Annotated in this window: 73 protein-coding genes and 2 pseudogenes (1 of these 75 running past the window's edge); 23 read left to right on the plus strand and 52 right to left on the minus strand. The window is 65.3% G+C overall.

What is annotated here, in order from left to right; translation table 11 throughout:
- Positions 1–817: the 3' portion of an adenosine deaminase family protein gene (locus tag ITX31_RS04000; RefSeq protein WP_194782153.1), read on the plus strand. 329 nt of this gene lie to the left of the window's left edge; the window shows 817 of its 1,146 coding nt (coding positions 330–1,146); its start codon lies off the left edge, out of view; it ends in the stop codon at positions 815–817.
- Here ITX31_RS04000 and ITX31_RS04005 read toward each other — a convergent pair.
- From ITX31_RS04005 to ITX31_RS04015, 3 genes are all read right to left on the minus strand, one after another.
- Positions 814–1,236 (minus strand): hypothetical protein, encoded by a 423-nt coding sequence (locus ITX31_RS04005; RefSeq protein WP_194782154.1) that lies wholly within the window; start codon positions 1,234–1,236, stop codon positions 814–816. The genes ITX31_RS04000 and ITX31_RS04005 overlap by 4 nt on opposite strands.
- 103 nt (positions 1,237–1,339) lie before the next feature.
- Entirely contained in the window at positions 1,340–2,602 is a 1,263-nt protein-coding gene (locus ITX31_RS04010) for an arginine deiminase (RefSeq protein WP_194782155.1), read from the minus strand.
- 240 nt (positions 2,603–2,842) lie between these two features.
- Positions 2,843–3,706 (minus strand): SDR family NAD(P)-dependent oxidoreductase, encoded by an 864-nt coding sequence (locus tag ITX31_RS04015; RefSeq protein WP_194782156.1) that lies wholly within the window; start codon positions 3,704–3,706, stop codon positions 2,843–2,845.
- 121 nt (positions 3,707–3,827) lie between these two features.
- Between ITX31_RS04015 and ITX31_RS04020 the strand changes: the two genes are divergently transcribed.
- The gene (locus ITX31_RS04020) at positions 3,828–4,436 is read left to right on the plus strand and encodes a TetR/AcrR family transcriptional regulator (RefSeq protein ID WP_194782157.1); all 609 of its coding nucleotides are present in this window, start codon (positions 3,828–3,830) and stop codon (positions 4,434–4,436) included.
- Between the two features lie 25 nt (positions 4,437–4,461).
- Here the strand turns inward: ITX31_RS04020 and ITX31_RS15770 are convergent, their stop codons facing one another.
- The 3 genes from ITX31_RS15770 to ITX31_RS16140 form a co-directional block, all read right to left on the minus strand.
- Positions 4,462–4,881: an FAD-dependent oxidoreductase gene (locus tag ITX31_RS15770; protein WP_228528940.1), complete on the minus strand. Its 420-nt coding sequence runs from the start codon at positions 4,879–4,881 to the stop codon at positions 4,462–4,464.
- Positions 4,882–4,902: 21 nt separating this feature from the next.
- On the minus strand, positions 4,903–6,573 hold the full coding sequence (locus tag ITX31_RS04025) for an FAD-dependent oxidoreductase (RefSeq protein ID WP_228528941.1): 1,671 nt from the start codon (positions 6,571–6,573) through the stop codon (positions 4,903–4,905).
- Positions 6,574–6,710: 137 nt separating this feature from the next.
- Positions 6,711–6,791 carry a hypothetical protein gene (locus ITX31_RS16140; RefSeq protein WP_416354784.1) on the minus strand — a complete coding sequence of 27 codons (81 nt, stop codon included), beginning with the start codon at positions 6,789–6,791 and terminating at the stop codon, positions 6,711–6,713.
- Between the two features lie 410 nt (positions 6,792–7,201).
- Between ITX31_RS16140 and ITX31_RS04035 the strand changes: the two genes are divergently transcribed.
- Positions 7,202–10,753: a PIN domain-containing protein gene (locus ITX31_RS04035; RefSeq protein WP_194782158.1), complete on the plus strand. Its 3,552-nt coding sequence runs from the start codon at positions 7,202–7,204 to the stop codon at positions 10,751–10,753.
- 67 nt (positions 10,754–10,820) lie between these two features.
- Here the strand turns inward: ITX31_RS04035 and ITX31_RS04040 are convergent, their stop codons facing one another.
- The 3 genes from ITX31_RS04040 to ITX31_RS04050 all read right to left on the minus strand — a co-directional run bounded on the left by ITX31_RS04040 (position 10,821) and on the right by ITX31_RS04050 (position 16,075).
- On the minus strand, positions 10,821–13,955 hold the full coding sequence (locus tag ITX31_RS04040; RefSeq protein ID WP_323745576.1) for a DUF3427 domain-containing protein: 3,135 nt from the start codon (positions 13,953–13,955) through the stop codon (positions 10,821–10,823).
- 79 nt (positions 13,956–14,034) lie between these two features.
- Complete coding sequence (locus ITX31_RS04045; RefSeq protein WP_228528942.1) at positions 14,035–15,666, minus strand: DNA/RNA helicase domain-containing protein; 1,632 nt, start codon at positions 15,664–15,666, stop codon at positions 14,035–14,037.
- Between the two features lie 88 nt (positions 15,667–15,754).
- Positions 15,755–16,075, minus strand: a complete 321-nt coding sequence (locus ITX31_RS04050; protein ID WP_194782160.1) for a nucleotide pyrophosphohydrolase — start codon at positions 16,073–16,075, stop codon at positions 15,755–15,757.
- Between the two features lie 389 nt (positions 16,076–16,464).
- On the opposite strand from ITX31_RS04050, the gene mdlC reads away from it, so the two are divergent.
- Positions 16,465–18,060, plus strand: coding sequence for a benzoylformate decarboxylase (gene mdlC, locus ITX31_RS04055; RefSeq protein ID WP_228528943.1), 1,596 nt, complete (start codon positions 16,465–16,467; stop codon positions 18,058–18,060).
- A gap of 109 nt (positions 18,061–18,169) precedes the next feature.
- On the opposite strand, the gene ITX31_RS04060 is transcribed toward mdlC, so the two are convergent.
- Positions 18,170–18,652: a hypothetical protein gene (locus ITX31_RS04060; protein ID WP_194782162.1), complete on the minus strand. Its 483-nt coding sequence runs from the start codon at positions 18,650–18,652 to the stop codon at positions 18,170–18,172.
- Positions 18,653–18,723: 71 nt separating this feature from the next.
- Positions 18,724–19,158, minus strand: a complete 435-nt coding sequence (locus ITX31_RS04065) for a hypothetical protein (protein ID WP_194782163.1) — start codon at positions 19,156–19,158, stop codon at positions 18,724–18,726.
- 187 nt (positions 19,159–19,345) lie between these two features.
- Between ITX31_RS04065 and ITX31_RS04070 the strand changes: the two genes are divergently transcribed.
- A complete protein-coding gene (locus ITX31_RS04070) occupies positions 19,346–20,497 on the plus strand; it encodes a mandelate racemase/muconate lactonizing enzyme family protein (RefSeq protein ID WP_194782164.1) in 1,152 nt (383 codons plus the stop codon).
- On the opposite strand, the gene ITX31_RS04075 is transcribed toward ITX31_RS04070, so the two are convergent.
- Genes ITX31_RS04075 through ITX31_RS04105 form a run of 7 tightly spaced genes read right to left on the minus strand, consistent with a single transcriptional unit; the run spans position 20,494 to position 28,964 of the window.
- Positions 20,494–21,408 carry a serine hydrolase gene (locus ITX31_RS04075; RefSeq protein WP_194782165.1) on the minus strand — a complete coding sequence of 305 codons (915 nt, stop codon included), beginning with the start codon at positions 21,406–21,408 and terminating at the stop codon, positions 20,494–20,496. The genes ITX31_RS04070 and ITX31_RS04075 overlap by 4 nt on opposite strands.
- Before the next feature lie 30 nt (positions 21,409–21,438).
- Positions 21,439–22,554: a serine hydrolase domain-containing protein gene (locus ITX31_RS04080; protein ID WP_194782166.1), complete on the minus strand. Its 1,116-nt coding sequence runs from the start codon at positions 22,552–22,554 to the stop codon at positions 21,439–21,441.
- A 12-nt stretch (positions 22,555–22,566) separates the two neighbouring features.
- Positions 22,567–23,484 carry a S66 peptidase family protein gene (locus tag ITX31_RS04085; protein WP_194782167.1) on the minus strand — a complete coding sequence of 306 codons (918 nt, stop codon included), beginning with the start codon at positions 23,482–23,484 and terminating at the stop codon, positions 22,567–22,569.
- A complete protein-coding gene (locus tag ITX31_RS04090; RefSeq protein WP_194782168.1) occupies positions 23,481–25,184 on the minus strand; it encodes a dipeptide ABC transporter ATP-binding protein in 1,704 nt (567 codons plus the stop codon). Before ITX31_RS04090 ends, ITX31_RS04085 begins: the two co-directional genes overlap by 4 nt.
- The gene (locus ITX31_RS04095) at positions 25,184–26,083 is read right to left on the minus strand and encodes an ABC transporter permease (protein WP_194782169.1); all 900 of its coding nucleotides are present in this window, start codon (positions 26,081–26,083) and stop codon (positions 25,184–25,186) included. The genes ITX31_RS04090 and ITX31_RS04095 overlap by 1 nt, the downstream gene beginning before the upstream one ends.
- A complete protein-coding gene (locus tag ITX31_RS04100; protein ID WP_323745577.1) occupies positions 26,080–27,120 on the minus strand; it encodes an ABC transporter permease in 1,041 nt (346 codons plus the stop codon). Before ITX31_RS04100 ends, ITX31_RS04095 begins: the two co-directional genes overlap by 4 nt.
- A 2-nt stretch (positions 27,121–27,122) precedes the next feature.
- The gene (locus tag ITX31_RS04105) at positions 27,123–28,964 is read right to left on the minus strand and encodes an ABC transporter substrate-binding protein (RefSeq protein ID WP_194782170.1); all 1,842 of its coding nucleotides are present in this window, start codon (positions 28,962–28,964) and stop codon (positions 27,123–27,125) included.
- 237 nt (positions 28,965–29,201) lie between these two features.
- Here ITX31_RS04105 and ITX31_RS04110 point away from each other — a divergent pair, with 237 nt between their 5' ends.
- Both ITX31_RS04110 and ITX31_RS04115 read left to right on the plus strand, forming a co-directional pair.
- A complete protein-coding gene (locus ITX31_RS04110; RefSeq protein WP_194782171.1) occupies positions 29,202–30,512 on the plus strand; it encodes a M20/M25/M40 family metallo-hydrolase in 1,311 nt (436 codons plus the stop codon).
- Complete coding sequence (locus ITX31_RS04115) at positions 30,505–31,986, plus strand: serine hydrolase domain-containing protein (RefSeq protein WP_194782172.1); 1,482 nt, start codon at positions 30,505–30,507, stop codon at positions 31,984–31,986. The genes ITX31_RS04110 and ITX31_RS04115 overlap by 8 nt, the downstream gene beginning before the upstream one ends.
- 50 nt (positions 31,987–32,036) lie before the next feature.
- Here ITX31_RS04115 and ITX31_RS04120 read toward each other — a convergent pair whose 3' ends face one another.
- From ITX31_RS04120 to ITX31_RS04140, 5 genes are read right to left on the minus strand one after another with little or no spacing between them, the layout of a single operon-like run.
- Positions 32,037–33,050 carry an ABC transporter substrate-binding protein gene (locus ITX31_RS04120; protein WP_194782173.1) on the minus strand — a complete coding sequence of 338 codons (1,014 nt, stop codon included), beginning with the start codon at positions 33,048–33,050 and terminating at the stop codon, positions 32,037–32,039.
- On the minus strand, positions 33,047–33,928 hold the full coding sequence (locus ITX31_RS04125; RefSeq protein WP_194782174.1) for an ABC transporter permease: 882 nt from the start codon (positions 33,926–33,928) through the stop codon (positions 33,047–33,049). Before ITX31_RS04125 ends, ITX31_RS04120 begins: the two co-directional genes overlap by 4 nt.
- Positions 33,929–34,723 carry an ABC transporter ATP-binding protein gene (locus ITX31_RS04130; RefSeq protein WP_194782175.1) on the minus strand — a complete coding sequence of 265 codons (795 nt, stop codon included), beginning with the start codon at positions 34,721–34,723 and terminating at the stop codon, positions 33,929–33,931.
- A 13-nt stretch (positions 34,724–34,736) separates the two neighbouring features.
- Positions 34,737–35,585, minus strand: coding sequence for an NAD-dependent epimerase/dehydratase family protein (locus tag ITX31_RS04135; RefSeq protein WP_194782176.1), 849 nt, complete (start codon positions 35,583–35,585; stop codon positions 34,737–34,739).
- Complete coding sequence (locus ITX31_RS04140; protein WP_194782177.1) at positions 35,582–36,841, minus strand: FAD-dependent oxidoreductase; 1,260 nt, start codon at positions 36,839–36,841, stop codon at positions 35,582–35,584. The genes ITX31_RS04135 and ITX31_RS04140 overlap by 4 nt, the downstream gene beginning before the upstream one ends.
- A 131-nt stretch (positions 36,842–36,972) precedes the next feature.
- Here ITX31_RS04140 and ITX31_RS04145 point away from each other — a divergent pair, with 131 nt between their 5' ends.
- The gene (locus ITX31_RS04145) at positions 36,973–37,875 is read left to right on the plus strand and encodes a LysR family transcriptional regulator (RefSeq protein WP_194782178.1); all 903 of its coding nucleotides are present in this window, start codon (positions 36,973–36,975) and stop codon (positions 37,873–37,875) included.
- Positions 37,876–37,999: 124 nt separating this feature from the next.
- On the opposite strand, the gene ITX31_RS04150 is transcribed toward ITX31_RS04145, so the two are convergent.
- From ITX31_RS04150 to chvE, 16 genes are all read right to left on the minus strand, one after another.
- A complete protein-coding gene (locus ITX31_RS04150; protein WP_228528944.1) occupies positions 38,000–39,193 on the minus strand; it encodes a phospholipase D-like domain-containing protein in 1,194 nt (397 codons plus the stop codon).
- A 118-nt stretch (positions 39,194–39,311) separates the two neighbouring features.
- Positions 39,312–40,358 (minus strand): 2-hydroxyacid dehydrogenase, encoded by a 1,047-nt coding sequence (locus tag ITX31_RS04155; protein WP_194782179.1) that lies wholly within the window; start codon positions 40,356–40,358, stop codon positions 39,312–39,314.
- Positions 40,359–40,390: 32 nt separating this feature from the next.
- Entirely contained in the window at positions 40,391–40,999 is a 609-nt protein-coding gene (locus ITX31_RS04160; protein ID WP_194782180.1) for a histidine phosphatase family protein, read from the minus strand.
- The gene (locus ITX31_RS04165) at positions 40,996–42,498 is read right to left on the minus strand and encodes an FGGY-family carbohydrate kinase (RefSeq protein WP_194782181.1); all 1,503 of its coding nucleotides are present in this window, start codon (positions 42,496–42,498) and stop codon (positions 40,996–40,998) included. The genes ITX31_RS04160 and ITX31_RS04165 overlap by 4 nt, the downstream gene beginning before the upstream one ends.
- On the minus strand, positions 42,488–44,005 hold the full coding sequence (locus ITX31_RS04170) for an FGGY-family carbohydrate kinase (protein ID WP_194782182.1): 1,518 nt from the start codon (positions 44,003–44,005) through the stop codon (positions 42,488–42,490). Before ITX31_RS04170 ends, ITX31_RS04165 begins: the two co-directional genes overlap by 11 nt.
- Before the next feature lie 26 nt (positions 44,006–44,031).
- A complete protein-coding gene (locus tag ITX31_RS04175; protein WP_194782183.1) occupies positions 44,032–45,018 on the minus strand; it encodes an ABC transporter ATP-binding protein in 987 nt (328 codons plus the stop codon).
- Entirely contained in the window at positions 45,011–46,033 is a 1,023-nt protein-coding gene (locus ITX31_RS04180; protein WP_194782184.1) for an ABC transporter ATP-binding protein, read from the minus strand. The genes ITX31_RS04175 and ITX31_RS04180 overlap by 8 nt, the downstream gene beginning before the upstream one ends.
- 3 nt (positions 46,034–46,036) lie before the next feature.
- Complete coding sequence (locus ITX31_RS04185; protein ID WP_228528945.1) at positions 46,037–46,921, minus strand: ABC transporter permease; 885 nt, start codon at positions 46,919–46,921, stop codon at positions 46,037–46,039.
- On the minus strand, positions 46,918–47,847 hold the full coding sequence (locus ITX31_RS04190; RefSeq protein WP_194782185.1) for an ABC transporter permease: 930 nt from the start codon (positions 47,845–47,847) through the stop codon (positions 46,918–46,920). Before ITX31_RS04190 ends, ITX31_RS04185 begins: the two co-directional genes overlap by 4 nt.
- Positions 47,844–48,926, minus strand: a complete 1,083-nt coding sequence (locus ITX31_RS04195) for a LacI family DNA-binding transcriptional regulator (RefSeq protein WP_194782186.1) — start codon at positions 48,924–48,926, stop codon at positions 47,844–47,846. Before ITX31_RS04195 ends, ITX31_RS04190 begins: the two co-directional genes overlap by 4 nt.
- Positions 48,927–48,978: 52 nt before the next feature.
- Positions 48,979–50,475, minus strand: coding sequence for an ABC transporter substrate-binding protein (locus ITX31_RS04200; RefSeq protein WP_323745578.1), 1,497 nt, complete (start codon positions 50,473–50,475; stop codon positions 48,979–48,981).
- A gap of 86 nt (positions 50,476–50,561) precedes the next feature.
- Positions 50,562–50,906, minus strand: a complete 345-nt coding sequence (locus ITX31_RS04205; RefSeq protein ID WP_194782188.1) for a hypothetical protein — start codon at positions 50,904–50,906, stop codon at positions 50,562–50,564.
- Positions 50,907–50,914: 8 nt separating this feature from the next.
- Positions 50,915–51,874: a DUF6772 family protein gene (locus tag ITX31_RS04210; RefSeq protein ID WP_228528946.1), complete on the minus strand. Its 960-nt coding sequence runs from the start codon at positions 51,872–51,874 to the stop codon at positions 50,915–50,917.
- Positions 51,875–52,276: 402 nt separating this feature from the next.
- Positions 52,277–53,485 carry a multiple monosaccharide ABC transporter permease gene (gene mmsB / locus ITX31_RS04215; RefSeq protein ID WP_416354776.1) on the minus strand — a complete coding sequence of 403 codons (1,209 nt, stop codon included), beginning with the start codon at positions 53,483–53,485 and terminating at the stop codon, positions 52,277–52,279.
- Positions 53,482–55,098, minus strand: coding sequence for a multiple monosaccharide ABC transporter ATP-binding protein (gene mmsA / locus ITX31_RS04220; protein WP_194782189.1), 1,617 nt, complete (start codon positions 55,096–55,098; stop codon positions 53,482–53,484). Before mmsA ends, mmsB begins: the two co-directional genes overlap by 4 nt.
- Positions 55,099–55,182: 84 nt before the next feature.
- The gene (chvE, locus tag ITX31_RS04225; protein WP_194782190.1) at positions 55,183–56,304 is read right to left on the minus strand and encodes a multiple monosaccharide ABC transporter substrate-binding protein; all 1,122 of its coding nucleotides are present in this window, start codon (positions 56,302–56,304) and stop codon (positions 55,183–55,185) included.
- An 847-nt stretch (positions 56,305–57,151) separates the two neighbouring features.
- Between chvE and ITX31_RS04230 the strand changes: the two genes are divergently transcribed.
- Positions 57,152–57,742, plus strand: coding sequence for a rhodanese-like domain-containing protein (locus ITX31_RS04230; RefSeq protein WP_194782191.1), 591 nt, complete (start codon positions 57,152–57,154; stop codon positions 57,740–57,742).
- Between the two features lie 189 nt (positions 57,743–57,931).
- Here the strand turns inward: ITX31_RS04230 and ITX31_RS04235 are convergent, their stop codons facing one another.
- Positions 57,932–58,750, minus strand: coding sequence for an AraC family transcriptional regulator (locus tag ITX31_RS04235; RefSeq protein ID WP_194782192.1), 819 nt, complete (start codon positions 58,748–58,750; stop codon positions 57,932–57,934).
- 98 nt (positions 58,751–58,848) lie between these two features.
- Here ITX31_RS04235 and ITX31_RS04240 point away from each other — a divergent pair, with 98 nt between their 5' ends.
- Positions 58,849–59,361 (plus strand): VOC family protein, encoded by a 513-nt coding sequence (locus ITX31_RS04240; protein WP_194782193.1) that lies wholly within the window; start codon positions 58,849–58,851, stop codon positions 59,359–59,361.
- A 7-nt stretch (positions 59,362–59,368) separates the two neighbouring features.
- On the opposite strand, the gene ITX31_RS04245 is transcribed toward ITX31_RS04240, so the two are convergent.
- The 3 genes from ITX31_RS04245 to ITX31_RS04255 form a co-directional block, all read right to left on the minus strand.
- Positions 59,369–60,562, minus strand: coding sequence for an ROK family transcriptional regulator (locus tag ITX31_RS04245; RefSeq protein WP_194782194.1), 1,194 nt, complete (start codon positions 60,560–60,562; stop codon positions 59,369–59,371).
- 67 nt (positions 60,563–60,629) lie between these two features.
- The gene (locus ITX31_RS04250) at positions 60,630–61,685 is read right to left on the minus strand and encodes an ABC transporter permease (protein WP_416354777.1); all 1,056 of its coding nucleotides are present in this window, start codon (positions 61,683–61,685) and stop codon (positions 60,630–60,632) included.
- Entirely contained in the window at positions 61,682–63,211 is a 1,530-nt protein-coding gene (locus ITX31_RS04255; protein WP_228528947.1) for a sugar ABC transporter ATP-binding protein, read from the minus strand. The genes ITX31_RS04250 and ITX31_RS04255 overlap by 4 nt, the downstream gene beginning before the upstream one ends.
- Before the next feature lie 159 nt (positions 63,212–63,370).
- On the opposite strand from ITX31_RS04255, the gene ITX31_RS04260 reads away from it, so the two are divergent.
- The 3 genes from ITX31_RS04260 (at position 63,371) to ITX31_RS04270 (ending at position 66,742) form a co-directional block, all read left to right on the plus strand.
- The gene (locus ITX31_RS04260) at positions 63,371–64,417 is read left to right on the plus strand and encodes a substrate-binding domain-containing protein (protein WP_194782195.1); all 1,047 of its coding nucleotides are present in this window, start codon (positions 63,371–63,373) and stop codon (positions 64,415–64,417) included.
- Between the two features lie 97 nt (positions 64,418–64,514).
- Positions 64,515–65,705: a Gfo/Idh/MocA family protein gene (locus ITX31_RS04265; RefSeq protein WP_194782196.1), complete on the plus strand. Its 1,191-nt coding sequence runs from the start codon at positions 64,515–64,517 to the stop codon at positions 65,703–65,705.
- 35 nt (positions 65,706–65,740) lie between these two features.
- Positions 65,741–66,742: a sugar phosphate isomerase/epimerase family protein gene (locus ITX31_RS04270; RefSeq protein ID WP_194782197.1), complete on the plus strand. Its 1,002-nt coding sequence runs from the start codon at positions 65,741–65,743 to the stop codon at positions 66,740–66,742.
- A gap of 73 nt (positions 66,743–66,815) precedes the next feature.
- Here the strand turns inward: ITX31_RS04270 and ITX31_RS04275 are convergent, their stop codons facing one another.
- The 4 genes from ITX31_RS04275 to ITX31_RS04290 form a co-directional block, all read right to left on the minus strand.
- Positions 66,816–68,516 carry a DUF4190 domain-containing protein gene (locus ITX31_RS04275; protein WP_194782198.1) on the minus strand — a complete coding sequence of 567 codons (1,701 nt, stop codon included), beginning with the start codon at positions 68,514–68,516 and terminating at the stop codon, positions 66,816–66,818.
- Between the two features lie 201 nt (positions 68,517–68,717).
- Positions 68,718–69,215 carry a thiol peroxidase gene (gene tpx, locus ITX31_RS04280; RefSeq protein ID WP_194782199.1) on the minus strand — a complete coding sequence of 166 codons (498 nt, stop codon included), beginning with the start codon at positions 69,213–69,215 and terminating at the stop codon, positions 68,718–68,720.
- Between the two features lie 413 nt (positions 69,216–69,628).
- Positions 69,629–70,423: a DUF4190 domain-containing protein gene (locus ITX31_RS04285; protein WP_194782200.1), complete on the minus strand. Its 795-nt coding sequence runs from the start codon at positions 70,421–70,423 to the stop codon at positions 69,629–69,631.
- 150 nt (positions 70,424–70,573) lie between these two features.
- Complete coding sequence (locus tag ITX31_RS04290; protein WP_194782201.1) at positions 70,574–71,077, minus strand: DinB family protein; 504 nt, start codon at positions 71,075–71,077, stop codon at positions 70,574–70,576.
- Between the two features lie 256 nt (positions 71,078–71,333).
- Between ITX31_RS04290 and ITX31_RS04295 the strand changes: the two are divergent.
- The 4 genes and pseudogenes from ITX31_RS04295 to ITX31_RS04310 form a co-directional block, all read left to right on the plus strand.
- Positions 71,334–71,651: pseudogene (locus ITX31_RS04295) on the plus strand (ArsR/SmtB family transcription factor); the annotation flags it as partial.
- Between the two features lie 44 nt (positions 71,652–71,695).
- Complete coding sequence (locus ITX31_RS04300; protein ID WP_194782203.1) at positions 71,696–72,202, plus strand: SRPBCC family protein; 507 nt, start codon at positions 71,696–71,698, stop codon at positions 72,200–72,202.
- Positions 72,199–72,678 carry an SRPBCC family protein gene (locus ITX31_RS04305; RefSeq protein WP_194782204.1) on the plus strand — a complete coding sequence of 160 codons (480 nt, stop codon included), beginning with the start codon at positions 72,199–72,201 and terminating at the stop codon, positions 72,676–72,678. Before ITX31_RS04300 ends, ITX31_RS04305 begins: the two co-directional genes overlap by 4 nt.
- 27 nt (positions 72,679–72,705) lie before the next feature.
- Positions 72,706–73,140 (plus strand): VOC family protein, encoded by a 435-nt coding sequence (locus ITX31_RS04310; protein ID WP_194782205.1) that lies wholly within the window; start codon positions 72,706–72,708, stop codon positions 73,138–73,140.
- Positions 73,141–73,171: 31 nt separating this feature from the next.
- Here the strand turns inward: ITX31_RS04310 and ITX31_RS04315 are convergent, their stop codons facing one another.
- Positions 73,172–73,693 carry a TetR/AcrR family transcriptional regulator gene (locus ITX31_RS04315; RefSeq protein ID WP_194782206.1) on the minus strand — a complete coding sequence of 174 codons (522 nt, stop codon included), beginning with the start codon at positions 73,691–73,693 and terminating at the stop codon, positions 73,172–73,174.
- A 99-nt stretch (positions 73,694–73,792) separates the two neighbouring features.
- On the opposite strand from ITX31_RS04315, the gene ITX31_RS04320 reads away from it, so the two are divergent.
- Positions 73,793–74,515 (plus strand): MBL fold metallo-hydrolase, encoded by a 723-nt coding sequence (locus ITX31_RS04320; RefSeq protein WP_194782207.1) that lies wholly within the window; start codon positions 73,793–73,795, stop codon positions 74,513–74,515.
- Positions 74,516–74,713: 198 nt separating this feature from the next.
- Here the strand turns inward: ITX31_RS04320 and ITX31_RS04325 are convergent, their stop codons facing one another.
- Positions 74,714–75,157: a nucleoside deaminase gene (locus tag ITX31_RS04325; RefSeq protein WP_194782208.1), complete on the minus strand. Its 444-nt coding sequence runs from the start codon at positions 75,155–75,157 to the stop codon at positions 74,714–74,716.
- A gap of 9 nt (positions 75,158–75,166) precedes the next feature.
- Positions 75,167–76,144: an LLM class flavin-dependent oxidoreductase gene (locus ITX31_RS04330; RefSeq protein WP_194782209.1), complete on the minus strand. Its 978-nt coding sequence runs from the start codon at positions 76,142–76,144 to the stop codon at positions 75,167–75,169.
- Positions 76,145–76,258: 114 nt separating this feature from the next.
- Here ITX31_RS04330 and gluQRS point away from each other — a divergent pair, with 114 nt between their 5' ends.
- Positions 76,259–77,176: a tRNA glutamyl-Q(34) synthetase GluQRS gene (gluQRS, locus tag ITX31_RS04335; protein ID WP_323745579.1), complete on the plus strand. Its 918-nt coding sequence runs from the start codon at positions 76,259–76,261 to the stop codon at positions 77,174–77,176.
- Positions 77,177–77,220: 44 nt separating this feature from the next.
- Positions 77,221–77,664, plus strand: coding sequence for a nitroreductase family deazaflavin-dependent oxidoreductase (locus ITX31_RS04340; protein WP_194782210.1), 444 nt, complete (start codon positions 77,221–77,223; stop codon positions 77,662–77,664).
- Here ITX31_RS04340 and ITX31_RS04345 read toward each other — a convergent pair.
- Together ITX31_RS04345 and ITX31_RS04350 are read right to left on the minus strand one after the other, a co-directional pair.
- Positions 77,661–78,191 (minus strand): GNAT family N-acetyltransferase, encoded by a 531-nt coding sequence (locus ITX31_RS04345; protein WP_194782211.1) that lies wholly within the window; start codon positions 78,189–78,191, stop codon positions 77,661–77,663. The genes ITX31_RS04340 and ITX31_RS04345 overlap by 4 nt on opposite strands.
- A 421-nt stretch (positions 78,192–78,612) precedes the next feature.
- Positions 78,613–79,545: a GmrSD restriction endonuclease domain-containing protein gene (locus tag ITX31_RS04350; RefSeq protein WP_194782212.1), complete on the minus strand. Its 933-nt coding sequence runs from the start codon at positions 79,543–79,545 to the stop codon at positions 78,613–78,615.
- 118 nt (positions 79,546–79,663) lie between these two features.
- Here ITX31_RS04350 and ppk2 point away from each other — a divergent pair, with 118 nt between their 5' ends.
- The 3 genes and pseudogenes from ppk2 to ITX31_RS04365 all read left to right on the plus strand — a co-directional run.
- On the plus strand, positions 79,664–80,725 hold the full coding sequence (gene ppk2 / locus ITX31_RS04355) for a polyphosphate kinase 2 (RefSeq protein WP_194782213.1): 1,062 nt from the start codon (positions 79,664–79,666) through the stop codon (positions 80,723–80,725).
- Positions 80,726–80,772: 47 nt separating this feature from the next.
- A complete protein-coding gene (locus ITX31_RS04360; protein ID WP_194782214.1) occupies positions 80,773–81,519 on the plus strand; it encodes a FadR/GntR family transcriptional regulator in 747 nt (248 codons plus the stop codon).
- 724 nt (positions 81,520–82,243) lie between these two features.
- Positions 82,244–82,609, plus strand: a pseudogene (locus ITX31_RS04365) (HNH endonuclease); the annotation flags it as partial.

Genomic DNA, 82,609 nt, shown 5'->3' on the forward strand with positions numbered 1-82,609 from the left:
AGCGGAAGACCTGACCCGCATCACCTACGAAGCCTTCGAAGCGGCGCACCGCACCAGCAACACCCGGCACCTGGAACTGTTCATCGATGACGTTCCCCCCGCCCTGAAGGAACTGGGGTACGCCGGCTGCATTGAGGCCTATGCGGAGGGCATCCGGAGGGCCGAACGGGACTTCGGTATGAGCGGCCGGCTGATTGTCGGCATCGACCGCAGCAAGGACGGCGCCTACGCCGTGCGCCGGGTCCAGCAGATCCTGAACGCCCCGCATGAGTATGTGGTGGGCATCGGCCTGGACAACCTTGAAACGGCCGGGCCGCCGGAGCGGTTCGAGGCGGCCTACCAGCTCGCCGGCCGGGGTGGGCTGAAGCGCACCGCGCATTCCTCCGAGCATGCTCCGGTGGCTGTCAACACCATCACCTGCCTGGATGTGCTGGGCTGCGACCGGATTGACCACGGCTACTTTGTCATGGAGGACGACGCCGTGATCGCCCGGATGCGCGAGGAGCAGGTTCCGTTCACCGGCATCTTCACCACCTCCCGCCGGTCCTGGCGGCCGTGGCGCCGCGCCTCGATCAAGGCCATGGTGGACGCCGGCCTGAACGTGATCCTCGCGTCCGATGATCCGGGCATGTTCCCCACCACCCTGGCCAACGAATACCGGATCGCCGTCGATGACCTGGGACTGGACCGGGCCTGGCTGCGGAAGTCCGCGCTGGCCGGCGTGGATGCCTGCTGGCTCCCGGATCCGGAGAAGGCCGCACTGAAGGCCTCCATGACGGCGGAGATTGATGCACTGGAGCAGGAGCTGTTCGGCTAACGTTCCTGCGGAGCGTTTCCGCGAGCAGCGCGGGGTTCCAGGAACCGCCGGGCGCCGGCCCGGGCGAGCATCAGCACCACAATGAGCGCCGTCACCGGGAAGAATCCGCCCAGCTGCACGTACCCGCGGAACACCAGCGCCGTGAGCTCCAGGACCAGGAACTTGCTGCCGGGCAGCACCAGCAGCAATGTTGCCGCGCTGATGATCCGTGCCGCGCCCGGCGGGCCGGATTTCACCCGCCGCAGCAGCCGGGTCTTGGCCCAGACCACTGCCTCCAGCGCCAGTTTCAACAGCACGGCGGTGAGCAGGGTGATCAGGAAGGACTCCGCGATCACTGCGGGAAAGAACTGCACGAACAGTCCCAGCACCACGGTGTAGGCGAAGACGTCCACCACATCCAGGGGGCCGGCGCGTTTCATACCGCCGATGGTAGAGCCGAACCGCCGTCCGCGGCAGCACTGGAGGGCAGCTGGCCGCGATATGCCCGGGTTGGCCGGGCACTGGCTTAGCCGGGGACTCGGGCTAGTCCAGCGGGTCGCGGATGATCGGGCAGGTCATGCAGTGCCCGCCGCCGCGGCCGCGGCCCAGCTCGGCGCCCACAATCGGAATTACTTCCACGCCGGCGTTGCGCAGCGCGGCATTGGTCTGGGTGTTGCGGTCATAGGTGAGCACCACGCCCGGCTCCAGGGCGACGGCGTTGTTCGCGCTGTCCCACTGCTGGCGTTCGGAGGCCGGGAAGTCACCGGCGGTTTCCACCAGCCGCAGCCGCCTGTGGCCCATCGCTTCGGCCACGACGTCCACGAAGCGGCGGTCCCGCTCGTCGCGTACTTCCAGTCCGGGGTTCTTGTCCGAGGGGTGGATGGTGAAGGCATGGATGCCGTCCACGATGGCCGGATGGATGGTGGCCAGGTCACGGTCCGCGAAGGTAAACACCGTGTCCAGATGCATGGCCGCGCGCAGCTTTGGCATGCCGGCCACCACAATCCGTTCGGCGGACTCCGCCTGGAACAGTGCCTGTGCCAGCTGCGTGATGGCCTGGCGGGAGGTGCGCTCACTCATGCCCACCAGCACGGTGCCGTTGCCTGCGGGCATCACGTCTCCGCCTTCCAGGGACGCCTGCCCCCAGTCCTGTTCCGCGTCTCCCCACCAGATTTTGGAGCCGGTGTAGTCGGGATGGAACCGGTAGATCGCCTGCATCAGGAGGGTTTCGTCGTGGCGTGCCGGCCAGTACAGCGGGTTCAGCGTCAGGCCGCCGTTGATCCAGCACGTGGTGTCCCGGGTGTAGAGCGTGTTCGGCAGCGGCGGGAGCAGGTATTCGGGCCGGCCCACGGAGTCCCGCACCAGCCCCGCGTAGCCGGAGAGGTAGTCGGAGGGGAGGTCCGACGTCGTGAGCCCGCCAATCAGGATCCGCGCCAGGGCCGTGCCGGACAGCGAGTCCAGGAAGGCCCGGGTGCCGGCCACCAGTCCCAGGCCCACCCGATTGGCGACGATGCGGCGGTCCAGCAGCCAGGCCCGCGCGTCGGGCAGGTCCATGGTGGCGCCGAGCAGGTCATGCAGTTCAACGACGTCGACGCCGCGGTCCGTCATTTTGGTGACGAAGTCGGCGTGGTCCCGCTGGGCGTTTTCAACCCACATCACGTCGTCGAAGAGCAGGTCTTCGCGGTTGCTCGGCGTGAGCCGTTCGTGCGCCAGGCCGGGAGCGCAGACGAGGACCTTGCGCAGCTTGCCCACCTCCGAGTACACCCCGTAGCTGGAGGCGTCTGGTGCGGAGGTTGGGGGAAGCATGGAGTTCTCCTCAGGATGTGGACTGCGTCGGTGCCGTGGCCGGAATGTACAGCATGTACCGCACCTGCTGGCAGCGCGGCGGGTTCCCCATCCTCGCAGACGTCAGGACGGGGTCCGAATCCGGGCTGCGGCGGGGTCCGGGCGGGGACCGGGTCCGGCCCGTTTTTTGTGGGGGTGTGGACTGCTGCGGGTCCGGCTTCCGGCGACACCGGCCACTTGTCACTTGTCACTTGTCACTTGTCACTTGTGCGCAGGATCGCGGGGCGCTGCAGTACCTTGAGCTGTCAGTTGCTCGGAGGCGGTCCAGAGCCGCCGCGAGAGCACGGGATCCTTGGCGCGGCGGGACCGTCCAATGACCTGGGCTCCGCCGCGCATGTGCATGAGGTGGCGGGGGCCGGTGAATGTCGCATCGGGCAGGTCCCCCGTGACGGCGAGCAGCACCGGCAGCGCTCCTTGGGCGGGCTGCTGGCCCGCAAGCGGGAGGAGTCGGTCCCACACGCTGGCGCGGCGTCGCTGGGGATCATCGTAGATTGCGGTGACCACCAGGCCGGGGTGGGCTGCCATTGCCTGCACGGGTGAGCCGGCGGCCCGCAGCCGGCGGTCCAGTTCGGCAGTAAACAGCAGGTTGGCCAGTTTTGAATCGGCGTAGGCGCGCCCCGCCCGGAAATCACGCTGCTCCCAGTTCAGGTCCTCGAGGTCGAGACGGCTGGCGCGTTCTGCCTGGGAGGCCACGGTGACCACCCGGGCGGCAATTTGCGGCAGCAGCAATGTTGTCAGGAGGAAGTGGCCCAGGTGGTTGGTTCCGAACTGCAGCTCGAAGCCGTCGGTGGTGCGTTGGAGCGTGGACGAGGCGACGCCCGCGTTGTTCACCAGAGTGTCGATTGGCTCGGCAGTACTCTGCGCGAAGCGGCGCACGGAGGCCAGATCGGCGAGATCCAATGCCCGAACCTCATGCTTGCCTCCCAGTTCTCTGGCTAGGGCCTCACCTTTGGCGGTATCCCGCACGGCCAATATCAGGCGGGCACCAGCGGCGGCCAGAGCAATGGCCGTGGCGCGCCCGATGCCGCTCGTCGCACCGGTGATGAGAACCGTGCGCCCGGACATTGAGCGATGTCCCTCCGCAGGGGCGGGTGTGGGAAGCAAAGAAGATCGTGAAAGCATCATGGGCTCAAAGTAGACACTGTAAATATTGTTGTCAATGTCTACATCACGTTAGAATGAGGAAATGTCCACCACGCCGTATCACCACGGGTCGCTGCGCCAGGTCCTTCTCGAGGAGGGCCGGCTGGTGTTGGCGGAGCGGGGAGTGGCGGCCGTGACGCTCAGGGAGCTGGCACGGCGGGCCGGAGTGAGCCACGCAGCGCCGTTGAGGCATTTTCCTGACCGGGAGGCGCTGTTGGATGCGATAGCCGCTAAGGGGTTCGATGAACTCACCGCGGCGTTGGAGTCGGCCGACGCACCTACGGATCTGCACGAGCGGTTGAGCGTCTATTCGCATACCCATGTCCGCTTTGCCCTAGCCAACGCGGCGTTGATGGAGCTCATGTTCTCCCGTGACCTGAACCCTGGAACGGGCGGTGCGGCGGCGCAATCGGCGGCCAGGTTCTTCACCCTCGGAGCACAGCTGCTGGGGGAAACAGATCCCCAGGCGCCGGGGCCGCTTCCCTACTTGCTGACCGGCATGCTGGAAGGCCTAAGTTCACTTGCAGCCCGCGGCCGGCTTCCACAGGATCGCGTCGAAGAAATCACCTCGGCTGCCGTCGAGGTCATGCTGCCTGCAATCCAGAAACAGCTTCGCCACTCCCCCGCAGCCGGGGACCGGCGAACACCCTGATACGGCCCCCGGCAGGGCGGAAACCCTAGAGCTCCGTGGTCACCTTCCACGACGAGTGGATGGCGCCGTGGATGTAGTTGACCGCGCCGGCGTCACCGACGACGTCGCAGGGGATGCCCGCATTCCGCAGCTCGTCCGCGAGCGGGGCTGCCGACGTCGTGCCGTCCGCGTAGACCACCATGGCAGCGGGCGCGGAGAAGGACTCCTCCCCCACCGCCCATTCCACGGACTTCTCGGTGATGCGGGTGATCACGGCGTTGCGGTGGATCTGCACGCCGTGCTTCTTTGCGTCGCTGACCGCGGTCCAGCGGCGCGGCATGGCCAGCGGCAGGCCGAGCTGCTGCTTTTCGTGCAGCAGGGTGACGCGGCGTCCGCGTTCGGCGAGGAATTCTGCCAGTTCCAGGCCCACCAGGGAGCCGCCGATCACCACCACGTCCTTGCCCATAGGCAGCCAGAACTTGGTGAACTAGCGGACGAACTCGGGGCTCTTGGTCACGCCGGAAAGCCGGCCCATCTTGCCCAGGGTGCTCAGCACGGCACCCGCTTCCTCGGCTGTGGCGGTGCCGAGCATCATGGCGCGCAGGGTGTCGCCGGTCTGCACGATCGGCAGGTCGCCGCCCGGGAAGTCCGGCTTGGGGCGGACCGCGCCGGTGGCCACAATGACGTGGTCCGGGTTCAGCGCCCGGATCGTGTCGACGGTGGCAGGGGTGTTCAGTTTGACCGCGATGCGCAGCCGCTTGATCTCGGCCTTGAACCAGCGCAGCAGGCGCTCGTTGTCCGGCGTCGTCATGGTGGAGAACCACATGGTGCCGCCCAGGCGGTCGGACTTGTCGATCACGGTGACGCGGTGGCCGCGCTCGGTCAGCACGCGCGCGCTTTCCAGGCCCGCAGGGCCGGCGCCGACGACGAGCACGTGCTTGGCCTGCGAGGCGGGCTTGAGCGGAAGGACGGCTTCGTTCCCGAGGGCCGGGTTGACGGCGCAGAACGGGGTGTCGTCGAAGAAGTTCTCGGCGACGCAGAGGTAGCAGTTGATGCAGGGGCGCACCTCACTGAATCTGCCCTCGCGCAGTTTGTTGGGCAGTTCGGGGTCGGCGAGCAGCTGGCGGCCCATGGCGGCGTAGTCGATCTTCCCTTCGGCGATGGCCTTTTCGGAAATCTCCGGAAGCATACGGCCGACGGCGATGACCGGGACATTCACCGCTTCCTTGATCGCGGCGGCGTTCTCCAGGTATGCGCCGACCTTGTTGGGCAGCGGGCCGTCAGTGAAGTTGTCGAACGGGTTCCGGCCCCAGCCGGTGACGTGGACTGCGTCCGCTCCGGCCTCCTCGAAGAGCTTGGACGCTTCGATCGCTTCGTCGCGGGTGAGGCCGCCTTCCTGGCCGTATTCTTCGCCGGCGACGCGGACAAGGATGGCCAGCTTGTTGCTGACGCGTGCCTTGACGGCGGCGATGACTTCGCAGGCCAGGCGGGCACGGTTGGCGAGGGATCCGCCGTAGGCGTCGGTGCGCTTGTTGTCCCGCTGGTTCAGGAAGACGCCCAGGATGTAGCCGTGGGCGGCGTGGATCTCGATTGCGTCGGCTCCGGCCTTCGCGATGCGTTCGGCGGCGTCGGCCCAGGTCTGAATGAGCCAGTCGATATCCTCCTGGGTCATCTCCTTGTAGGTGGTCTGCTTGCCCGCGGTCGCGGCACCCATCTTGCCGAGTTCTTCGCGGGTGCTGTCTGCCAGGGCGGACATGTCGTAGCTGTAGTCCGGCTGGTTCGGGGCGAGGACCGCGCGGTCATTGGCGACATCGACGCGGGCTACCTTGCCGTGGTGCGTGGACTGGATGCAGAGCTTGCTGCCTGCCGCGTGGATCGCGTCGGCGAGGGCTTTCAGGCCGGGAATGTACTTGTCATCGGAGAGCCCCGGTTCTTTCATCGACGCTGCGCCGACGGGGAACGCGATGGCGCAGGCGCCGGTGATGATCAGGCCTGCGCCGCCTTTGGCGCGGGCCACGTAGTGGTCAATCTCGGTCTGTTCGATCTCGCCGTGCTCGGAGACGTTCATGTCCATGGCCGGCAGGACGATGCGGTTGGGGGTTTCCATCGGACCAATGCGGCCCGTGGCCATCAGGTGCGGGAAGGTTCTGGTGCTCATGGTTCGAATTTTAGTCGTGTTGTTTACAGCGTATACACGGATTCGCGGGTGCTGGGATGTGTTCTGTGCGACAGGTGTGGGCCGTGCCGGCGGGAAGCGTGTGCGGGACTAGTTCTTCCCGGGACAGGCGACCAGGATCAGCTCGAGTTCGGCCGCGACTCTCTAGTGATTGCTTGGCCGATCCAGACCCCTTCCACGAAGGCGGCATACTTTACCAATCCGAGCAGCGTGATCTTGGACGAGACTGGGTGCCGTCGGACTTCTTCTTCGTGAGGCCGTCAAGAGTTACAGCCAGCACGCAGCGGTGCTGGTCGATGACCGGGACTGATTCGCGCATCGAAGGATGCGAGGTATCTGTCTTGGCCATCTTGTTTCGTGCACTTGGTCCTCCAGTGGCCTCGGGGCAGAACCTACAGGACACGGGAACGTTAGCCCTTGGCATCCTGCCTGGAAAGATCCCCGTTGGACTACTCTCCCGCCCCCAAAAAACCGTCTGAGTGCAATATGTGCATGGCGTATCTGCCAGACGTCCGCATTGCCGAAGGGGCGGGCGATAGCCTTGTGATTCAGATTGATTGTCGAGGTGATCTCGGATTCACCGAGTTGCACGGTTATGGAGAGGCGTGGCATGGATTGGGCAATCGTTTTTAAGGCTCTGGCGTCGCTTGCCGGGCGTGCCGCAGGAGCCTCCGTGCCGGGACTCATTAGATCATGGCGTGTTGCCTTCGAATCTAGAAGAAGAGCAAAGAAATCCGGCATCGAAGTCCGGTACTTTGCCCTTCGGAATTTCATCGATGAATGGCGAATCTTCGAGCTCTTCAACTCACCAACAACGGAGCGCATGAATGAGGTGGCACCTGCGCTTCAAGACTGCATTAAGCCCGATGGCCAAAGTCGTTCTGACATGGTTCCCGAGCTACTCGCCATTATCGCGGATGCCTATGTGCGTAGTCTTCCCCCATCTGAAGCATCACGTTTCGAGGGTGAAGCCACGCGTAAACATGTGACCAGCGAAGTATCCAAGCTCCACGTGAGCAGTCTCAACACGTTGGACATCGAGGCTAATTGTGCCCTGCTGAGTGCATACCGCGCAGAGGAAGCGCACCAGGTTCATAAACAGTGGCCGGCCCTTTCGCGTGTGTTAGCGGCGGTCGTTACGGCTGAGGACCGCAACCAGCTTTTCCATGATTGGGCGGCTAACAGGCCCTCTTGGCTGGTCGATGCCCCCGTTCCCGTTCTCTGTTGGCTGTCTTCTGCGGCAAAGGATTATGGAGCAGTGGAAGCGGCACAAAAGTTTCTCCATGAGGCAATTGCCGGTGGCGCCTCGCCACGTTCCTATTGGGTCGCCAAGGCGGCCCTCGCCGCACCACTTTCCCTCGAGGAAGCCAGGAAAAAGTTAGGGCAAGCAAAAGATCATCCTCTCAGCACGGCCCTCTGGTCTGAGCTGAACGGATCGCATCATGCAGCGATCGAAGAAATTCAGACTTGGAAACCTGTATCGCAAGAAGACCATGCGACGAAGAAGCTTATCTTGGCACAGTCCCTTGCTGCTATTGACGATGAGGATCGCGCTATCGCCGTCGCCCTCGAAGGGCACTCTGAGCACGGGAGCTCAGAGTGCGCACTTTACGCCGCGAAACTGCTTGTCCGAAGAGGGTCGTCCCGCCAACACCCAAACTTCATGAGGGATCTCGCTAGGGCCCTTGAGCTTGCTAAGGCCGTGCGCACATCAAGACGCACGTGGGGAGGTGACAGCGCCGAGGCTGTACTTACAATGATTAGCGCCTACAGATTACTTGGGTCCCCGGAGCGAGCCTGGCGAACCGGAACTGTAGAGCCGGAAGGCTCTGCAACCCTACGAGAGGCGTCAGACGTCCAAGTGCTTACCGAGACAGCGCGAACAGCGGCGGAGCTGGGTATGGATCAGCGCGCCCGCGACCTGGCTGTCCTTGTTCCGGTAGGCCCAAGCAGGGACTACATAGACGCAATTCTCACTGAGAACGAGTCCGGCTTTGAATCGGCTATTCCCTTTTGGACTAGCGCTCTGGCGTCTACGTCAGACCCGACGGACGCCCTCAACGTTGGATTGCGGCTTGCTCATCACGGGTACGCCCCTGAATGGCCAGCTTGGGTAACGGCGGACTACGGCTCCGATGTCGCCGACATCGATCTAATCTCCGCACTCATCCGGGTGCTTCCCGGCGCCTTACAAAAGGCAAGGGCACGAGCGGCAACCTCGCGGCAAGTCTTCCACGGGCTCATGTTCTATTACATCTCCCGTAAGGACTACGCTTCAGCTGCAGACGTGGCAGAGACAGGTGGAGGACGGTGGAACGATCCGGAAGCCTGGTTGAAGGCTGCAGAGATCTGGGTTCAGGCCGAACAACGAGGCCGAGCAATCGAGGCTGCCGAGCAAGCTATTCGGGTGGGAGGAACGGCCTGGCTAGGCGTGAAGAATGCCCGGATGATCCTCATTGAAAGTCGCAGTACGGAAAGGCAGTGGGACGAAGCACTTATCGAGGCAACAAGGCTCCTGGAGGTCGAACCTAACTCAGGCGACGCCCAATGGACATTTATAACATGTCAATTCATGACGTCCGACTATCAAGGGGCTTGGGAAAGCTTCGAACGCCTAGGAGCGCCAAGTCCACGCAATCCTGGCGATGCCAAGATTTGGCTGCAGTTGCACTCTCGCTATGCTCTTGATTTGGGATACATCCGTCCGGCCGCAAGCCTGGCTCAGCATTGGCCAGAAAACGAACAATTGCGTGCCGGGATAGTCCTCTCTATGATGCATTCCAACGCGAAACCGGAAACTGAGGATCAAGTCCGACTCTACCAGGAACTCCTTGCCAACTTTATTGCTGACTTCCCGGAGAGTTCTCTAATACGAGCAGTCAGCGTAGATGAGGGCAACCCCTTTGAATCAATCAAGACAATGCTGCCTGATCCAACCAGCCGACACGAGGCAATGGAGCCCATCCTAAAAGGAGAACTACCACTAGGGCTCGCAACTCATTTATCTGGCAAGAGCTACGCTGAAGTTTGCCTCGTTCGGGGTGCTGGTAAAGTCTTCGCAGGTGACCTTTTAAATCTAGAGAACGAAATTGAAGTTATTGGGAAAAACTTGAATAAACGGGTGGTCATCGACACGACTGCGCTTAACACGTTCACCATTCTCGGAGCAGAAATTGCGCGAGAGTGGTTGGGGTTGTTCTCCTCCGGAGTCACGCCAACCGAAGCGATCCATGATGCTCAGGGCGCGGTCCGCAGTCTTTCCCCCAGGAGCACGGCCTCCATCGGTATAGACGCAGTCTCGGGTCGCCCGAGAATCTACGAGATCTCGGAGGAAGAGGCAGAAACTCGGTGGAATCGGGCCACCATCCTGTTGTCCATTGGGAGGGAACTCATATCAGTCCCACACCCACAGACTACAGAACTACCCCGTTTGAAGTCCACAGACAAAGAGTTTCGATGGCTGCTTTCACTAGACCTTGCCAAGAAGCTCGGCTTGCCGTTTTGGTGCGACGACAGGGTGCTACGAGGGCTGGCCGCGGATGCTGGTGTTCCATCCTTCGGAACTACAGCTTTGCTGGAATCTTTCCGAAGGAATGGCTTTCTTAGTGTGAACGGCGTAGACGCATACGAAGCCAGGCTCATCCACCACTATTACGCCGGCATCCAATTTAACTCATCAGTTATGGAGCTAGCGGCAGAGATGGATGGGTGGAAACCTTTGGGAACCGCGGCAGCCATTTCGGAGTCGGGGCCCACGGCTACTCCGAAACAACAAATCCACTTTGTGCTCCAGGCGTTGCAGCATTGTGCAGAAGATCCGGAAGCCGTTCAGATCTGGGTCTCATCTGTCGCATCCTGGTTGGATTCAGTTTCGCCAGATACTCCAACTGCGGAAGCCAACCTCCGCTTTTGGTTTTCAACGCTGCTTGAACAAAAATGGATTGACTCAAGCTCGTTGCCCCACGTCCTCACAGGACTCCGATTACAAACACCTAGGAAAACTGATCTTTCAGCACTCGTACCCGAGGTACTTGGTGATTTTTACACTACTGTTGCGGCTCAAACGGACCATGCGATAGCCGCGGAGTATGTCCGTGAGTTGATAAGGCTTGCCCCAGCTGAAGACCAGTCCGGAGTCCTCCAGCGCATCATCGCCCTTTAGCTAATCCTCATGCTGGCTTTCGGTGCCAAGACTCCGCGTTCTCGTTGACCCGTGAATTCACCGCTGACTACGGCGCCGCAGCACGAGCCTTGACATAAACATCCACTGGCATCGGCCGGTGCAGCTTCCACACAATGCCGACCGGCTTCGACCCGGAATGCGACATGTAGTCCAGCTGCCCGAGGCAGGTGTACGGCATCGTCATCCCGTTCTCATCGCGCTGCCGAGGGCGGGCGAAAAGCAGAACCTTCGATTCCAGAGCCTTATGGTTGATGTACCGCTGGCCGGTCGTGCTTTCGGGAGACGTCGCGTTCTGCGACTCCCAGTGAAAAACCTCCGGACTCATCGCATAGTCCTTGTACATGATGGACGCCGCGCGTTCTTTTTCATCCTTCTCCAACGTCACGAAGAACGCGTCGGTCTTCGTCTCCGCACACCAAGCGACACCTTCCCGGTGGCTGGTCTTGCCGCCGAGCGCGAAGTACCCCAGCGCGGCCAGGACTTCCTCGCGCCGGTAGGTGGCGTGCGAGTACAGCGGGATCTGCTGCAGGCCCAAGCCGAGCCCCTTGGGCGCATACCCGGAACGCTGCACACCCAGGGCAGCCAACTGCCGGATCTCCGCACAGACCAGCGGATAGCTGCGCAGGAAATCGAGTCCGGCGTCGTACGACGTGTGCCCTCCCCCATTCGGCCACAGCGCAAAGAAGAGCATCCGGGCCAGCATCTGCTCCCGGTCACTCAGCTCGTCGTAGCGGGGCGCATTCTCCGAGACCAGGTTCGTGTAGGTCTCCGCCCGCTCAGGATCATCGATGCAGAGCATCGCGGTCATCCGGCGCAGCAGGTCCTCTTCCAGCGCTGAAGTCTCGTTCAGATGGGAGGCCAGTACGACGTCGTGCGTTTGTCTGATGTCCACCAGCCCGGCTTCGCGGATCAGTGAGGTCCAGGAATCCCCCGTTTTGCGGTACACGTCGGGCAGGTCCCGTCCAGATTCCCGGAGATAGTCCTCCAGCAGGTGCTCGCCGTAGGACCGAACTTCGGCCACTAGCTGCTTGCGGCTGACCCGGAGCTGGTCCCGGATGTTGGCCAGCACGGTCTGCTGCGCCACTCGGTCCAGGATGATCTGAGATCCGGACGGCAGGTAGGGGAACCCGTCCTCCACAGCCTTCTCCAGGGCTTTGCGCCGAAGACCTGTGAGGGCTTTCAGCTTGGCGTCGAACCGGAACTCCCGGCGCTGCTGGCCGATGTAGTCCAGCACCGTAAGGACTGACTTGCCCTTCGCCCGCCGCAGGCCGCGGCCAAGCTGCTGAATAAACACAGTCGCGCTCTGCGTGGGCCGCAGCAGCATAATCGTATCGATCTCCGGTAGGTCGAGGCCTTCGTTGAAGAGGTCGACGGCGAAGAGGCAGTTCAGCTCCCGGTCCCGAAGTCTGCGCAGGGCTGCGGCACGTTCCTCCTCGGGCGTCTCACCGGAGACCGCCAGCGACGCGATGCCGGCGCGGTTGAAAACCTCTGCCATGTAATGCGCGTGCTGCACCGAGACACAGAACCCTATCGCCCGCATATCGCTGGTGCTCGTCACCTTGTCGCGGAGTTCAGCGATGACCTTGGCCGCGCGGGCGTCGTTGCCGGTGTAGAGCGTGTCCAGCTGGGTGATGTCATAGCTCCCGCGCTTCCACTCCACGTGGCTGAGGTCGACGTCGTCCGTCACACCGAAGTAATGGAACGGGACGAGGAGATCGGCGTCGAGAGCGTCCCACAGCCGCAGCTCACCGGCGATGCGTCCCCCGAAGAACTGATCAGCCACGTTGATCCCGTCGCCGCGCTCCGGAGTTGCTGTCAGCCCCAGAAGTTCCTGTGGCTGAAGATGGTCCAGCAGCCGTCGGTAGGTGGGCGCCTCGGCATGGTGGAACTCATCGATGACGACGACGTCGAACTGCCGCGGATCGAGCTTGTCCAGTCCCAGCGCGGCCAGTGACTGCACGCTCGCGAAGACCTTCTTCCACTGCGCGGGCTTGTGGTCACCGACATAGAGCTCGCCGAAGGAACCGCGTTGCATGACGTCCCGATAGGTGCGCAGTGACTGTTTGAGGATCTCCTGGCGATGGGCGACGAAGAGCAGGGACAGCTCACGGCCTTCCGCTTGGCAGAGCCGCTTGTAATCCAATGCAGCGATGACCGTTTTGCCGGTTCCCGTGGCGGCCACCAGCAGGTTTCGATGCTGGTCGTCGACGTTGCGCGCCGCGTCGAGGTTCTCCAGCATTTCCTGCTGGTGAAGGTACGGCTGGATCTCCAGTCCCGTGGTGCTGTCTGGTCTGGCGGTCTGCCGGCCGCCGTTGCGGGCCAGTGCGGCGTCGAGGCGGTCGCCGTCCACTGCTGGATCGTATGGTTGGAAGGCCGGCTGCTCCCAGTAGCTGTCGAAGGTGATCTCGAATTTGCGGAGCAGGTCCGGTGTGCCGACAGAGGAGAGCTTCACGTTCCATTCGAGGCCGTCCAGCATCGCGGGGGCACTCAGGTTTGAGCTGCCGACGTAGGCCGTGTCGAAGCCGGTGTTCCGACGGAATAGCCAGGCTTTGGCATGGAGGCGGGTTGCGTGGGTTTCGTAGTTGATCCGGACTTCCGCGCCGTACTTGAGGACCAGCTCATCGATCGCTCGCCGTTCTGTGGCGCCCATGTAGGTGCTGGTGATGACCCGGATGGGGATGCGGTCGCATGCATCTTCGAGGGCTGATTCAAGGAGCCGCAGACCCGTCCAGCGGATGAACGCGCACAGCAGGTCGACGCTGTTCGCGGAGCCCATTTCTGCGCGTAGTTCTGCGGCGAGGTTGGGATCATCCTTTCCGTTGGTCAGGAGGGCCGGTTTGCGCAGAGGCGTGGACGGGCGTCTGACCTGGCGGCGCTTCAGGGAGTCCGGTGGGAAGAGGGACAGGAGCTGGGTGGGGCCTGGTTCTACACGGTCTGCACAAATGCCCGCGAGAATCGTATTGGCAAGCGCCACCCGGTCCTCCGGGTTAGCTTTTGCGAGCACTTCCCGTGCGTGGCCTGCTATGTGTGCCGCCAGAAGCTCCGGTGACTCATCGTCGGAGACCTGGCTGAATGATGCGCGGAGTCCAGGAGCCGTGCCCAGAAGGTCCTGCAGCTCTCGAGTGCTCAGCGCCTCATAAAGACCGTGGTCCAGGTCTCTGTTTCCCCCAGGAATATTCACCTCTTTAGGCTACCTGCGGAACATCACAAACCGCTGTCCTACTGCACCCCGTGCAAAGAAACCGTCACCCCGGCGTCCTTCAAGCGGAATCCGGTTGGAAGTAATACCTAAGGTACTCACGCAGGGCCGGGTCACAGACATACACGTAGGTGCCTAAGATTCCACGGGTAAGGAGCACCGCGTAGATGTTTCTCACGTAGTGGAGGATGTCATCATCGTCGTAGGTGATGCCCCGCTTAGAATTGTTCTCGCGTCCCTTTACGTCGAAGTACTTGGCGCGATCAAAAACAGTCCTACCACTAGTGGGGTCGTACCGGAGGTCCTCCCCTATGATGACTCCCGCATAGTTTAAGTCATACCCCTGAACGGTATGAATTGACCCAACCTCATTCTCAGAACCGGGGCGATTGATCCAATCTCTCTGAGTAGAGTTCCAGCGAAGTTTCTCGCCGTCCATTTCGATATCGAACGCAGCCTTGTCAGTTTTACTTCGCCATGGCCACGCATAGCCTGCTACCATACGAGACAAGCCGTACTCGCTGTCTCTCTGAAGTATTTCACGCTTCATTGTTCCCAGATCGGCGAAGAAGCGCAGATCGTAACCATCGAAACGTTCCGCAGACTGTGGTGGTGCGCTGCTTAGGATCGCTCGTACATAGCCAACGTAATCCTGGTCCGCAGATATCCTCATTTGGGAACGTAAACGGTATATGCGGCCGTTGGCTGACGCTTCCTCTAGAAGAGATGTGGTCAAGGCTGCGGGAAGATCCGCTGGCCGTACGCTCTGTCCGGCATCTAGCATGAGGATATTGGTTTTACTCTGCTGTCGAATCCAGTCCAGCTGCGTGAGGTTAGGATCATCCGCTCCGAAGAGGTTTTCGTTGATTTGCGCAAACTTCTTGTTGAGACTCCCGGAAGCCTGGTTTGCTCGTTGATTCAGGCGGTGGGCTTCATCGACAATAAGCAAATCGAAACGCTCCTTGCTTTCACCGACCTGGAACGGTGTGAGTACAAGATTCTTGTGGAGTCCAGGAGTCAGTGCGAACACTCTGGCAATAGAGTCACGTAGTGATTGCTGAGGTACGACCAGCCCGATCCTCAGGGAGTTCAGCAGCTCGGCATGGCCCGCGGTGAAGAAATCACTGAAAATGGAATCATGATCGAGCGGATCCTTCGGGTCATGGCCTGCTATGTCCTTCAGTAACTTTATGAGATAGATCGCTACGACCGTTTTTCCCGTTCCAGGCAGACCTTGGACAACGACGGTGTTGGATCGACTCTGTTCAAGGTCTTCGAAGAGTCCTTCTAAGATATCTTCGACGGCCAGGGCCTGATCATGGTTGAGCGCCTTGAAAGGAGACAGCTTGAACAGGTCGCTGTTGATTATTTCGGGCAGTGTACGTTGGAAAAGATGCTCCTGTGACCGCAGCATTTCAAACACACGATCGAATGTGTCCTTGTAAGTGGCTCGGTTGTAGTAGTCAGAATCGGTGATGCCGGCGTTGTGATTAAGCACTTTTAGCCGGCCCTCACCCGAGAACATTCGGATCAGAAACGATTCTAGGTCCAGGCACGCGGACTTGTTGAAAGTCGAATCCAGGACGACACGCGCCCACTTTAACCTTCGCTTATCGCTGGATGCGAGGTGCTGCCGCATCCGACCCTCCGCATTGAGCGATTCCCCCACGTAAACTTCGGTGTCGTTGTTCATTACATATACCACGGGCCAGTTTCGATGGAGGGGGTCTGCCTCACCCCATGCCCGGACTACCTCAGAGTCGAGAGAGAACTTGTCCAGCCTAAAGCCGGTCATATTTCTCACTTCTACCACGGGCTTGGGCTATGGGGTATTTCTCCCGGGTCCTCGATAGTTTTTCCATGACGATCGTGCCGGGCTCAAGGTTGAGACGGTCAGCTAACAGGAGACAGTAGGTCAGGACATCCGCCAATTCATCTTTAGCAGACGCTAAATCGGCGTCGCCCCACTGGAAACATTCGAGGAGCTCGGCGGATTCAATGCTGATGCTCTTCGCAAGGTTCTCAGGCGTATGAAATTGTTCCCATTCCCGCTCCTTCACGAACTCTCTCAGAGCGCTGAGTACCGCTTTCTCTTCACGCATCCCTAAAAGTTATCAGCACTCTACTCTTTGACAGAGTTTGCACTCGCCGGGCCACCTCGCAGTTGCCTCTGGTCGCTCCATTGGAGGGCATGAACTGTGCTTGCTAGCTCCCGCTGTTCCCTACCACCCCGCCGTTCATCAGCATCCACCCGGTTCTCCTCCAGGTGCACCTTCTTCGACAGCCAAACAGACTCCTCCTTAGATGTCCCGAAGAATCTATAGCGCTAACCCAGAGCCGGCCCCGCCATGCACCCCGTAACACCGCAACCCGAGACGCACAGCTCATGCCAGAATGTGATGGCAAACACATAAGGACCCACCGCTGCAGCGCAGGACCCGCACCGCGAAGGACACGCCACCAACGCGGCACTGCAGTCTCGAGGAGAAACTTGAACAACGAAGAAACCACCGTCCTGCAGGCCTCGGCAAACGTGTTCCGGGCCCACGGGATGACCACCATCTTCGGCAACCCCGGGTCCAACGAGCTGCCGTTCCTGGCAGGCCTGGGCGGGGACTTCACATTCGTTCTGGGCCTGCACGAACAGGTGGTCGTGGGGATGGCGGAGGGGTACGCCCGGGCTACGGGTCAGCCGGTCCTGGTGAATCTGCATGCTGCCTCCGGAACCGGAAACGCCATGGGAGCCCTGACGAACGCACACTACTCGCATGTTCCGCTGGTGCTGCTGGCCGGCCAGCAGGTTCGCCGCACAGTAGGCCAGGAGACCATGCTCGCAAACGCGGATGCCGGCATGCTGACGTATCCCCTGACCAAATACGCCCACGAGCCGCTCTCGGCCACTGACGTTCCGCGCGCCCTCTCCCAGGCCGTACTGGAGGCTACGACTCATCCGCAGGGCCCGGTTTATGTCTCCGTTCCCCTGGACGACTGGGCGCAGCCGGCCCTTCCCGACGACGACCTGCTCACCTCCCGGTCCGTGACCGTGGCCGGCGGCCTCCCCGCGGATCTGGCCGATGAGCTGGTCAACGCCGTCGATCAGGGCCGGGACCCGGCCCTGATACTCGGCCCCCAAGTGGACGCCGCCGCCATCAAGGATCCGGAGGTTTACTCCCAGGTGGTGCGCCTGGCCGAGCGCCTCAACGCGACCGTTTACGTCGCCCCGTCCCCTCCGCGCGGCCCCTTCCCCACCACTCATCCGAACTTTGGCGGCGTGATGGTTCCCGGCATCGATTCCGTCCGCCGCCGGCTCTCCGGCCATGACACCGTGCTGGTGATCGGAGCCCCCGTGTTCCGCTATCACCGCTGGGAGCCCTCGAACTACCTCGATCCCGGAACGCAGGTCTGGCAGCTGACCCAGGACCCATCCGAAGCCACCCGCGCACCCTTTGGCCGCGCCGTAGTGGCAGACATCGCTGCGGCCGTCGCCGTCCTGGCCGAAAACGTGCAGGACCGGGGAGTCCGCCGGTCCGCCCGTGAGCTGCCCGCGGCGGCCACCTCGCCGCATGGTATGACGGGCACCGAGATCCTGGAGGTCCTAAACGAACAGGTCCGTGACGACGTCGTCTACGTCAACGAGACCACCACCCTGGACCTGGACTATCTGGAACGGGTCGCCATGGACCGCCCGGGGATGTACCACTTCCCTGCCTCCGGCGGACTCGGCTTCGGGCTGCCGGCCGCCGTGGGCATAGCGCTGGCCAAGCCGGACGCGACCGTCGTCGCCACCGTTGGGGACGGGTCCGCCAACTACGGCATCAGCGCCCTCTACACGGCAGCCCAGCATGGAACACGGACGGTCTTCATCATCGTGAACAACTCCGGCTACGGTGCACTGGCAGGATTCGCCGAACGCATGGGCGTGCCGGACGTACCGGGACTGACGCTCGGCGGCATCAATTTCGTGTCCCTGGCCGAGGGCTACGGCGTCCCGGGAACCCGCACTACAACCCGGGAAGAGTTCGCAGCCGCCTACCGGAAGGCCCTGGAAGCGGAAGGCCCCGTGCTGATCGAAGCGCGGGTGGTCTAGGGAGGAGAACAGCAGGGCTTGGGCCGCCGTCGCTGGCCTTGTCCTGCACCCGCCCATAACAGCAGGATTTCCTGCAACAGCCCCCGCGGGGACGGCAGGGCAGAAGCCGTTACCGCTTCCGCTGGTACCCGGCAGCCTGCACCGTCAGCAGAGTGAACGCCCCGATAAGTCCGAACAGGAACGGCATCGCCCCCATGCTTTGAAGATTCATGACGATCACGCCCTGGGGAGGAGTAATGCTGTTCCCCGAAGGATCGAAGAGCATTTGTGCCGGGGGCAGAACCCCGGTAAACCGTGCCAGCCCCGCCGCCAGCAGCAGCCCAATCAGAATCCACGCTGCCGCCAGCGCAACGTTGAACCGCCGCCAGAACGGCAGCGTGTCCGGCTGCGAACCCGCGGTCTTCACAGACGCCGGCGCCGCGGCCTCCCGCGCATCGCCGTCTGCCCCGGCAGAGCCAGGCACCGCACCGGGGGCGGCGCCGTCATCGACAATGTGCACAGCGGGCTGTCGCTCCCAGTCCCGATCAATGCCGTCTGCCGGCCGCCGGTAGTAGTCGTAGTCCGCCCCTTCAGGCGTCTGTGTGTTCCCCATGCGGCGTAGCCTACCGAACCGTGTCCACCGGGCTTCGCTTCACTCGCCGGGCAAACCCGGCAACGGAAGGATTATGGGCGCCGCCGGAACCGGGCGCTTTGCACCACCAGCAATGTGAACGCTCCCATGATCCCGAGCAGCAGCAGAAACGCTCCAATGCCGTAGAGGTTCATCGCGATCTGGCTTGAGGTCTCAATGAGCTGCTGGGTGCCTGTTGGGTCGTAGTACGTCTTCGGCATGGGGTAGCTGCTCGTGAGCCACCACAGCCCGACAGCCAGAAATGCACCAACCAGGACCCCTGCCGCAACAAGCGCGAGATTGGTCCGGCGCCAGAACGGCACGGGAGCCGACGGCGTACCGCCACCTCGCGCTGCACCACCGTCGGGCACTGCACCGTCGGGCACCGCACCGGCGTCGGGCACCCCACCGCCGTCGGATCCTGAGCCGTCATCAACGATCTGCACCCGGTAGTGCTCCGCCCCACCGGGCGTCTGCGTATTCCCCATGGCGGGCAGCCTACCCAACCGCGCCCTGCTGTCTACAGTCACGCCGCCTTGCACGGCCAGCGCGAAACGCTCGCAGCAACCCGCCCCACCTCCTGCTGGCGTTTCACCACCGGCACAGCGAGACTGATAGCCACAACGGAGAAGGGGGAACTCGCAGCAGGCCTTGGTGCCAGCCGAGACAGCATTCATGGGACTCATCACCAGACTGGACCTCCACCCCCTCAGCCTCCCGCTGACCGGCACCTTCAGCACCGCGGTCCGGACCTCCTCCGTCCTGGAAACCGTGCTGTTCCGGCCCCAGGACGCGGACGGCCGCAGCGGATGGGGAGAGGCTCCGGTAAGCCGGGTGACCGGCGTCAGCATCCCCGAGGTACTGGCGAGGGCGCGGCAGGACCTCGCTCCCCTGGTGATCGGCCGCTCCACAGACGAGCTGGACAGTCTCGCACAGCGAATCGCCGCAGCCCCGGTACCTGCGGCAATACGAATGGGTCTCGACTGTGCCCTGCACGAGCTGGCAGCCGTAACCGCAGGCCTGTCCCTCCACAGCTTCCTGGCAGCCGCCTACCCACAGATCGCGGCTGCAAACCCGGACGACGCCGTCCTCACGGACATGACCCTCTCGGCAGCAGAGCCGGACGCGTTGGCGGCAGCCGCCGCAGCATGGGTACACAAAGGGTTCAGCTGCCTCAAGGTCAAACTGCGCGCGGACCTCGATGCGGTGGCCGGTCTGGCCGCTGTCCGCGGCGCAGTGGGGCCGGACGTCCAGCTGCGGGTCGACGCTAATCAGGCGTATTCACCGGATGAGGCGGTGCGGGTCCTGAACGCGATGGCTGACGCCGGCGTCGGCCTGGAACTTGCCGAGCAGCCGGTAGCGGCCGGCGACTGGACCGGACTGGCTCAGGTTGAAAGATCCGTCGACGTACCGGTGATGGCCGACGAGTCCGTGCAGAATGAAAGCGACCTCGCACCGCTCCTCCGGCACAACGCGGCTCCGCTGGTGAACCTCAAGCTGGCCAAGGCCGGTGGCATCTACCCGGCCGTCCGGCTGCTGGCCGCGGCCCGGCAGCACGGCCTGGGTGTGCTGGTGGGCTGCATGCTCGAAAGCGCCGTGGGCGCCGGAGCGGGCGCCGCACTGGCTGCGGCCGCCGGTCTGGGCACACGTTTCCCCGGACGCAGCGGCCAGGATCTCGACGGCGGCCTCTGGCCCGCGGTACCGTCCGTGGCCGGCGGGGTCCGCTATGACGGACCCATGCTGCACCTGCCTTCGGCTCCCGGACTGGGCATTACGGGCCTCCACCCCGGCTTGGCGGCCGCCGGCATCGGTACCGGCCCGGCTTAGTCTGCGGCCGCTGCTGCCGTCGCCGGCACCTCCGAGCCGCCCGGCACCACCGAATCACCCGGCACCTCCGAACCGCCCGGAACCACAGCACTCAACCCGGGACCGGCAAGCGCCGCCGCCAGCCCCGCAACGGCGGCCACCACTTCCTGACCGGCCTCCGCCTCATACCCCCGCGTGCAGACGGCGAGCACCCATGCACCTTCCAGCGGACCCTCCATCGACGTGCCGGCGGGAGCGAAAAACGCCACATCGTGGCTGATTCCGGTCACCCAGCCGGACTTGCTGCCCCAGACGGTGCCCCGTGCAAGGCCGACAGCAATATCAGCGAATTCCTGCCGGGCCAGCAGACCCAGTGCGAACCGGGTGGACTCCGGGCCCACCGCCTCGCCGGTAATCAGGGCATGCATGGTCCGGGCCAGGTCCGCGGCCGTGACCTGATGGGTCAGCCCGGCCGCCAGGGCGGGCAGGTCGCCGATGTAGCGCTGCATGAAGGACGACGCCGCGCCCACACCGGCGAGGGTGCGGTTCACGGCGTCGAAACCCACCAGGTCAATGGCCATGTTCGTGGCCGCGTTGGAGGAGACGGTGATCATCCGGTCCAGCACGGCGGCCAGGGACATCGGAGTACCTGCCGCAGGCATGCCGGGATCTGCCTCATCGCCCGGAAAGCCGAACTCGCCGCCGTCGGGCACCGCGCTCATGAACGTGCTCCGGGCGGCCAGCTGCATTTTCAGCGACAGCTCGCCGCGGTCCACGGCCTGCAGCACCGCCAGCAAAACGGCCAGCTTGATGGTGCTAGCCGAATAGAACGCGGTGTCCTCTCCGCGGGCGGCGGCCGTTCCGCCGTCGGGCCGCAGCAGGCAAAAGGCAATCTCGGGTGTGCCGTCACTGTAATCCGATACAACGGGCATGGTTCCTCCTGGAAGGTGTGGGGTGGTGAGTCAGGCGGCGGCGTAAACGGTGTTGCTGACGGTTTTCCGCAGCACGGCAGCATCCGTTCCGTCGCGGGTGGGATGGACCCGGTTGGTCAGCAGGACCACACTCAGCCGGCGGGTGCGGTCGGTCAGGAAGGAGGTACCGGTGAAGCCGTTGTGCCCGCGCGCTTCCGCCGCATCCTCGCCCATCCAGCCCAGCTGCCCGATCCGCAGGCCCACGGACTGGCCGTAGCCCACGGCGCTGCGCGCGGCGTCGGCGGCCGGGCCCAGCAGCCGGTCCAGCTGGTCTGCCCACAGGACGCCGGCCAGCCCTTCGGGCAGGACCTCCGGCAGGCCGCCGCGGAGCGCCTCCGCGAACCGGAGAACCCCGGCCGCGGTGCCGAACAGCCCGGCATTGGCAGCTGCACCGCCCAGGGCGTGCGCGGATTCATCATGCACTTCGCCCCGGACCAGTGCCCGGCCGTCCGGGGTGCCGCACTCCGTGGCGGCACACCGCTGCGGATCCGGCCGGAACGTGACTCCGCCGCCCAGGTCCAGGGGCTTCAGGACGAGCCTCTCCACCAGCTCGGCCCAGGTGCTGCCGGTGGTGGTTTCGGCCAGCGCCAGAGCGGTGTTGTAGCCGACGCAGGAGTAGCTGAAGCCGCCGCCCGGGCTAGTGTCCAGGGGTACCGAAAGCAGGGAATCCACCGCGGCCTCGCGGTCTGGCAGGGAATTCCGCCACCCGTTCCAGGTAGCCGGAAGCCCCGCGGTGTGGGTTAGCAGGTGCCGCAGGGTCACGAGTTCGCGCCGCGGATCCGGCCAGCCGTCCGCACCGGCGAAGGCCGGCAGCCGCACGGTCACCGGTTCGTCCAGGTCCAGGACGCCGTCCCGGACCAGCGCCAGAAGTGCGACGGCGGAAAACGGCTTCGTCACGGAGGCCAGGTCATACCAGGTCCCGGCATCGGCGGGCACCTGTTCGGCTTCCGGAAGCTGCACTCCTCCGGGACCGTACCGCAGGGCCAGGCCGGCGGAAAGCACCGGCAGCGCCTCGCCGTCGAGCGCGACGGCGCACACCGCCGAGGGCACACGCCGCTGGTCCACGGCGTCCTCCAGCAGCTGCTGCAGCCGCACCGTCAGCTCCACTGCGCTCCCCCGCTAATCCAGCACCAGCTGCGGCTCCGAACCGGCAGTGAGAGTGGCGGGGACACCGAGCGGAATGCTGTGTGCCGCGGGTCCGTGCCCAAAGCCCAGTTCCCATACCAGCGGTATGCCCAGCGGTGCCAGCAGCTCCTCGCAGAGGGACCGGACGTCGGCGAGGTCTCCGCACTCGGACCAGGATCCCAGTGCCACTCCGGTGAGGCCGTCGAACCAGCCGGCACGCAGCAGCGTCTGCAGCATGCCGTCGATCCGGTACGGCTCTTCGGTGACGTCCTCCAGCAGTCCGATCCGCCCGGTGTTGTCCACCGGTTTCCGGTTCCTGGCGCCATTGAGCATGGCCAGCAGGGCGAGGTTGCCGCCGGTCAGGACGCCGTGTGCGGTGCCGGGTACCAGCGGCTCGGCAGCGGCTGACGTGAAGGCGCGCCCCGCATACGGTTCCAGCAGTGCCCGCCGCACGCCGTCGGCTGCTACCGGATCGTCCAGGAACGCGCCGGTGGCGATCATGGGCGTGAACCAGGTGGCCAGGCCAAGTTCCTCGGCCCAGAACACGTGCAGCGCAGTGATGTCCGAGGAACCTACCAGCGGCTTGGGCCGGGCTGCCGCGAGCGCGGGCACGTCCAGCAGGTCCAGCAGCCGGACCGCCCCGTAGCCTCCCCGGACGCACAGCACCGCGTCCAGCGAATCATCGCACCAGGCGTCCTGCAGGTCCGCGGCGCGGTCCGCATCGGTGCCGGCCAGGTAGCCGGCCCGCGGGTGACGGTCCAGGATGTGCTTGCCGGGAACCGGTTCCATGTCCCAGGAGCGCAGCACGTCCATGGCCTTCTCCAGCTGCTCCGGTTTCGGCGGGCCGCTCGGTGCCACCAGGCCCACCCGGGCTCCCGGCTGCAGCGGCCCCAACTCGGGACGCGCGCTCATGCCGGTTCCTCCACGGAGGCGCCGTCCACGGAGGCGCCGTCCACGGACGCCCCGTCCCCGGCGGCTCCACCGGCGGTGGGAACCACGCTGAGCAGCCGGCGGGTGTATTCGTGCTGCGGATCCAGCAGCACCTTCTCCACCGGGCCCTCCTCCACGATCTTCCCCTGGTACATGACCACCACCCGGTCCGCGATGTTCCAGGCCAGACCGAGGTCGTGCGTGATCACCAGGGCTCCCAGCCCGAACTCGGAGCGCAGCCGCAGCAGGAGCGCGAGGATTTCCGCGCGCACCGATGCGTCCAGGCTGGCCACCGGCTCATCGGCCACCAGGAACTCGGGGTCCAGGGCCAGCGCCCCGGCAATCACCACCCGCTGCCGCTGGCCGCCGGACAGTTCCTGCGGCAGCGCCGGGCCGAACCGTTCCGGCGGGCTGAGCTCGGCCTTCGCCAATGCCTGGGCGACCAGCTGCGCCTCGTCACCGGGGAGTTTGTGCAGCCGCGGCCCCTCGGCCACCGACTCATAGACCGTGTGCTTCGGGTTCAGCGCGGCGGAGGGATCCTGCAGCACAAACTGCACCGCCCGCCGGTAGGCCTTCAGCGCCCGCCGCCGGTGTGGCAGCGGCCTGCCGTCAAAGAGCAGTTCACCCCCGGTGGGTTTCTGCAGTCCCAGCAGGGTGCGGGCCAGGGTGGTTTTCCCGGACCCGGACTGGCCGACCAGGGCCACGATTTCCCCGCGGCGGCAGGCGAGGCTCACGCCGTCGACCGCGTTGACCGTACCGGCGCCGCGGCCGGCGAAGCTCACCGACACGTCCCGCGCCTCGAGGACGGGTGCGGCGTCGGGGTCCGGGGACGCCGGCGCCGCGGCGTACCCGGGAAGGCTCAGCCGGGACGCGGGGTCCCCGATGGTGGGGAACGCCGCGGCCAGGGCCTGCGTGTGCGGATGCTGCGGTGCGTGCATCACGGAGGCGGAAGGCCCTTCCTCCACAATCCGGCCGTTCTGCATCACCACGATCCGCTCACAGGTGGACGCGAGCACTGACAAGTCATGGCTGATCATCACCAGCGACAACCCGCGGCTGGCCACCAGACCGGAGAGCACCTGCAGCACCTGGTCCTGGACAATCACATCCAGGGCGGTGGTGGGCTCGTCGGCGATGATCAGCTCCGGCTCGCAGGCCAGCGCCATAGCGATCATGACGCGCTGCTTCTGCCCGCCGGAAAGCTCGTGCGGATAGGACTGCGCCTTCGCCCGGGGCAGATCCACCAGTCCCAGCAGTTCGGTGACCCGGGCCCGCCGTAGCTTCTCCTCGGCGTAGGCGGGATCCAGTTCGCGGGCATGGATACGCAGGGCCTCCTCGATCTGGTCCCCGATGCGCTGCACGGGGTTCAGGGAGTGCATGGCGCCCTGAAACACGACGGCGGCGGAGGTCCAGCGCACCGCCCGGAGCCGGCCCCAGCTGAGGTCGGAAACGTTCTCGTCGCCCAGCAGGATCCGTCCTTCCACCCGGGCGTTGGTCGGCAGCAGGCGCAGCACGGACATGGCCAGCGTGGATTTGCCGCAGCCGGATTCACCGGCCAGGCCCAGGGTGGACCCGGGCTCAAGAACCAGGGACACGCCGTCGACGGCCACCAGGTCCTTGGGACCGTCCTCGCTGCGGATCGTGTAGGTGACACGGATATCTTCAAAAGCCAGCCGGGGCATTAGCGTCCTCGCAGGGTGGGATTGACAACGGTTTCCAGCGCACGGCCCACCAGGGTAAAGCAGAGCACGACGACGACGATCGCCACGCCGGGCGGGAGCACGAACCACCAGAACCCGGCTGTGGCGGCACCGGTGTCCAGGGCGGACTTGAGCATGGAGCCCCAGGAGATGCTGCTGGAGTCCCCCAGGCCCAGGAAGCTGAGCGTGGACTCCGCGATGATAGCGGAGCCGACCGTCAGGGTGGTGTTGGCCAGCACCAGCGGCATCACGGCCGGCAGCACGTGCCGGCCGATAATGTGCCCGTCCCCGGCGCCGAGGGCCCAGGACCGGTCAATGTACGGCCGGGACTCAATGGTCAGGGTCTGCGCCCGGACCAGCCGGGCAGTCGAGGCCCAGGAGGTGATGCCGATGGCCGCGACGATGGTCACCACTCCGGCGCCCAGGATGCTGGAGAGCACAATGGCCAGGACCAGCGAGGGCACCACCAGGAAGAAGTCGATGATGCGCATCAGCACGGCCTGCGTGGCTCCGGAAAAATGCCCTGCGGCCATGCCCATCACGGTGCCGATCACCATGGACACCGCCGTCGCGGCGAAGCCGACCAGCAGGGAGACCCGGGAGCCCCACAGCAGCATGGCCAGCACGCTGCGCCCGGACGGGTCGGTGCCCAGCGGGTTGGCCAGCGACGGCGGTTCGTTCTGCAGGGATTGAAGCCGGGTGACGTCCAGCGTCGCCGCAGGAGCCAGCACCGGCGCCAGCAGCGCCAGCGCCACCACGATGAGCAGGATGATCAGCCCGGCAAGCCCGGCTTTGTTGCTGCGGAACTGCCGCCAGCCCTCGGCGGCAGCGGCGCGCCGCCGCCCCCAGGCCGCGCTTGCGGCGGTTTGTGTTGCGTTCATGAGGCCCTCAATCGGGGATCGAGCACACGGTAGAGCAGGTCCGCGGCGAAGTTCATCAGAATCACGATCGAGGAAAAGACCACGAACGTCCCCTGCAGGAGCGGGAAGTCCGGTGCGGACAGGGCCTGGAAGGTGAGGTAGCCAAGTCCCGGCCAGGAGAACACCGTTTCAACGGTCACCGCGCCGCCGATCAGCCCGCCCAGGGTCAGGAAGATCAGCGTGACGGCGGGCAGCAGCGCGTTGGGCACCGCGTGCCGGCGCCGTACCTCGTCATCCCGCAGCCCCTTGGCCCGCGCGGTGGTCAGGTAGTCGGAGGTCATCTCTTCCAGCAGCGAGGCCCGCATGACCATCAGGTACTGGGCATACACCACGGCCACCATGGTCAGCACCGGCAGCACCATGTGATGGGCAATGTCCAGGACGCGTTCGAGCCCGCCGGCACTGCTGCCGGCGGTGACCATGCCTCCGGTGGGGAACCAGTGCAGGGTCCCGGCGAACAGCAGGAGCAGCAGCAGGCCCAGCCAGAACGTCGGCACCGACCAGAAGATCAGCGCCAGCCCGGTTTGCGTCTTGTCAAACATGCTGCCGCGGCGCCATGCCGCCTTCTGGCCCAGCCAGAGGCCGAGCACCACTGAAATCAGGGCCGCGGTGCCGGTGAGCAGCAGGGTGGGGCCCAGCCGTTCACCGATCAGTTCCAGGACCGGCCGGTTGTAGGTGTAGGACTCCCCCAGCTTTCCCTGGAACAGGTCCGTGAGGTATCGCCAGAACTGGCCGATCAGGGGCTGGTCCAGCCCGTACTCCCGGCGCAGGATGTCCATCTGCTCCGCAGTGACCTGCCGGCCGTCTGCGAGGGAACGCACCGGATCTCCGGGGAGGATCCGGAACGCGAAGAACCCCAGGACCACCACCATGACCAGCGAGACGGCCGCCCCGCCCGCCTTGACACCGGCGTAGTGCAGCCAGGAGGAGTTCCGGCGCGGCGCATCGGTGTCCTGCCGGGCGGGGGCAAGGTCCTGTTCGCTGAGTGCTTCCGCCACAGCTACTCGCGGTCGTCTGCAGTGGCGGAGCGGCGGCGGATCAGCAGGAAGGCCACCAGGCCCGCCACCAGCACGGCACCGGCGACGCCGATAACCAGGCCGGTGTTGCTGTTCGAGTCCGCGACCGCACCGGCGTCGGAAAGTTCCCCAACCGGGGTGGCCTCGTAGTAGCTCCACGGGCCGTTCTGGCTGGTGATCACGCCGCCTTCGGCCGGCTGGGTGACAAACGGCTCCCAGCGGTCCGAGCGGTAGGCCTCCAGGCTGTTGGCGTAGTAGAGAACCTTGTTCACTGCCGCGTTGTAGATCATGTCCTGTGCCTGCATGACCAGCTCGCTGCGCTTTTCCTGGTCCAGTTCAGCGTGCTGGGCCTTGAACAGCTCATCGAAGGCCGGGTCGCAGTAGTTGTTCTCCGACGTCGCGCCGGTGCCGTCTGCGTTCGGGCGCGAGCTGCACTGGTTGATGGAGAGCTGGTAGTCCGGATCCGGTCCGATTCCCCAGCCCGTGAAGTAGAGGTCATAGTTGCCAACCGTGGAGTCATCGTTGACCTGGGCGGCAGCCTTCATTTCCACGGAGGTGTCAATGCCGATTTCCCGGAGCCAGGGTTTGACGTAGTCCGCCATCTGCTGGTGCGTGGGGTCCGAGTTGCGGCCCATCAGGCGCAGCGAGAGCGGCTTGCCCTCCTTGTCCAGGCGGATGCCGTCGGCTCCCATTTCGTAGCCGGCCTCATCCAGCAGCTTGTTGGCGGCGTCCGGGTTGTAGGCCAGGGGCAGCTCATCGGTGTCCCAGTGGTAGAGGGGGTAGGTCATGGGAATCTCACCCGTGGCCTTGTCGCCCAGGCCCTGCAGGACCTTTGCCAGGAGCGTGTCGCTGTCGATGGCCATGGCTACGGCCTGGCGGACGGCGAGGTCCTGCAGGGCAGGGTTTCCGTCCCCCATGGGCGTGCCGTCTGCGGTCTGGGCGCCGGGGTTGATGCCAATCGCCTGGTAGCGGCGGCCGGTGCCGGCGTTGGTGGTGATGTTGGGTTCGTTCTCCAGGGCCTGGAACTGGGCGGGCGTGAGGCCGCTGACAATGTCGATTTCCCCGGTGCGCAGTGCCTGCACGGCGGCGTCGGAGTTCTTGTACGGAACCCAGGTGACGCCGGAGATCTTGGCCGCGCCGCGCCAGTAGTTCGGGTTGGCGGACATGGTCACGCCGGCGGCCTTGTCATAGCTGTCCACCACGAACGGGCCGGAACCCACGGTGTCCTTGTCATTGCCGTAGCCGGCCGGATCCTCCAGGTCAGCCCAGACGTGCTCGGGCACGATCGGCAGTTCGGTGCCGGGGTTGACGGCCTGCGCCTCGCTCAGGGTAATCACCAGGGTGGTCTCGTCCTCGGCTTCGACCGATTCCACACTGCTGAGCAGTGACCCGTTGGCCTGCTTCAGGTCGTCATTGTCCAGGATGGCGTTGTAGGTCCACTCGGCGTCTTCGGCGGTGATGGGCTCGCCGTCGGACCACTTGGTGCCTTCCGGCAGGGTGAAGGTCCAGACGGTTCCGTCCTCGGAGGTCTCCCAGCTTTCGGCCATCCCCGGGATTTCCTCGTTCGCTTCCGCGCCGTAGGCAACGAGCGGCTCGTACTGCAGGCGCAGCACGTTCGAGGTGGTGGCGAGGATGGAGATGAAGGGGTTCAGGGTGTCAATGTCACCGGTGAGCGCGAGCTTCAGGGCCGGGGCGTTGTCTTCCGCGGCCGCTGCGGGCGCCGCCGCTGCTGCGGGAAGGGCCAGCGCCGCGGCCAGGCCCAGGGCGGCGGCAGCGGTGGAGGATCGGAACCGGAGCCTCGGCGGGTGCGGGATATTCGGCGTCACTTTTCTGTTTTCCTCCGTAACGGACTGGACTTATTTTCCAGTGGAAATATGCAAACAAATGGATTCTTTATCCACGGTCCCGTTTCTTGGGCATGGCGCGATAGCCAGGTTGAGTTCCGGCATAAAATTCGATCGCGTATAAATCGCTGTCTGAACACTAATAACTGAAGGGTCCCAAATCAACAGATTTTTCATCTATTTTGGTTACTGTCTTGTAAAAACCTAAGGGGCCCCCGCATGCACGATCCGGCAGAACTCTGCGCAGAACTGATTCGCTTTGATACCTCCAACTACGGTGAGGGCAAAAGTAACGGAGAGCGGGAGGCCGCCCTCTGGGTAGCGGCCCGGTTATCCGCCGCGGGCCTGGAGCCGGTGGTCCTGGGCCCGGAGGAAAACCGGCAGTCCGTGGTGGTGCGGGTGCCCGGGACGGACCGCTCTCTGCCGGCGCTGCTGGTGCACGCGCATCTGGACGTTGTGCCTGCCGAACCGGAACAGTGGAGCATGCCGCCCTTCGAGGGGCTCATCCGGGACGGCTGGATCTATGGGCGCGGTGCCGCCGACATGAAGGATATGGCCGCCATGACCCTAGCCACGCTGCTGAACTGGGCGGACTCTGGCCAGCAGCCGGCGCGGGACATCGTCGTTGCCTTCGTTGCGGATGAAGAGGACAAGGGAGCCTACGGCGCCGACTGGCTGGCCACCGAACACCCCGAACTGTTTGCCGGGGTTGAGGCTGCCATCGGTGAATCCGGCGGCACGGCCACGCTGCTCAGCGGCGCCGACGGACGCACCGTGCGTCTCTACCCCGTGGGTGCCGGCGAGCGCGGCACCATGCACATCCGGGTCCGCGCGGACGGCATCTCAGGTCACGGATCCCGGCCTGTACCGGTAAATGCGGTCAAGAACCTGATCTCCGCCCTTGACCGGCTAGGCAACCACCGGTGGCCGCAGGTGCTGGTGCCCGTGGTCCGCTCCTACATTGAACAGACGACGACGGCGCTTGGTTTCAGCGCGGACCTCAGCACCGAAGCGGGTGTGGAGGCTGCCATCGATGCCATGGGCGAGGCGGGACGGGTAGCTCGGGTGACTGTACGCTGCTCGGCAACGCCCACGGTCCTGCGGGCCGGCTACAAAACAAACGTCATCCCCGGCATGGCGGAAGCCGACGTCGACATCCGCTGCCTGCCCGGGACGGAGGAGGACACTCTGGCCACCGTGCAGGAGCTGCTGGGTCCGGACGTCAGCCTGTCTTTCCTGGCCCGGGAAAGTCCGCTGCAGTCCCCTGAGGATTCCCCCTGGTTCGATGCCATGCGGCAGGCCCTGGTACGGCATGATCCCGAAGCTGTGGTGGTGCCCATGTGCATGGGCGGCGGCACCGACGCGAAGGCGTTTTCCCGGCTGGGCATCCAGTGCTACGGCTTTGCCCCCCTCACCGCAGACCCTGAAGGACGCGAACCGGAGGGAGTGCACGGAGTGGACGAACGGGTACCCGTTGCCTCGGTTCGGGGCGGACAGCTGGTGCTGCAGGATTTCCTTACCCATGTCTGAGGCGGCGGGCTGCCCGTGGCCCCGGGCACAGCTGGAGGCCCTCTTCCAGGCACGTTTCGAGCACGGCAGCGCTCCGGCGCTCGCGGCTGAGGTGACCCGCCCCGGACATCCGCCGGCCCGCGCCCTGTGCGGCGCCGTGGACGAGGCGGGGCACCCGCCGTCGGAACGGACGGCGTTCCGCATCGCATCCTGCACCAAGTCCTTCACCGCCGCGGCCGCGCTGGTGGTACGCCGAGCCGGCGGACTGGACCTGGACACGGACATCCGCGAGTGGCTGCCGGAACTCAGGTTCACCGGAGCCTTCGCCGCGGAACCGGTCACAGTCCGGCAGCTGCTGACCATGTCCTCCGGCCTGCCCGAGGACGATCCCTGGGCCGACCGGCAGGAATCGATGCCGCTGGAAGAGTTCGAACTGATGATGGCTGCCGGTGTCCGGCTCGCTTCAGCACCCGGTGCCCGCTTCCGCTACTCGAACCTGGGCTACGCGCTGCTGGGCCGCATCCTGGAACGGGCGTCCGGAACGACTTACCGCGACCTGGTTACCGGCAGCCTGCTGCGGCCGCTCGGACTGTCCGATACGGCGTTCACCGCCGAGGAGCTGACGGTTCCCGTGGTGCGCGGCTACCGGCGGGCGCCGGACGGCTGGCAGCCGCTGCCCTTCTCCGGCCCCGGCGGGTTTTCGCCGATCGGCGGGCTTTTCTCCACCCTCCAAGACCTGCGTCACTGGGCACAGTGGCTGGCCGCCGGCGCTGCTTCGGCGGATCCATCCGCTGCAGGAACGCTCTCCGGGGGGCCGCTGGATGTGGCGGAGCGGGCCGAAATGCAGCAGATCCAGCAGCCAATGCCGCTGCGCCCCCAGGATCCGCCCGGAACCCGCCGCGGCTACGGGTTCGGCCTCAACGTCCTGGAGCATCCGGCGGCCGGGCGCATTGTTTTCCACTCGGGCGGCTATCCCGGGTTCAGTTCGCAGATGCGCTGGCATCCCGCGTCCGGCACCGTGGCGCTGGGCCTGGAGAACGCCACCTACTCCCGCGTTGGGGAGGCTGTCACGCAGGCGCTGGAGACCGCCGTTGGGCTTTCCCCGGCCTGCCCCGCGGGCCCACCGGTCCTTGCGGTGGCGGAGGAGCAGTGCGACGCCGAGACCTGGCCGGAGCTGCAGGAGGTGCGCACCGCACTGGGCGCCTGGCTTTCGGACCCCACGCAGGCTGCCGAGCGGGACCTGCGTGCCCGGTTCTCCCCCACCATGGACCAGGACCAGCCCTGGGGGGAACGAAGGGCGGAATGGCTGCGGCTGCGCGCTGCGGCAGGTCCGCTGCGTCCGGATGAAGTCCGTCCTGACGGCGGTGATGCTCCGGCTGAAATCCGCTGGATCGTGCCCGGCGAACATGCGGATCTGGCCTGCCTGGCACAGCTGACCCCGGTGGAACCGCCGCTGGTGCAGAAGCTGGAAATCACTGCGGCGGACGGCGCTTAACGCCGGACGGCGGCACCCCGGAACCCGGGGTACCGCCGTCCATGACGCAATTACGGCGTGTTCTCCGCGAAGGACGCGTCGATGTAGGCATCCTGGTCGATGCTCTCCGCGTACTCAATGGCGCCGGACTCCATCCACACGGCTTCCATGCCCTTGAGTTGTTCGGGCAGCGGTTCCAGGTTCGGCAGCCAGGTGTAGAGAGGAACAGACTTCAGTTCCTCCACAGTCTGTCCGGTTGCCTCGGCGATGATCTGCAGGTTCTCGTCCGAATAGCGCTCTTCGCCCTGCAGGTCCTGCGCTGCCTTCGCGACGGCGTCGAAGAATTTCTGGGCGTTGTCGCTGCCGGCGAACTGGCCGCCGAAAATCATACCGGTGCCGGAGGTACCGGCCGGCGGTACGGCCATGGAAACCCCGGTGCCGTCCTCGATCGCGAGGGTGGAGAACGGTGCGGAGATCAGACCGGCGTCCAGGCTTCCGTTTGCCAGGGCCGTCGGCATGTCGGGGTTGCCCAGGTTCACAACGTCGACGTCGTTGATTCCCAGCCCGGCTTCTTCCAGGGCGAGGCTGAGCAGAAACGCTCCGGTGCCACCCGCACCGCCTGCGGCCCCGATCTTCTTGCCCTTGAGGTCGGCGATGCTCTCAATCTCACCAGAGTCCACCGCTGCGGAGGAGACCACCAGGTCCGTCGGGCTCTCTTCCGTGTTCCCGTCGCTGACTCCCATCGAAGCCACAACCTTGATGTCCAGCCCCGTCTCGATGGCGCTGAACATGCCGGCAGAGAATCCGGCCGCAACGACGTCGAGCTTGCCGCTGGATGCCAGCGGAACCGCGTCCTGGCCGGACTTCACGGTTTCCAGCTGGACCTCGAGCCCCGCCTCCTCGAAGTATCCCTTCGCCTCCGCAACGTAGATTGGCGCGAAGATTGGGAGTTGGACAATGCCGACCTTCACGGTCGCGGACTCCTGCCCGTCTCCCTCGGCGGATGCGGACGTGTTTGAACCGCAGGCGGAAAGGGCCAAGCCTGCCAGCACCGTCGCTGCCAGGACCTTCATGTGCTTTTTCATTTCCTGTCTTTCTTCTTGGATCCGGTTGAGTACTTCCAGGGCAGGACTGCCCGTTCAAGCAAAATGATGAGAGCGGTGACGGTTGCGCCAACGAGTGACACCACGATCAGGCCGACGAACATCTTGCTGGGCTGGAACAGCTGCCACGAGTTCCAGATGAGGTATCCCAGGCCGTTGTTCGAAGCTACGAATTCGACGGCGGTGATCACGATGACGGACATGCCCGCCGCAACGCGCAGCCCGGTCATGATGGCGGGGGTGGCGCCGGGCAGCAGCACGTACCGGAAGAGTTTCAGGCCGCCGGCCTTGTAAGCGCGTGCCGCTTCCAGGACCCGCCCGTCAATCTGCACGATGCCCGCCAGGGTGTTGATCTGCATGACGAAAAAGACCGAGATGGCAACGGAGAGCACCTTGGGTGTCTCAGTGAGGCCGAAGATCAGCAGCAGCAGCGGCAGGATCGCGATCTTGGGCAGCGCGTACAGGGCAGTGAATGTGGGGCCGAGCGCCGCCCGTACGGGGCGCCAGACGCCCATGAGCAGTCCTGCCAGGATGCCGGCGGCAGCGCCTGCCACGAATCCGGTGAGCAGGCGGGCCACGGTAGCTGATGTGTGCTGCCACAGCTCTCCGCTCAGCGCCATGGCTCCTGCCTGCTGGGCGATTTCCGTTGGCGGGGTGAAAAGCCGCGCATCCAGTGCCCCGGATCGTGCCGCGGCTTCCCAGAGTCCCAGGAGCAGCAAGGGAGTGAGAACTGACAGCAGGAGATCACGGTAGCGCAGACGCACGGTACGCCGGTACTCCCGTCCGATGGCACGTTCGAGTTCAGGTCCCTTGCCGCCGGCGTGCGCGGGGGCGGGTGCGGCAGCGGTTGCGTGTGTCATTTATGAGTACCTCAGGGATGCTTGTACTTCGTCGCGCAGGGAATCCCAGATCCCCTGCTTCATGGCGGCGAATTCCGGTGTGCCTTCAATTTCCATGCTGCGCGGGCGGCCAAACGGCACGTCGATGATCTCCTTGATTCGCCCGGGACGCGCAGACATCATGACAATCTGGTCGCCGAGCAGAAGCGCCTCTTCGATTGAATGGGTCACTAGGACGACGGTCTTCCGCTCCAGCTCCCACAGCCGAACGAGCTGCTCCTGCATGAGCATCCGGGTCTGGGCATCCAGGGCTCCCAATGGTTCGTCCATCAGCAGCGCCGGGGACCCGGTAGCGAATGCGCGGGCGATGGCGATGCGCTGACGCATGCCGCCGGAGAGCTGGTGGGGGTAGCTTTCTTCAAATCCGGTCAGCCCTGCTTCTGCAATCCAGTGGCGTGCGTGTTCCATTCGTTCGCGCTTGCCGACGCCGGCCATATGCTCGCCGAACGCAACGTTCTGGAGGACATTGAACCAGGGAAAAACGCCGTGTTCCTGGAATACGAAGGCAGATTCGGGAATGCCTTCAGCCGAGAGGTTCCTGGTGACTGTTCCCGACGTCGCTGTCTCCAGTTCACCGAGGATCCGCAGAAGCGTGGACTTCCCGCAGCCGGACGGACCCACAATGCAGGTAAAGGATCCCTCGGTCAGTTTGAGGTTGATGTCGTCGAGCGCGAAGACTTTCTGCGACCCGGCGAACACCTTGTGCACGGATTCGACTTCGAATGCGTACCGGGCGGTGGGCGGAGCTTGTGTCATGTAAATTTCCTCGTCATCGTGAGGTTTGGGGCGCCAGGTGGCGGGGTGGGTTCGGGGAGCAGAAAACGCCGCCGATGTAGGAGCGGTCCCACTCGGTTTCGGACGCTGCCTCCGGGGTGTCGGGTTCAGTGAATTCCTGCGCGTAGTTTTCGGCATTGTCCTGTGGGAAGTAGCCGATTGCTGCGCCGCCGTCAGGGGAGAGATAGCTTCGGGTATTTGCCGAAACTCCCCAGAGGATGCGGAAACCATGCCCTGGATCAGCCAGCGCAGCGATGCACAGACGCGCGGCATCATCCGGTGAGAGCCAGGTGCTGAGCATTCGTACATCCCGCGGTTGGTCAAAGCGGGAAGCAATCCGCAAACACAGCACGTCCATACCGTGTCGATCCGCATAGTAGCTTCCCAACGCCTCAAGAGCCGCTTTCGAGACGCCGTACAACGTGTTGGGACGGACCGGCGTCGTATCGGGGATCAGCTCCCCGTGCGCAGGCACGGCGGTGAATCCCGCGGCATGGATCGAACTGGCCAGCACGGCTTTTGGAACCCCGGCCTGCCGGGCGGCCTCCAAGACCGAGTGCGTCCCGTCGATGTTGGCGGCAAGGAGCCGGTCCCAGTCATCCTCGAGCGGTATGCCGGCAAGGTGGATGACGGCGTCACACCCTCTGAACGACTCGACCAAAACCTCTGTTTCGGCCACTTCCGTCAGAGTCCATTCCTGCCCAAACCCATCTTCGGGGGCCACCCGGTCCACGCAGGAAACGGTGTACCCGGCGGACACCAGGCGCGGGATGATGTCCCGGGCCAGGCTGCCCGCAGCACCGGTCACCGCGATGCGCCGCCGGGAGACCTGCGCCGCCGTCACAGCAGTGCCCCCTGGTCCAGAAGCAGCCCGCGGAGCTTGGCAACGTCAACGCTGCCGGCAGAAGCGTGCAGGAAGGCGGCCAGCCCGGCGGCGTGGCCGGTGGCGAAAGAGGTTCCCATCACCCTGAGGGAGGCGAAGGAGCGGCTGTCGCTGCTGGTGAGCCGGCCGGCGCCCCAGAGGTTGCCAAGATTGGCGCTGGTCACCGCACCGTAAGGAATGTCGTACCACTTACGTCCCTTGATCCCGCTGTACGTCGTGGAACCTGGGGTGGCGTGGTCCTCCATGGGCCAGCCACAGCGGGCAATGCCGTCTTCCGGCCGGCGCCGGGCGGTCAGGACATCCTCTGCGCTGACGCTTTCCCGGCCGAGCATCCTTCGTGCCTCCCGAATCCCGATCTGCGGTCCGGTGGAGGCCAGGAAAGCCTGCTCCCAACCCTCCATTCCCGCCTTGAGTGCCTCCAGGTAATGCCGGGCCTTGGCCCTGGCATTCTGTTCCGCCTGGGACAGGTGATACACGTCCAGGACGTCAATATGCTCGTCCGGAAGCAGCAGCATAAGCTCTCTGGATCGCGGCATCCGGACGCAGGTGCTGTTGCTGCGAGGAAGGACCTGCCCTGTGGAGCGGCCGTATGCGGCGAAGGCCGCGTCCATGGCGTCGGTAGACAGGTCAGCGTCTTCCCGGACACCCCCAACCCGCATCACCAGAGTGCTGGCCTGCCGGCGTTCGGCCGGGGACAGCTGGAACTGTCCGCCGGCAGCTGCAAGCAGTGCCCCGTCTCCGCTGCAGTCCACAAAGGCCGCACCTTCGACCCGCAGAATTCCGCCGCGGTGCGCCAAGTCCACGGAGGTAATCGTTCCGGCTTCGGTTTGGGCGCTGATGAGCGTGCTGTGAAGCAGCAGGGTCACTCCGGCCTCCCGGACGAGGTTGTCCAGGACTGTCTTCGTGGTCTCCAGGTCAAGGACAACGATCGTATTTCCGGTAACCGGTGAGGTCTCGAAGTGCAGCAGCTCCTGGCGCTGCAGTTCGTCCAGGAAATCCTGCCCGATACCGCGGACCACCTGCTCCTTTGTCTGGTCGAAAAAACCGCAATAGGCCAGAACCGAGCTGTTGGTCGCCGCGCCGCCCAGAAATCCATATTGCTCTATGAGGCAGACCCGGGATCCGGCCCGGGCGGCGCTGACCGCGGCGGCAATGCCGGCCGCTCCTCCGCCCACCACAACAACGTCATAGGCGGTTTGAGGGAAAAGGGAAATCATCAAAATCCTTAGTTACAGTTCCAGTGGTGATCTGCGTCACCACTTCCGCTATGAACTCTCTGTCACCGACAGCCATAGATCAAATGCCGAAATGTTCGCCTGGCCATGCCTTTTAGGCATAGGCTGCCGGAATGGAATTGAGGCAGCTGAAGTATTTTGTCCGCACGGTGGAATCGGGGACCATTAGCGGCGCTGCAGTAGAGCTGCACATGACGCAGCCGGCGCTGAGCCGGCAGCTCGCAGATCTTGAGAAGGAGTTGGGTGGACCGCTGCTTCAGCGAACGCCCCGTGGAGTCTCCCCGACCTCTCTGGGGCTGGCCATCAAAGCGCACGCTGACGGCATCCTCGCCCAGGTGGACCGGACGCCCGAGCTGGTGCGGCTCGCGGCCAGCAAATCCTCGCTCGTGCGGGTGGGGGCTCCGCCTGGCATGCCGCATGACTGGTTCCAGCGGGCTGTTCGGGCTGTCTCATCGGCTGGACTGGACGTACACTTTTCGCTCTATGAGGGCAGCAGCGACGAGCAGGCCCGGTTGCTGCGGTCCGGTGACATTGACCTGGCGCTGCTGCATACCATGCCCGCCGACGGCATCAATCACCAGCATTTGTTCATTCAGCCGCTCGGCGCCGCTGTGCGCCCCAGCTCTCCGCTGAACACCCGCGCCGTTTTGGGTCTAGAAGACCTCGATGGACTCACCGTGATGGCCCACGCAGCGGGCGAGATCCGTGTCCAGGAGGTGAAGCTGCGCAGTGCTGCCGAAGCCGAAGGCATCCGCACCCACTGGGTGTTCCGCAGGTTCAGTCATCACAGTGTGCTGATTGCTGACCTAGCCGGGGCGGACGCCGCGTTGACCACAGAGGCCTCAGCGCGGACCAATTTTTCCGGCTGGAAATGGATCCCGCTTGCTGCCAAGGACGCCAGCGGCCGCCCACTCCAGGTAGAGACGTGGGCTGCCTGGAGGCCCGCCTCCGCACCGGAGCTGCGCAGGATCGCGTCGCTGTTTCGCACGGCTGCCGTCGAGGAGGCGAAAGCCTAGCCGATGCGGGCCCTCAGGGTGGCCGCAGGTAACCGGTCCCCAGCGTGCAATGGCCGGCACCCCTGACGGTGGGGCGCCGGCCGTCGGCGTTTCAGCGGTCAGCGTTCGGGCCGTTGCACGCAGGCTACGGCGCAGCGGTCCACATCTGTTCGAAGTTCTCCCGGTACTGCAGGTAGATGTCCCGGTTCGAGGTCTCCACGATCGCTTCGTCGTTGCGGCGCAGGGACGTGGCGTTGTAGTTGTGGCTGCCGGTCATGACCACATTTCGGCCGGAGTTCTTGCCGGTTGCATCCTCCACGATCAGATACTTTGAATGGATCCGGCCCGGCAGTGCCCCGGAGTTGAGTTCGCGCAGTTCCACGCCGGGCTGTGCGGCCAGCAGATCGAGGACCGTACTGTCCATTGGACCGTGCACGATCCGCACGGAACAGCCGTCCTGGGCCATCGCCACCAGCCGGTCGGCGATGCCGATTCTGGATTCATCCCATTCGGACATGCCGATCCGCACCTCGGTGGCTCCATTCGACTTGCAGCCCAGTTCGGAGAGACGCTCCTGGATGGGGTCCACGGTGGCACTGGGGAAGAAGTGGGCCGTCACCTTTCCGCCCTGCATTCCAGAAGTCACCGTCCGGTAGTAGTCCGGCTGCTGGACTTCCTCCGCAAGGTCCTCGAAGTACGAGGCGTAACCGTCATAGAGCCCCCGGTTGCCCGTGAAGGTGACCGCGTTGTTCCAGTAGGTCTGGGAGTTGACGTCCGTGAAGTTGGCAGAGGACTGCACTACGACGTCCTTCTCCCCTCCCGTCTCGGAGAACAGGTAGAACTTGTTGTGCTGTCCCTTGGTGCCGATGCAGGAGGAAGTGTTTCCCTCCGGAGACTGGTTGCTGCAGACATGGACCCATGAGCCGGAGCTTTCATCCGTGCCGAGTTCGCTAATGAGTGTGGCCGCGGCGGGCCTATCGATCTGCCATCCATCAATCACAACCTGGATGTCCACCCCGCGGCTGCGGGCGGCAAGCAGGGTTTCCGTGAAATCCATGCCGGCGGCGCCCGAAATGACGAAGTTCGCTATCTGTATTTTGGACCCGGGTGCTGCCTGGTTGACGAGGTTGCAGATTTGCTCCACCACCCCGGTGGGCCGGCCGGCAGCGGGATTGTTGAAGGCCGCACCCGTTGTCACCGGTGCGGCCGGAGCCGTGAGACAGGGGGCCGCCGCAGAGGCGGCGGCTGGCCCCTGGGCATTCGCCGCGGAACCGGCAGTGGCTGCCAGCATGACGGCCATAAGGGATGCAGCCAGGGCTTTGTACGTCGATTTGGGCATGCTCTTTTCCTTTGTGAGTGCGGGAACTTAGCGGTGCGGTGGTTTTCAGTGCATTGACTTACGGTGCGGTGCAAGTCCCCGGACCGCGGGACTGGGTCCGGGGAATAATCCGTGGCGGTCAGGAAACTCTGGAGTGCGCGAATTCGGGATTGGCGCAGTGCTGGAGCGGTTCGCCCCTCAGGTATCTGCCGACCTCAGCCGCGCCGATCTCGGCGGCTTTGTGAGCGGTTGGCTTACTCGCGCCGGCCAGATGGGGTGTCAGCACCGCGCTGGGGATGCTGCGCAGGCGTGACCCGGCGGGCAGCGGTTCGGACGGATAGACGTCAAGGCCAGTGCCGTACAGGTGTCCGGCTTCGAGCGCGTCGCAGAGCGCGTCGTAATCCAGCAACGCTCCGCGGGCCGCATTGATGAGGATCGACCCCGGACGCATCAGGGCAAGTTCCCGCGCGCCGATCAGCCCCGTGGTTTCCGGTGTGAGGCGGGCATGCAGCGTGACGATGTCCGCGGAACCCAGGAGTTCGTCTAGCGTTGACGCCTGCTCGAATTCCGCTGGCAGGGTTCCGGGCTGAATGAACGGGTCGAAGACGAGGATCCGTGCACCGAATCCGTGCAGGATCGCAGCGACACGCGATCCGATCGCCCCGTAGCCAATCAGGCCCACGGTCGCGCCGCTGATTTCCGGTCCAACCTCGTTGTAGCGGTAGTAGTCGCTTCGCCAGGCACCGGCGAGGAGCTCGGCGTTCCGCTGGGGAATTTGCCGCACTGCGGCCAGCGTCAGCGCCACGGTGTGCTCGGCGGTGGCGGTGGCGTTCCGTCCCGGGGCGAACGTGACGGCTACGCCGTGCGCGGCAGCGGCAGCGAGGTTGGCGTTGACCGGTCCCCCGCGGGTCACCGCGAACAGCCGCAGCTCGGGACAGGCACGCAGGACCCGCTCCGTCAGCGGCGCCATCTGGGTCAGGCAGATCTCGGCGCCTTGGAGCGCGTCAATCAGTTCGTCCTCGTCTCCGGAGGCCTCATCAACTTCCGCGATGCGGTGAAACGGTTCCACCGGCCAGGGAAGGGTCAGTTCGGCTGGGTCCGGCAGGTCCGGCGTATGCCGTGAGAGGGCTTCGCGCAGAAGGGAATTCAGGACAAAGTGGTCGCCTGCAATGAGTATGCGAGACACGGGGTACCCCAGTTCGGTTGGTGGAAGGTTCTTCAGGAAGGCAGCGGTGCGTTGAAGTGGAGCAGGGATGCCCGGCCGGCCGTGAGCTCAAGTTCCGTGAGCGCGCAGTTGGCCAGTTTGGGAAACACCCGGCGGTAGTGGCGAAGAGGTATCCCCAGGAAGCTGCACAGCAGAAGGCGGATGAGCGTCGAGTGCGCCACCACCAGGACGCGGGCCTCGGGATGGGCAGTGAAAATCTCCTCCAGCGCCTCGAGGCCGCGGGCTGCCGCATCCGGCGGAGGTTCCCCGCCGGGGAGGTGGTTCAGTGCCGGGTCGGTGAGAAAGGATTCATAAACCCCCGGATAGGCCTGCCGGATCTCGGCGGCTGTCAGGCCCTCGGCGTGGCCAAAGTGGAGCTCCCGAAGCCGGGTATCCTGCCGGAGCTCCTGCCCGGACGCGGCAGCCGCCGGCTGCGCCGTCGCTATGGCTCGGGCCAGGTCAGAGGTGACGACGGCGTCGAGGTTCTGGCGGCCTGCCCAGGCCGCGAGTGCGCGGGCCTGGGCCGTGCCGCGCGGGGTCAGGGCGACGTCACTGGATCCGGCGTATCGGTTTTCCTTGTGCCACACGGTTTCGCCGTGCCGGGCCAGGATGATTCGTGTCATGCGGCAGCTGCTTCCTGGGCATTGTCCCGGGCGTGGTTCGCCAGTGTGGTTCCAAGCCAGTTCCGGGACCGGAGCTCACTGACAAGCTGAAGGTAGGGTTCCATGTATTTCGCGGTAGCTCCCGGTTCAGGATCGAGCACTTCATCAACCGTGACCATGGCGGCGGCCGTCTCGGCGAGGGAGCCGGACCCGGCGGACGCAGCGAGGATGGCCATGCCCAGTGCGGGCTCGGCGTTCTTGACCAGCGTCACGGGCCGGCCCAGGACGTCAGCGCGCAGCTGGGACCAGCTCCGGCTGCGCGCAGCACCGCCGGTGAGGACGAGCGGCCCGCCCGTCGGTGCGCCCAGGCTCCGCAGGTGATCGAACGCCAGCCGTTCAACGAAGGAGATCCCCTGGATCAGGGCTGCGTAGAGTTCAGCGTCGCTGCCCGTGCGGCCCACGGTGAAGGCGAACGCGTCCGGGGCAACGAAAGGAAACCGTTCCCCTTTGGCGGATGCCAGCGGATAGATCACGGCTTTCGCGGGCAGGTGCCGGTGCGCCTCGGCGGAAAGGGCGTCCAGGTCCCGTCCGGGCAGCCGGGTGGTGATGTACCCGGCACCCGTGCCTGACGCCCCGCCGGGCAGCCATCCGCCGTCGGGCCCCCGGTGGGAATAGACAACTCCCGATGGGTCCTGCAGCAGCTGCTTCGTAGCGCCTTTGAGCACCAGGGTGGTGCCGATAACGGAGTTCCAGGCTCCGGGCGCCAGGGCACCGGAACCCAGCTGGGCCGCGCATCCGTCCGTCATACCGGCTATGACTGGAGTTCCGGCGGGTATGCCGGTGGCCTCCGCCGCGCCGGCACACACCTGCCCAAGGACAGTGCCGGAAAGTGCCAGTTCCGGCAGGACTTCCTCCCGAATCTCCAGCGCAGTCATGAGATCCTGCGGCCAGCAGCCGGCCTGCAGGTCACATCCCGTTTTCAGGGAGCTGCTCAGGTCACTGGCAACCGGCGCACCGGTCAGCAGCTCGTTGATGAAGTCGCTCTGGTGCAGGATGCGGTAAGGCGTGTTTCCCGGCGCGTTTTCCATCAGCCACACGGCCTTGGGAAGTCCCCACGAGCTCTGGACTTTTTGGTAGCCGAGCCGCCGAAAGAGATCCTGTCCCGCGTCGTTGACGCGCTCCGTTTCGACGGCGGCACGGGTGTCGTCATACATGAGGCCCGGGGTGAGGTTCTGCCCGGGCCTCCCGCCCAGCAGCACGGTTCCGGAGGTCGCGTCGACGGCCACACCGCGAATGGTGCCGTGCAGCGCGGCCGTTGCCTGTGCGCAGGCGTCGGTGACGGCATTCCACCACTGCCGCGGGTCCTGCTCATGCCGGGCGCCGTTCCGCACGCTGTCCAGGGAACTGCGGCCGGAGCCCATTACGGTGCCGGCGGAGCTGACGGCAAGAACGCGCACGCTTTGGGTTCCCAGATCGATGCCGATCCAGCAGTCTTCACCTGTCCGTGCCTCAGGCAGCATGGACTGCCCCTCCGCTGTGAGCCCCGCGCAGCTGCTCCAGCTGGGGCCACGCCCCGCGCGCAGTGGAGCGCAGGGCGAGGAAGGCGCTGAAATGCTCCGAGTAGGCGGCGCTGGATGGGCCGGGGCTGAACACGTCCCGTTCCCGGCTGTAAAGCTTGGCGCCGGCCTCCAGGTCTGGAACCGCGCCCAGCGCGGCCATCGCGGCGATAAACGCCCCTTTGGCCCCGACTTCGGAGTCCGCCGAGCGGATAATTGGCACGCCCGTGACGTCCGCGAGGATCTGCGCCCACGCAGCGCTGTTCGCTCCGCCGCCGCAGATCCGCAGTTCCGACGGCGCAGTGCCCGAGGCTTCGAGGCAGTCGCGGATCACGAAGCTGAGTCCCTCCACCACGGCCCTGGCCACGTGCGCCGGGGTGGAATCGAAGGAAAGCCCCAGAAGCATTCCCCGCGCCTGCTGGTCGAGGAAGGGCGCGCGTTCCCCCGCTGGTGACAGGTAGGGCAGGCAGACGAGTCCGCCGGCCCCGGCGGGGGCCCCGGCGGCCAGCGCGCAGACCGCGGCGGGGCCGTCCAGTCCCAGGAGACCGGCCGCCCAGGCGAGCACCTCCGTCCCGGCGAGGGTGGGGAAGGCCCGGAGATACTGTCCGGGCGGACCGATGGGTATCGTCGCGCCGGCGCCGTCGCCGTCGCCGTCCGGGGCATGAACCGGCGTCACGGACTGGGTGCAGAGCGTAGTGCCCAGGATGGTGCACGCACTGCCGGCCGTGACCGTTCCCGCGCCGATGGCCGTGGCCACGATGTCGTACGGCGCCATTACCACCGGTATGCCGGCGGCCAGCCCCAGGGCCTGCGCAGCTTCCGGACTGAGCTGCCCCACCCTGGAGCCGTCGCTGATCAGCGGCGGCAGGAACGCGCCCATCCAGGCAATTCCCAGCTGGTCCAGCTGGGGCTGGCTGTAAGCGCGGAGGCGGATGTCCAGGAACGGTGCCGCGGCATCTGACTCATCCATAGCGGCGGTGCCGGTGAGGCAGGCGTACACCCAGCCGTTGCAGCTCAGCGACGTTCGTGACCGTTCCAGCCGTGCCGGGTCATGCTCACGGAGCCAGGCCATGATCGCGTGGGGAAGTCCGGCGAAGGTCCGGGTCCCGCTGATCGCGAAGGAAGCCGGTTCATACCCGGCCGCGGCCCACCGGTCTACGATTCCTGCGGCGCGGGCGTCGTTCCAGAGGATGGCGTTTCCCGTCGGCTGCAGGTCTTCGTCCACCAGCCAGCAGCCGTCCCCCTGGCCCGTGATGGTAAGCGCCTCCACCTGCTGTCCTGCCCGCTGCGCCGCCGCCCGGACCGTCTCCGCGACGGCTGCCCAGACTTCGTGCATGTCCTGTTCCGCCCAGCCGGGTTCGGGATGCAGCACCGTGGTCTGCCTCCGGGCCACCGCCAGTTCGGTTCCGTCCCGGTGGTAGGCAACGGCTTTGATCATGGAGGTGCCGGCATCAACGCTGATAATCGCCATGGGAATCCTTCCAGTGGCTGGAGCGGTCAGTCGAGGGGAAAGTGGCAGGCAACGGCGTCTTCCCCCGATCGGTTTTCCAGGACCGGGGCCTCGGTGGCACAGCGTTCCTGCGCCTTCCAGCATCTGGTGCGGAAGCGGCATCCGGACGGTGGGGAGAGCGGGGAGGGAACATCTCCCTTCAGGATGATTTCGGTATCTTCAGCGTCCATCCAGTCATCCATGCTGGGAGCCGCGGAGAGCAGTGCCCGAGTGTAGGGGTGCCTCGGATGGCTGAAGATGCGGCCGGCATCACCGGTCTCCACGACGGTTCCCAGATACATGACGGCTACCCGGTCTGCGATATGCCGGACAACTCCCAGGTCATGGGAAATGAAGATGTAGGAAATGCCTGATTCTTTCTGCAGGTCTTCAAGCAGGTTCAGGATCTGCGCCTGGATGGACACGTCCAGAGCTGAGACGGCCTCGTCGCAGACAATGACCTGCGGCTTCAGCGCCAGTGCCCGGGCGATGCACAGGCGCTGGCGCTGTCCTCCGGAAAACTGGTGCGGGTACCGGCTCGCGTGTTCGGGGCTCAGCCCAACCCGTTCCAGGCAGCGGGCTATTTCTTCGGGCCATTCGCTTTTCTCCACGATTCCGGGGTGGATTTCCCAGCCTTCGGAGATGAGTTCACCGGCGCGCATGCGGGGATTCAGGGATGAGAACGGGTCCTGAAACACCATCTGGATGTGCCGCCGGGCCGGACGCAGCTCGCCTGCTTTGAGGGTGCCGACGTCCCGTCCGTCAAAGTGGATGCTTCCGGCCAGCGGTTTGAGCAGGCCGACGAGCGTCCGGGCCAGTGTGGACTTGCCGCAGCCCGACTCCCCCACGATGCCCAGGGTCTCGCCCCGGGCCAGCGTCAGGTCGACGCCCGAGACGGCATGCACGGACCGTCGTTTACCCAGCCAGGATGCGGACTTAACGCTGTAGCCGGCTACGAGCCCCGTGACGTCCAGCAGGGCGGTGTTCTCAGACATGGCTTGCTCCCGTGGAGTCGTGGGCCTGGACCCGTTCTGCGTGGTGGCAGGCACAGCTGCGGCCTGTCCCAAGGTCCCGCAGGGCGGGAACGACGGCGAAGCATTCGTCGGTCGCGAAGGGGCACCGGGGGTTGAAGTCGCAGCCCTGCGGCCGGTTCCGGGGATCCGGCGGATGCCCCGGAATGGGCACGGCGCGTCGCTGTCCGGATCTCTCCGGCGTCGCGGCCATGAGTCCCTTGGTGTAGGGGTGGGACGGCCGGGTAAAGATCTCTTCCACCGTTCCGCACTCGACGATCCTCCCGGAGTACATGACAGCGACGGCGTCAGCCGAGCGGGCAACCACGCCTAGGTCATGGCTGACGATGATCATGGACATGCCGCGGGCCTGGCAGCGCTGGCGCAGCAGCCGAAGAACCTGCGCCTGGACCGTGACGTCCAGGGCCGTCGTAGGTTCGTCCGCGATGATCAGGCTGGGCTGCAGCGCGAGGGCGATGGCGATGACCACCCGCTGGCGCATTCCGCCTGAAAACTGGTGCGGATAGTTGTTGTACCGGTTGGCTTCATCAGGGATGCCTACCTCGCGCATCAGGGACAGCGCCGCTTCTCTGGCTTCCGGGCGCCGCATCCGGCTGGACCGGATGAACATCTCCGCGATTTGCTTGCCAACTGTGATCACGGGGTTCAGCGCAGACATCGGATCCTGGAAGATCATGGAAATCTGCTGGCCCCGGATGGCGCGCCAGTCCTTCTCGGACAGGCCCACCAGTTCGGTTCCGCGGAATTTGATGCTTCCGGCGGAAATTTCCGCTCCCGGCGGCAGCAGTCCCAGCGTTGCCAGGGAAGTCAGGGTCTTTCCGCTGCCCGATTCTCCGACGATGGCCAGGGTCTTGCCCTCTTCCACGGTGAACGTTGCGTCGCAGACCGTCTGGACAGGCGTGCCGTCGGTCCGAAAGTCGATGGACAGGCCGGATACGTCAAGCAGCGGCCCTGGGGCATTGGAGGTGTTGAGGCTCATGTCTTATCCGTTCTTGCGCAGGTCGGAATGGTCGCGGAAGGCATCGCCCAGGATTCCGACGCACACCACTACGAGCGCGAGGGCCAGTCCCGGAAGCGTGGCGATCCACCAGGCGCTGGCAAGGTGGTCCCTGCCGTTGGCGATGGTGGCGCCCCAGGAAGCGTCGGAGAGGGGAACGCCCAGCCCCAGGAAGCTGAGGGACGCTTCGGCGACCATCGTCAGGCCCACCTGGACGGTGGCGGCGACAATCAGCGGCTGCCAGCAGGAGGGGATGATGTATTTCAGCAGGATGCGGGTGTTCGAGGCCCCGAGCACGCGGGCGGAGTCGACGAAATCCAGGTGCCGGGTGGAGAGCGCCGAGGCCCGAACCACCCGGGCGAAGATCACCCAGCGCGTTATGGCCAGCGCCAGGATGACGTTCACCAGGCTGGGACCCAGCACGCCGGCCAGGAGAATGGCCAGCAGGATTGAGGGGAAGGCCAGTTGGATGTCGCCCAGCCGGGAGATGAGGGCGTCCCACCTGCCCCCGAAAAACCCGGAGGTTACGCCGAGGATGAGTCCCACTGCGCCGGCTATGGCAATGGTGGCGAAGGCAACGGTCAGGGAAACCCTGCTGCCGGCGACTACCTGGGCCAGCATGTCCCGTCCCAGCTGGTCGGTGCCGAGCAGCGCCACCCCTCCCCCGCTCAGCTCCGCCCCGGGCGGAAGGAGCCGGTCGGGAAGACTGGTGGCAACGCCGTTGTACGGGAGGAGGAAACTTCCAAAGATTCCCGCGCAGACGAAAAGGGCCAGAATGACTGCGGCGCCCAGCACCATTGGGCTCCGGAAGGTCCTGGGACGGCGCCTGCTCCGGGGAGCGGCTTCCGGGACGGGGAGTTTTGTGCTCATGAGGAAGTCTCCGGCGTGAGGCGGGGGTCTACGGCGAAGTACAGCAGATCCACGGCCAGGTTGATGATGACGTAGGCCACCGTGATGGCGATGACCGTGGCTTCCGCAATGGCGTAGTCACGGTTGGTAATGGAATCAACCATGAGTGAACCGATGCCGGGCCAGGAGAAGACGTTTTCAATGATCACGGCGTCGGCGATGAAGTTGCCAAGGATGAAGCCCAGTGCGGTCACGATCGGCACCAGGGTGTTTCTCATGACGTGGACGTAGAAGATCACCCCGGGTGCCAGTCCCTTGGCTTTTGCCGTTCGGACATAGTCCTTGCCGATTTCCTCCAGTGCCCCGTTGCGCACCAGGCGGGCAAGCCAGCCGATGAAGGGCAGGGCCAGCGTGAAGGCCGGCAGGATCGACGTTTTGAAGGTCCCGTCCGGGACTGCCGGCACAAGGTTGAGCCATCTGGAGAAGACCAGGATGAGCATGATGCCAACCCAGAACGCGGGCAGGGCCTGGCCGGTCAGGGACATGACGGAGACGATTCTGTCCGCGATTGTTCCGGGACGCCGGGAACAGTAGATCCCCAGCGGAACACCCAGCGCCACAGTAAGCACGAAGGCGTAAAAGGCCAGCAGCAGGGTGGCCGGAAGCCGGGACAGGGTGATGGCCAGTGCGTCGCCTCCGAGCCGCCAGGATTCGCCGAAGTCCCCCTGCACCACCTCCCACAGGTGCTGGAAGTACTGGATCCACAGCGGCTCGTTCAACCCCATGTCGATGCGAACCTGGTCGACTTCCGCCGGCGTCGCGTTGGCCCCGACCATAAGGAGCGCAGGATCTCCGGGGATGGCGCGCAGGACTATGAAGACGATCGTGATGGCACCGAAAATCAGGATCAGGGTTTGCCAGATGCGTTTCGCGAGGAAGGTCTTCATTCGGACGTTCCAGCCGGGACGAAAGCATCCTGACGGACGCGTGTGGATTCCCGGAGGATCATCTGCGCGGGTTTGACTATGTGGGCGGGTTCGTCCGTTGACGCGGTGCCGTCAATCCGCTGAATGAGCAGGTTCACTGCTGACGCGCCGATGGATTCGGCCGGCAGCGCCATGGTGGACAGCGGCGGCTGCATGTATGCGGAGAAGGGGTGATTGCCGTATCCGAAGACTTCGATGTCTTCCGGTACGCGCAGTCCTGCCTCAGCAAGTGCCTTGTACAGTCCCAGCGCAAAATGGTCGTTGCCCACCAGGATCGCTGATCCGGGCGTGAAGTGCTGCAGCAGGGCCCGCGCGGCCTGGTAGGCAGCGGCGGGGTCCCAGGGCAGCGTGCTTGAGTCCTGGCGGTTCGTGGGGACTCTTTCCACCAGCTGGTGTTCTTCCCCGTGGCCCGCCTCCTTCATGGCACGGGCGTAGCCGTTGGTCCTGGAACGAACCGTGGATATCTCCAGGTCTTCCTCAAGCAGGCAGACGCGGCGCTGGCTATCCGTATGCAGGAGGGCCCTGGTTGCCTCGTAGGCCCCCTGCTCATGGTCAACGCCAACGAAATCCCAGTTGAAGCCCTCCAGGAAACGATTGATGAGAACCATGGGAATGCCGTATTTCCGCAGGAGTTCCCAGGGCTCGGCGGTCTGCTGGGAGGGGACGACGATTGCACCGTCCACCCCCCAGCGGTAAAGCGTCTGCACCGCCGAACGCTCATTGTCCGGGTTTTCCTCAGTGGCGAACAAAAGCAGCGAATAGCCGTGGTTCCGGCACCGTTCCTCCACTGCGCTAATAAGGCGGGCATAAAACGGGTTGGACGGGTTGGTGATAACCAAACCAATAGTCATGGCTTTTCCCAGGACCAGCGACCTGGCCATTGAGTTTGGAACGTAGCCCATGTCTGCTGCTGTTTTTTCGATCAGCTGCCGGGTGCTTTCCTTGACGGCATCCTTGCCGGCGAGCGCCCTGGAAACGGTATTCACGGAAAGGCCTAGGGCGTCGGCCACCTTCTTTAGCGTTGCTCTGTTGCTGCTCAACGGGTACCTTCTTCAGTCTCCGACGGTTCGTGGGCCGGTCCAACCCCGGGTGTCACTTGGCGTTCAGGGATATGCGGGACAGATCCGGCTGGTTGCTGGCCACGGGAACAAACCCTTCGAGGCTTTTGCGCCGTCCGTAGGCCGTCACGATGCTTGCCGGGAAAATACCCGCTGCTTCATCCCAAATTGTCTTGCACGCTTCGGCGTACAGCTTTTCCCGCTCCGGCTGCTCGGCTATGGAATGTGCCTTGTCCAGGACGGCGTCCAGTTCCTGGTTGGAGTACCCCAGCCGGTTCGCGGCTGAGGTGTACAGCCTGCCGAGGGTGAAATCCGCGTCTCCGGTTGTGACCGTGTTGGTCTGGAGGTCCATATCCCAGTCCAGGGTATTCAGCCGCTGCAGCCAATCCGCCTTCTCAATGCTCTGGGCCTCTACTTTGACCCCGATCTTGGCCCAGTCGGAAATCATGGCCTGGGCCAGTTCCGTGGCGGACGGGCCCGTTCCGGCGAACCACATGAGCGAGGTGGAGAAACCGTCCGCCATTCCCGCTTCCTTCAGCAGTTTCCGGGCCAGATCAGGGTCGTGCCGGTACGGTTCCTGCTTGGCGTAACCGAAGACTGTTGACGGGATAGGCGCCGTCATTACCTCGGCGCCCTCCCCATAAAGGGTGGAGACGATGGTCTCGACGTCGAGTGCGTGCCACATGGCCCGGCGCACGTTGGCGTCCGTAAACGGAGGCCGGCTGCAGTTGAACCAGTTGAAGTAGTAGACGTAGCTGGGGATTCTTTCCACCGTTGCATCGCCAATGGCCTCAACCTCCTTGACCTGATCGGCGGGGACCGGCCAAAGAAGGTCCACTTCCCCGGTACTCAGGGATGTGATGGCGCTGGAAGTTTCAGCGATGTAGGGCATTTCGATGTCAGCGACCTTGCCCGCATCGCCCCAGTACTGATCGGACCGCTTCAGTTTGAGGGATGAGGAGGGAACAAAGGATGCCACCGTGTAGGGCCCCGAACCGACCGGGTTGGCAAAGAAGTCGGGGCTGTTGGCCGACGCCGCGGGGACGATGAAGAGCAGTGTCAGATTCACCGGCAGTGTGCCCAGCGGCCCGTCCGTCTTAAAGGTCACGGTTGACGTTCCGGTTGCTTCGGCGGATAAGACCGGCGCCCAGAGGGGCGTCTGGGCCGAAGTTACTGACTGGATCCGTTTGAGTGACTGCACCACGTCCTCGGCCGTCAGCGGCGTGCCGTCGTGGAAGCTGACGTCATCACGCAGAGTGAACACCCAGGTGGTGGGATCCGCTTGTTTCCACTCCGTGGCCAGGGACGGCACAATCTCCGTGCCGTTCCGGCGGACCAGGGTGTCAAAGATGAGGTACTTCGCGATGAGCGAGGCTTCATCCACAGCGGTGTTCGCTGCGTGCGGGTCGAGGTCGGTTATCGGCTGGCTGAAGACGGCTTTGAGTGCCCGGTCCGCGCCTTCCGTTGTTCCTCCCCCGACCCCGCAGGATGCCAGGAACGTTGCCGCCGCTCCCGCGCCCGTGAGGAACATGAAATTGCGTCTGTTTATCTCAAGCCCACCGGGCGTCCTCTGAAACATCTTTGTTCCCTTGTTCGTTTGCTGCTGTTGGGGTGGTTTTAGCCCTTGAGGGCCAAGTAGATCTGGACTTTGGCGCGCCCGTCGGGAGCACCGCTGTCATTGCGGACGTCTCCCTTGAGCCGGAGCCATCCGCCGAAGTCGGACGTGGTCCAGCTGACCGTCCCGGTTTCGGACACGGTCTTGGGTGAGTCGTCGATGTCGCACCAGTTGAGTCCGTCCGGTGAGACCTGGACCTGCGCGTTCATGGCCGTGCCGGGATCGATGGAAAGCGTATTGATGAACCAGCGTGCTTCGCTGGCCCATGCCACTTCATAGGGTTCCGTAGCGAACTGCCCCTCGAGCGAAGAGTTTCTTTCCAGTACGGCGGTGAATGATTGCTTCATAAGATTTTTTACCAATCTACGGAGATGAGGACTGAATCCAGGTATACGAAGTTGCGGACATTGGCGTGGGTTCGCACGGAAACATAGAAATTGAGGAGGTTGCCCAATGAGCCGTATTCCTCGTCATACGCCGGAACCGGAACATCCCGCATATCGAATACTTCGTCGTTGACCTGCAGCTCAACATTGGAACGGGTCTCCGTGTCGATCACCCAGCGGACGTAGTGCCAGTTGACCTTGGTGGGGACTTCGTTGAAGCACAGTTCCTGGCGCGGCGTGAAGGAGTGCCAGTCCTCGGGGTTGGGGGCGGTGAAGTCTGCGGTGCGCGGCAGTTTGATCTTGCCTTCGAAGTGTTCACGGGGAGTCGGTTCCGGCACGGACGGGTATACCCATTCCTGGACGAGCTTGTTGTCCAGGTCCGTGTTCAGATAGCGGGCTACGCAGTGGTAGCGGACGCCGTCGCAAATATCCGTTGCTATGGTGAGGGCGCCGAACTGCCGCTCGGAGGGATGGAAGTTCGCGTCCCAGTTCCCGCTGCCTGCCTCGTGCGCGGCACCGTTTTCCTCAGAATGGGCCTCTGCCTTGTAGGCGAGGTACGTCTCGAATTGCACCTTGCCCTTTCCAGCCATGGTGAGCCGGCGGATGGCCACGCCGGTGTGTCCGGCCTCGGGGCGGGTCGAAACCTTGAGGGCGTATGTCCCTGACATGGCGCCGTGCGTTCCCACGTCGAAGAAGTTGCAGGAGCTGAGCTGCGGCGGGCGGAAATCGCGCATGTGGTCATCGACTGTGTCGAGGTTGCCAAACTCGTCGTGGTTGCCGATCAGTTCAATCCACCCGTGCGTGCCGGTGTTGAAATCGTCATGCACCAGAATGCGCGGCAGCGGGTTGAATTTGGACAGTGCTGGATCTGCGGCGACGGCGGATTTGCGCAGCGCATCCACCAGATCGTTTGTAGCGTCAATACTCACTTGTGCTCCATTCAGGAATTAATCACGCGGAGCAAAATTAACGTTCACGATAACGTTAATTTTTTGTGGCCGAACCATCATCGCTCCGAATAATAACGTTCACGATAACGTTCATGTTTTCGGCCGTCAAGGGTTTTTTGTGGCCTGCATCACTAGAGCGAATTTGTTACGGAGCCAGCCTGCCAGTCGGATTCGATGGCGCTGATCCAGGCCGGCACTGCTCGAAACGGCAAAGGCCGGCACCCCGCGTTCTGGAGTGCCGGCCGCTGCCGGATCTTAGAAAGGAGCAGGAACCAGCGCCTGGCCTCCCGCCGGAACCGTGTGGCCGGCACCGTCATCGAAGGGACGCTCCCACGTCCGTGCCGGTGTATTCCCCATGCCCGGCAGCCGAGTCAAGGAAAACTACCGTGCACTCCTTCCCCGCCGGGCGAACCCGACGGCAACGGCCAGCAGCAGCACCAGGCCCTTGATTACCTGCTGCCACGCGGCGTCCACGGACAGGATGGACAGGCCCTGGTTCAGCACACCCATCACCAGGCCGCCAATCACCGCACCCACCACGGTGCCCACACCGCCCTGCACCGACGCACCGCCGATAAACACGGCAGCGATCGCATCCAGCTCAAACCCGCCGCCGGCCGAGGCCACGGCACCGCCGGCACGCGCCGTGCTCACCACGGCAGCGAGCCCGGCCAGGAACCCCATGTTCACGAACACCAGGAAGTTCACCCGGCGGGTCTTCACCCCGGACATCATGGCCGCGTGCAGGTTCCCGCCCATGGCGTAGATGTGCCGGCCGAACACGGTCCGGTTCAGCAGGAACGAGTACGCCAGCACCAGCCCGGCAAGGATGATCAGGATAATCGGCGTTCCGCGGTTGTAGGCCAGCAGATAGCAGAGGTACATGATCGCGGCGACGGCCACGGCGTTCTTGAACACGAACGACGCCGTCCGCTCCCGCGGCAGGTCAAGCTTCCGCAGGTCATTGCGGGCCTTCAGCTGCTGCACCACCAGGGCCACGGAGGCGAGCGCCCCGATCCCCAGGGTGAGCAGGTCCGGCGTGCCGGTGGTCGGCAGCGTGCCGGAACCGATCGCGTTGAACGGCCGGGGCAGGCCGCTGATGGTTCCGCCGGTCAGCAGGATCAGCGCGACGCCGCGGAACACCAGCATCCCTGCCAGCGTCACGATGAACGCAGGTATCCCCACGAACGCCACCCAGAATCCCTGCCACGCGCCGATCGCGGCCCCCACGAGCAGGGAAATCACGACGGCGGCCCACCAGGGCAGGCCCCAGCTGTTCATCGCCAGCGCGGCGACGGCCCCCACTGTGGCGACCACCGATCCCACGGACAGGTCGATGTGCCCGGCGATAATCACCATCACCATGCCGATCGCCAGGATCAGCACGTACGCGTTCTGCTGAATGAGGTTGCTGACGTTGCCCGGATACAGCAGCCGGCCCCCGGTGAGGACCTGGAACAACAGCACGATCACCACCAGCGCGGCCAGAATGCCGTACTGCTGCAGGTCGATCCGCATCCGCTTCCGGCCGTTTCCGCCCGCAGGCGGCGGGGCAGGCGTCTTGGCCTGTTCAGGAGTTGTTGTGGTCACGTTCCTTGTGTCCCTTCACTTCCAGCGGATTTCGTTCGGACGGATTCGGCAGCGGCGGATGGTTCAGCCGGCCCGGTTCCGTTCCTGTCGGCGGTCATGTGCCGCATCAGTTCTTCCTGCGTTGCGTCGGCCCGGGGCACCTCTGCGGTGAGCCGGCCTTCGGCGATGGTGTAGATCCGGTCGCACAGCCCGATCAGCTCCGGCAGCTCACTCGAGATAACGACCACGGCCCTCCCCTGCGCGGCCAGCTCGTTGATGATTCCGTAGATCTCGAACTTGGCGCCGACGTCGATGCCCCGGGTGGGTTCGTCCAGGATCAGCACATCAGGTCCCGAGTAGATCCACTTGCTCAGCACCACCTTCTGCTGGTTTCCGCCGGAGAGGTTCGCGACGACGGACGCCACGGTTGGGGTGCGGATGTTCATCTTCTGCCGGTAGTCATCGGCCACGGAGTACTCCCGGTGTTTGTCGATCACGCCCAGCCGTGCCAGCTTCCCCAGCGCTGCGGCGGACACGTTCACCACCACGGAGCCGATCAGGTTCAGCCCGTACCGTTTGCGGTCCTCGCTGACGTACGCGAGTCCGTGCCGGATGGCCTCGTCCACCGACCGGGTCTGGATTTCGGCACCGTCCTTGAATACCCGCCCGGACACCCCGGTCCCCCAGGACCGGCCGAAAATACTCATCGCCAGCTCGGTGCGCCCGGCACCCATCAACCCGGCGAACCCCACGATCTCCCCGGCCCGCACGTGGAAGGACACACTGTCCACCACCACGCGGTCGACGTCGATCGGGTGATGGACCGTCCAGTCCTCCACCCGGAATTTTTCCTCGCCGATGTGGGGTTCCCGGTCCGGGAACTGGCTGTCCAGCGGGCGGCCGACCATGTCCCGGATGATCCGGGTTTCGATCTCATCGCTGTCCTCCACCGGGAAGGACTCGATGGTCTTTCCGTCGCGGATCACCGTGACGGTGTCCGCAATGGCACGGATTTCCTTCAGCTTGTGGGAAATGACAATCGAGGTGATCCCGCCGTCGCGCAGCTGGTCGATCAGCCCCAGGAGGTGGGCTGAGTCGCCGTCGTTCAGTGCCGCCGTCGGCTCATCCAGGATCAGCAGTTTCACTTCCTTTGACAGCGCCTTGGCGATCTCCACGAGCTGCTGCTTCCCGACGCCGAGCTCGAGGATCTTCGTGGCCGGGTTCTCGTCCAGTCCCACGCGTTTGAGCAGGGCGGCGGCCTGGAGGTTGGTCTGGTTCCAGTCGATCACCCCGCCGCGCTGCACCTCGTTGCCGAGGAAGATGTTTTCCGCGATGGACAGGAACGGGCTGAGTGCCAGCTCCTGGTGGATGATCACGATTCCGTCCCGCTCGCTGTCATTGATGGAGTTGTAGCGCACCTCCTTTCCTTCCAGGGAGATGGTGCCCGTGAAGCTGCCGTGCGGGTAGACGCCGCTGAGCACGTTCATCAGCGTGGATTTTCCGGCGCCGTTTTCGCCGCAGATTCCGTGCACTTCTCCGCGCCGGACGGCGACGGATACGCCGTCCAGCGCCCGGACGCCGCTGAATTCCTTCACGATGCCGTCCATTGAGAGGATGACGTCCTGATCGATCATGTGCTGCCTGTTCTTTCCGGAGGACGCGGGGCACGACGTCGCTGGCAAGTGCCGTCGCCGTCGTGCCCCGCGGGGCGGGCTGCCCTAGAGTCCGATGTCGCCTGCCTCCACGAAGCCGGAATCCACCAGCGTCGACTGGACCTGGTCCTTGACCACTACCTGCGGCTCGAGGATGTAGGTGGGCACCACCTTCACCCCGTTGTCATAGGTTTCGGTGTCATTGACGTCCACCTCTTCGCCGTTGACGATCTGCTCGATCATGGTGTCCACCTGCGCACCCAGTTCACGGGTGTCCTTCCAGACGGTCATGGACTGCTGGTCCGCGAGGATCGCCTTGATGTTTGCGACGTCGCCGTCCTGCCCGGTGATCACCGGCCAGTCGGTACCGGGCGTGTAGCCGGCGCTGGACAGCGACTGCTCGATGCCCAGGGCCAGGCTGTCGTTGGGCGACAGCACGACGTCGACCTTGTCCCCGCCGGTATAGAAGGACTGCAGGCGGTTGTCCATTTCCGCCTGCGCATCCGCGGATCCCCAGCCGAGGATGCCGATGGTCGCCCAGTCATCGTTCGAGGCCGGGGACTTGCCGGAGGGAACCACCAGCTGGCCGCTCTCCACATACGGAAGCAGCACGTCCCAGGCGCCGGAGAAGAAGAACTTGGCGTTGTTGTCATCCGGGCTGCCGGCGAACGGTTCAAGGTTGTATGGGCCCTCGCCGTCGGCCAGGCCCAGCTGCTCCTCGATGAACTCGCCCTGGAGCTGGCCCACCTTGTAGTTGTCGAACGTGGCGTAGTAGTCCACGGCGTCGGTCCCGTTGATCAGGCGGTCATAGGCGATCACGGTGACGTCCTGGCTCTTGGCGTCCTCCAGGACCGGACCCAGGGTCTCGCCGTCGATCGCGGCGACCACCAGGATCTTGGCGCCGCCGGCCACCTGGTTCTGGATCTGGGAGATCTGCTGGTCTGTCTTGTCATCGGCGTACTGCAGGTCAACGGTGCAGTCCCGGGCCTCGAGGTTTTCCTTCAGCCCTTCGCCGTCGTTGATCCAGCGTTCCAGGCTGCGGGTGGGCATGGAGATGCCCACATTGCATTCGACGCCGTCGCCGCCTTCACTGTCGCTGTTTGTGGTCCCGGCCGGGGCGCAGGCCGCCATGCCTGCTGCCAGGCCGAACGCCAGGAAGAGGGCCGAAACATTCTTTCTTTTGCTCATGGTCGAACCTTTGAAAAGGATCCTGCCGCCGGCAAGGCACTGCGCGGCGAGACTGCGGGAAACATCCTTGTGACCCGGACGGCTGGATCGAGCGGATACAACGCTGTAGCGCCCTGCCGGTACCCCTACCGACAATTTGTAGGCGAGCACAACATATGCCCGTGACGTGGATCACTGCAAGGGGTTTCCGTAACGTTATTCAACCGCAATGCGGGCATTTGGGGAGGTTTTGCGGGCTGCGGGGTTGCAGTGTTGGGGCGAGAGCGCTCGGTGGGACGGTGGGCGCTGGGGCTGCGGCGGTGAGCCGGTAGGATCCGGCGGCAAGCGTGGGCGGTAGGGGCGAGCGGCGCGGCCGCGGGCGGGAAGGCGGAGCGATGGCACGCGTGGGCTGCCGGCGACGCTGACCCCCTTCGGAGAATCCTTTGTCGCAATAACGCTCTTATCAGAGTCAGGGATTGATCCTCTGCTGCAATAACGTCCCCTTCACCGAGCGAGAGCAGCGTTATCGCGACACAGGATGTTCCGGGCAGCTCCCAAACAGCGTTATCGCCACACACGATGCCCCGGGAAGCTCCCAAACAGCGTTATCGCCACACAGGATGCACCTCCACCCGGTGCAGCACTCGCTCAGCACTCGGCTTGGCTCGAGAAGGCCGCTTGGGACGTTCGTCAAGAGCAAAAAAGACACATTTGGCCCCAAGAACCAGAGACGCAGGGAATCTCCGCCGCAGCGCGGCAGGCTAGCCCGGCCGGCCCCGGGCCACACGACGTAACATCCCCTGACTTCTCCCAGATTCGGGCTCTAGGGTTGGTGCTTCGCTCCGGCCACTACAACCGAAGGAACCGCATGTCACCCGCTGCCACCGCAGAGACCGCCAAGACCCTCGACGCCGCAACCCTGAAGACCCTGCTCGAGGACAACCCGAACCTCACCGTCATCGACGTCCGCAACCCTGCAGAGTTCGAGTCCGCGCACGTCGCCGGCGCCCACAACATTCCCCTTTCCCTGCTCTCCGCCCACACTGTTGAGCTGGCCGCCCGGCTGGAGGACGGCGTCGTGCTGATGTGCCAGTCCGGTGTCCGCGCGAAGCAGGCGCAAGAGCGCCTGGCAGCAGCCGGACTGCAGGGCGGGCAGGTGCTCACCGACAGCGCAGCCGACGTCGAGAAGGCCGGCGGGGCCGTGGTCCGCGGCCGGCAGGTCTGGGACATGGAGCGCCAGGTGCGCTTCGCTGCCGGAAGCCTCGTTGGGCTCGGCCTGCTAGCCGGACGCATCGCGTCGCCGAAATTCCGGGTCCTGGCCGGCGGCATCAGCGGCGGGCTGGTTTTCTCCGCTCTCTCCAACACCTGCGCCATGGGCAAGGCGTTGGCCTACCTGCCCTGGAACCAGGGAGCATCCGAGCCGTCCTGGGAACAGATCCAGGCGGAGCTGGACCGCTAGGTTCGAGCACAAAAGCACCCCTGACCTCCGGCAACGGCCCGCTCCGCCCCAACGGAGCGGGCCGTTCCCAGATTAATCATCTATTTGCGCCGGAAAAATTATTTGCCCCCAAAACCACTCCAGTATCACCAGCACCGTTGCATTCCGGGCACGCAGGGACTAGCTTTGGCTCTGCCAGTCCCCGCGCTGTCAGTCCCCGCTCCGCCAGTCCCCACCCGCCCCCGCCTCACGCCGGTACCTGCTGGGCGTGAACCCCAGCACGTCGCGGAAAACGTCCGTCAGGTGCGCGTGGTCGGCATAGCCCAACTCGGCCGCGACGTCGGCAACGGTCAGGTCCGGATCGGTGCGCAGCCGCTCCGCCGCTTCCTGCAGCCGGTAGCGGCGGATCATCGCCAGCGGCGGCAGCCCCACATGCTTTCGGGCAATCCGCTGCAGGGTGCGCACGGAGACCCCCAGCAGGTCAGCGGCCTGGTCAACGCGCGTCAGGGACGGATTCGCCTCGATCAGTTCCTCGAACCGGTTGGCCAGCTGGCCCTCCGGTGACGGTTGGGGCAGCGTGGCTGCCGCCCAGCCCGACGCCGCCGCAACGGCCGCCGCGCGGCGGGCACCGCCGTCGTCGTCAGCAGGTGCATCCATCGCGGCGGTGACGGCGGTTCGCAGGCCGGGCGCGTCCAGCACCTCATCGGCATCCCGCAGCACACCCGGATCCGCGCAGAGGAACGGAACCGCCGCCGGCCGCAGGAGAATGCCAAACGCCCACCCGGTACCGGCCAGGTCCCGGTAGGACCGCCGCGTTGCGGGTCCGTACAGCCGCACACGGCCCTGTTCCACCACCAGGTTCAGCGCCGGGAAGGGGAGAACTTCCTGCCGGGAGGTCCTGCCCGGCTCAAGGTTCCATTCGGGGATCCAGAACCAGCGGATGCGGTCCGCCAGCGGCGCGGGCGCCGGAACCCGATGAAAAGAAGGCAGCCGGGATGGATACAGCGGGCCGCGCCAGGACTGCGTCATTCATCTCCTCCTGCACATCCCACCCGGGATCGAGAGATGATGCCCGGATGTCGCGAATCGCCAAGACGCCGCGCGGCCCGCGTTCCTAGCCTGATTCAATGACTACAACCCAGAACCGTAACCCGAACCCCGGAGTCACCGGCCGGCACACCACCGATGGTATTCCCCGCGGCCTGACCAGTCTCACACCGTTCATCGCCGTCCCGCGAGCGGCGGAGGCAATCCGTTTCTACCGGGACGTTTTCGGCGCACGGGTGGTGGACGTGACGGAAATGAACGGCGTGACCGTCCACGCTGACCTTGACCTCGGCAGCGGCCATCTCCAGCTCGGCGAACCCAACCCCAACTACGGCTTGGTGAACCCGCCGGAGCCGGACGCGGCCTGCTATTCGCTGGGCTTCTACTGTTCGGACGCGGATACAGTGGTGGCCCGCGCGGAAGCGTCCGGCGCCGTCGTGCGGGAACCGCTGGCCACCTTTGTGTCCGGGGACAGATTCGCCAGCATCCGTGATCCCTTCGGCATCCGCTGGACCATCATGACCCGGGTGGAGGACCTGTCAGAGGAGGAAAGCACAGCACGCGTGGCAGAGTGGGCGGCGCAGCAGGGCTGAGCAGTTCTCAGGCACCGGCGTGGTCCCGCAGCATCCGTTCGATGCTCTCCGCGGACAACGCGTACTGGATGGCCAGCACCCCGGCTCCGCGCATCCCGGCGTCCAGCCCGGACACCGACTGCACAATCCGCAGGTGCTGCGTGGCCAGGGGCATAGTCCGGGAGTAGACGACTTCCCGCACCCCGGCGATGAAGTGCTCACCGGTCAAAGCCATCGACCCGCCGATGACGATGACCGCCGGGTTGATCATGGACAGACAGGCGGAGAGCACTTCCCCCACATCCCGCCCGGACTGGCGGACGGCGTGGGCGGCCTCGTGGTTGCCCTGGTTCACCAGCCGCACCACGTCACGGCCGTCCCGGGCGTCCAGCCCGGCGGCCTGCAGCTTTTCCGCGACGGCGTTGCCGGAGGCCAGCGCCTCGAGGCAGCCGTAGTTCCCGCACCGGCAGAGCTTGTCCCCGCCGCCGCTGACCCGGATGTGGCCGATGTCCCCGGCCACGCCGTCGGCGCCGCGGAGCAGCTCGCCGTTGCAGATGATGCCCGCGCCGATGCCGGTGGCGACCTTCAGGAACACCAGGTCCGCGACGTCGGGCCACGCCGCTTCGCGCTCACCGACTGACATCACGTTCACGTCGTTGTCCACCAGCACGGGGACGCCGAAGTGAGATCCCAGATACCCGGGCACGTCGAAACCGTTCCATCCGGGCATGATCGGCGGGTTGATGGGCCGGCCGGTCCGGTGCTCCACGGGGCCGGGAACCCCGATGCCGACGGCGAGCAGGTCCCGGGAGGTGCGGCCTGCTTCGCCGAGGAGCCGGTCCCCCAGCTTTGCGACGGTATCCAGTACGGCTTCCGGCCCGGCGCTGACCTGCAGTTCCTCGGTGGCGGCAGCGAGCGTGTTTCCGGCGAGGTCGCAGACTCCCAGCCGCAGGTGGGACGCCCCGATGTCCACGCCGAGGACCACCTGGTTGCCGGTGTTCAGGGCGAACCGCGACGACGGACGCCCGCCGGTGGACACCGCATCCTCCACGGGAGCAACCAGGCCAATCTCCATGAGCGCCTCGAGCCGGAGCACGATGGTCGAGCGGGCCACTCCCACAATATCCGCCAGCTCCGACCGGGTGCGCGGCTGCCCGTTCCGGAGCAGCTGGAAGAGTTCACTCGCTCCGGAGACCACGGAGGCATTCCTTATATCGACCACCGGGCAATTCAAGCACAGGAATCGGCGTTACTCTGCAGGGCAAGGTTGCGGCCGGGGCCGGGGAATCTCATATCGCTCCCTTGCGCCGGGTCCCCCGGACCGCGAACCGCTGCTGGAGCAGCACCGCCACCACGATGATGACGCCCTTGGTGACGTTCTGCACCGAGGTGTCCAGGTTGTTCTGGACGAAGACGTTGGTGAGGGTGCTGAAGAGCAGGACGCCCAGGACGGTGCCCACGATCGTTCCCCGGCCGCCCACCAGCAGCGTCCCGCCCACCACGACCGCGGCGATCGCGTCCAGTTCATACAGCGTCCCGTGCGTGGAGGTTCCGGCCGTGGTGCGGCCCATCATCATGATCGCGGCGATGCCTACCGTGATGCCGGAGAGCACGTATAGCCAGACGATGTGCCGCTTGACCTTGATCCCGGCCAGCCGGGTGGCTTCAAGGTTGCCGCCGATCGCCACCGTGCGCCGGCCGAACGTGGTGCGGTTGAGCAGGAACCATCCGGCCGCCGCCACGATCACGAAGATCCAGACCAGCAGCGGAACGCCCAGGAAGTTGGAGCGCAGCACGGAGGTGAAGTCCCGGTTGGTGACAATCTGCGTGCTCCGGCCGGAGATCAGCTCCGCCAGTCCGCGCGCGGCGACCAGCATGGCCAGGGTGGCAATGAACGCCACCACGTTTCCGTAGGCAATGATCACGCCGTTAATCAGCCCGGCGAGGGCACCCACGGCCAGGGCCACCGCCACCATGAGCAGCCAGCTGCTGTTGGTTGCGGCGGCCTGCACCGCGGCGAGGCTGGCCACCACGCTGGCTAGGCCCATCACCGACCCAACGGAGAGGTCGATACCGCCCGCGGTGATGACGAAGGTGACCCCAATGCAGATCACCCCGATGATCGAGGCCAGCCGCAGGATGGTAAGCATGTTGTCCACGCTGAGGAACTGTGAGCCGCCGGTTGCCGCGCCGACGGCGATCAGCAGGCCCAGGGCGATGATCAGGCCGAGGTTGCGGACACCGGATCCTCCCATGAGCTGCCGGACGCCGCGCTGATGGGCGGCAGCGGTAGCTCCCCCGCCTTCGGAGGACGGCTGGAGCGTCGTTGTGTTTTGGTCGCTCACTGGGAGTTTCCTTTCAGGACGAGGTCAAGTACGGAATGCTCATCGATGTCTTTCGCGTCGCTGACGGCCAGCATGCGGCCGGCATCCAGCACCAGCACGCGGTCAGCGAGGCCAATGACTTCTTCGATCTCACTGGAGACCACCACGATCGCAACCCCCTGGGCGGCGAGCTGGCGGATCAGTGCATAGATCTCGGCCTTGGCGCCGACGTCCACTCCGCGGGTAGGTTCATCCAGCAGCAGGATCCGCGTGCCGTGGATCAGCCAGCGTGCCAGCAGGACTTTCTGCTGGTTGCCGCCGGACAGCGTGCGGGCCGGCCGTTCGGTGTCTGCCGGCGTGAGCTGCAGTGCCGCCGTTTGTTCCTGCGCCGCTTTTTTTTCGCCGCGTTCGTTGAGCAGCCCGCGGCGCGCGAAGCGGGCGAACGTGGACAGGGTGGCGTTCTTGTAGATCGGCTCATCCAGGAGCAGGCCCTGGCTTTTGCGCTCCTCCGGCGAAAGCCCGATCCCGGCCCGAATGGCTGCGGCCACCGATCCCGGCTGCAGTTTGCTGCCGTCCACGCTCACGCTGCCGGCGGTGGCCCTGCGGGCACCGTAGATGGTCTCCAGGATTTCCGAGCGGCCGGAACCCACCAGCCCGGCCAGGCCGAGAATTTCCCCGGGCCGCACCGAGAAGCTGATGTCCCGGAAGGATCCGGCCAGTCCCAGCCCGTCTACTTCGAGCAGCGCCTTCCCCTCCGCCACCGGCGCCCGCAGCGGGAACACGTTGGTGGTCTCCCGGCCCGTCATCAGCTTCACCAGCTCCGACCGGGAGACGGACTTGACCGGCAGTGATGACGCGGTGCTTCGCCCGTCCTTGATCACGGACATCCGGTCACCGATCTGGTCGATCTCCTCCAGCCGGTGGGAAATGTAGACCACGGCGATTCCCTGCCCGGTGAGCTGGCGGATGACCCGGAACAGGTTGGCCACCTCACCGGTGTCCAGGATGGCGCTGGGCTCATCCATGATGATCAGTCGTGCGTTGCGGGACAGCGCCCGGGCCATGCTCACGATCTGCTTGCCTGCGGCGGACAAGGTTCCCACCTCCGTGCCCGGGGAAAGGTCTTCGTGGCCCAGCCGCGCCAGCAGCTTGCGTGCCCTGTCCTTCGCATCCCTTACCCGCAGCACCCCGGCTCGGGCGTCCTCGTGCCCCAGGAAGATGTTCTCCGCGACGTTCAGTCCGTCAACCACGTCCAGTTCCTGGTACATGGTGGCGATGCCCAGCTCCAGGGCATCGGTGGGAGCCGTGAGCTGCACCGGCTTCCCCTTCCAGCGGATCTCGCCGCCGTCGGGCTGGTGCACCCCGGAGAGCGCCTTGATCAGTGTGGATTTCCCCGCGCCGTTCTGTCCGAGCACGCAGTGGACTTCTCCGGGCACCACCTCAAGGTTCACACCCTGCAGTGCCCGCACTCCGGCGAAACTCTTGCTCAGGTTGCGGACCTCAAGCAGCGGCTGGAGGCGTTCTGGGACATCGCTGGCCATCGACATGGAACGGAGCTTACACACTTATGTCGATCACTGACAGTATCTTGCAGTTTTTTCGGCGGACTTCTGTTAGTGTGACGGCCATCACGATGAGGCGCAGGGCATGCAAGGTGCCAACAGGCCTCTTGGAGAAGGAACACCGACCGATTAGAGGAGACAACCATGCAGGCACTACGCATGCCGGGCCGGAGGCAGCTCGTAACCACCGCGGCGTTCATCGCCGTTGGCGGACTCGTCCTCACCGGATGTTCAAGCGGCGAAGAATCCAGCAGCGAACCCACCAACAACTCGGTTGAAGGCAACCAGGCCGAGGGCGACACCGTAGTGATCGGCTTCTCCGGTCCGGCTGCAGACCACGGCTGGCTCGGGGCCATCAACTCCGCTGCGCTGGCCGAAGCGGAGAAGTACCCGGATGTTGAACTCCGGGTGGCAGAGGGCACCAATGACGCCAACCTGCAGATCAGCCAGGTGGAGCAGTTCATCAACGAAGGCGTGGACGCCATCGTCCTGCTGCCCACGGACGGTGCGGCCCTGACCTCCGTAGCCACCCAGGCGATGGAAGCGGGGATTCCGGTGATCAACGTGGACCGCGAATTCTCCAGCCCCTTCGCCGCACGCACCACCATCCTGGGTGACAACTACGGCATGGGCGTCAGCGCCGGAACATACATCTGCGAACAGGTTGGAGACGATCCCAACGCCGTCGTCGCCGAAATCGCCGGCATCGACTCCCTGCCGCTGACGCAGGACCGCAGCGCCGGCTTCAAGGACGCACTCGAAGGCTGCGGGCTGGAGGTCAGCAACCGGGTTGCCGCCGACTTCACCGTCCAGGGCGGCGAAGCGGCCACGTCCCAGCTGCTCTCCGCGGCTCCGGAAATCGACGCGCTGTGGAACCACGACGACGATCAGGGGATCGGCGTCCTGGCCGCCATCGATGCAGCGGGCCGCGACGAATTCATCATGGTGGGAGGCGCCGGATCCGCCAACGCGATGCGTGAGATCCAGTCCGGTGAGAGTGTCCTGAAGGCAACCATCATCTACCCCTCCACGCAGGCTGCGGACGGTATCCGCCTGGCCCGCCTGCTGGTCCAGGACAAGGCCATGAGTGACCTGGTGGAGATCGAAGTACCCAACCGCGTGGTCCTCTACGCGCCGGTGGTCACCGGCGAGAACGTGGAGAAGTACCTGCCCACCGCGTTCGAGTCCTAGAGACGTCCAGCAGCGGGGCGTCCCTGCAGGGGCGCTCCGCAGCTGGACCCCGGGAATCATTTCCGCCACGGTTTTCCGCGGCAGCTAGGAGAAAAACATGCACAAACCGCTGAAGATCGCACTGGTGGGACACGGGTTCATGGGTGCGGCGCATTCCCAGGCCTGGCGGGTGGCGCCGCGCTTCTTCGACATTCCACTGCAGCCCGAAATGGCCCTGCTGGTGGGGCGCGACGCCGGCCGGACGGCGGCGGCGGCCGCCAAGTGGGGCTGGGCGGAGACATCCACCGACTGGCGCGAAGCGGTGGAGCGGGAGGACATCGACGTCGTGGACATCGTGACGCCGGGCGCTTCGCATGCCGAGATTGCCATCACCGCCTTGGAGGCGGGTAAGCACGTGCTGTGCGAAAAGCCGCTGGCCAACAACGTTGAGGAAGCAACCGCCATGGCCGACGCCGCCGCGCGTGCCGCACGCAACGGCGTCCAGGCGATGGCTGGGTTCACCTACCGGCGGCTCCCCGCAACCACTCACGCCCGCGATCTGGTGGCAGGCGGGGCGATCGGCGACGTCCGCCAGGTCCGCGCCGCCTACCTGCAGGACTGGCTGGTGGATCCGGAGGCGCCGTTGTCCTGGCGGCTGGAACAGGACAAGGCAGGTTCGGGCGTACTCGGTGACCTGGGTGCCCACATCATCGATCTGGCACAGTACGTCACCGGCCGCCGGCTTACCGAGGTCAGCGGCACGCTGGCAACACTGGTGGACAGCCGCCCTCTGCCGGATTCGTCCGGGGCCGACGGCGGACTGGGCGGCCAGCGCGGCACCGGTACCGCCCGCGGCCCTGTGACGGTGGACGACGTCGCGCTGTTTACCGGCCGCTTCGAGGACGGTGTCCTGGGGACGTTTGAGGCAACGCGGATGGCCACCGGGCGAAAGAACGCGCTGCGCCTGGAAGTCTCCGGCAGCCGCGGGGCAATCAGCTTCGACCTGGAGGACCTGAACTTCCTTGAATTCTGCGACTTCACTGCCCCCGCTGACCGGCAGGGCTTCACCCGGATCATAGTCACCGAACCGGTCCATCCCTACGTTGGTGCGTGGTGGCCCGCGGGGCATTCGCTGGGCTACGAGCACGGCTTTGTCCATCAGGTGAGCGACTTCGTCACTGCCGTGGCCGCCGGGAGCCCGCCGTCGCCGTCGTTCGCTGACGGCCTGCAGGTCCAGGAAGTCCTGGACTCCGTATCCCGCAGCGCCGCCAAATCAAGCATCTGGACTTCAGTGGGAACCACGAGCTAGGTCCCGCCCCCGATTCCTAGGCGAAGGAGCCGAACATGTCACGACCGATCACCCTGTTCACCGGCCAGTGGGCCGACCTGCCGTTCGAGGAGGTGGCCCGGCTCGCGTCGGAGTGGGGCTACGACGGCCTGGAGATCGCCTGCTGGGGCGACCATCTGGATCCCTGGCGGTGGGACGAGGACGGCTACGTCCAGGGCAAAAAGGACATCCTGGAAAAATACAACCTGCAGGTCTTCGCGATCTCCAACCATCTCAAGGGCCAGGCGGTCTGCGACGATCCCATCGACCAAAGGCACCGGGACATCCTGCCCGACCAGGTGTGGGGCGACGGCGATCCGGAGGGCGTACGGCAGCGCGCCGCCGAAGAGATGAAGCACACCGCCCGGCTGGCTGCGGCACTGGACGTGAAGACGGTTGTTGGCTTCACCGGCTCGTCGATCTGGAAGTACGTGGCGATGTTCCCGCCGGTGTCCGCCGACGCCGTAGACGCCGGCTACCAGGACTTCGCCGACCGCTGGAATCCGATCCTGGACGTCTTCGACGAAGTGGGAGTCCGGTTCGCCCATGAAGTCCATCCCAGCGAAATCGCCTACGACTACTGGACCACGGTCCGCACGCTCGAAGCGATCGGACACCGTCCGGCGTTTGGGCTGAACTGGGATCCCAGCCACTTCGTCTGGCAGGACCTGGATCCGGTGAGCTTCCTCTGGGACTTCCAGGACCGGATCTACCACGTTGACTGCAAGGACACGAAGAAGCGGATGTCCAACGGGCGGAACGGCCGGCTGGGCTCCCACCTGCCCTGGGCGGACCCGCGCCGCGGCTGGGACTTTGTCTCCACCGGCCACGGCGACGTGCCATGGGAGGACGCGTTCAGGATGCTGAACAGCATCGGCTACGACGGCCCAATTTCGGTGGAGTGGGAGGACGCCGGCATGGACCGCCTGGTCGGCGCGCCGGAAGCGCTGGCCTTCGTCCGGTCCCTCGCCATGGAACCTCCGGAGGCAGCGTTCGACGCCGCTTTCTCCTCCCGCTAATTCCTGCAAAACCCCAAACGGTCCCGCGGCGATGTGCCGCGGGACCGTTCGGCTGGCAGGACCCTCTCGCCGGTTAGGACAGGCGCCAGTAAACCTCGTCGTCATTCTCCTCAGCGAGAATCATGCGCATGGTCAGCCGGGAGTCCTCCCCCAGGGCACTGTCCGGAACGTCGAAACACCTTTCAACGGTCACGGAGTCCCCCGCACTGAGCGGTTCCTGGTCAACGCTGCGCTGTCCGAGGCTGCTGGAGCAGCCCAGGACGCTGTAGATCCGGTTGTCGGTTCCGATCAGTTCCGCCGGCAGGTCGAGCCAGGGCCGGCCCTCACCGCTGCCGTTGTAGACGGCGGTGAAACGGGCAATCACGTAATTGTGGTCAGGTGCGCCGGATTCGGGATCCCGCTCCTGCACCTCAGCTGCGGCGTCCCGGTCCAGCTCGGTGAGCGTGACGGCGTAATCGCCCACGGTCACTTCCTCGCTTGCTGCGTTGGCCGGTTCGGAGACGAGGCTGCTGATGTAGCTCTCCGAGTATTCGTAGGAGTAGTCCTGCTCTTCGGCATCCAGGAGCTCTTCGGAATAGTCCTCGGTGTAGGAGTCCGTACCGGCTTCGGTCTCGCTTTCCCAGTAGCCCGCGTCCTGGAGCGACCCGACGACGAGGGTGTTCACGACAATCCCCACGACGATGGACAGCACCGAAACGGACAGGGCGGCGATGGACAGCGGCTTTGCGATGTTCTTGGACTTGATGCCCTTGATAAGTGCCGGAATGCCCAGCCCCACGCCAACGATCGCCAGCGGGAAGGCCACCACGTTCACGAACGGAATCCAGCACACGAGCAGGGCCAGGATGCCCAGGACCAGGGCTGCGATTGCCAGCCCCTTGCCCGGAGTGGGCGGCGGCGGCACGTAGTTGGGGTAGCCGGACTGACCGGGGTAGCCGGGGTGACCGGGGTAGCCGGGGTAACCGGGCTGGCCAGGGTAGCCGGGCTGCCCCTGGTTCCCGTACGGCCCCGGCTGAGCGGGGTAATTCGGCTGGTAGCTGGGGTAACCGGGCTGGCCGGGATGCGTGCCTTGGTTCCCTGGCTGGCCGAACTGCCCGGGCTGGTCTTGGCCCTGGCCGAACTGGCCGGGCTGGTCTTGGCCCTGGCCGGGCTGGCCGAACTGGCCCGGCTGGCCCGGGTAACCCTGGCCCTGGTGCTGGGGGGTCTGGCCGGCGTCGTTATCCTGGCCGGCGTCGTTGTCCTGGCCGGCGAAACCCTGGCCGGCCAAACCAGGGTACCCACCGGGGTTGGTGAACGGGGCTTGTTCCGGCTGTCCGGGGTGCCGGCTGCCGCCGGGTGCTGAGGGCGCGCCGGGAACCGAGGCGTAAGGGTTGTGCGGCGGCATCGGAGGCATCTGGTCCGTTCCGTAGGGAAGGGACGGCCCGCCGTCGAACCCACCGGGTGCTGCAAAGCCGCCTGCCTGTGCAGGCGCCGGCGCATCCGGTGCCTGCCCGGCCTCCGGCGGCAGCGGCGCCGTCGGCATGCCGTCATCCTGGTTGCCGGAGCCGCCATCACCGTGGCCGGCTTCGCCGGTATCAGCACCGGCCGCGCCAGCGGCGGCGTTGCCGGCATCTCCGGCGTCCACGACGGGACGGTTGCCGGCACCATCGGCGTCGGCCGCGCCGGTACCAGCACCGGCTGCGCCAGCGGCGGCGTTGCCGGTGCCGCTGACGGAATCGGCGCCTTCGCTGGCGTCGTGGTCCGCAGGCTCGGGCTGTCCCTGGTCCCTGTCCATGTCTTTTCCCCCAAATTGAGTTCTTCGTCTTGCGTTGAGGCGGACCGTCCAGAGACCGCCGCTACCTATCCTAGCCAAGCACAATTCCGTGTTCTGCCTAGTCACAGACCGCTGGGACAGTTCCAGCCGGGTTAGCTACCCGGAACGCACAGCAAAGGCCCGCCCCGCAGACGCGGAACGGACCCCTGCAGCGAACTGAGGCTACGCCAGGGCGGCCACCGCGGCGTCGTAGTCCGGTTCAGTGGTGATTTCGGGGACGAGCTGCGCGTGCAATACGCTGCCGTCCACGTCAAGAACGACGACGGCGCGGGCCAGCAGGCCCTGCAGCGGACCTTCGGCCTGGGTCAGCCCGAAGTCCTCGCCGAAGCTGCTCCGGAACGCCGATGCGGCAACGACGTTTTCGATGCCCTCTGCACCGCAGAACCGGCCAAGCGCGAACGGCAGGTCCTTGGAGACACAGACAACTGCAGTATTCTCAAGACCGGCAGCAATCTCGTTGAAACGCCGGACGCTGGCGGCGCAGACTCCGGTGTCAACGCTGGGGAAAATGTTCAGGACTATCCGTCGTCCGGCGAGGGCCTCGCTGGATACCTCGGACAGGTCGGTTCCAACCAGCAAGAACGCGGGAGCAGGAGTTCCCGCAGCGGGGAGTTCACCGGTGGTGCGGACAGGATTTTCTTTGAATGCGGTAGTTGCCATGCTCTGTGTTTATCACGTTCGCGTTGCCCGGCACGGCTACGTGACCTGCAGGAACATCCTGCAGCGAGAATCCCGCCAAAAAATTGCCGGGCAGGGGGGTTCCCTTCAGCAGTGACGGTGTTTTACTGAAAGTGGTTCCTTAAGGCGGGACCAGAACAGGTCCACTTGGCCGGGACCGAAAGGTTCATCGGCCGGACCTCGGAACGACTCCCTGGCTGCGGCTGGGGAGCCGTTCCGTGTGCGGCCGCACTCCAGTTTCAGGCACTGCCCAGTTTCAGGCACTGCCCAGTTTCAGGCACTGCCCAGTTTCAGGCACTGCCCAGTTTCAGGCACTGCCCAGTTTTAGGCACTGCCCAGTTTTAGGTACTGCCCAGTTTTAGGTGCTGCCCAGATTCAGGTCCTGCGCTGATCCGCTACTGAGCGGCCCAGTAAACGCGGTCGTCCCGGAATGAGAACAGGCTCTCCACCAGGATCTTTGCGTCGGTAATGGCTTCAGCCGGCACATCAAAGCAGACGGAGTAGCTGCCGGCACCGCCCTTGGTCAGCGTGGGGACCTCATGTGCCGGGTTTGGTGCAACGGCCGTGCACGTGGAGGTTGAATACTGCCGGGCATCCGAACCCGCAAGCTCGGCAGTGAGATCGACCCAGGGGTCACCTTCCTCGGCACCGTTGTAGACAACCGCCATATCAACCAGGACGTACTGGCCGGCAGGCGCCGCGTTGAACTGATTAGCTGCCACGACCTGGTCATTCGCGTTCAGGTTCACGCCGGTGACCGTGACGGTGTACTCACCGATTTCCGCCGAGGTCCCCACGGCGAGCGAATCAGCAGCGGCTTCAGTCTGCTCCGGGTCTGCTGCAACGACGCCGTCGGCGCTGTCTTCGATGGACTCCACGACTGAGTCGAGGGCAGCCGAGTACACGGCCTGCGTTGCGAACACACCGATGATCGAGAGGACGCTGAGGATCAGCCCGGCGATGGGCATCCCCTTCGGGGCGCGGCGCTTCGCGGCGGTCACCAGCGCCGCGATGCCAAAGCCGAGACCGGCAAGCCCAACGAACAGGAACACGTTGTTGAGCACGGGAACCCAGCAGAGAGCGAGGGCGACTATGCCCAGGACAAGGGCGGTGACGGCCAGCCCCTTCCCGGGTCTGGCGGGCGGAGCCGGGAGCGGTGCCGGAGCCGGCGAGTAGGTTTGGTTTTCCATTGCGAATCCCCCATAGGATGCGATGCCTGGCGGCCCCGCGGGGCCGCCGCAGGACGTTCTTGTCCTGCGCCGCCCACCCTAGGTGCCGCCTCTGACATTGCCTTCCGGCCGGACCCTGAACGCCTTCCCGCACCCCGGGCAGCGTGCCCGCTATTCCCCGGTGACGCCGTCGAGCAGCTCGCGGATGATGTCCAGATGGCCGCAGTGCCGGCCGGTCTCCTCGACCATGTGCACCAGCACCCAGCGCAGGTTGTGGCCCGCGCTGTCCTCGGCTTTGCACCTGTCCTCCAGGCCGTACCGGGCAGCGACCGCGCGGGACTCGTCGCAGGCCGCCCGGTAGTCGACAATGATCTCTGCCAGGCTGTCCTGTTCGGTGACCCGGAATTCGGCGTCGGGATCGTCGCTGCTCCAGCGGGTGGGAATTCCTTCCTGGCCGTCCAGCTGCGCACGGAACCACCAGCGTTCGACGTCGGCAAGGTGGCGGAGCAGCCCGGAAACCGTGAGCAGGGACGGCAGCACGCGGTGGGCAGCATCCGCATCGCTGAGCCCTTGGGCCTTATAGATAACGCTGGCACGCAGGTAGTCCAGGAAACCGTTGAGCGTTCCCCGCTCGTCGGCTGCGTCCGGCGGATCGATTCGTTCGTCTGTGAGCATCCGCCCAGCGTAGCGGCGCCCTGATCTGTGTGGTAAAGCCCCGCCGTCATAATGCGGCGACCCACGGGACGTGCGCCGGGCGCATCGGCGCCGCAAAAAAATCTCCCACACCCCTTGCAGCCGGGACACGGCGGGCGTACCTTCGTGGGTAATCAACCAGATGGTTGATCAACAAACGGGTTGGATACCGTGGGAACGGCGACAGCCCGCCGTTTGAAAACCGGCAGATTCAACTGCAACGCGAACGTTGGCCCTCATGACCGAAGCCCCGGAAGACGTCCTGCTGGACAGGGCGTTCCTGGCCCTGGCTGATCCGGCACGCCGCCGGATCATCGCCAGGCTGTCCCGGGGCCCGGCCACGGTCAACGAACTCGCCGAGCCCTTCGAAATCAGCAAGCAGGCGGTTTCGAAGCACATCCAGGTCCTCGAGCAGGCACAGCTGGTCACGCGAACCCGTGATGCGCAGCGCCGGCCCGTCCACCTGAACCCCGCACGGCTGGAGGCACTCACTGCCTGGATCGACCGTTACCGGCTGGTCATGGAAGGGCAGTTCCGCAGCCTGGATGCTGTGCTCCACCAACAGGCCGCCGAGCGCGGCCGGCAGTCAAAGGACCAACAATGACCAACGCACTGCAGCTCTCCGTCCCCGACGGCGTCCCCTTCATTGACTATTCGCGGGAACTCGATTTCCCCGTCGCGGACGTGTTCCGCGCCCACGCGGATCCGGACCTCATCAGCCAGTGGCTGGGACCGCGCGGCACGAAGATGGACATGGACCACTACGACTTCACCACCGGCGGGACCTACAAGTACACGCATATCGGTCCCGAGGGCATCCCGTACGACTTCACCGGAATCTTCCACACCGTCCGGGAGAACGAGTTCGCGATCCAGACGTTCGAGTTCTCCGGCTATCCCGACGTCGTCAGCCTCGAGTTCAATACCTTCGAGGACCTGGGCGACGGCCGCACGCGCATCACCGTGCATGCCGTGTATCCCACCCAGGAGGCACGTGACGGGATGGCAGCCTCCGGCATGGAGGACGGCATGACCGATTCGTACTCCCGGCTGGAGGAACTTCTCGCCTCCCGAGCCGAGATCAAGACCCCGCAGGAGGCATCATGACCAACGCACTGGAAGTCACCCTGCCCGACGGCGCACCGTACATCGACTACGTCCGCGAGTTCGACTACCCCGCATTGGAGGTCTTTCGCGCCCACGTCACGGCGGATGCCTACGCCCAGTGGGTGGGCCCAGACCACCTGGACACCCGCATCGACGCCTTCGAGGCCACCCCGGGCGGCTCCTACCGGTTCGTGCAGAGCGACGACGACGGCGAGTACGCCTTCCGCGGCGTCTTCCACAACATCCGGCCAGGCGAGTTCATCCTCCAGACCTTCGAATACGAGGGATATCCGGATCAGGCGAGCCTTGATTTCCTGCGCTTCGAGGACTTGCCCGGCGGACGGTCCAGGCTTGTTGGCCATTCGGTCTATCCATCGATCCAGACCCGGGATAACTTCGTGTCCTCGGGCATGGAATCAGGCATGGCCGCCGGCTACGACAAGCTCGAGCAGCTGCTCGCGTTCGCAACTGCCTGACTCCTGAGGACCACGTTTGGAGGAATCATGGATTGGACCCTGGAAGTCATCCGCGTACCGGTCAGCGACCTGGACCGCAGCATCGCGTTCTACTCCGACTCGGTTGGCTTCGACCTGGATCACCACACCGTCAACGAACACATGGCGTTCGCCCAGCTCACGCCCCCGGGATCGGGCTGCTCGATCGTCATCGGCCACCTGCCCGGTGACGAGTCCATGGAGCCCGGCTCCCTGAAGGGACTGCAGCTGGTGGTTCCGGATGCCGCTGCAGCCCGCGAACAACTGCTGTCCAGGGGCGTGGAGGCCGGCGACGTCACGGTGATGGATGAGCGCGACGGCGGCACCCTGTTCGGCTTCTCGGATCCGGACGGCAACACCTGGGTAGTGCAGCAGATCAAGGCGCGGGCGGACCATCCGCTGATCCCCTACAGCGCACGCCCGCAGCTGGGCGAGGGAATCTAGGCCGCAGGCTGCGGAAGCGGGCGGGAGCGCATCAGTCCGAGAGGGCTGCTGCGACCCGTTCGATTCCGTAGTCGAAGGCCTTGTCCAGGTCCCCGCCCAGCCGAAACGCCCCGGCCAGTTCCATGGTGATGAACCCGGTGAGCCACGCCGTCATGAACCGTGCAGCCTCCAGCGCCTCGGCGTCGCCCACCGCGTTCCGCGCCGCAGCCAGGACCGGTTCGCTGGCCCTTGCCAGGTCCTGGGCGGATGCCGTCCGCGTCTGGATCAGCCGGAATCCCTCCGGGTGCCCGTGCGCGAAAGACCGGTAGGTGCGGGCCAAACCCGCCAGGGATTCCTGTCCCTGCATCCGCTCCCGCAGGTCATCAAGGGTGGCAGCGGCAATCATCCCCAGCAGCTCGTCCCGGTCCCGAACCCGTTTGTAGAGCGACGGAGCCCGGACACCCACCCTGGCGGCCACCGCATTCATGGTGACGCGGTCCGGCCCGCCCTCTTCGAGGGCCTCCCGGCCCGCGGCGACGATTGCTTCGAGGGAGGTTCGCTGAGGCGAAGGCATGGTTCTCCTGGCATTTCGCTGGCTATTGACATTAGCCATCATAGCTAATTACGTTAGCCATATAGCCCGGACACACCGGACACCCACTAGGAGACAGCCATGAAGCTCGCACCCAACCTGCACCGGATCGGCAATGACATTGTTGCCGCCTACCTGGTGGTGGCCGACGGCGGCATCACCGTTGTAGACGCGGGTCTCGCCGGGCACTGGCGGAACCTGCAGCGCGAGCTCACTGCCCTGGACAAGACCCTCGAAGACATCCGCGGCGTTGTCCTGACGCACGGCGACTCGGACCACATCGGCTTCGCGGAGCGCCTCCGGCTGCAGACCGGCGTGCCGGTATATATCCACGCGGCAGACGCGGCCCGGGCCCAGGGAACGGAAAGCTACAAGCCGGCACCGGGGTCTGCGCGCGGCATGCGGCCGGGTCCCGCGGCGCGGTTCCTCGCCTATTCAATGGGCAAGCAGGGTTGGCGCACCCATTACCTCACCGACGTCATTCCGGTTGCGGACGGCGACGTGCTGGACCTCCCGGGCTCACCACGGATCATCGGACTTCCCGGGCACTCCCCCGGCAGCGTTGCGGTCCACGTTCCCGAGGTGAAGGCCCTGTTCGTCGGGGACGCACTGACCACCCGGAATGTGCTCACCGGCAGGACGGGGCTGCAGCCCTCGCCCTTCACGGACGATCCAGCCCGGGCCCTGGAAACACTGGACCGGCTCACGCCACTCTCTGACGTGGAATGGGTCCTGCCCGGCCACGGCGCACCGTGGAATGGTCCGGTCAGCGAACTGGCCGGTTCCGTGCGCGCCGGGGCCTGAGCGGGAACCTCCACCGGGCCGCCCGGGTCAGCGTCCCCCGGGTCCAGCGACTCGGCACGGCGGTCCAACAGCAGCGGTGTCGCCACTGCTTCCCGAACGGTCCCCTCCAGGTATTCCACCGGAGCGAGGATGTCCGCCAGGGTGTGCATGGTCAGCACCGGGGAATTGCAGACGGGTCCACGGCGGCTGCCAGACTGGTCAGAGGACGCCGATGTCCTCGTTCCACAGAGCGGGATAGTCGGTCATGAACTCCTCCATCAGCATCACGCACGCCGGATCACCCAGAACCTCTACCTGCACCCCGCGTTCGCGCAGCAGGTCCTCCGGGCCGCGGTAGTTGCTGTTCTCCCCAATGATCACGTGTGGAATCCGGTACAGCAGGATCGCTCCGGTGCACATTTCGCAGGGGGAAAGCGTGGTGACCATCGTCGCCCGTGAGTAGGAGCCCGCGGGCAGCCGGCCGGCGTGCTCCAGGCAGTCCATTTCGGCGTGCCGAATAACGCTGCCCAGCTGCTGGCGGCGGTTGTGGCCGGTCGCCACGATGGTGCCGTCAATATACATGGCCGCGCCTATGGGGATGCCTCCCTCGTCTTTGCCCTTTCGGGCGGCGTTCAGGGCGGGCAACAGCAGCTCCGATGTCATTTCCCCACATTAGGACTCCGGGTTCCGGCGCGGAAGGCCCTCCCCTTCCCGAGCCGTCCGGGTACCCTCCAACGTTGTTCCCTGCGCTGTTCCTGAGCGGAAAGCTGCCACCTTTTCCCGCACCGCCGGGGCCACCTCCGCACCGAACCGGGTGATGGCGCCGGCGTCGTCGGACGCGAGGATGAACCCCGAGATCCCGTGCTCCAAAGCCATGCCAGTAAGTTCTTCCACCCATCGGGTCACGGGCCCCTGAAGCAGTCCCCTGCCCGTTGCCTCGAACGAGCCGCTGATGTTCAGCAGCCGGCGCACCGCGGCAGGATCCCGCCCGGCGGCGGCAGCGGCGTCGTCAATCTGGGCGTTCAGCGGCACCAGGTCGACCGGCCCGCCGCGCAGGTAACCCAACGACGGCAGCCAGCCGTCCGCGGCCTCTCCGGTGAGGCGCAGCATGCGCGGCTTATAGGCACCAAGCCAGATGCCGACGTCGCGCGCCGGCGCAGGACCCCGCTTGGCACCGATCACCCGGTGGATCCTGCCGTCCACCCGCAGCGGAGCTGAATCGCCCGCGTTCCAGACCCCGCGGATGATGCGTATTGCCTCTTCGAGGCCCGTGACGGCATCGCCCGGAGTGAGCCGCTGACCTCCCGCAGCCGCGATCGCGTCCCAGAACGCTCCGGTGCCAAGCCCCAGTTCGAGCCGTCCGCCGCTGAGCAGGTCCAGGCTCGCGGCGCTGCGGGCTATCACCACGGGCTGTCGCAGCGGCAGGTTGAGCACGTCCGGCACCAGCCGGATCCGGGAGGTGCGTGCCGCCGCGTAGGAGAGCAGCGTCCAGGTGTCCAGGAACCTTGGCTGGTACGGGTGGTCCTGGAACGCGGCCAGGTCCAGCCCCGCCTTCTCCGCAGTGACAACCAATTCCACGGCCTGCTGCGCAGGCGCTGCAACGGGAGTGATGAAGGCTCCGAAGAGCAGGTCGCGGCCGTAGTCGGGCATGGTTTGCGGCTCCTTCGGGGAGGCTGTCTGCCGTTCTGCCCGCCAGTCTAGTGCCGGGTGCGCACTCCAGCGCCGGGTGCGCCGATGCGCTCCGGGGTTTGTAGGCTGGAAGGCGTGCCTTCATTTTTCCCCGCTTCCGCCGGTGCCGGCCGCTTTGCTCCGAGTCCGTCCGGCGAACTGCACGTCGGCAACCTGCGGACCGCCATGCTCGCCTGGCTGTTCGCGCGCAGCAGCGGACGCCGGTTCATCCTCCGCGTGGAGGACCTGGACCGTGCCCGGGCAGGAGCGGAGGAGGTGCAGCTGCGAGATCTCGCCGCCGTCGGCCTGGACTGGGACGGCGAGGTGATCCGCCAGTCCGACCGGACACAGGTTTACCTTGAGGCGATCGCGAGCCTCCGGGCCGAGGGACGGGTCTACGAGTGCTTCTGCACCCGTGCAGAAATCTCCGATGCGCCGCGGGCACCGCATTCCCCGCCCGGCGCGTATCCCGGCACCTGCCGGGGTCTCTCCGAAGCTGAACGGGAACGACGGCGGCGCGACCGTCCCCCGGCCCTGCGGCTGCGCGCGGATGTGCAGGAGTACACGGTCCATGATGTGCTGCACGGCCCGTACACCGGAGTGGTGGACGATTTGGTGCTGCTGCGCAACGACGGCGTGCCGCCCTACAACCTCGCTGTCGTCGTCGACGATGCCGCCCAGGGCATAGACCAGGTGGTCCGCGGGGACGACCTCCTCTCCTCCACACCCCGGCAGGCGTACCTGGCGTCCCTGCTCGGGCTGCCTCCGGTCGAGTACGTCCACGTTCCGCTGGTCCTCTCGGAGAGCGGCAGGCGGCTGGCGAAGCGCGACGGCGCCGTCACCCTGGGCGCGCTGGCGGAACTGGGGATTTCCGCGCCGGAAGCGGCCGCGGTAATCCTTCAGTCGCTGGGTCTTCCCGGCACCCTGCCCGAAGCGCTGGAGGCTTTTGATCCGGCCCGGTTGCCGCGGGAACCGTGGATCTTCACCCCGCCCTCGGCGTCGTCCTCCTCCTGAGATCCGCTGGTGCACTGCCCCGGATTGGGTGTTAACTGGGGCGCATGCCCCTAACCGGTGAGTATGTCCCCAGTACCTCCAAGCGCGCCCGCGACCAGGCGGAGGAAATTGAGTCCTCCGGAGGCACCCGCGGCACCACCATGGGCGGACGGCCAGTGGTGCTGCTGACCACCAAGGGCGCAAAGAGCGGGAAGCTGCGCAAGACTCCGCTGATGCGGGTGGAGCACGACGGCGATTACGCCGTCGTCGCATCCATGGGCGGAGCGCCGAAGCATCCCGTCTGGTACTTCAACGTCAAGGCACACCCCCATGTGGAGCTGCAGGACGGCCCGCAGAAGTGGGACATGACAGCCCGCGAGATCACCGGCGAGGAGAAGGCCGTCTGGTGGGAGCGTGCCGTTGAGGCGTACCCGCCGTATGCGGACTACCAGGCCAAGACGGACCGGGAGATTCCGGTCTTTGTGCTCGAGCGGATGGAAGTCGCCTAGCCCGGTTCCCCGGGTACGGCTTCCCCGGGTACGCGGGGCAGGTCCACCTGCATCCAGCTGACGTCCTGCCAGGCGCCGTGTTTCCAGCCCACGCGGCGGAACACGCCAACGGGCTGAAATCCCAGTACCGTGTGCAGCCTTTCACTGGCTGGATTGGGCAGCGTCATGCCCGCCACTGCCGTCCGGTAACCCAGTTGTCCGAGGCGTTGGAGCAGCGCTGTGCAGAGGGCGGATCCGATGCCCCTCCCCCAGGCTGACTGGGCCAGATAGACGCTGGTTTCCGCGGTCCGTGCGTAGGCCGGGCGACTTCGCCAGCTACCGGCGTATGCGTAGCCGGCCACCCCGCCGTCGTGCTCTGCCACGAGCCACGCGTGCCGTTCCTGCGCTGCGGCTATCCGGTCCGCCATCTCCTGCGCCGTTGGAGGGTCCGTCTCAAAGGACACCTCGGTGCTCAGGACGTAGGGACTGTAGATCGCTGCGCACGCGACGGCGTCCGCTGGTGTTGCGTCCCGGATGGTAGCTCGCATGGGCTTGATGCTAGCGAACTCCTCAGAGCGCAACAGTCCGCGTAACCCACAACCGGTAGCGGAAGCCGCCGATCCGTAGCGTGAAAACAGGCGCATCGACTTTGGCCCGTCTGCGGCGTCTCGCCGGTCGAGGCAGCTGGTCCTCGCGTTGGTGTTCGTGCCTCAGGCGTTCCGCGGACTGTATCCGCTCCGCATAGTCGAGTTTGGCAAGTTCAATTTCAAGCAGGCCCATGTCCGTTCTTCCTCTGCGTTCTTATCCACGGCCAGGCTCGCAAGACTCCTGCGAATCCCGGTACGGAACTGCCTCCACGCTAGGCGCGCCCGGGGAACTGCTCGACGGACATCAGGACAGTTTGGGTCCGCGATAAAACGCCATGCGGACACCTTTGGTCCGCATAGCCTTCAACGACTCAGTGCAGCGTCAGGACGTGCAGCCGACGCCGTCGCCGTCGCCGTCGAACTTCGGGTCCCAGCCCTGATCGCCGGGACGAATGGGAGCTGCTCCCGCGGCCTTGACGGCCGCGCAATTGGCGTAGACCGGCGTCGTACTTCTCTGCCCTTCGGCAGCATCCTGCACCGCGCCGGCAGCCGGAGCGGTCCGTGGCGCGGTTCCTTCGCGTGCCGGCACGGGTTCCTCCGGGCATGCGGCCAGGACTGCGGCGATTGCGTCGTGCTCCGCCTGCGTCATCCACAACCGGTACTCAGCCTTGACTGCCGTCTGGCGCGCAACGTATTCGCAGCGGAAGGCCTTGTTCGAAGGAAGCCAGGTGGCGGCGTCGGAATCTGATTTCGCACCGTTTGCCGGGCCGTCCGCGGCGAACAGGTTCAGCGGATCGTTGGCGAGCTGGCGGCGCTCTTCCGCGGTGAGCTGCTGCGCGCCCTTCTGCCACGCGTCCGAGAGCGCCACCACGTGGTCGATCTGAACGGCGGTGCTGGTGGTGTTTCCGCGGACAAAGCTGATGATGGTGCCGGTGTAAGGGTCCGCGAAGGCCCCCGAAGCGACTACACAGTCCTGGGTTCCCGGCTTGAAGGACTCCTCGGTCAGGTCCCGCGCGAGGATGTCGTTGCGGGTGTCGCAGCCGTTGCGGTCGACGTCGGCCCAGGCCGGTCCGAACTCCCCGCGGCTGTAGCCGGTTTTCGGTGCCCTGCCCTTGACGGGAATGCTGCCGAGCTGTTCGAGCGCGGTCCCCGCCTGTACCTGGACCGGGGCTTGGGTCTGCACCTCAGACTGGATCCCGGCCTCCGCGGACGGAGGTGCGGCAGAAGTTCCGGTGTCCTGCGGAGCGCAGGCTGTGCCGAACAGGATCAGCGGGGCGGTAGCGGCGGAAAGCAGGGCGGAGCGCAGGTATTTCATCGCCGTCAATTATCCGCGCCGTCATTGGCATTCCCGGGTAGGCTCGCGGGCTGCCCTTCCGCCGCGCCGCGTGCTCCGCGTAGATTCGCAGCAGGACACCACTCGCAAGGAGATTCTTATGGCCACGGGCAAGAACGGTTCCCGGTCCGGTACCAAGGCTGGCCAGGCGCCGGCGGAGGAAACCGCGGAGCGCAAAGCAGCGTCCGACGCCGCGACGTCCGGTTCCGAAACGTCCGGTTCCGCGACGTCCGGTTCCGAAAGGGACAGGGTCTCGGTGGCTGAGGACTACGCCGCTGAGCTCGATGAGCTCGGCGAACTGGATTCGAAGACCCGCAAGGTCCGGGACAAGTCCGACGACGCCTGGCGGCACAACTACCCCTACGACAAGAAGCTCAGCCGCCGCAGCTATGAGCGGCAGAAGCGGCAGCTGCAGATCGAACTGCTCAAGATGCAGCTGTGGGTCAAGGACACCGGCCAAAAAATGCTGATCATCTTCGAAGGCCGCGACGCCGCGGGCAAGGGCGGTGCCATCAAGCGTTTCAACGAACACCTCAATCCCCGCGGTTCACGGGTGGTGGCGCTGGAAAAACCCACCGACCAGGAACGCACGCAGTGGTACTTCCAGCGCTACATCTCCCACTTGCCCAGCGGCGGGGAGATCGTGATGATGGACCGCTCCTGGTACAACCGTGCCGGCGTCGAACGCGTGATGAACTACTGCACGCCGGCACAGTACCTGGAGTTCATGCGGGAAGTTCCCGAGCTGGAGCGCATGCTGGTGAATTCGGGCGTTCTGCTGCGCAAGCTCTGGTTCTCCGTGGGCCGCGCGGAACAGCTGGCACGGTTCGCGGCACGGGAAACGGACCCCGTGAAGCAGTGGAAGCTCTCCCCCACAGACCTTGCCAGCCTGGATAAGTGGGATGACTACACGCAGGCGAAGGAAGCGATGTTCTTCTACACGGACACGGGTGATTCACCCTGGACCGTGGTGAAATCGAATGACAAAAAACGCGCCAGGCTTGAGGCCATGCGTTATGTCCTCGCCAGTGTCGACTACCCGAACAAGGACGCCGGCATTGCGCACGCCCCGGATCCGCTGATTGTGGGGCCTGCTGCGAGCCACATTGAGGAAGGCGAGGAGCCCGACGGGCTGTTTCCGGTCGTCAAACCGCAGTACTGAGCACGCGTTGCCTAGAATGAAGGGGTGACTGCCACCCCGGAATCCGCATGAGTTCGCGCCTGCACAGCCTCGTCATCGAATCATTGGGGCGGCGGATCGTGTCCGGTGAGCTTCACGCCGGGGACACGATGCTCTCTGAACAGCTCGAGACTGAACTGAACGTCTCCCGTTCCGTTGCCCGCGAGGCTGTCCGGGTACTGCAGTCCCTTGGCTTGGTGGAGACCGTCAAACGCGTTGGCATCCGGGTTCTGCCGGAGACTTCCTGGAACGTCTTCGATCCGTACATCGTCCGCTGGCGGCTTGCGGCCAAGACCGGCAAGGGCGCCCAGCTGCGTTCACTGACGGAGCTGCGTTCCGCCGTCGAGCCTGCCGCCGCCGAGCTTGCGGCACAGTACGCTCCGGAGGACATGTCCGCCGAGCTGATGGCTGTTGCAGCGAAGATGCGTGCCGTGGGCCGTGCGGGAGACCTGCAGCAGTTCCTGGAGCTGGACATCCACTATCACGCACTGGTCCTGGCTGCTTCGGGGAACGAGATGTTCGGCCAAATGCAGTCCATGATCGCGGAGGTCCTGCGCGGTCGGACGGATTACGGGCTGATGCCGTCACGGCCGCACGAGGAAGCACTCCAGTGGCACGTCGACGTCGCCAACGCCATCCAGGCGGGCAACCCTGATGCTGCACGTGAAGCGATGGACCAGATCATGCGCCGGACCAAGTCCGAAGTCGAGAGTGTCTGGAGCGATGAACCCCGCATCTTCTCTCCGCCGGAGCGGCCGGGGGTTGTGGAGGGGTAGTTGCGTGGTCGGTGCCGGTTGGCGGTGGGCGCTGGCGGGCGGCGGGCGCTGGCGGCGGTGGCGCCGGCGGCGGTGTTGGAGGGGCCGGCGGCGGCTGGTGTTGGAGGGGCCGGCGGCGGCTGGTGTTGGAGGGGCCGGCGGCGGCTGGTGTTGGAGGGGCCGCGGGCGCTGGCGGCGGTGGCGCCGCAGGCGCTGATGCCGGAGGGCCAACCGCGGGCACTGGTGCGGGTGGCCAGCGGCGGGCGCTGGCGCCGGAGGGGCCGCAGAGGCCGCAGGTGCCAGCGGCGGGTGCCAGCGGCGGGTGCCAGCGAAGGTGCTGGCACCGGGACGGCGGCGAGCATGGCTCGCCCACTATCCCTCCCCGACGACGCGCACGCACCACGCACAGAAGTTGTTTTCCCCATCGCCGCCCCATACTGGCCCATCACCATGGGGAAATTCATAGCCTGTGGGCATGTTGGAAATGGAAGCACGGCCGCCCTCCCTGCGGCATCCCCCGGCGCAGTCCGGTCCGTTATCGGGCCGACCCGTACCTATTTCGGAGAGGTTTCACGGTCCTGCTGAGCCAGATCGGTTCTCTGCGGCAGATCGGCTCACGGCGACAGATCGGTTCTCTGTGGCAGATCGGCACTCGGAGGCAAATCAAGATTCCGTTAGCGGACGTCCAGAATCGCCTCCTGCCTCGCGTGGGCTGTTGGACAACGTAAGCGTGTGGCTGCACTGCCTGCGGGACCCGGCTACCTGTTCAGACCTTTCTGACGCCTGGGCTGATCCCCAACTCATTGATCTGTTGCGGGTGCTGGAGGAACTGAAATCGGCTGCCGCGGCGGTTCAGGCCCGGGCTGCGGCTGCATTTGATGCCTCCCAGCGCCGGGCCCAGGCCCGTGCCGGTGTCCCGGCCGAGCATCTTGGCCGCGGTGTCGGAGCGCAGGTAGCCCTTGCCCGCAGGGACTCCCCGCACCGCGGCAGCCGGCACCTGGGATTCGGCAAGACACTGGTCCACGAAATGCCGCACACCCTGGCAGCCCTCGCATCCGGAGTGCTCAGTGAATGGCGGGCAACCCTCCTGGTCCGGGAGACAGCCTGCCTG

This window comes from Arthrobacter gandavensis, from assembly GCF_015355785.1.
In the GTDB taxonomy this organism is placed as follows: domain Bacteria; phylum Actinomycetota; class Actinomycetes; order Actinomycetales; family Micrococcaceae; genus Arthrobacter_B; species Arthrobacter_B gandavensis_A.

What these genes read in the sequence shown, in the direction of transcription:
- ITX31_RS04260 (WP_194782195.1), top strand. Translation starts at nt 63,371, where the DNA reads ATGCAGGCACTACGCATGCCGGGCCGGAGGCAGCTCGTAACCACCGCG.
- ITX31_RS04185 (WP_228528945.1), bottom strand. Translation starts at nt 46,921, where the DNA reads ATGAGCACAAAACTCCCCGTCCCGGAAGCCGCTCCCCGGAGCAGGCGC.
- tpx (WP_194782199.1), bottom strand. Translation starts at nt 69,215, where the DNA reads ATGGCAACTACCGCATTCAAAGAAAATCCTGTCCGCACCACCGGTGAA.
- ITX31_RS04240 (WP_194782193.1), top strand. Translation starts at nt 58,849, where the DNA reads ATGACTACAACCCAGAACCGTAACCCGAACCCCGGAGTCACCGGCCGG.
- ITX31_RS04265 (WP_194782196.1), top strand. Translation starts at nt 64,515, where the DNA reads ATGCACAAACCGCTGAAGATCGCACTGGTGGGACACGGGTTCATGGGT.
- chvE (WP_194782190.1), bottom strand. Translation starts at nt 56,304, where the DNA reads ATGAGCAAAAGAAAGAATGTTTCGGCCCTCTTCCTGGCGTTCGGCCTG.
- ITX31_RS04180 (WP_194782184.1), bottom strand. Translation starts at nt 46,033, where the DNA reads ATGAGCCTCAACACCTCCAATGCCCCAGGGCCGCTGCTTGACGTATCC.
- ITX31_RS04045 (WP_228528942.1), bottom strand. Translation starts at nt 15,666, where the DNA reads ATGAACAACGACACCGAAGTTTACGTGGGGGAATCGCTCAATGCGGAG.
- ITX31_RS04345 (WP_194782211.1), bottom strand. Translation starts at nt 78,191, where the DNA reads ATGCGAGCTACCATCCGGGACGCAACACCAGCGGACGCCGTCGCGTGC.
- ITX31_RS04270 (WP_194782197.1), top strand. Translation starts at nt 65,741, where the DNA reads ATGTCACGACCGATCACCCTGTTCACCGGCCAGTGGGCCGACCTGCCG.
- ITX31_RS04060 (WP_194782162.1), bottom strand. Translation starts at nt 18,652, where the DNA reads ATGGGGAACACACAGACGCCTGAAGGGGCGGACTACGACTACTACCGG.
- ITX31_RS04065 (WP_194782163.1), bottom strand. Translation starts at nt 19,158, where the DNA reads ATGGGGAATACGCAGACGCCCGGTGGGGCGGAGCACTACCGGGTGCAG.
- ITX31_RS04330 (WP_194782209.1), bottom strand. Translation starts at nt 76,144, where the DNA reads ATGCCCGACTACGGCCGCGACCTGCTCTTCGGAGCCTTCATCACTCCC.
- ITX31_RS04205 (WP_194782188.1), bottom strand. Translation starts at nt 50,906, where the DNA reads ATGAAGCAATCATTCACCGCCGTACTGGAAAGAAACTCTTCGCTCGAG.
- ITX31_RS04110 (WP_194782171.1), top strand. Translation starts at nt 29,202, where the DNA reads ATGCACGATCCGGCAGAACTCTGCGCAGAACTGATTCGCTTTGATACC.
- ITX31_RS04230 (WP_194782191.1), top strand. Translation starts at nt 57,152, where the DNA reads ATGTCACCCGCTGCCACCGCAGAGACCGCCAAGACCCTCGACGCCGCA.
- ITX31_RS04010 (WP_194782155.1), bottom strand. Translation starts at nt 2,602, where the DNA reads ATGCTTCCCCCAACCTCCGCACCAGACGCCTCCAGCTACGGGGTGTAC.
- ITX31_RS04120 (WP_194782173.1), bottom strand. Translation starts at nt 33,050, where the DNA reads ATGAAAAAGCACATGAAGGTCCTGGCAGCGACGGTGCTGGCAGGCTTG.
- ITX31_RS04035 (WP_194782158.1), top strand. Translation starts at nt 7,202, where the DNA reads ATGGATTGGGCAATCGTTTTTAAGGCTCTGGCGTCGCTTGCCGGGCGT.
- ITX31_RS04310 (WP_194782205.1), top strand. Translation starts at nt 72,706, where the DNA reads ATGGATTGGACCCTGGAAGTCATCCGCGTACCGGTCAGCGACCTGGAC.
- ITX31_RS04200 (WP_323745578.1), bottom strand. Translation starts at nt 50,475, where the DNA reads ATGTTCCTCACGGGCGCGGGAGCGGCGGCAACGTTCCTGGCATCCTGC.
- ppk2 (WP_194782213.1), top strand. Translation starts at nt 79,664, where the DNA reads ATGGCCACGGGCAAGAACGGTTCCCGGTCCGGTACCAAGGCTGGCCAG.
- ITX31_RS04085 (WP_194782167.1), bottom strand. Translation starts at nt 23,484, where the DNA reads ATGAGCGCGCGTCCCGAGTTGGGGCCGCTGCAGCCGGGAGCCCGGGTG.
- ITX31_RS04090 (WP_194782168.1), bottom strand. Translation starts at nt 25,184, where the DNA reads ATGCCCCGGCTGGCTTTTGAAGATATCCGTGTCACCTACACGATCCGC.
- ITX31_RS04095 (WP_194782169.1), bottom strand. Translation starts at nt 26,083, where the DNA reads ATGAACGCAACACAAACCGCCGCAAGCGCGGCCTGGGGGCGGCGGCGC.
- ITX31_RS04350 (WP_194782212.1), bottom strand. Translation starts at nt 79,545, where the DNA reads ATGAAATACCTGCGCTCCGCCCTGCTTTCCGCCGCTACCGCCCCGCTG.
- ITX31_RS04315 (WP_194782206.1), bottom strand. Translation starts at nt 73,693, where the DNA reads ATGCCTTCGCCTCAGCGAACCTCCCTCGAAGCAATCGTCGCCGCGGGC.
- ITX31_RS04150 (WP_228528944.1), bottom strand. Translation starts at nt 39,193, where the DNA reads ATGCCCAAATCGACGTACAAAGCCCTGGCTGCATCCCTTATGGCCGTC.
- ITX31_RS04025 (WP_228528941.1), bottom strand. Translation starts at nt 6,573, where the DNA reads ATGAGCACCAGAACCTTCCCGCACCTGATGGCCACGGGCCGCATTGGT.
- ITX31_RS04275 (WP_194782198.1), bottom strand. Translation starts at nt 68,516, where the DNA reads ATGGACAGGGACCAGGGACAGCCCGAGCCTGCGGACCACGACGCCAGC.
- ITX31_RS04125 (WP_194782174.1), bottom strand. Translation starts at nt 33,928, where the DNA reads ATGACACACGCAACCGCTGCCGCACCCGCCCCCGCGCACGCCGGCGGC.
- ITX31_RS04340 (WP_194782210.1), top strand. Translation starts at nt 77,221, where the DNA reads ATGCCCCTAACCGGTGAGTATGTCCCCAGTACCTCCAAGCGCGCCCGC.
- ITX31_RS04140 (WP_194782177.1), bottom strand. Translation starts at nt 36,841, where the DNA reads ATGATTTCCCTTTTCCCTCAAACCGCCTATGACGTTGTTGTGGTGGGC.
- mmsA (WP_194782189.1), bottom strand. Translation starts at nt 55,098, where the DNA reads ATGATCGATCAGGACGTCATCCTCTCAATGGACGGCATCGTGAAGGAA.
- ITX31_RS04050 (WP_194782160.1), bottom strand. Translation starts at nt 16,075, where the DNA reads ATGCGTGAAGAGAAAGCGGTACTCAGCGCTCTGAGAGAGTTCGTGAAG.
- ITX31_RS04325 (WP_194782208.1), bottom strand. Translation starts at nt 75,157, where the DNA reads ATGACATCGGAGCTGCTGTTGCCCGCCCTGAACGCCGCCCGAAAGGGC.
- ITX31_RS04115 (WP_194782172.1), top strand. Translation starts at nt 30,505, where the DNA reads ATGTCTGAGGCGGCGGGCTGCCCGTGGCCCCGGGCACAGCTGGAGGCC.
- ITX31_RS15770 (WP_228528940.1), bottom strand. Translation starts at nt 4,881, where the DNA reads ATGGGCAAGGACGTGGTGGTGATCGGCGGCTCCCTGGTGGGCCTGGAA.
- ITX31_RS04290 (WP_194782201.1), bottom strand. Translation starts at nt 71,077, where the DNA reads ATGCTCACAGACGAACGAATCGATCCGCCGGACGCAGCCGACGAGCGG.
- ITX31_RS04130 (WP_194782175.1), bottom strand. Translation starts at nt 34,723, where the DNA reads ATGACACAAGCTCCGCCCACCGCCCGGTACGCATTCGAAGTCGAATCC.
- ITX31_RS04305 (WP_194782204.1), top strand. Translation starts at nt 72,199, where the DNA reads ATGACCAACGCACTGGAAGTCACCCTGCCCGACGGCGCACCGTACATC.
- ITX31_RS04235 (WP_194782192.1), bottom strand. Translation starts at nt 58,750, where the DNA reads ATGACGCAGTCCTGGCGCGGCCCGCTGTATCCATCCCGGCTGCCTTCT.
- ITX31_RS04070 (WP_194782164.1), top strand. Translation starts at nt 19,346, where the DNA reads ATGGGACTCATCACCAGACTGGACCTCCACCCCCTCAGCCTCCCGCTG.
- ITX31_RS04005 (WP_194782154.1), bottom strand. Translation starts at nt 1,236, where the DNA reads ATGAAACGCGCCGGCCCCCTGGATGTGGTGGACGTCTTCGCCTACACC.
- ITX31_RS04320 (WP_194782207.1), top strand. Translation starts at nt 73,793, where the DNA reads ATGAAGCTCGCACCCAACCTGCACCGGATCGGCAATGACATTGTTGCC.
- ITX31_RS04165 (WP_194782181.1), bottom strand. Translation starts at nt 42,498, where the DNA reads ATGCTGCCTGAGGCACGGACAGGTGAAGACTGCTGGATCGGCATCGAT.
- ITX31_RS04190 (WP_194782185.1), bottom strand. Translation starts at nt 47,847, where the DNA reads ATGAAGACCTTCCTCGCGAAACGCATCTGGCAAACCCTGATCCTGATT.
- ITX31_RS04360 (WP_194782214.1), top strand. Translation starts at nt 80,773, where the DNA reads ATGAGTTCGCGCCTGCACAGCCTCGTCATCGAATCATTGGGGCGGCGG.
- ITX31_RS04170 (WP_194782182.1), bottom strand. Translation starts at nt 44,005, where the DNA reads ATGGCGATTATCAGCGTTGATGCCGGCACCTCCATGATCAAAGCCGTT.
- ITX31_RS04075 (WP_194782165.1), bottom strand. Translation starts at nt 21,408, where the DNA reads ATGCCCGTTGTATCGGATTACAGTGACGGCACACCCGAGATTGCCTTT.
- ITX31_RS04175 (WP_194782183.1), bottom strand. Translation starts at nt 45,018, where the DNA reads ATGTCTGAGAACACCGCCCTGCTGGACGTCACGGGGCTCGTAGCCGGC.
- ITX31_RS04020 (WP_194782157.1), top strand. Translation starts at nt 3,828, where the DNA reads ATGTCCACCACGCCGTATCACCACGGGTCGCTGCGCCAGGTCCTTCTC.
- ITX31_RS04255 (WP_228528947.1), bottom strand. Translation starts at nt 63,211, where the DNA reads ATGTCGATGGCCAGCGATGTCCCAGAACGCCTCCAGCCGCTGCTTGAG.
- ITX31_RS04160 (WP_194782180.1), bottom strand. Translation starts at nt 40,999, where the DNA reads ATGACACGAATCATCCTGGCCCGGCACGGCGAAACCGTGTGGCACAAG.
- ITX31_RS04145 (WP_194782178.1), top strand. Translation starts at nt 36,973, where the DNA reads ATGGAATTGAGGCAGCTGAAGTATTTTGTCCGCACGGTGGAATCGGGG.
- ITX31_RS04300 (WP_194782203.1), top strand. Translation starts at nt 71,696, where the DNA reads ATGACCAACGCACTGCAGCTCTCCGTCCCCGACGGCGTCCCCTTCATT.
- ITX31_RS04015 (WP_194782156.1), bottom strand. Translation starts at nt 3,706, where the DNA reads ATGTCCGGGCGCACGGTTCTCATCACCGGTGCGACGAGCGGCATCGGG.
- ITX31_RS04285 (WP_194782200.1), bottom strand. Translation starts at nt 70,423, where the DNA reads ATGGAAAACCAAACCTACTCGCCGGCTCCGGCACCGCTCCCGGCTCCG.